107 protein-coding genes, 2 tRNA genes and 3 pseudogenes (2 of these 112 cut by a window edge) are annotated in these 114,240 nt (G+C 74.0%); 69 read left to right on the top strand and 43 right to left on the bottom strand.

The features are described 5' to 3' along the window. The 3 genes in view from WCD74_RS02860 to WCD74_RS02850 are tightly spaced (each overlapping or abutting the next) and all read right to left on the bottom strand, a layout consistent with a single transcriptional unit that may run on beyond the window. Positions 1-586, bottom strand: the 5' portion of a protein-coding gene (locus WCD74_RS02860) for an HpcH/HpaI aldolase/citrate lyase family protein (protein ID WP_337693301.1). Its footprint begins 227 nt before the window's first position; 586 of the gene's 813 nt are visible here — the first part of the coding sequence; the start codon lies at positions 584-586; its stop codon lies beyond the left edge, outside the window. After that, positions 583-1,764 (bottom strand): CaiB/BaiF CoA transferase family protein, encoded by a 1,182-nt coding sequence (locus tag WCD74_RS02855; protein WP_337693300.1) that lies wholly within the window; start codon positions 1,762-1,764, stop codon positions 583-585. Before WCD74_RS02855 ends, WCD74_RS02860 begins: the two co-directional genes overlap by 4 nt. Further along, positions 1,761-2,549 carry an IclR family transcriptional regulator gene (locus WCD74_RS02850; RefSeq protein ID WP_337693299.1) on the bottom strand — a complete coding sequence of 263 codons (789 nt, stop codon included), beginning with the start codon at positions 2,547-2,549 and terminating at the stop codon, positions 1,761-1,763. Before WCD74_RS02850 ends, WCD74_RS02855 begins: the two co-directional genes overlap by 4 nt. A 163-nt stretch (positions 2,550-2,712) precedes the next feature. On the opposite strand from WCD74_RS02850, the gene WCD74_RS02845 reads away from it, so the two are divergent. The 7 genes from WCD74_RS02845 to WCD74_RS02815 all read left to right on the top strand — a co-directional run bounded on the left by WCD74_RS02845 (position 2,713) and on the right by WCD74_RS02815 (position 11,516). Beyond that, on the top strand, positions 2,713-4,140 hold the full coding sequence (locus WCD74_RS02845; protein WP_337693298.1) for an FAD-dependent oxidoreductase: 1,428 nt from the start codon (positions 2,713-2,715) through the stop codon (positions 4,138-4,140). Continuing rightward, positions 4,137-5,600, top strand: a complete 1,464-nt coding sequence (locus WCD74_RS02840) for a dihydroorotase (protein ID WP_337693297.1) — start codon at positions 4,137-4,139, stop codon at positions 5,598-5,600. The genes WCD74_RS02845 and WCD74_RS02840 overlap by 4 nt, the downstream gene beginning before the upstream one ends. Before the next feature lie 51 nt (positions 5,601-5,651). Then, on the top strand, positions 5,652-6,668 hold the full coding sequence (locus WCD74_RS02835; protein ID WP_337693296.1) for a class I SAM-dependent methyltransferase: 1,017 nt from the start codon (positions 5,652-5,654) through the stop codon (positions 6,666-6,668). A gap of 48 nt (positions 6,669-6,716) precedes the next feature. Beyond that, the gene (locus tag WCD74_RS02830) at positions 6,717-7,475 is read left to right on the top strand and encodes an SIR2 family NAD-dependent protein deacylase (RefSeq protein WP_337693295.1); all 759 of its coding nucleotides are present in this window, start codon (positions 6,717-6,719) and stop codon (positions 7,473-7,475) included. Further along, positions 7,475-8,428, top strand: coding sequence for a YihY/virulence factor BrkB family protein (locus WCD74_RS02825; protein WP_337693294.1), 954 nt, complete (start codon positions 7,475-7,477; stop codon positions 8,426-8,428). The genes WCD74_RS02830 and WCD74_RS02825 overlap by 1 nt, the downstream gene beginning before the upstream one ends. Before the next feature lie 88 nt (positions 8,429-8,516). Continuing rightward, entirely contained in the window at positions 8,517-10,898 is a 2,382-nt protein-coding gene (locus WCD74_RS02820; RefSeq protein ID WP_337693293.1) for a xanthine dehydrogenase family protein molybdopterin-binding subunit, read from the top strand. Between the two features lie 57 nt (positions 10,899-10,955). Beyond that, a complete protein-coding gene (locus WCD74_RS02815) occupies positions 10,956-11,516 on the top strand; it encodes a MarR family transcriptional regulator (protein ID WP_337693292.1) in 561 nt (186 codons plus the stop codon). A gap of 118 nt (positions 11,517-11,634) precedes the next feature. Here WCD74_RS02815 and WCD74_RS02810 read toward each other — a convergent pair whose 3' ends face one another. Further along, positions 11,635-13,167, bottom strand: a complete 1,533-nt coding sequence (locus tag WCD74_RS02810; protein WP_337693291.1) for a LuxR C-terminal-related transcriptional regulator — start codon at positions 13,165-13,167, stop codon at positions 11,635-11,637. Then, positions 13,164-15,377: an Hsp70 family protein gene (locus WCD74_RS02805; RefSeq protein WP_337693290.1), complete on the bottom strand. Its 2,214-nt coding sequence runs from the start codon at positions 15,375-15,377 to the stop codon at positions 13,164-13,166. The genes WCD74_RS02810 and WCD74_RS02805 overlap by 4 nt, the downstream gene beginning before the upstream one ends. A 315-nt stretch (positions 15,378-15,692) precedes the next feature. Here WCD74_RS02805 and WCD74_RS02800 point away from each other — a divergent pair, with 315 nt between their 5' ends. From WCD74_RS02800 to era, 15 genes and pseudogenes are all read left to right on the top strand, one after another. Continuing rightward, positions 15,693-16,631 carry an IniB N-terminal domain-containing protein gene (locus WCD74_RS02800; RefSeq protein ID WP_337693289.1) on the top strand — a complete coding sequence of 313 codons (939 nt, stop codon included), beginning with the start codon at positions 15,693-15,695 and terminating at the stop codon, positions 16,629-16,631. A gap of 226 nt (positions 16,632-16,857) precedes the next feature. After that, complete coding sequence (locus tag WCD74_RS02795) at positions 16,858-18,867, top strand: dynamin family protein (RefSeq protein WP_337693288.1); 2,010 nt, start codon at positions 16,858-16,860, stop codon at positions 18,865-18,867. Then, the gene (locus tag WCD74_RS02790) at positions 18,864-20,429 is read left to right on the top strand and encodes a dynamin family protein (protein ID WP_337693287.1); all 1,566 of its coding nucleotides are present in this window, start codon (positions 18,864-18,866) and stop codon (positions 20,427-20,429) included. Before WCD74_RS02795 ends, WCD74_RS02790 begins: the two co-directional genes overlap by 4 nt. A 104-nt stretch (positions 20,430-20,533) precedes the next feature. After that, the gene (hrcA, locus tag WCD74_RS02785) at positions 20,534-21,553 is read left to right on the top strand and encodes a heat-inducible transcriptional repressor HrcA (RefSeq protein WP_337693634.1); all 1,020 of its coding nucleotides are present in this window, start codon (positions 20,534-20,536) and stop codon (positions 21,551-21,553) included. Positions 21,554-21,590: 37 nt separating this feature from the next. After that, positions 21,591-22,748: a molecular chaperone DnaJ gene (gene dnaJ, locus WCD74_RS02780; protein ID WP_337693286.1), complete on the top strand. Its 1,158-nt coding sequence runs from the start codon at positions 21,591-21,593 to the stop codon at positions 22,746-22,748. Then, on the top strand, positions 22,745-23,539 hold the full coding sequence (locus tag WCD74_RS02775) for a 16S rRNA (uracil(1498)-N(3))-methyltransferase (protein ID WP_337693285.1): 795 nt from the start codon (positions 22,745-22,747) through the stop codon (positions 23,537-23,539). The genes dnaJ and WCD74_RS02775 overlap by 4 nt, the downstream gene beginning before the upstream one ends. Then, complete coding sequence (locus tag WCD74_RS02770) at positions 23,539-24,432, top strand: alpha/beta hydrolase family protein (RefSeq protein ID WP_337693284.1); 894 nt, start codon at positions 23,539-23,541, stop codon at positions 24,430-24,432. Before WCD74_RS02775 ends, WCD74_RS02770 begins: the two co-directional genes overlap by 1 nt. Positions 24,433-24,868: 436 nt before the next feature. Further along, positions 24,869-26,488, top strand: coding sequence for an ABC-F family ATP-binding cassette domain-containing protein (locus WCD74_RS02765; protein ID WP_337693283.1), 1,620 nt, complete (start codon positions 24,869-24,871; stop codon positions 26,486-26,488). Positions 26,489-26,525: 37 nt separating this feature from the next. Beyond that, a pseudogene (locus WCD74_RS02760) lies at positions 26,526-27,221 on the top strand (PhoH family protein); the annotation flags it as partial. After that, positions 27,210-28,034 (top strand): annotated as a pseudogene (locus WCD74_RS02755) (LAGLIDADG family homing endonuclease); the annotation flags it as partial. The pseudogenes WCD74_RS02760 and WCD74_RS02755, both read left to right, overlap by 12 nt. Before the next feature lie 258 nt (positions 28,035-28,292). Further along, positions 28,293-28,658, top strand: a pseudogene (locus WCD74_RS02750) (PhoH family protein); the annotation flags it as partial. Then, on the top strand, positions 28,655-29,215 hold the full coding sequence (gene ybeY, locus WCD74_RS02745; RefSeq protein WP_337693282.1) for an rRNA maturation RNase YbeY: 561 nt from the start codon (positions 28,655-28,657) through the stop codon (positions 29,213-29,215). The pseudogene WCD74_RS02750 and the gene ybeY, both read left to right, overlap by 4 nt. Next, positions 29,212-30,591: a hemolysin family protein gene (locus WCD74_RS02740; protein ID WP_337693281.1), complete on the top strand. Its 1,380-nt coding sequence runs from the start codon at positions 29,212-29,214 to the stop codon at positions 30,589-30,591. Before ybeY ends, WCD74_RS02740 begins: the two co-directional genes overlap by 4 nt. Continuing rightward, positions 30,584-31,843 (top strand): L-2-hydroxyglutarate dehydrogenase, encoded by a 1,260-nt coding sequence (lhgD, locus tag WCD74_RS02735; RefSeq protein ID WP_337693280.1) that lies wholly within the window; start codon positions 30,584-30,586, stop codon positions 31,841-31,843. Before WCD74_RS02740 ends, lhgD begins: the two co-directional genes overlap by 8 nt. Further along, positions 31,840-32,733: a GTPase Era gene (gene era / locus WCD74_RS02730; protein WP_337693279.1), complete on the top strand. Its 894-nt coding sequence runs from the start codon at positions 31,840-31,842 to the stop codon at positions 32,731-32,733. The genes lhgD and era overlap by 4 nt, the downstream gene beginning before the upstream one ends. 17 nt (positions 32,734-32,750) lie before the next feature. Here the strand turns inward: era and WCD74_RS02725 are convergent, their stop codons facing one another. Beyond that, positions 32,751-33,074, bottom strand: coding sequence for a DUF4190 domain-containing protein (locus WCD74_RS02725; RefSeq protein WP_337693278.1), 324 nt, complete (start codon positions 33,072-33,074; stop codon positions 32,751-32,753). A gap of 112 nt (positions 33,075-33,186) precedes the next feature. On the opposite strand from WCD74_RS02725, the gene recO reads away from it, so the two are divergent. The 4 genes from recO (at position 33,187) to WCD74_RS02705 (ending at position 37,343) form a co-directional block, all read left to right on the top strand. Continuing rightward, a complete protein-coding gene (gene recO / locus WCD74_RS02720; RefSeq protein WP_337693277.1) occupies positions 33,187-34,068 on the top strand; it encodes a DNA repair protein RecO in 882 nt (293 codons plus the stop codon). 77 nt (positions 34,069-34,145) lie between these two features. Further along, the gene (locus WCD74_RS02715) at positions 34,146-34,928 is read left to right on the top strand and encodes an isoprenyl transferase (RefSeq protein WP_337693633.1); all 783 of its coding nucleotides are present in this window, start codon (positions 34,146-34,148) and stop codon (positions 34,926-34,928) included. Continuing rightward, positions 34,918-35,328 carry a hypothetical protein gene (locus WCD74_RS02710; RefSeq protein WP_337693276.1) on the top strand — a complete coding sequence of 137 codons (411 nt, stop codon included), beginning with the start codon at positions 34,918-34,920 and terminating at the stop codon, positions 35,326-35,328. Before WCD74_RS02715 ends, WCD74_RS02710 begins: the two co-directional genes overlap by 11 nt. Positions 35,329-35,450: 122 nt before the next feature. After that, positions 35,451-37,343: a BCCT family transporter gene (locus WCD74_RS02705; protein ID WP_337693275.1), complete on the top strand. Its 1,893-nt coding sequence runs from the start codon at positions 35,451-35,453 to the stop codon at positions 37,341-37,343. Between the two features lie 361 nt (positions 37,344-37,704). Here the strand turns inward: WCD74_RS02705 and WCD74_RS02700 are convergent, their stop codons facing one another. Genes WCD74_RS02700 through WCD74_RS02690 form a run of 3 tightly spaced genes read right to left on the bottom strand, consistent with a single transcriptional unit; the run spans position 37,705 to position 38,761 of the window. After that, positions 37,705-38,130 (bottom strand): Fur family transcriptional regulator, encoded by a 426-nt coding sequence (locus WCD74_RS02700; protein WP_337693274.1) that lies wholly within the window; start codon positions 38,128-38,130, stop codon positions 37,705-37,707. Beyond that, positions 38,127-38,468: an ArsR/SmtB family transcription factor gene (locus tag WCD74_RS02695; protein ID WP_337693273.1), complete on the bottom strand. Its 342-nt coding sequence runs from the start codon at positions 38,466-38,468 to the stop codon at positions 38,127-38,129. The genes WCD74_RS02700 and WCD74_RS02695 overlap by 4 nt, the downstream gene beginning before the upstream one ends. Continuing rightward, positions 38,465-38,761 (bottom strand): hypothetical protein, encoded by a 297-nt coding sequence (locus tag WCD74_RS02690; protein WP_337693272.1) that lies wholly within the window; start codon positions 38,759-38,761, stop codon positions 38,465-38,467. The genes WCD74_RS02695 and WCD74_RS02690 overlap by 4 nt, the downstream gene beginning before the upstream one ends. A 65-nt stretch (positions 38,762-38,826) precedes the next feature. Here WCD74_RS02690 and WCD74_RS02685 point away from each other — a divergent pair, with 65 nt between their 5' ends. From WCD74_RS02685 to WCD74_RS02640, 10 genes are all read left to right on the top strand, one after another. Beyond that, positions 38,827-39,150: an antibiotic biosynthesis monooxygenase family protein gene (locus tag WCD74_RS02685; protein ID WP_337693271.1), complete on the top strand. Its 324-nt coding sequence runs from the start codon at positions 38,827-38,829 to the stop codon at positions 39,148-39,150. Positions 39,151-39,209: 59 nt separating this feature from the next. Beyond that, a complete protein-coding gene (locus tag WCD74_RS02680; protein ID WP_337693270.1) occupies positions 39,210-40,637 on the top strand; it encodes a glycine--tRNA ligase in 1,428 nt (475 codons plus the stop codon). A gap of 71 nt (positions 40,638-40,708) precedes the next feature. Further along, positions 40,709-41,719 carry an XdhC family protein gene (locus WCD74_RS02675; protein WP_337693269.1) on the top strand — a complete coding sequence of 337 codons (1,011 nt, stop codon included), beginning with the start codon at positions 40,709-40,711 and terminating at the stop codon, positions 41,717-41,719. Further along, complete coding sequence (locus WCD74_RS02670; RefSeq protein ID WP_337693268.1) at positions 41,716-42,363, top strand: YdcF family protein; 648 nt, start codon at positions 41,716-41,718, stop codon at positions 42,361-42,363. Before WCD74_RS02675 ends, WCD74_RS02670 begins: the two co-directional genes overlap by 4 nt. Continuing rightward, a complete protein-coding gene (locus WCD74_RS02665) occupies positions 42,360-43,619 on the top strand; it encodes a deoxyguanosinetriphosphate triphosphohydrolase (RefSeq protein WP_337693267.1) in 1,260 nt (419 codons plus the stop codon). Before WCD74_RS02670 ends, WCD74_RS02665 begins: the two co-directional genes overlap by 4 nt. Continuing rightward, positions 43,616-45,514, top strand: coding sequence for an arabinofuranosyltransferase AftB family protein (locus WCD74_RS02660; protein WP_337693266.1), 1,899 nt, complete (start codon positions 43,616-43,618; stop codon positions 45,512-45,514). Before WCD74_RS02665 ends, WCD74_RS02660 begins: the two co-directional genes overlap by 4 nt. Positions 45,515-45,895: 381 nt before the next feature. After that, positions 45,896-47,191 (top strand): hypothetical protein, encoded by a 1,296-nt coding sequence (locus WCD74_RS02655; RefSeq protein WP_337693265.1) that lies wholly within the window; start codon positions 45,896-45,898, stop codon positions 47,189-47,191. A gap of 40 nt (positions 47,192-47,231) precedes the next feature. Continuing rightward, a complete protein-coding gene (locus WCD74_RS02650) occupies positions 47,232-47,666 on the top strand; it encodes a hypothetical protein (protein ID WP_337693264.1) in 435 nt (144 codons plus the stop codon). 60 nt (positions 47,667-47,726) lie between these two features. Beyond that, positions 47,727-48,356: a hypothetical protein gene (locus tag WCD74_RS02645; protein ID WP_337693263.1), complete on the top strand. Its 630-nt coding sequence runs from the start codon at positions 47,727-47,729 to the stop codon at positions 48,354-48,356. Between the two features lie 19 nt (positions 48,357-48,375). Beyond that, positions 48,376-48,900 (top strand): gamma carbonic anhydrase family protein, encoded by a 525-nt coding sequence (locus WCD74_RS02640; protein ID WP_337693262.1) that lies wholly within the window; start codon positions 48,376-48,378, stop codon positions 48,898-48,900. Here the strand turns inward: WCD74_RS02640 and WCD74_RS02635 are convergent, their stop codons facing one another. Next, entirely contained in the window at positions 48,901-49,626 is a 726-nt protein-coding gene (locus tag WCD74_RS02635) for a GntR family transcriptional regulator (RefSeq protein WP_337693261.1), read from the bottom strand. A 185-nt stretch (positions 49,627-49,811) separates the two neighbouring features. Between WCD74_RS02635 and WCD74_RS02630 the strand changes: the two genes are divergently transcribed. The 6 genes from WCD74_RS02630 (at position 49,812) to WCD74_RS02605 (ending at position 57,253) form a co-directional block, all read left to right on the top strand. Beyond that, a complete protein-coding gene (locus WCD74_RS02630) occupies positions 49,812-51,545 on the top strand; it encodes a 2-hydroxyacyl-CoA lyase (RefSeq protein WP_337693260.1) in 1,734 nt (577 codons plus the stop codon). A 5-nt stretch (positions 51,546-51,550) separates the two neighbouring features. Next, positions 51,551-52,933 carry a phenylacetate--CoA ligase family protein gene (locus WCD74_RS02625; protein ID WP_337693632.1) on the top strand — a complete coding sequence of 461 codons (1,383 nt, stop codon included), beginning with the start codon at positions 51,551-51,553 and terminating at the stop codon, positions 52,931-52,933. 44 nt (positions 52,934-52,977) lie between these two features. Continuing rightward, the gene (locus tag WCD74_RS02620; RefSeq protein ID WP_337693259.1) at positions 52,978-54,483 is read left to right on the top strand and encodes an aldehyde dehydrogenase family protein; all 1,506 of its coding nucleotides are present in this window, start codon (positions 52,978-52,980) and stop codon (positions 54,481-54,483) included. Positions 54,484-54,515: 32 nt separating this feature from the next. Next, positions 54,516-55,157, top strand: a complete 642-nt coding sequence (locus tag WCD74_RS02615; protein ID WP_337693258.1) for a gluconate 2-dehydrogenase subunit 3 family protein — start codon at positions 54,516-54,518, stop codon at positions 55,155-55,157. Between the two features lie 7 nt (positions 55,158-55,164). Then, a complete protein-coding gene (locus WCD74_RS02610; RefSeq protein WP_337693257.1) occupies positions 55,165-56,817 on the top strand; it encodes a GMC family oxidoreductase in 1,653 nt (550 codons plus the stop codon). Positions 56,818-56,902: 85 nt separating this feature from the next. Beyond that, positions 56,903-57,253: a thioesterase family protein gene (locus WCD74_RS02605; protein WP_337693256.1), complete on the top strand. Its 351-nt coding sequence runs from the start codon at positions 56,903-56,905 to the stop codon at positions 57,251-57,253. Positions 57,254-57,268: 15 nt separating this feature from the next. Here the strand turns inward: WCD74_RS02605 and WCD74_RS02600 are convergent, their stop codons facing one another. Continuing rightward, positions 57,269-57,505 (bottom strand): hypothetical protein, encoded by a 237-nt coding sequence (locus tag WCD74_RS02600; protein WP_337693255.1) that lies wholly within the window; start codon positions 57,503-57,505, stop codon positions 57,269-57,271. 7 nt (positions 57,506-57,512) lie between these two features. After that, the gene (locus tag WCD74_RS02595; protein WP_337693254.1) at positions 57,513-57,839 is read right to left on the bottom strand and encodes a DUF6247 family protein; all 327 of its coding nucleotides are present in this window, start codon (positions 57,837-57,839) and stop codon (positions 57,513-57,515) included. 91 nt (positions 57,840-57,930) lie between these two features. Between WCD74_RS02595 and dnaG the strand changes: the two genes are divergently transcribed. Both dnaG and WCD74_RS02585 read left to right on the top strand, forming a co-directional pair. Then, on the top strand, positions 57,931-59,838 hold the full coding sequence (gene dnaG, locus WCD74_RS02590; protein ID WP_337693253.1) for a DNA primase: 1,908 nt from the start codon (positions 57,931-57,933) through the stop codon (positions 59,836-59,838). Then, positions 59,826-60,335 carry a hypothetical protein gene (locus WCD74_RS02585; RefSeq protein WP_337693252.1) on the top strand — a complete coding sequence of 170 codons (510 nt, stop codon included), beginning with the start codon at positions 59,826-59,828 and terminating at the stop codon, positions 60,333-60,335. Before dnaG ends, WCD74_RS02585 begins: the two co-directional genes overlap by 13 nt. Before the next feature lie 44 nt (positions 60,336-60,379). On the opposite strand, the gene WCD74_RS02580 is transcribed toward WCD74_RS02585, so the two are convergent. From WCD74_RS02580 to WCD74_RS02570, 3 genes are all read right to left on the bottom strand, one after another. Next, complete coding sequence (locus WCD74_RS02580; RefSeq protein ID WP_337693251.1) at positions 60,380-60,610, bottom strand: hypothetical protein; 231 nt, start codon at positions 60,608-60,610, stop codon at positions 60,380-60,382. Next, positions 60,607-61,749: an inorganic phosphate transporter gene (locus tag WCD74_RS02575; RefSeq protein ID WP_337693250.1), complete on the bottom strand. Its 1,143-nt coding sequence runs from the start codon at positions 61,747-61,749 to the stop codon at positions 60,607-60,609. The genes WCD74_RS02580 and WCD74_RS02575 overlap by 4 nt, the downstream gene beginning before the upstream one ends. 157 nt (positions 61,750-61,906) lie before the next feature. Then, positions 61,907-62,176, bottom strand: a complete 270-nt coding sequence (locus WCD74_RS02570) for a hypothetical protein (protein WP_337693249.1) — start codon at positions 62,174-62,176, stop codon at positions 61,907-61,909. A 112-nt stretch (positions 62,177-62,288) separates the two neighbouring features. Between WCD74_RS02570 and WCD74_RS02565 the strand changes: the two genes are divergently transcribed. Beyond that, a tRNA-Asn gene (locus WCD74_RS02565) sits at positions 62,289-62,361 on the top strand. A gap of 811 nt (positions 62,362-63,172) precedes the next feature. Continuing rightward, positions 63,173-63,772 (top strand): hypothetical protein, encoded by a 600-nt coding sequence (locus WCD74_RS02560; RefSeq protein ID WP_337693248.1) that lies wholly within the window; start codon positions 63,173-63,175, stop codon positions 63,770-63,772. A 6-nt stretch (positions 63,773-63,778) separates the two neighbouring features. On the opposite strand, the gene fahA is transcribed toward WCD74_RS02560, so the two are convergent. The 6 genes from fahA to WCD74_RS02530 all read right to left on the bottom strand — a co-directional run bounded on the left by fahA (position 63,779) and on the right by WCD74_RS02530 (position 71,294). Beyond that, entirely contained in the window at positions 63,779-64,987 is a 1,209-nt protein-coding gene (gene fahA, locus WCD74_RS02555; protein ID WP_337693247.1) for a fumarylacetoacetase, read from the bottom strand. Next, the gene (locus WCD74_RS02550) at positions 64,984-66,183 is read right to left on the bottom strand and encodes a homogentisate 1,2-dioxygenase (RefSeq protein ID WP_337693246.1); all 1,200 of its coding nucleotides are present in this window, start codon (positions 66,181-66,183) and stop codon (positions 64,984-64,986) included. The genes fahA and WCD74_RS02550 overlap by 4 nt, the downstream gene beginning before the upstream one ends. Continuing rightward, positions 66,093-67,766, bottom strand: coding sequence for an FAD-dependent monooxygenase (locus WCD74_RS02545; RefSeq protein ID WP_337693245.1), 1,674 nt, complete (start codon positions 67,764-67,766; stop codon positions 66,093-66,095). The genes WCD74_RS02550 and WCD74_RS02545 overlap by 91 nt, the downstream gene beginning before the upstream one ends. A 27-nt stretch (positions 67,767-67,793) precedes the next feature. Further along, positions 67,794-68,756 carry an MBL fold metallo-hydrolase gene (locus WCD74_RS02540; protein ID WP_337693244.1) on the bottom strand — a complete coding sequence of 321 codons (963 nt, stop codon included), beginning with the start codon at positions 68,754-68,756 and terminating at the stop codon, positions 67,794-67,796. 97 nt (positions 68,757-68,853) lie between these two features. After that, on the bottom strand, positions 68,854-69,957 hold the full coding sequence (locus WCD74_RS02535; protein WP_337693243.1) for a TetR family transcriptional regulator: 1,104 nt from the start codon (positions 69,955-69,957) through the stop codon (positions 68,854-68,856). Positions 69,958-70,055: 98 nt separating this feature from the next. Then, positions 70,056-71,294, bottom strand: a complete 1,239-nt coding sequence (locus WCD74_RS02530) for a cytochrome P450 (RefSeq protein ID WP_337693242.1) — start codon at positions 71,292-71,294, stop codon at positions 70,056-70,058. Positions 71,295-71,351: 57 nt separating this feature from the next. Here WCD74_RS02530 and WCD74_RS02525 point away from each other — a divergent pair, with 57 nt between their 5' ends. Together WCD74_RS02525 and WCD74_RS02520 are read left to right on the top strand one after the other, a co-directional pair. After that, the gene (locus tag WCD74_RS02525) at positions 71,352-72,053 is read left to right on the top strand and encodes a DUF998 domain-containing protein (protein WP_337693241.1); all 702 of its coding nucleotides are present in this window, start codon (positions 71,352-71,354) and stop codon (positions 72,051-72,053) included. A 19-nt stretch (positions 72,054-72,072) separates the two neighbouring features. Then, on the top strand, positions 72,073-72,414 hold the full coding sequence (locus tag WCD74_RS02520) for a VOC family protein (protein WP_337693240.1): 342 nt from the start codon (positions 72,073-72,075) through the stop codon (positions 72,412-72,414). Here the strand turns inward: WCD74_RS02520 and WCD74_RS02515 are convergent. The 3 genes from WCD74_RS02515 to WCD74_RS02505 form a co-directional block, all read right to left on the bottom strand. Next, on the bottom strand, positions 72,411-75,305 hold the full coding sequence (locus WCD74_RS02515; RefSeq protein WP_337693239.1) for a hypothetical protein: 2,895 nt from the start codon (positions 75,303-75,305) through the stop codon (positions 72,411-72,413). The genes WCD74_RS02520 and WCD74_RS02515 overlap by 4 nt on opposite strands. 70 nt (positions 75,306-75,375) lie before the next feature. Next, positions 75,376-75,846, bottom strand: coding sequence for an SRPBCC family protein (locus WCD74_RS02510; RefSeq protein ID WP_337693238.1), 471 nt, complete (start codon positions 75,844-75,846; stop codon positions 75,376-75,378). Positions 75,847-75,857: 11 nt separating this feature from the next. After that, complete coding sequence (locus tag WCD74_RS02505; protein ID WP_337693237.1) at positions 75,858-76,241, bottom strand: DUF6841 family protein; 384 nt, start codon at positions 76,239-76,241, stop codon at positions 75,858-75,860. A gap of 37 nt (positions 76,242-76,278) precedes the next feature. Here WCD74_RS02505 and WCD74_RS02500 point away from each other — a divergent pair, with 37 nt between their 5' ends. From WCD74_RS02500 to WCD74_RS02490, 3 genes are read left to right on the top strand one after another with little or no spacing between them, the layout of a single operon-like run. Further along, the gene (locus WCD74_RS02500; RefSeq protein ID WP_337693236.1) at positions 76,279-77,433 is read left to right on the top strand and encodes an SGNH/GDSL hydrolase family protein; all 1,155 of its coding nucleotides are present in this window, start codon (positions 76,279-76,281) and stop codon (positions 77,431-77,433) included. A 9-nt stretch (positions 77,434-77,442) separates the two neighbouring features. Continuing rightward, positions 77,443-77,874 carry a pyridoxamine 5'-phosphate oxidase family protein gene (locus WCD74_RS02495; RefSeq protein WP_337693235.1) on the top strand — a complete coding sequence of 144 codons (432 nt, stop codon included), beginning with the start codon at positions 77,443-77,445 and terminating at the stop codon, positions 77,872-77,874. An 8-nt stretch (positions 77,875-77,882) separates the two neighbouring features. Next, the gene (locus tag WCD74_RS02490) at positions 77,883-78,368 is read left to right on the top strand and encodes a MaoC family dehydratase (RefSeq protein ID WP_444876336.1); all 486 of its coding nucleotides are present in this window, start codon (positions 77,883-77,885) and stop codon (positions 78,366-78,368) included. 108 nt (positions 78,369-78,476) lie between these two features. Here WCD74_RS02490 and WCD74_RS02485 read toward each other — a convergent pair whose 3' ends face one another. Both WCD74_RS02485 and WCD74_RS29905 read right to left on the bottom strand, forming a co-directional pair. Then, positions 78,477-79,037, bottom strand: coding sequence for a hypothetical protein (locus tag WCD74_RS02485; RefSeq protein WP_337693233.1), 561 nt, complete (start codon positions 79,035-79,037; stop codon positions 78,477-78,479). Further along, the gene (locus WCD74_RS29905; protein WP_373696021.1) at positions 79,034-79,390 is read right to left on the bottom strand and encodes a thermonuclease family protein; all 357 of its coding nucleotides are present in this window, start codon (positions 79,388-79,390) and stop codon (positions 79,034-79,036) included. The genes WCD74_RS02485 and WCD74_RS29905 overlap by 4 nt, the downstream gene beginning before the upstream one ends. Positions 79,391-79,664: 274 nt before the next feature. On the opposite strand from WCD74_RS29905, the gene WCD74_RS02480 reads away from it, so the two are divergent. The 3 genes from WCD74_RS02480 (at position 79,665) to WCD74_RS02470 (ending at position 81,555) form a co-directional block, all read left to right on the top strand. Then, entirely contained in the window at positions 79,665-80,945 is a 1,281-nt protein-coding gene (locus WCD74_RS02480; RefSeq protein WP_337693232.1) for a hypothetical protein, read from the top strand. A gap of 99 nt (positions 80,946-81,044) precedes the next feature. Next, on the top strand, positions 81,045-81,305 hold the full coding sequence (locus WCD74_RS02475; RefSeq protein ID WP_337693231.1) for a hypothetical protein: 261 nt from the start codon (positions 81,045-81,047) through the stop codon (positions 81,303-81,305). 19 nt (positions 81,306-81,324) lie between these two features. Next, a complete protein-coding gene (locus WCD74_RS02470; protein WP_337693230.1) occupies positions 81,325-81,555 on the top strand; it encodes a hypothetical protein in 231 nt (76 codons plus the stop codon). Positions 81,556-81,748: 193 nt separating this feature from the next. Here WCD74_RS02470 and WCD74_RS02465 read toward each other — a convergent pair whose 3' ends face one another. Continuing rightward, on the bottom strand, positions 81,749-82,942 hold the full coding sequence (locus WCD74_RS02465; RefSeq protein ID WP_337693229.1) for an adenylate/guanylate cyclase domain-containing protein: 1,194 nt from the start codon (positions 82,940-82,942) through the stop codon (positions 81,749-81,751). Positions 82,943-82,996: 54 nt separating this feature from the next. On the opposite strand from WCD74_RS02465, the gene WCD74_RS02460 reads away from it, so the two are divergent. Both WCD74_RS02460 and WCD74_RS02455 read left to right on the top strand, forming a co-directional pair. Next, a complete protein-coding gene (locus WCD74_RS02460) occupies positions 82,997-83,893 on the top strand; it encodes a metallophosphoesterase family protein (RefSeq protein ID WP_337693228.1) in 897 nt (298 codons plus the stop codon). After that, a complete protein-coding gene (locus WCD74_RS02455) occupies positions 83,890-84,549 on the top strand; it encodes a 4'-phosphopantetheinyl transferase family protein (protein WP_337693227.1) in 660 nt (219 codons plus the stop codon). Before WCD74_RS02460 ends, WCD74_RS02455 begins: the two co-directional genes overlap by 4 nt. Here the strand turns inward: WCD74_RS02455 and WCD74_RS02450 are convergent, their stop codons facing one another. From WCD74_RS02450 to WCD74_RS02440, 3 genes are all read right to left on the bottom strand, one after another. Next, a complete protein-coding gene (locus WCD74_RS02450; RefSeq protein ID WP_337693226.1) occupies positions 84,550-87,414 on the bottom strand; it encodes a hypothetical protein in 2,865 nt (954 codons plus the stop codon). After that, positions 87,411-88,553, bottom strand: coding sequence for a metallophosphoesterase family protein (locus WCD74_RS02445; RefSeq protein WP_337693225.1), 1,143 nt, complete (start codon positions 88,551-88,553; stop codon positions 87,411-87,413). Before WCD74_RS02445 ends, WCD74_RS02450 begins: the two co-directional genes overlap by 4 nt. A 101-nt stretch (positions 88,554-88,654) precedes the next feature. Beyond that, the gene (locus WCD74_RS02440) at positions 88,655-89,209 is read right to left on the bottom strand and encodes a Uma2 family endonuclease (RefSeq protein ID WP_337693631.1); all 555 of its coding nucleotides are present in this window, start codon (positions 89,207-89,209) and stop codon (positions 88,655-88,657) included. Positions 89,210-89,307: 98 nt separating this feature from the next. Here WCD74_RS02440 and WCD74_RS02435 point away from each other — a divergent pair, with 98 nt between their 5' ends. Continuing rightward, the gene (locus tag WCD74_RS02435) at positions 89,308-90,105 is read left to right on the top strand and encodes an enoyl-CoA hydratase/isomerase family protein (protein WP_337693224.1); all 798 of its coding nucleotides are present in this window, start codon (positions 89,308-89,310) and stop codon (positions 90,103-90,105) included. 59 nt (positions 90,106-90,164) lie between these two features. Here WCD74_RS02435 and WCD74_RS02430 read toward each other — a convergent pair whose 3' ends face one another. From WCD74_RS02430 to WCD74_RS02415, 4 genes are all read right to left on the bottom strand, one after another. Continuing rightward, positions 90,165-91,820, bottom strand: a complete 1,656-nt coding sequence (locus tag WCD74_RS02430) for an alkaline phosphatase D family protein (RefSeq protein WP_337693223.1) — start codon at positions 91,818-91,820, stop codon at positions 90,165-90,167. A 14-nt stretch (positions 91,821-91,834) separates the two neighbouring features. Continuing rightward, positions 91,835-92,476 (bottom strand): hypothetical protein, encoded by a 642-nt coding sequence (locus WCD74_RS02425; RefSeq protein ID WP_337693222.1) that lies wholly within the window; start codon positions 92,474-92,476, stop codon positions 91,835-91,837. Between the two features lie 97 nt (positions 92,477-92,573). After that, positions 92,574-92,714, bottom strand: coding sequence for a hypothetical protein (locus tag WCD74_RS02420; protein ID WP_337693221.1), 141 nt, complete (start codon positions 92,712-92,714; stop codon positions 92,574-92,576). Positions 92,715-92,862: 148 nt separating this feature from the next. Next, positions 92,863-93,057 carry a hypothetical protein gene (locus WCD74_RS02415; RefSeq protein ID WP_337693220.1) on the bottom strand — a complete coding sequence of 65 codons (195 nt, stop codon included), beginning with the start codon at positions 93,055-93,057 and terminating at the stop codon, positions 92,863-92,865. A 397-nt stretch (positions 93,058-93,454) separates the two neighbouring features. Between WCD74_RS02415 and WCD74_RS02410 the strand changes: the two genes are divergently transcribed. After that, a complete protein-coding gene (locus tag WCD74_RS02410; protein WP_337693219.1) occupies positions 93,455-93,838 on the top strand; it encodes a VOC family protein in 384 nt (127 codons plus the stop codon). 3 nt (positions 93,839-93,841) lie between these two features. Here the strand turns inward: WCD74_RS02410 and WCD74_RS02405 are convergent. Next, positions 93,842-93,916, bottom strand: a tRNA-Ile gene (locus tag WCD74_RS02405). A 246-nt stretch (positions 93,917-94,162) separates the two neighbouring features. Here WCD74_RS02405 and WCD74_RS02400 point away from each other — a divergent pair. The 3 genes from WCD74_RS02400 to WCD74_RS02390 all read left to right on the top strand — a co-directional run bounded on the left by WCD74_RS02400 (position 94,163) and on the right by WCD74_RS02390 (position 97,029). Continuing rightward, complete coding sequence (locus tag WCD74_RS02400) at positions 94,163-94,474, top strand: hypothetical protein (RefSeq protein ID WP_337693218.1); 312 nt, start codon at positions 94,163-94,165, stop codon at positions 94,472-94,474. Positions 94,475-94,839: 365 nt separating this feature from the next. Beyond that, a complete protein-coding gene (locus WCD74_RS02395) occupies positions 94,840-95,580 on the top strand; it encodes an AraC family transcriptional regulator (protein ID WP_337693217.1) in 741 nt (246 codons plus the stop codon). Positions 95,581-95,616: 36 nt separating this feature from the next. Continuing rightward, positions 95,617-97,029 carry an AMP-binding protein gene (locus tag WCD74_RS02390; protein WP_337693216.1) on the top strand — a complete coding sequence of 471 codons (1,413 nt, stop codon included), beginning with the start codon at positions 95,617-95,619 and terminating at the stop codon, positions 97,027-97,029. Here the strand turns inward: WCD74_RS02390 and WCD74_RS02385 are convergent. The 5 genes from WCD74_RS02385 to WCD74_RS02365 all read right to left on the bottom strand — a co-directional run bounded on the left by WCD74_RS02385 (position 96,989) and on the right by WCD74_RS02365 (position 101,473). Then, a complete protein-coding gene (locus WCD74_RS02385; RefSeq protein WP_337693215.1) occupies positions 96,989-98,515 on the bottom strand; it encodes a putative bifunctional diguanylate cyclase/phosphodiesterase in 1,527 nt (508 codons plus the stop codon). The two genes, WCD74_RS02390 and WCD74_RS02385, sit on opposite strands and share 41 nt — an antisense overlap. Next, positions 98,496-98,876, bottom strand: a complete 381-nt coding sequence (locus WCD74_RS02380) for a DUF7793 family protein (protein WP_337693214.1) — start codon at positions 98,874-98,876, stop codon at positions 98,496-98,498. Before WCD74_RS02380 ends, WCD74_RS02385 begins: the two co-directional genes overlap by 20 nt. A gap of 58 nt (positions 98,877-98,934) precedes the next feature. Next, a complete protein-coding gene (locus WCD74_RS02375) occupies positions 98,935-99,222 on the bottom strand; it encodes a hypothetical protein (RefSeq protein ID WP_337693213.1) in 288 nt (95 codons plus the stop codon). A gap of 65 nt (positions 99,223-99,287) precedes the next feature. Beyond that, positions 99,288-100,025 carry an IclR family transcriptional regulator gene (locus WCD74_RS02370; RefSeq protein ID WP_337693212.1) on the bottom strand — a complete coding sequence of 246 codons (738 nt, stop codon included), beginning with the start codon at positions 100,023-100,025 and terminating at the stop codon, positions 99,288-99,290. Continuing rightward, positions 100,022-101,473 carry an APC family permease gene (locus WCD74_RS02365; protein ID WP_337693211.1) on the bottom strand — a complete coding sequence of 484 codons (1,452 nt, stop codon included), beginning with the start codon at positions 101,471-101,473 and terminating at the stop codon, positions 100,022-100,024. The genes WCD74_RS02370 and WCD74_RS02365 overlap by 4 nt, the downstream gene beginning before the upstream one ends. Positions 101,474-101,722: 249 nt before the next feature. Here WCD74_RS02365 and WCD74_RS02360 point away from each other — a divergent pair, with 249 nt between their 5' ends. Together WCD74_RS02360 and WCD74_RS02355 are read left to right on the top strand one after the other, a co-directional pair. Next, a complete protein-coding gene (locus tag WCD74_RS02360; protein ID WP_337693210.1) occupies positions 101,723-103,159 on the top strand; it encodes an APC family permease in 1,437 nt (478 codons plus the stop codon). Beyond that, the gene (locus WCD74_RS02355) at positions 103,156-105,063 is read left to right on the top strand and encodes a primary-amine oxidase (RefSeq protein ID WP_337693209.1); all 1,908 of its coding nucleotides are present in this window, start codon (positions 103,156-103,158) and stop codon (positions 105,061-105,063) included. The genes WCD74_RS02360 and WCD74_RS02355 overlap by 4 nt, the downstream gene beginning before the upstream one ends. A 3-nt stretch (positions 105,064-105,066) precedes the next feature. On the opposite strand, the gene WCD74_RS02350 is transcribed toward WCD74_RS02355, so the two are convergent. Together WCD74_RS02350 and WCD74_RS02345 are read right to left on the bottom strand one after the other, a co-directional pair. Beyond that, positions 105,067-106,695 carry a DHA2 family efflux MFS transporter permease subunit gene (locus tag WCD74_RS02350; RefSeq protein ID WP_337693208.1) on the bottom strand — a complete coding sequence of 543 codons (1,629 nt, stop codon included), beginning with the start codon at positions 106,693-106,695 and terminating at the stop codon, positions 105,067-105,069. A gap of 100 nt (positions 106,696-106,795) precedes the next feature. Beyond that, positions 106,796-107,629 carry a C40 family peptidase gene (locus tag WCD74_RS02345; protein WP_337693207.1) on the bottom strand — a complete coding sequence of 278 codons (834 nt, stop codon included), beginning with the start codon at positions 107,627-107,629 and terminating at the stop codon, positions 106,796-106,798. 462 nt (positions 107,630-108,091) lie between these two features. Between WCD74_RS02345 and WCD74_RS02340 the strand changes: the two genes are divergently transcribed. Both WCD74_RS02340 and WCD74_RS02335 read left to right on the top strand, forming a co-directional pair. Further along, entirely contained in the window at positions 108,092-108,544 is a 453-nt protein-coding gene (locus tag WCD74_RS02340; protein WP_337693206.1) for a GNAT family N-acetyltransferase, read from the top strand. A 10-nt stretch (positions 108,545-108,554) separates the two neighbouring features. Next, positions 108,555-109,172, top strand: coding sequence for a carboxymuconolactone decarboxylase family protein (locus tag WCD74_RS02335; protein WP_337693205.1), 618 nt, complete (start codon positions 108,555-108,557; stop codon positions 109,170-109,172). Here WCD74_RS02335 and WCD74_RS02330 read toward each other — a convergent pair. Beyond that, positions 109,126-109,845, bottom strand: coding sequence for a hypothetical protein (locus WCD74_RS02330; RefSeq protein WP_337693204.1), 720 nt, complete (start codon positions 109,843-109,845; stop codon positions 109,126-109,128). The genes WCD74_RS02335 and WCD74_RS02330 overlap by 47 nt on opposite strands. 230 nt (positions 109,846-110,075) lie before the next feature. Here WCD74_RS02330 and WCD74_RS02325 point away from each other — a divergent pair, with 230 nt between their 5' ends. The 4 genes in view from WCD74_RS02325 to WCD74_RS02310 are tightly spaced (each overlapping or abutting the next) and all read left to right on the top strand, a layout consistent with a single transcriptional unit that may run on beyond the window. After that, positions 110,076-111,407, top strand: a complete 1,332-nt coding sequence (locus tag WCD74_RS02325) for a lysine N(6)-hydroxylase/L-ornithine N(5)-oxygenase family protein (RefSeq protein WP_373696020.1) — start codon at positions 110,076-110,078, stop codon at positions 111,405-111,407. After that, positions 111,404-112,153: an SDR family oxidoreductase gene (locus WCD74_RS02320; RefSeq protein ID WP_337693202.1), complete on the top strand. Its 750-nt coding sequence runs from the start codon at positions 111,404-111,406 to the stop codon at positions 112,151-112,153. The genes WCD74_RS02325 and WCD74_RS02320 overlap by 4 nt, the downstream gene beginning before the upstream one ends. Next, a complete protein-coding gene (locus WCD74_RS02315; protein ID WP_337693201.1) occupies positions 112,143-113,420 on the top strand; it encodes an isochorismate synthase in 1,278 nt (425 codons plus the stop codon). Before WCD74_RS02320 ends, WCD74_RS02315 begins: the two co-directional genes overlap by 11 nt. After that, a protein-coding gene (locus WCD74_RS02310; RefSeq protein WP_337693200.1) for a (2,3-dihydroxybenzoyl)adenylate synthase crosses the window boundary here: on the top strand, positions 113,417-114,240 show its 5' portion. 784 nt of this gene lie beyond the right edge of the window; only the first 824 of its 1,608 coding nucleotides appear in the window; the start codon lies at positions 113,417-113,419; the stop codon falls past the right edge of the window. The genes WCD74_RS02315 and WCD74_RS02310 overlap by 4 nt, the downstream gene beginning before the upstream one ends.

The following is a 114,240-nucleotide window of genomic DNA, read 5'->3' as shown; positions in this document are numbered from 1 at the left end:
GGGCGGCGGCGGTGTCGGCGGCCAGCCCGCTGAGGTCGGCGACGTCGGTCCACACCGGCGCGACCGGGCTCGCCAGCCCGGCGGCACGGCTCGCCACGACGACCCGCTGCCGGGCCCACTCCAGCGCCGCGCGGTCGCGGACGCGCAGGTCGGCGGCCAGGTCGGCCTCGCCGAGCGAGAGCCCGACGACGTCGTCGTGCGCCGTCGCCAGCTCGAACGCCCGCTCCACCCCGAGGGCGGACTCCAGCAGCAGGTGCAGCGGCCGCCCCACCGCCTGCGCCAGATCCTTCACGACGGCGGGGTCGGTCGCCTTGGGCACGCGGACGCCGTCGACCCGCGCGCCCGCGAGGGCCTCGACGTCGAGCCGGCCGGCCTCGTCGTCGGGAACGTTCATCCGGACCCACAGCGGCTTCGTGCAGCTCAGCCCGGCCAGCGCCTCCCGCGCGAGGGCCTTGGAACCGACCGGCACCGCGTCCTCGAGATCGACGACGACCGCCTCGGCCCCGCCGGCCAGGGCCTTCGCGACGAGGTCCGGGCGGTGGCCGGGGACGTAGAGCCAGCTCCGGGCGACCCCGTAGCCGTTCATACCGCGCCCGCCGCCCGCAGCTGCTCGAGCCGCCCGGCGTCGACGCCGTGCTCGGCGAGGACCTCGGCGGTGTGCCGGCCGAGCGCCGGACCCGCCGTCCGGACCGCGCCCGGGGTCTCCGAGAGCCGGAAGGGGACGTTCTGGAAGCGGACCGGGCCGAGCTCGTCGTCGTCGACGGTCACGATGCTCTCCAGCGCCGCGTACTGCGGGTCGGCCAGGACGTCGGCCGCGGTGTAGATCGGCGCGACGGCGGCCTCGGCCTTCTCGAACGCCGCCACGACCTCGTCGCGGTCGCGTGCCGCGATCCAGGAGCCGACCGCCTCGTCGAGCTCGTCGGCGTGCTGCGCGCGCGACCACCCGGCCGCGAACCACGGCTCGTCGATGAACTCCGGGCGCCCGACCAGCCGAATGACGCGCTCGGCGATCGACTGCGCGCTCGTCGAGACGGCGACCCACCGGCCGTCGGCGCACTCGTAGGTGTTCCGCGGCGCGTTGTTCGAGGAGCGGTTGCCGTGCCGCGGCTGGAGCTCGCCGAGCTGGTCGTAGGCGATGACCTGCGGGCCGAGCACCGTGAGCAGCGGCTCGATGATCGCCATGTCGACGTCCTGGCCGCGCCCGGTCTGCTCTCGCGCCCGTAACGCCGTCATGATCGCGAACGCCGTGGTCAGCGCCGTCACGCCGTCGGCGAGGCCGAAGGGCGGGAGGGTGGGCGGCCCGTCGGGCTCGCCGGTGATCGCGGCGAACCCGCTCATCGCCTCGGCGAGCGTGCCGAACCCCGGGCGCGAGGCGTACGGCCCGAACTGGCCGAAACCGGTGACCCGGGCGACGACGAGGCCGGGGTTGCGCTCGCGCAGCACGTCCGGGCCGATGCCCCAGCGCTCGAGCGTGCCGGGCCGGAAGTTCTCGATGATCACGTCGGCGTCGGCCGCGAGCTCCCGGAACACCTCCTGGCCCTCCGGCGTGGAGAGGACGAGGGTGACCGAGCGCTTGTTGCGGCCGAGCATCTTCCACCACAGCCCGACGCCGTCCTTCGCGGCGCCGTGCGTGCGGCTGGGGTCGCCGCGGGGGTGCTCGATCTTGATGACGTCGGCGCCGTGGTCGCCGAGCAGGGTGGCGGCGAGCGGACCGGCGAACAGCGTCGCGACGTCGAGCACCTTGAGTCCGGCGAGGGCGGTCATGCGGTCCTTTCCGGGCGCCGCGGGGCGGCGCCGAGACGGTGGGAGATGCGGTCGGCGACGGCGACGACGCGCGGGGCGATCGCGGTGACGAACTCGTCCGTGACGCGGTAGCGGGGCCCGCACACCGAGATGGCGCCGAGCACGTCGCCGGACACCCCGAAGACCGGGGCCGCGACCGAGCCGGCGTCCGCCTGCCGCTCGCCGGCGGACGCGGCGTAGCCCAGCTCGACGATCCGGTCGAGCTCCGGGCGGAGGGCCTCCGGGTCGACCACGGTGCCCGGCGTGAGGGCCTCGAGGGGCTCGGCGAGGACCTGGTCGCGCTCCTCCGGCGCGAGGAACGCGAGCATGCACTTGCCCGAGGAGCCGGCGTGCAGCGGGAACCGGCGGCCCAGCTCGACGGTCATCTTGATCTCGTGGGTGCCGACGACCTGGTCCAGGTAGACCCGGCCGTGCGGCACCGGCGTGGAGAGCGTGGCGGTCTCGCGGGTCTCGTCGCGCAGCTCGCGCATCAGCGGCAGCGCGGCCTGGCGCAGGTCGGACTCGCGCAGCGCCCGCGAGCCGATCGCCGCGGCGGCCGGGCCGAGCCGGTACTCGCGGCTGACCGGGTCGAGGGCGACCATCCCGCGGCTCGCGAGCGAGGTCAGGATGCGGTGGACCACCGCCTTGGACAGCCCCAGCTCCCGGGCGATCCGCGAGACGCCCTGCGTGGACGGGCCGTCGACGAACAGCAGCAGCACGTCGGCCACACGGGCCGTCGCCTCGGTCCCGCCGGTCTGTTCGGGCACTCTCGACCTCCTCGTACCGCTGGAAGAAACACAGGGTTCATCGTGACGGCGGGTGCCGTCAAGCAGGTCGTGGCATCCCGTTGTGCTCGTAGCCGTGAGCTGCTTGCATGAGTAGCGACGCACGGGTCAGCGTGCGTTTCTCTGGACGGAACGGAGGTCGGGCATGGCCGACGTCGACCTGCTGGTCGCCGGGGCGGGCGGTGGCCTGGCCGGGGCGCTGCGCGCCTCCGAGCAGGGACTGTCCGTGGTGGTCGCGGAGGCGAACCCGCACTATCGGCGGGCCAACAACACCGCCATGTCGACCGCGATGATCCCCGGCCCGGGCAGCCGCTTCCAGCGCGCCGCGGGCGTCGAGGACTCCCCGGAGCGCTTCCTCGCCGACGTCGCGGCCAAGACCCACGGCGAGGCCGACCCGGTCGTCGCGGCGACCCTCGCGCACCTCGGGGCGGAGCTCGTCGAGTGGCTGGCCGACCACGTCGGGCTGCCGGTCGAGCTGGCCGCGGTCGACTACCCCGGCCACTCCGTGCGGCGCTGCCACACCGTGCCCGGCCACCACGGCTCGACGTTGCTGCGTGCGCTCGCCGACGCGGCGGAGGCGTCGTCGTCGATCGACCTGATGTGCCCGGCGCGGCTGACGGGGCTCTCGCCGGCGTCGAGCGAAGGGCACCTTCCGTCGAGTAGTTCGAGCGAAGGGCCCCTTCGCTCGGAGTGGCAGGTGACGCTGACCCGTCCCGACGGCGGGTCCGAGGAGCTGACGGCGTCCGCGGTGCTGCTCGCGACCAACGGCTACGGCGCCGCGCCGGACCTCGTCGCCCGACACCTGCCCGGGATCGCTGACGCGGCCTACCACGGCAGCGAGTACTCCACCGGCGACGCGCTGGCGCTGGCCGGCCCGCTGGGCGCGGCGTCCGGGTACCTCGACGCCTACCAGGGCCACGCCGGGCTCTCCGCCGCCGCGCGGACGCTCGTCACGTGGACCACCGTCATGAACGGCGCGATCGTGGTCGACGCCGACGGGCGCCGCTTCGGCGACGAGACCGTGGGCTACTCGGAGTACGCCGCGATGCTCGCCGCCCGGCCGGGCGCCCGCGGCTGGGCGGTGTTCGACGCCCGCATCGACGCGCTGACCCGGGAGTTCACCGACTACGTCGACGTCGTCGAGGCGGGGGCGGTGCGGCGCGGGGACTCGGTCGAGGAGCTCGCGGCGCGGATCGGCGTCGACGCGGCCGTGCTCGCCGCCGAGATCGCGGACGCCGCGGCCGTGGCCGGGGGTCGTCAGGAGGTCGACCGGGTCGGGCGGCGGTCGGTCGCCGCCCCGCTCGAGGCGCCCTACGCCGCCGTCGAGATCGTCCCGGCCCTGTTCCACACCCAGGGCGGGCTGCACGTCGACGCCGACGCCCGGGTCCTCGACGCCGCCGGGTCGCCGCTCGGCGGCCTCTACGCCTCCGGGGGCGCGGCGGTCGGCATGTCCGGCCACGGCGCTGCCGGCTACCTCGCGGGCAACGGCCTGCTCCCCGCCCTCGGCCTCGCGTACCGCGCCGCCGACCACTGCGCCTCGCAGGCATCCACCGTCAGAAAGGTTCACGCATGACGCACGACCTGATCCTCCGCAACGTCCGCGTCGTCCGGCCCGATGTCGAGGACGCGACCCTCGGCGACATCGCCGTCGACGACGGCCGGGTCACCGAGATCGGCCCGGACCTGGGCACGGACGCCCGCGAGGTCGTCGACGGGCACGGCCAGCTCGCCTTCCCCGGTGTTGTGGACGCCCACCAGCACTGGGGGATCTACAACCCGCTGGAGGAGGACACCGCGACCGAGAGCCGCGCGTGCGCGCAGGGCGGCGTCACGACCTCGCTGACCTACATGCGGACCGGCCAGTACTACCTGAACACCGGCGGCCCGTACTCCGAGTTCTTCCCGCGGGTGCTGGCGGCGTCCGACGGCCGCTCGCACGTCGACTACGCGTTCCACCTGGCGCCGATGTCGGCCGGGCACATCGACGAGATCCCGACGCTGGTCGACGAGCACGGCGTCACGTCGTTCAAGATCTTCATGTTCTATGGCAGCCACGGGCTGCACGGGCGCTCGAACGCCCAGAACGACTTCCTCATGATCCCCGAGGGCGAGCGCTACGACATCGCGCACTTCGAGTTCGTCATGCGCGGCATCCAACGGGCCCGCGAGGCCCGCCCGGACATCGCCGACGCCATCTCGCTGTCGCTGCACTGCGAGACCGCGGAGATCATGACGGCGTACACGAAGATCGTCGAGCAGGAGGGCACGCTCTCCGGGCTGGAGGCCTACAGCGCCTCGCGGCCGCCGCACTCCGAGGGGCTCGCCGTCACGATCGCCTCGTACCTCGCGCACGAGACCGGGCTCCCGACGATCAACCTGCTGCACCTGTCGTCGGCCAAGGCGCTCGAGGCCGCGATGCTGATGGCACAGACCTTCCCGCACGTGGACTTCCGCCGGGAGGTCACCGTCGGGCACCTGCTCGCCGACATCCACACCGCGGACGGCGTGGGCGGCAAGGTCAACCCGCCGCTGCGTCCGCGCGAGGACGTCGAGGCGCTGTGGCGGCACGTGCTGGCGGGCGACGTGTCGTGGGTCGTGTCCGACCACGCGTGCTGCAAGGAGGCGACGAAGTTCGGCGACGACCACGAGGACGTGTTCGCGGCCAAGTCCGGCTTCGGCGGCACGGAGTACCTGCTGCCCGGCCTCGTGGGGGAGGGCCTGAAGCGGGGCCTGCCGCTGTCGCGGATCGCCGAGCTGACCTCGACGGCGCCGGCGCAGCGCTTCGGGCTGGGCGCCACCAAGGGTGACCTCGCGCCCGGCTTCGACGCCGACATCGCGCTGGTGGACCCGGACCGGTCGTGGGTCGTCGACCCGGCCGACTCGGAGTCGACGCAGGAGTACACGCCGTTCCGCGGCCTGGAGATCGGGTCGACGGTGACGCGGACGTTCCTGCGGGGCCGCACCGTGTTCGCCGACGGCAAGGTCGTCGGCGAGCCGGCGGGGCGGTTCCTGAGGAGGCCTTCGGCCTCGTGAGTACTTTTCCGTGCCAGGACACGGACAAGTACTCACGGGCGCGGAGCGCACATGGTGATGGAGGGCGGCGGGCGCTACAACGCCCACGCGTCGGCGCAGGCCGCCTCGGCGACGTTCGCGCTCGACCTGATCCGGGAGGCGGCGCGGACCGCGCCGCCCGGGCCGGACGGGACGGTCACCGTGGTCGACTACGGCGCCTCCGAGGGCCGGAACTCGCTGGCTCCGATGGGCGCCGTCGTCGAGACCCTGCGGGAGACCCACGGCGAGGGTCGGCCGGTCTGGGTGGTCCACACCGACCTGCCGGACAACGACTTCACCTCGCTCTTCCGCCTCGTCGTCGAGGACCCCGCGGGCTACCGGCGGCCCGGCGTCTACACGGCGGCGGTCGGGCGGTCGTTCTACGAGCAGCTGCTCCCGTCCGGCTCGGTCGGGCTCGGGTGGAGCTCGATCGCGGTGCACTGGCTGCGCGCGGTCCCGGGACCCCTGGACGGGTTCTGGCCGACCGTCGCGAGCGGGGAGCAGGCCGCGACGTGGGCGCGCGCCGCGGCCGCGGACTGGGAGGCGTTCCTGACGGCGAGGGCGGCCGAGCTGCGGCCGGGGGCGCGGCTCGTGGTCGTCTCCGGCGCCGCTCCTGACGGCCCGGTGCGGCGCTCGGGCGCGGAGCGCGTCATGGAGGAGGTCGCCCGCGGCCTCGCGGCCCTCGTCGAGCGCGGGGTGCTCTCCGGGGCGGAGCGGGACGCGATGGTGATCCCGGCGTGGTACCGCACGGAGGCGGAGTGGCGGGCCCCGGTCTCCGAGGAGCTCGTGCTCGAGCGGTTCGAGACCGTGGAGCTGGGCGACCCGCTCTGGGAGCAGAGCAGCGGCGGGGACTACGCGCAGGCGGTCGCCGCCGCGATCCGCGTGTCGTTCGGCCCGTCGCTGCTGCAGGGGCTGGAACCGCAGCGGCGGAAGACCGTGGCGACCGCCCTGTTCGACGACCACCTGGCCCGGGCGATCGCCACGGCGCCGCCCGGGCCGTGGTTCGAGTGGCGCCTGGCCGTGATGTGCTTCGCTCGTGAGCAGTCGTGAGTAGCCGTACTCACGAGGGCGGTCCGCGCCTGTGACACGGTGGGGCCCGTGTCTTCCTCCGACGACATCGCGCGGGCGCGGGACCTGATCGCGGGCGCGCAGCGCATCACCGTGCTGACCGGCGCCGGCGTCTCCACCGACTCGGGCATCCCCGACTTCCGCGGGCCGCAGGGGGTGTGGACCAAGAACCCGGCGGCCGAGCTGATCTGGAACTTCGACAACTACCGTGCCGATCCCGAGGTCCGGCGGGCCGCGTGGCAGGACCGGGTCGAGCACCCGATGTTCACCGCCCGCCCGGGTCGGGCGCACGAGGCGCTGGCGGCGCTCGAGCGCTCCGGCAAGCTCGTCGCCCTGCTCACGCAGAACATCGACGAGCTGCACCAGGCCGCGGGCTCGTCGGCGGAATCGGTCGTCGAGCTGCACGGCACGAACCACCACACGGTGTGCCTGACCTGCGGTGCGGTCGCGCCGATGGCCGACGCGCTCGAGCGGGTACGCGCCGGTGACGACGACCCGGAGTGCGAGCGCTGCGGCGGCGTCCTCAAGGCGACGACGATCATGTTCGGCGAGATGCTCGACGTCGACGTGCTCTCCCGGGCCCGCGACGCGGCGCTCGGCTGCGACCTCTTCCTCGCCGTCGGCACCTCGCTCGGGGTGCACCCGGCCGCCGGCCTGGTCGACCTCGCGTCGGCCGCCGGCGCGGACGTCGTCATCGTCAATGCGGAGCCCACCCCGTACGACCGCCTCGCCGCCGTCGTCCTGCGCGACGGCATCTCCGAGGTCCTGCCCGCGATCGTGCCCGGCTGATGGGTCGGTTCGAGCGTTCCCGACGACGGGTCGCGGAGTCCGCCGAGGTCCGCCGGCTCGTGCGGACGCTGGCGCACTACCGCGACCGCGACGGCAACCACCACGCGGCGGCGCTCACCTTCTTCACCCTGCTCGCGCTCGTCCCGTTGCTGATGCTGGCGGTGTCCGTGGCCGGGTTCGTGCTGGCCGCCGACGGGGAGGTCCTCGCCCAGCTCGACGCGGCCCTCGCGCTCGCCCTGCCCGCAGGGGCCTCCGGTGCCGTGGGCGGGGTGGTGCACACCGTGGTCGCCGAGCGCGGGAGCCTCGGCGTCGTCGCGCTCGCGGTCGCCCTGTTCTCCGGCTGGAGCTGGATCTCGCACGTCCGCGACTCGGTGACGGCGGTGCTCGGCCAGCCCCGTCCGCGGGGCCGGCTGCTGCGCACGGTCGCGTCCGACGTGCTGACGCTGCTGGGGATCGGCCTCGCGCTGGTCCTGTCGTTCACGTCCGCGGCGCTGACCGGACGGATCGGCACGCGGGTGCTGGACCTGGTCGGCCTGTCCGGCACCGTCGGTGCGCGGGTGGTCCTGACGGCGGGTTCGCTCGTGCTGGGGCTGCTGGCGAACTGGGTCGTGGTCGGGTGGTGCCTCGCGAAGCTGCCGCGGGCCCGGCGCCCGATCGGCGAGGTGCTCGTGCCGGCGGCGGTCGGCGCCCTCGGGCTGGCCCTGCTCCAGCAGCTCGGCGGGCTGTACCTGAGGCTGATCGTGCACTCGCCCGCCGTCGCGACCCTGGGCGCGCTGGTCGGCCTGCTGCTGTTCGTCTACACGCTGATGCGCTGGCTGCTGCTCGTGACGGTCTGGAGCGCGACCTCCGCGGGCGAGGCGGAACCGCTCGCGGTCGGCGGCGTGCGCGCGGCGAGCGGGACGCTGGCCGTCGGCGCCTCGGCGGGGACGCTGGTGAAGGTGCTCCGCTCGTGAGTACTTGTGGCGGTCATGGCCGCCACAAGTACTCACGAGGCGAAGCCACCTTGCGTTCGAGTGCGCTCGAAGGCATAGCGTCGGGGACGTGCCAGGATCGATCCTCGGAACGTCCGTCCGCCGCGTCGAGGACCCGGAGCTGATCCGGGGCCACGCCACCTACGTCGACAACATCGTCCCGCCCGGAGCGCTGCACGTGGTGTTCGTGCGGTCCCCGCTGGCGCACGCCCGGCTGGAGTCGGTCGACGCCACGAAGGCTCGCGAGGCGCCCGGCGTCGTCGCGGTGCTCACCGGCGACGACCTCGCGGACGTGCCCGACCACCGCCCGTTCATGGTCCTCAACGACGCCTGCGCGCGGCCGCTGCTCGCCCGCGGCAAGGTGCGCTTCGTCGGCGACATGGTCGCCGCGGTCGTCGCCACCACCACCGCGGAGGCGGTCGACGCCGCCGAGCTCGTCGAGGTCGACTACGACCCGCTCGAGCCCGTCGTCGACCCCGAGGCCGCCCTCGCCGACGACGCGCCGCTGCAGTTCGAGGACCTCGGCTCCAACCTCGCGGCCGGCTTCCGCGACCCCGACGACGTCCGCCCCCTCGACGGCGCCGACGCCGTCGTCCGCGCGCGCCTGGTCAACCAGCGCCTCGCCGTCGCGCCGATGGAGGGCAACGCCGTCACCGCGACGCCGGGCGGGGACGACCAGCCCCACGACATGACCGTCCACGTCTCCACCCAGATGCCGCACGGGCTGCGCGGGCAGGTGGCCCAGCAGTGGGGCTGGGACCTCGAGCGGGTGCGGGTCGTCGCGCCGCACGTCGGCGGCGGGTTCGGCGGCAAGGCCGGGATGGCGCCGGAGCACGCGGTCGTCATCGAGACCGCGCGGCGCCTCGGCCGGGTCGTGACCTGGACCGAGACCCGCAGCGAGAACCTCACCGCGATGCCGCACGGCCGCGGGCAGGTGCAGTACGCCGAGCTGGGACTGCGCCGCGACGGGACGATCGTCGGGCTGCACGCGCGGGTCGTCGGGGACGCCGGGGCGTACGCCGGGTTCGGCGGCGCGCTCGCCCTCGGACCCACCCGCAACATGGCGCAGGGCGTCTACCGCATCCCGACGATCGCCTACGACGCGGCCGCGGTCCTCACGACGACGACGCCGATGGGCGCCTTCCGCGGGGCCGGTCGCCCGGAGGCGGCGGCGATGCTCGAGCGGATGATGGACCTGGCCGCGGCCGAGCTGGACCTCGACCCGGCCGAGATCCGCCGGCGGAACTTCCTCGCGCCGGAGGACTTCCCGCTGACCACCGTCACCGGTTCGCTCTACGACTCCGGCGAGTACGCGAAGGCGCTGGACAAGGCCCTGGAGCTCGCCGGGTACGACGAGCTGCGGGCCGAGCAGGCCCGCCGTCGGGATCGGGAGGACCGCGTCGTGCTCGGCGTCGGCCTCGCGGTCTACGTCGAGGTCACCGCGGGCGGCGGCGGCGCGGAGTACGGGAAGGTCTCCGTCGACGACGACGGCGGGGCGACGGTCTCGGTCGGCACCTCCGCGCACGGCCAGGGGCACGCGACGTCGTTCGCGATGATCGTCACCGACCGGCTCGGCATCCCGATGGACCAGGTGCGGTTCGTGCAGTCGGACACCGCGGTCGTGCCGCGGGGCGGCGGCACGGGCGGGTCCCGGTCGCTGCAGCTGGCCGGGTCGAGCGTGCTGGTCGCCGCGGACACCGTGCTGGAGCGGGCCCGCGAGGTGGTGGCGAGCGCGCTGGAGGCCTCGCCCGACGACGTCGTGGTCGACGACGACGGCCGGCTCGGCGTCGCCGGGGTGCCCGACCGGTCGATGTCCTGGCGCGAGGTCGCGGTGGCCGCCCACGAGCAGGGCGTCGAGCTCGCCGAGATCCGCGACGAGTCACAGCAGGGCGCGACCTACCCCTTCGGCGCGCACGTGAGCGTCGTCGAGGTCGACCTGGACACCGGCCGGGTCACGCCCGTCCGCCACGTCGCGGTCGACGACTGCGGGCGGGTGCTCAACCCGACGCTGGTCGCGGGCCAGCAGCACGGCGGGCTCGCCCAGGGCATCTCGCAGGCGCTGTGGGAGGGCTTCTCCTACGACGAGGACGGCAACCCGACGACCGGCTCCTTCGCGGCCTACCTGTTGCCGACCGCCGCGGAGGTCCCGCCGTTCGAGGCCGCGACCACCGAGACCCCGACCCCCTACAACCCGCTGGGCGCCAAGGGCATCGGCGAGGCGGCCACCGTCGGGTCGACGCCGGCCGTGCAGAACGCCGTCGTGGACGCCCTCGCCCACCTCGGTGTGCGCCACGTCGACATGCCGCTGACCCCGGACCGGGTCTGGCGGACCGTCCGGGACGCCGAGGCGGGGACGGTCACCGACCCGTGGTCCGAGCCTCCGGCCTTCTTCACGACGCTGCCGGTGCGCGGCTCGTCCGGGGACCCGGAGGCGGCGTCGGTGGACGTGTAGGCACCGGTCGTGCCGATCGCCCCCGCGACACGGGGGCGATCGGTCACGCTGGCGGGCGTGGACGGAGCGGAGCACGCCGAGCTGGAGCGCGTGCGCCGCGCCGCCGCCGACGAGCTGGCGGGCCTCGTCCTCGACGGGATCGTTCCGCTGGTCAACCGTCAGCGCCTGCTGGCCGCGGGCCGGCTGGGGCTGACGGCGCACGAGTTCGCCTGCCTCGACCTCCTGCGCGTGTCGGGTCCGCTCACCACGGACCTGCTCTCGGCGCGGACCGGCCTCACCCGCGGTGCGCTGTCGAAGATGCTGCGGCGGCTCGAGTCCGAGGGACACGTCGAACGGTCGCCGGACCGCACGCACGTCCAGCGGGTCGTGGTGACGCTCGTGCCGCACCAGGACCGGGACGACGAGGAGTTCCGGCTCCGTCTCCTCGTCCGCGCGGCCATGATGAACGCCGCCCGGGAGGCCCGGTTGGAGCGTCGCCCGGCGCTGGGCGACGCGGTCGTCATCGTGCGGATCCTCGTCGAATGCCTGCACCGGGCGGGCGTCGACGTGAGTGGGCGGCTGCGGGCGCACCGGCTGCACGCGCAGCGACAGCGGCAGGGACCGTCCGTGATCGACTGACCCGCTGCTGTCGCGGAGGGTGAGGTCGGGTCTGGCACCGCGCCGGAGAACCGGTTCCGGTGGAATCGGTTCTCGCGCGGGGTGCGGGACCGGGGATCGCGGCGCGTGACCGCCATGGTCACGGAGCGGCGCCGACCAGCACCTTCAGATCGCTGAACAGCTCCGCCCGGCTCTCGGAGCCCAGCCGACGCCGGATGCGGGACACGTGGTGCTCCACGGTCTTCGTGGACAGGAAGAGCCGCCCGGCGATCTCGCGGTAGGTCATGCCCTCGAGCACGAGCTCGGCGATGTCGCGCTCGCGGTCGGTCAGCTGGGCCTCCTCGCGGCGGGCGCGCGTGACCGCGGTCGCCCGCGCCGCCCCGGCGTCGGGCACCGGCGTGGGGCCGGGCGCCGTGGGGGTGCGCGCCGCCGTCGTCGAGCGGGCGCACGCGAGCAGGGCCGCGGAGTCCGCGCGGTCCGTGGTGCGGATCGCGGCCTCGCCGGCCAGGCGGGCGCCGTCGCGGGCCAGGCCGACCGCGCGCAGAGCGGTCGCGGCCGCGGTCACCGCGTCCGCGTCGACGTCGCCCGCGAGCACGGCGAGCCAGACGTGGGCCGCGCGGGCCGGGGCGACGGCACGGTCGTTGGTGGCGGCCGCGGCGTCGAGGGCGGCAGCGTGGGCGCCCGCAGCGGTGCGGTCGTCCGCGGTGATGGCGGCCTGCAGCCGGGCCCAGTGCCACGCGGTCGACCACGACGGCGGGTCGCCGAGGGCCGCGAGCAGGGTGCCGGCCTCGGCGAGGTGCGGTTCGACCCAGCGGTCCTCGCCGAGCCGGGCGGCCGCGATCGCCAGCTCGCCGACGGGCAGCAGGCAGTACAGGTCGACGGGGTGGCGCAGCAGGGCCTGCCGCGCCCGCGCCCAGAGCTCCAGCAGCCGACGGGTGTCGCCGTCGCGCCGGGCGAGGGCGACCTCGCACGCGACGGCCACCAGCTCGTCGCGGGGCTCGGGAGCACCGGGCTGGTCGTCGGCGGCGGTCAGGGCGGCGCGGGCCGCGGGCTCGTCGTCGCGCAGCGTGGCCGACCACGCCCGCAGCACCAGGTGGCGTCGGCGCAGGGCCGGGCCGCCGAGGTCGGTGTCGACGGCGAGGTCCAGCAGCGGCTCGGCCAGTTCGGGCTCGCCCCGGTGCAGGGCGAGCAGCGCGCCGAGGGCGGCGGGGGAGTCTGCGAGCGGGGTGCGCTCGGCGGTCGCGGCGAGCGACGTCGTCGCGCGGACCAGCAGGGACAGGGACGTGCCCGCCGAGCCGTCGCGCCCGTCGACCGAGGCGAGCAGACCCTCCGCGACCAGCGCCTCCGCCCCGCCGCGCAGCCCCGGCAGGGCGTCGGACCGGCCGGCGACCGCCGCGCGGGCCTCGTCGAGCGCGCCCGTGCCCAGCAGGCTGAGCACGGCGTCGGGCGCGGTGCCGGGGCCCTGGCGCGCGAGCCAGCGGTGCACCTCCGCCGCCCGCGCCAGCAGCCCGCGCTGCGGCAGCACCGCCGCGAGCACCCGGGCGCCGAGCACCCGGCCCTCGTCGTCGCCGGTGCGCAGGGCGGCGTCCGCGAGCCGCAGCGCGGTGCCGAGGTCGCCGGCCAGCGCGGCCCGGGCGGCGGCGTCGGCGTCTCCGGCGTCAAGGTCCGTCACGAGGCGCCCGACGACGGGGCGGTGGTGCCGGTGGCCGCGGGGGTCTCCGTCCCGGCGGCGATCGGCGTCTCGGCGGCGGTCGGGGCGGCCGAGGGCGCCTGGGCGACGGGCTCGGTCGGCACGGAGGTCGCGGCGGGCAGCTCGGCGGGCGTCGAGACCGGCGCGGGGGCAGCGGGCGCAGCGGGAGCCGCGGCGGCCGGGGCCACCGGCGCGGGGCGGAGCTGCTGGGCGGCCGGGGTCCGGGAGGCGCGGGTCGACGACGGGGCGGTCCGGCGGGTGGTCGTGTCCTCGGAGGAACCGCTCCCGGAGGACCCGCCCGACGATCCCGACGAGGTCTCGGGCTCGGGTGCGGACGTGGGCGCCGGAGCGCTCGCGGCCGGTGGCGGAGGCGCCGCCGCGGGCGGGGGAGGGCCGGCGGACGCCGGGGCGGTGGTGGTCGGCGCCGGGGTCTGGGTGCTGGTCCGGGAGGTGGTCAGTCCGGCGATCGGCACGGTCGCGGCGACGGCGGCGAGGGCGAGGATCACCAGGACCACGACGATCCAGTGGCGGTGGCGGGAGAACACCCCGCGCGGGGCGAGCTCGCCGATCGGGGCGGCGCCGGTCGCGATCGGCGGGCGCGGCACGTCATCGTCGCCGATGGTCCGGGGGCGCTCCATGAGCGCGGTCGATCCACGTCGGGGTTGCTCGGCGGTCTCGCCGGTGTCGGCCGACACGGTCGAGGCGGGCCCCCAGCCGGTGTCGTCGCGCTCGGCGGGAACCGTGCCGGTCGCCGGCTCCGCCCGCGACCGGCTCCGGGCCGCCGACGCGCCCACGGCCACCGCAGCCGCCATCGCCGCACCCGCCGCGTGCCGGCCGGCGTCGGCCTCGACGTGCTCTGCGGCGGGGTGGCGGCGCCCGGTGTCGAGCCGGCGCCGTTCCCGCACGTCGGCGGCGGTGGCGGCGAACGACGCGTCCGGTGCCTCCGCGCCCGCGGCGACGGCGGCCAGGCGCGCGGCGACCGTCGGGAAGGAGCCGGACGCGGGTCGCGCCGTCGGGAAGGAGCCCGAGGCCGGTCCCGTCGTCGGGAGGACGGGGTCCTGGCGGTGGGACGCCGCGTGCTCGGCGGCGGCGAGGGCCGCGCCCTGGGCGACGATCGTGACCGGGTCCAGCTCCGGGCGCACCGGGCGGCCGAGCTCCTCGGCGAGCAGGCGCGCGACCAGCGGGATGCGGGAGGAGCCGCCGACGAGGACGACCTGGTCGGGGGTCGCGCCCGCGGCCTCGAGCGTGCCGGCGAAGGCGTCGACGGTCGCGGCGACGAGCGGGGTGATGCGGGCCTCGAGGTCGGCGCGGGTGATGCGCACGGTCGTCGAGAGCGGGCCGACCGCGACCGGGACGTCGGCCTCGGTGTCGGCGGACAGGCGCTCCTTCGCGGCGCGGGCGGCGTCCCGCAGCCCGGCCAGGGCTGCGCGGTGCGCGTCGTCGTCGAGCCCGGCGAGCGCGGTGTCGAGGTCCTCCGCGAGCTCCTCGCGGACGTGGGCCAGCACGGCGGCGTCGACGTCCGTGCCCCCGGCGCGCACGGGGGCGCCGGAGTCGGCGAGGACCTCGGTGGTCGTGGTCCCGGGGGCGGCGGCCGCGCCCTCGGCGCCGGAGATCACGATGCCCCGGCGCCCACGTCGCACGACGGCGGCCCGGAAGCGGCGGCCCCCGAGGTCGTAGACCGCGGCGACCCGGCCCGCGCGCAGCCCGCCGAACGTCGAGGCCGCGAGCACGGCGGCCCGGGACTCGCCGACCAGCGTCGCGTGCCCGAGCCCGACGCGGACGAGCGCCCGGCGCAGCGTCCGCTCCCGGTGGTCGCCCCACCCGGAGGGCCGGGAGACGGCGAGCGAGCGGGCCGCGCCCCCCTCGCCCGCCGCGACCCGGCGGACCGCCGCGAGCACCAGCTCGGCCGCCACGTCGTCCGCGCGCCACGGCTCGTCGCCGACGACCAGGGGGACGTCGTCGCCGAGGCGGGCCGTCACGTCGCGGACGACGCGATCGGGTTCTCCGGCGGCGCGGTGCTCGGCGTCCGCGCCGGTGCGCACGACGCCGTCGGTGCCGCGGTGGGCGGTGGCGGGCATGACGAGCGCGCCGTCCGGCCCCAGCGGCACGACCTCCGCCTGCGCCCGGCCGTCCCGCAGGACCGCCGCGACGACCGTCGTGCCTCCCAGGTCGACCCCGAGGTCGTAACCCACCGTGCTCCCCCCATCGCTCGGTTGACCGCACATCAGCGCTCGCCCGTCAAGCGCAACATACTGCGCCGAACGGAGGAAGCAGAGTCACAGTTGAGGGCTCACCACCCGAGTGGGCGTCGAGAGTCGGGTGAACGGTGGGGCTGGTGGGACGAGTGGGAGTCGACCCCCGGGGGCGGCGGGGTGGGGGTGGTCGGATCCCCCTCCTCCCCGGATCGGGTTCGCGGGGGGAACACCGATGGCAGACCGCCGTCCGGCTCCTAACTTTGCTCCCATCGCCGGATCACCGAGGTCCGGAAGGAGCAGACGGAGACGACGATGCCGGCTACCGAGGCCAAGACCCTGCTGCAGTTCCTGCTCGACCTGCTGCGCGACCCGCAGACCCAGGCGGAGTTCGACCAGAACCCCCAGGCCACCCTCGCCGCGGCGGGCCTGGACGGGATGTGCTTCGCCGACGTGCGCGACGCCCTCCCGCTCGTGATGGACCACGCGCCCGCCTCGGTCGCCGCCCGCTACGACGACGACGTGCGTGCCGCGTCCGCCTCGGCCGTCGCGGTCGTCGGCGAGGAGCACCACCACCACGGCGGCGGCGGCGAGCACCACTGGATCCCCGGCCCCGTCCTCCCGCCGCACACGCCGGAGGTCGAGAAGGTCATCCAGCAGCTGCAGTACGTCACGAACAACTACGCCTACGACTCGCACGACACGAACTTCGAGACCAACCTCGAGCAGAACATCCGCGCCAACGGCGACGTCACCACGACGCTGGACATCGACCCGACCGTCGCGTCCGGGGACGGCGCGGTGGCGGTCGGCGGCGACAACTCCGCCCCGATCGCGACCGACGGTGCCGTGGCCGGCGACGGCAACATGATCAACGGCGACGGCACCGCTGCCTTCGGCGACGGCGACGCCACCTCGGTCGGCGGTTCGATCGGCGCCGACAACGGTGGGGCGGTCTCGCTGACCGACGCCGCGACCGGCGAGAACACCGACGAGTCGGCCACCAACTTCGGCTCGGGCGCGGCCTCCTCGCAGGGCGACGCCACCCCGGACAACTCCGAGACCGAGACGATCTCGGTGACCGACGAGTCCGACAACAGCGACAACTCGGACAACAGCGTGAACGACTCGAACAACGAGACCTCGACCGAGACCACCACCGAGACCGACGAGTCGATCTCGGACTCGGTCTTCTCCGACGGCGGGCCGATCACCGCCGCGGACGAGGACGGCCTGGACGCCCTCGACGACTGACGCACGGCCGGTGGTGGGTCCGCCCACCACCGGCTCCGGGTCGTGGCGACCGCGCCCGCCGCGACCCGACAGGACAGCCGGGACCCCCTTCCACGTCGGGGGTCCCGGCTGTTCGCGCGTCCACCGTCCGAGCCCTCGCGTCGCTCTCGCCGCCCGGTGATCACGAGTTAGAGTCGGCCGAACGGACTAGTAGACAGGTCCGGACGGTCGTCGTGGGGGTGAGGACGTGGACGGCGAGGACACGGCGGGGCCGGACCGCCGGGAGGCCCGCGCGGTCACCGCACTGGCGGTCCGGGCGGCCGCCGCCTACGGACGACCCGACCTCGCCGCCGACCTCACCGGGGCCGCCGACCGCCTCGCCGACCCGGGGGCCCGGGTGCTCGTCGTCGGGGACTTCAAGCAGGGCAAGAGCGCGCTGGTCTCCGAGCTCGCGGGCACGCCGGTGTGCCCGGTGCACGACGACGTCACGACCCGGCTGCCCACGGTCGTCCGGCACGGCCCGGAACCGGCCGCGACGCTCGTCGGGCGGGGTGGTGACGGCGAGGGCGGCACGGGCGGCGAGGTCCGACGCCGGGTCGGCTCGGCCGATCTGAGCACCGCCGTGAGCGGCCGCGACGGCGGCGACTGGACGCACGCGGAGGTCGAGCTGCCGACCGGCCTGGTCGGGGACGGCCTGGTCCTCGTGGACACCCCGGGGGAGGGCGGCCCGCGCTCGGCGAACGGGCTCGCGGTGCGGGCCGGCTTCCCGGCCGCGCACGCGGTCGTCGTCGTGACCGACGCCTCGCGGGAGCTGACCGCCCCGGAGCTCGCGCTGCTGCGGGCCGCGGACCGGCAGTGCCCGACCGTCGTCGTGGCGCTGACCAAGACCGACCTGCACCCGCGGTGGCGGGAGGTCCGCGACCTCGACCGGCGCCACCTGCACGCCCACGACCTGGACCGCGTCGCCGTCGTGCCGGTGTCGGCGACGCTGGCCGCGCACGCGCGCCGTCTGGCCGAGCGCGACGACCCGTCGTCGAGAACGGTCTCCGAGGAGTCCGGCGTGCCGGCGCTCGCGGACCTGCTGCGTCGCGACGTCGCCGATCCGGCGGGCGCGCGGCACGCGCTGGCGGCGCTGGACCAGGTCACGGACGCCGTCGCCGAGTTCTCGGCCGCGCTGGAGGCCGAGCGGGTCGGGCTCGAGGACCCGGAGGGCGTCGCCGCGATGGCCGCCGAGCTCAGCGCCGCCCGCGACCGCGTCGCCGAGCTCAAGGAGCGCAGCGCCCGCTGGCAGCAGACCCTGGCCGACGGCGTCGCCGACCTGGTCTCGGACATCGACTGGGACCTCCGCGACCGGATCCGCCACGTCGTCCGCGCCGCCGAGGAGTCCCTGGACGCGGCCGACCCGGCGTCGACCTGGGACACCTTCGCGCCCTGGCTCACCGAGGAGATCGCCGAGGCGGTCACGACGACGTTCATCTGGGCGGGCGAACGCACGTGGCGGCTGGCCGAGCGCGTGGCCGACCACTTCGCGATCTCCGGCGGCGAGGTGCGCTCGAAGCTGCCGGGGTCCGGCGGGGTGGTCGCCACCGTGGCGCCCGGCCCGCCGGAGTCGCCGCTGGAGCAGACGATGCCGGGCGGGATGGTCGTGCGGGCCGAGCTGCCCGACGTCCCCGGCATCGACGTCCCCGACCTGGAGAAGATCGGCTGGGCCAACGGGCTCGTCGTCGGGATGCGGGGGTCGTACGGCGGCGTGCTGATGGTCGGGATGGTGACGACGCTGTCCGGGCTCGCGCTGATCAACCCCTTCTCGGTGGGCGCCGGCGTGCTGCTGGGCTCCAAGACCATCCGCGACGAGCGCAAACGCGCCCTGCAACGACGGCGGGCGGAGGCCAAGGCCGCCGTCCGGCGCCACGGCGACGAGGTGCTGCACCTGGCCGGCAAGCGCTCGCGCGACCTGCTGCGCGACGTCCAGCGCACCCTGCGCGACCACTTCACCGCGCAGGCCGAATCGCTCGCGCGCTCCGTGGCGGAGGCGGTGACCGCCGCCGCGGCGGCCCAGGAGATCGAGTCCGGACGACGGGAGCGGCGGCTGCGCGACGTGCGGGCGGAGCTGGCCCGCGTGGAGCTGCTGGCCGAGCGGGTGCGCGCGTGCCGGGCGGGGTTCGTCGCCGTGTTGAGCGAAGGGTCCCTTCCGTCGAGTAGATCGAGCGGAGGGGCCCTTCGCTCGGACCGCCTCGCCCGCACCGGTGCCGCATGAGCCGGCTGCTCGACGAGACGCGCGCGGTCCTGGACCACGCGATCCGGGTGTTCGCCGACGACCCACACGCCGTCGGCGCCCTCACCGCCCAGCGCGCCCGGCTCGGCGGGCCGTTGCGGGTGGCGCTGGCCGGGTCGGTCAAGGCGGGGAAGTCGACGCTGCTGAACGCCCTGGTCGGCGAGCAGATCGCGCCGACCGGCGTGGGGGAGTGCACCCGGGTCACGACCCACTACGCCGACGCGCCCAGCCCCCGTATCGGCGTGACCTACCGCGGGCTGCGCCGCGAGGGTGATCCCGCCGAGCTCCCCGCCCTGCACCGCCGCGGCTCGCTGGTGATCGAGACCGAGCGGCTCGACCTCGCGCGGGTGGCCGCCCTGCACGTCGACTGGCCCTCGCAGCACCTGCGCGAGGTCACGCTGATCGACACGCCCGGCGTCGACTCGGCGGTCTCGCGCAGCGTGTGGGGCTCCGCGGAGCAGTCGCCGGAGGACGTGATCGACTGCGTCGTGCACCTGGTCCGCCACCTGCACGAGCCGGACACCGCGTTCCTGGAGTCCTACGGCGACCGCGTCGCCGAGAACGTCGGCGCCGCCGGGACGCTGGTGGTGCTCTCGCGGGCCGACGAGGTCGGGGGCGGCCGGATCGACGCGGTGATGGCGGCGCAGCAGGTCGCGCGCCGCTACCGGACCGACCCGGCGCTGCGCCCGTGGTGCGCCACGACGACCACCGTGGCGGGCCTGCTCGCCGAGACCGCCCGGACCCTGCGCGGGGTGGAGTTCACCGCGCTGCGCACGCTCGCCCGGCTCGACCGCGCCGAGCTCGAGGCCCAGCTCCTCACGGCGGACCGGTTCGTCGCGGCCTCCGGGGTGCTGCCGTCGGGGACCCGGCTGGCGCTGCTCGACCGCTTCGGGCTCTTCGGGGTCCGGCTCGCGACCTCGCTGCTGCGCCGCGGCGTCGATGACTCCGCCGCACTGGCCGCCGAGCTCGGTCGCCGCAGCGGCCTCGACGACCTCCGCGACATCCTCGCGACCCGGTTCCTCGCCCGCCGCGACGTGTTCCAGGCCCGCTCGGCCCTGCTCGCGGTGGAGCGCTTCCTCGCACGGGCCCGCAGCGGGTTCCCGACGGCCGGTGTGGCCGGGTCGCGTCCCTCCCCGGTGCCTCGCGCGGCCGCGTCCCGCCCGCCGGACGCACCGGCGCTCGCCGCGCTGGCCGAGGCCGTGGAGCGGGTCCGGTCGGGCGCGCACGACATCGTGGAGCTCGACGTCCTGACCCGCCTGCGGCGGCACCCGCTCGCCCTGCCGGGGCGGGCGTCCGCCGAGGTCACCGAGGAGGCCGAACGGCTGCTGGGCGACGCGGGACCCGCCGCGGCGGAGCGACTCGGCCTGGCCGCGGACACCGGGGCGTCGGAGCTGCGGGCGGTGGCCCTGGCGGCGCTGGGCCGGTGGCGCGGGCACGCCGAGAACCCGCTGGCGGACCCGGACACCGCGGAGGTCGCGCAGGTCGTCGTCCGGTCCCTCGAGGGCGTCCTCGCGGAGCTCCCGCGCCTCGTCGGCGTCGGATGACGGAAGGATCCTGAGCGGACCCCACTCACGGCCGTCCGACCCCGGCACCCGTGTCTCGCCTACGATGGAGTGTCGGGTTCGTGGTCGGTGAGGAGGTCGAGCAGATGAACGCCGAGGAGCGCCGCATCGCGGTGCTGCGCGCGATCGTCGCCGACTTCGTCGCCACCAACGAGCCCGTGGGCAGCAAGGGCATCGTCGACCGCCACAACCTCGGCGTCTCGTCGGCGACCGTCCGCAACGACATGGCCGCCCTGGAGGACGAGGGCTACATCATCCAGCCGCACACCAGCGCCGGCCGGATCCCCACCGACAAGGGCTACCGCCTGTTCGTCGACCGGCTCTCCCAGGTCAAGCCGTTGTCAGCCGCGGAGAAGAAGGCCATCTCGACCTTCCTCGAGGGCGCGGTCGACCTGGACGACGTGCTGCGGCGCAGCGTCCGGCTGCTCGCCCAGCTGACGCGGCAGGTCGCGGTGGTGCAGTACCCGACGCTGACCCGCTCGACGGTGCGCCACCTCGAGGTGGTCAGCCTGACGCCGGCGCGGCTCATGCTCGTGCTGATCACCGACACCGGCCGGGTGGACCAGCGCGTGGTCGACCTCGGCGACGTGCTCGCCGACGACGACGTCGCGCGGCTGCGCACCATGCTCAACCAGGCGCTCGTCGGGAAGCCCCTGGCGACGGCCGCCGCCACCGTCGCGGCGCTGCCCGAGGAGGCGTCCGACCTGCGGACGGTGGTCACCACGGTGAGCGCCGTGCTGGTCGAGGCCCTCGTCGAGCACCCCGAGGAGCGGCTGGTGCTCGGCGGCACCGCGAACCTCGCCCGCCAGGGCGCGGACGCGTCGTCGCTGCGCGGGGTGCTCGAGGCGCTCGAGGAGCAGGTCGTGGTGCTGCGGCTGCTCGCGGCGTCGAACGACCCGGCGCAGGTGACGGTGCGTATCGGTGAGGAGAACGAGGCCGAGGACCTGTGGGCGACGTCCACGATCTCCATCGGCTACGGCCCGGTCTCGGCGCCGGCGCTCGGCGGGATGGGCGTCGTCGGACCGACCCGGATGGACTACCCCAGCACGATCGCGGCGGTGCGGGCCGTCGCGCGGTACGTCGGCGAGATCGTCGGCGGACGCTGACAGACGCTCCCCAACAGGACAAGGACGACAGACCAGCGTGGCCACGGACTACTACGACATCCTCGGCGTCAGCCGGGAGGCCGACGACAACGAGATCCGCCGGGCGTACCGCAAGCTCGCCCGAGAGCTCCACCCCGACGTCAACCCCGACGCCGCGGAGCGGTTCCAGCAGGTCAAGAGCGCCTACGAGGTGCTCTCCGACCCCGAGAAGCGGCGCATCGTCGACCTCGGCGGCGACCCGAACGCGACGGCGGGCGCCGGCGGGTTCGGCGGCGCCGGCGGCTTCGGCGGGGCCGGCTTCGGCGGGCTCGGCGACATCATGGACGCGTTCTTCGGCGCGGCCGGCGGCGGAGGCGGGCGGGGCCCGCGGGGCCGGGTGCAGCCCGGCGAGGACGCGCTCATCCGCATCGACCTCACCCTCGAGGAGTGCGCGGCGGGGGTCGCGCGGGAGCTGACGGTCGACACCGCGGTGCTCTGCGAGCGCTGCGAGGGCGGCGGCGCCGAGGCCGGCTCGCACCCGATCCCCTGCGACACCTGCGGCGGGCGCGGCGAGATCCAGAACGTGCAGCGCAGCTTCATCGGGCAGGTCGTCACGGCCCGCCCGTGCCCCGTGTGCCGCGGGCTCGGCGAGATCATCCCGAACCCCTGCCAGCAGTGCGGCGGCGACGGGCGCGTGCGGGCCCGGCGCACCGTGACCGTGCAGGTGCCCCCGGGCGTCGGCGACGGGATGCGGATCCGGATGGCGGGGCAGGGCGAGGTCGGCCCCGGCGGCGGCCCGGCCGGCAACCTCTACGTCGAGGTCACCGAGGCCCCGCACGAGTACTTCGAGCGCGACGGCGTCGACCTGCACTGCCACGTCAGCCTTCCGATGACGGCGGCGGCGCTCGGCACCACGCTGCGTCAGCGCACGCTCGAGGGCGACGAGGAGCTGCACATCGACCCGGGCACGCAGCCGGGCACCGTGCACACCCTGCGCGGCAAGGGGATGCCCCGGCTGCGCTCGTCCGGGCGCACCGACGGCCGCGGGGATCTGCTGGTCCACCTCGACGTCGGGGTGCCCGAGAAGCTGGACGCCCGGCAGACCGAGCTGCTCCGCGAGCTCGCCGCGCTGCGCGGCGAGGAGCAGCCGGAGTACTCCGGCGGCCGGCACAACGGGCTGTTCGGGCGGCGCAAGGCGGCCGGACGCGGCCGGTGACGCCTGGTCGGGCGGAGTGGACCCGGCCGGCGCTGTTCTGGGTCGATCCGGTCCCCGCGGCCGGGGTGGTCACCCTGGACGGGCCCGAGGGCCGGCACGCCGCCGACGTCCGGCGGGTGCAGCCCGGTGAGGTGATCCTCCTCGGCGACGGGGCGGGGACCCGGGCGCGCGCCGAGGTCACCGCCGTGGCCCGGGGTTCGGTGACCGCGGAGATCGTCGAGACCCGCACCGACCCGCCGTCGGGACGGCGCCTGGTGCTGGCGCAGGCGCTGGCGAAGGGCGACCGGGGGGAGCTCGCCGTCGAGACCGCGACCGAGGCCGGGATCGACGCGGTGATCCCGTGGCGGGCGGAGCGGTGCGTGACCCGGTGGGACGACGGCCCGCGCGGCGCGAAGCAGCTCGGGCGGTGGCGGTCCACGGTCGCCGAGGCGGCGAAGCAGGCGCGGCGGGCGTGGATCCCGGAGGTCACCGAGCCCCTGACGACGAACCAGCTGGCCGGGCGCGTCCGAAGCACGACGTGCCTGCTGCTGGAGGCGACCGCGGAGGTCTCGATGGCGGACGTGGCGCTGGGCGAGGAGGGGGAGATCGTGCTGCTGGTCGGGCCCGAGGGCGGTGTCACGGACGCCGAGACGTCCCGGTTGGTGGAGGCCGGCGCGACCCCGGTCCGTCTCGGCCCGGCCGTCCTGCGGACCTCGACGGCGGCCGCCGTGGCGCTCGGGGCCCTGGGTGTGCGAGTCGGTCGGTGGGACACGGAGCGCAGCGGAGCTGGACCCGGTCGGTGGGACGCGTGATGGCGAGGCGCAGCCTGCTCGGACTGCTCGGCCTGACGGGGCTGGTGGCGGCCTGCTCGACCAGCCCCGCCGGCACCACCCCCGCGCCCCGCCCCGGCACCCCCGACCCGGTCCCGCTGCGCTACGGCGCGGACCCCTCGCAGTACGCGGTGCTGCACCTGCCGCCGGGGGCGCCGGTGGGGGCGCTGCCGGTGGTCGTGGTGATCCACGGCGGGTACTGGCGGGCTGCCTACGGCCTGGAGCTGGGCACGCCGCTCGCGGTCGACCTGACGAACTCCGACGTCGCCGCCCTGAACGTCGAGTACCGGCGGGTCGGTGCGGGCGGGGGGTTCCCGGCCACGCTCGCCGACGTCGCGGCGGCGATCGACCTGCTGGCGACCGACGCCGTCGCCGCCGCCCGTGCCCTCGGCCGCGAGCTGGACCTGGAGCGGGTCGTCCTGCTCGGGCACTCCGCCGGCGGCCACCTCGCGGCGTGGGCGGGGTCGCGCACCCGGCTGCAGGCGCCCGCGACCGGCGCGGACCCGGTGGTCGTCCCGCGCGGCGTCGTGTCGCAGGCCGGCGTGCTCGACCTCGTGGCCGGAGCCCAGCAGAACCTCGGCGGGGGAGCGGTCGTCGACCTGCTCGGCGGCGACCCGGTCACCCAGGCGGCGCGCTACGCGGTCGCGTCGCCGGCGGCGCTGGTGCCCGCGCCGTGCCCGGTCGTGGCGGTGCACGGGACCGCCGACGACGTCGTCCCGCTCGACCAGTCGCAGCGCTACGTGGCCGCGGCGACCGCGGCCCGCGGGCAGGCCCGGCTGGTCGAACTCCCCGGCGTCGACCACTTTCAGCTCATCGACCCCGCCACGTCGGCCTGGAACATCATCCGTGGCGAGGTGCTCGGCCTGCTGCGATAGGGCGTTGCGCGAAGCACACGGCGGGCGGGGGTCGTTTCGCCTCGGCGGGGCGTTGCGCGACGCACACGGCTGGGACACGTCGCCTCATGTCGTCGGGACGTGCGCGACGCATACGGCAGAGACGGCTGACGTCGGATGGCCCGGACGATGCACCGCGCACCGAGAGCGCGGGCCGCGTTCGCCTCCCCTGGCCGTGTGCGCGGCGCAACGCGACCGCGGACACGAGCTGCCCGCTCTGGCCGTGTGCGCGGCGCAACGCCTCCGCGGGCAGGGATCACCCGCCCTCGCCGTGTGCGTCGCGCACCCGGAAATGGGGTGGCGGGCCGGCGCGGCTCGGGTAGGCTCGCGCGCATCATGAAGCTCTGACGACGCCTCGACCCATCGCCCGCGGCACCGCCCGGCGGGGTCATCCCACTCCGTTCCCCGGAGCGTCGTCGTGTCTTCCGCCCTGCTGTCCGGTCTCGAGCCCGTCGTCGCGCACGGCCTGGTCCGCTCCTTCGCCGCCCGCCCGGTCCTCGACGGCGTCGACCTGACCGTCGCCCCCGGCACCCGCCTCGGGCTGATCGGGGAGAACGGGACCGGCAAGTCCACCCTGCTGCGGCTGCTGGCCGGGGTGGACGTCCCCGACGCCGGGACGGTCGTCGTCCCGGCCGACCTCGTGTACCTCCCGCAGGAGCCCGAGGTGGACGAGGGATCCACCGTCGGGACGATGCTCGACGAGGCCCTGCGGCCGCTGCACGACGCGGTGGGCGCGCTCGAGGAGCTGGCCGAGCGGATGGTCGGTGAGGACGTCGCCGCCGAGTACGACGAGGTCCTCGCCTGGGCGATCGCGCACGACGCGTGGGACGCCGACCGGCGCGCGGAGGTCACCGCGGCCGTGCTCGGGGTGGCGGACCTGGACCGGTCACGCCTGGTCAGCTCGCTGTCCGGTGGTCAACGCACCCGCCTCGCCCTCGCGGCGGCGCTGGTGCGCCGGCCGGCCGTGCTGCTGCTCGACGAGCCGACCAACCACCTCGACGACGAGGCCCTCGACCTGCTCGAGCGCAGCCTCGTCGAGCTCCCGGGCGTCGTGATCGCGGCCAGCCACGACCGGACGTTCCTCGACCGCGTCGCCACCGAGCTGTACGACCTCGACGCCGGCGTGCTCGGCACCGACGGCCGGGGTGGTCGGCGGTTCGGCGGGTCGTTCTCGGAGTACCTGGTCGCCCAGGCCGACTCGCGCCGCCGCTGGGAGGAGACGTTCGCCGCCCAGCAGGAGGAGATCGCGGCGCTGCGGGAGCGGACCCACGTGGACCTGCGCTCGGTCGCCGCCGGCCGCGGGCCCACCGACAACGACAAGTTCATCACGAAGTTCAAGGGCGCAGGAGTGGAACGGGCCCGGGCCCGGCGGGTCCACGACGCGGAGCGCCGCCTCGAGGTCGCCGAGCGCGAGGCGCTGCCGAAGCCGCCGGCGCCGCTGCGGTTCGCCGCGCCACTCACCGGTGGCGCTGCGACCGTCTCCGTCCGCGGCCTCCGGGTGGCCGGCCGGCTCTGGCTGGACCTCCTCGACGTCGGCGCCGGCGAGAAGCTGCTGGTCACCGGCCCGAACGGGTCGGGCAAGTCGACCCTGCTCGCCGTCCTCGCGGGGGAGCTCCTTCCCGACGCCGGGTCGGTGCAGGTAGGGGCGCGTCGGGTCGCCACGGTGGCCCAGGACCCGGAGTTCGCCCGGCCCGACCTCCCGGCGCGCGAGATCTACGCGGGCGCCGTCGGCGCCGGGGCCGAGGCGGTCCCGCTGCGCTCCCTGGGCCTGCTGCACCCCCGCGACCACGGGACGGCGGTCGGGGCGCTCAGCGTGGGGCAACGGCGGCGGCTGTCGCTGGCGGTCGCCGTGGCGGTCGGCCCGGACCTGCTCCTGCTCGACGAGCCGACGAACCACGTGTCGCTGCGGCTCGCCGGAGAGCTGGAGGAGGCGTTGGGGGCCGCCGCGGGCACCGTCGTCGTGACCTCGCACGACCGCTGGCTCCGGTCGCGGTGGGAGGGACCGTCGCTGGGGTTGACCGTCGGTCCCTCGGTCTAGACTGATTCACGCACGCATCACCGCACGGGGAGCACGCATCCTGAGTCCCACGTCCACCGACTCGTCCGGCGAGTCGCGCATCGTCGTCCCCGAGTCCGCGCTGCTCGCGCTGTTGGGCAAGCGTGACGAGAACCTCCGTGAGGCCGAGGACCTGCTGGACGCCGACGTCCACGTCCGCGGCAACGAGCTGACCCTCACCGGCACGCCCGCCGACGTGGCGTTCGCCGAGCGGGTCTTCGCCGAGCTGGTGGTCCTCGCCAGCCGCGGCCAGCAGATCGACCCCGACGGCGTCCGTCGCACCGTGCGCATGCTCGGCGACGACGCCCCCGAGGCCGCGTCGCCCGCCGAGGTGCTGAGCCTCGACATCCTGTCGCGCCGCGGACGCACCATCCGGCCGAAGACGCTGAACCAGAAGCGCTACGTCGACGCCATCGACGTCAACACGATCGTCTTCGGCATCGGCCCGGCCGGCACCGGCAAGACGTACCTGGCGATGGCCAAAGCCGTGCAGGCACTGCAGGCCAAGCAGGTCACCCGCATCATCCTCACCCGCCCGGCCGTCGAGGCGGGGGAGCGGCTCGGGTTCCTGCCGGGCACGCTGTCCGAGAAGATCGACCCGTACCTGCGCCCGCTGTACGACGCCCTGCACGACATGCTCGACCAGGATTCGGTGCCGAAACTGATGGCCGCCGGCACCATCGAGATCGCGCCGCTGGCGTACATGCGGGGCCGCGCGCAGCCGGTCGACACCCCAGTTCTCACGCCGGACGGCTTCCGGCCGATCGGGGAGCTGAGGGTCGGGGACCTCGTGACCGGTCGCGACGGCCGGCCGACGCCGGTGCTGGGCGTGCACCCGCAAGGGCGCAAGCAGGTCTACCGTGTCATGGCCCAGGACGGCGCGTCCACGCTCGCGTGCGGCGAACACCTCTGGTTCGTCACCACGCCGGACGACCGTCGGCACGGGAAGGAAGGTCGGGTCCTGCAGACGCAGGACATGATCGACAACCTGCGTTGGTCCCACGCCCACCGCTACGAGTTGCCGGTGGTTGCTCCGGTCTCCTTCCCGCACCGGGAAGTTCCGATGGACGCGTACGCGCTCGGCCTCCTCCTGGGCGATGGCTGCATCACCACGGCGACCACTCCGAGCTACTCGACGACGGACCCCGAGCTCGCCGAGGCACTCGGTGCGGCCCTGCCCGGGGTCACGGTGCGCCACAAGCCGTCCTACGACTACGTGTTGAACCGGGCCGGAGCACGGGGTCGCGTCACGACGGCGAACCCGGTGACCGCGATCCTGCGGGAGCTGGGCCTCGCAGGCACCGGCTCGACGTCGAAGTTCATCCCCGAGCAGTACCTGCACAACGACGTCGACGTCCGGCTGGCCGTTCTCCAAGGACTGCTCGACACCGACGGCGGTCCGGTCCGGCAGGGCGGTCGGACGTGCCGAGTGCAATACACGACGTGCTCGAAGCGGCTCCGCGACGACGTGACGTTCCTCGTGCGGTCGCTGGGTGGTGTCGCGTACGAGACGACGCGATACGCGGCCGGTCGGAAGCCGGGTCGCGCGAACGGTCGTCCGGTGCACTACCGCAACGACGCGTACGTGCTCGACATCCGGCTCCCAGAGGGTCTGGCCCCGTTCCGGCTGACCCGCAAGCGGGAGTCGTACGAGGCGACCGGCGGCGGACGGCCCCGGCGCTACATCGACAGCATCCTGCCTGCCGGCGAGGCAGAGTGCGTATGCATCTCGGTGGCTGCGGAGGACTCGCTGTACGTGACCGAGGACTTCCTCGTCACGCACAACACGTTGAACGACGCGTTCATCATTCTCGACGAGGCCCAGAACACCACCCCGGAACAGATGAAGATGTTCCTGACGCGGCTGGGCTTCAATTCGAAGATCGTGGTCACCGGCGACATCACGCAGGTCGACCTGCCCGGCGCGCAGATGTCCGGGCTCCAGGTGGTACGTCAGATCCTCGACGGGGTGGACGACGTCCACTTCAGCGAGCTGACGAGTTCGGACGTCGTCCGCCATCGCCTGGTCGCGGACATCATCGACGCGTACGGCCGGTGGGACTCCCGGCAGAACGGTGGACCGAAGGCCGTGCCGAACGCCCCGCGCACCGGGCCGCCGCAGAACCGTCGCGACCGGCGGGGTGGCCGATGAGCATCGAGATCGCCAACGAGTCCGGGGTCGACGTCGACGAGGCTCCGATCGTCGACGTCGCCCGCTACGCGCTCGACCGGATGGGCGTGAGCCCGCTGGCCGAACTGTCGATCCTGCTGGTGGAGCTCGAGCCGATGGCCGAGCTGCACGAGCGCTGGCTCGACCTGCCGGGACCGACCGACGTCATGAGCTTCCCGATGGACGAGCTGGACACGGCCAAGCGGCCGGACTCCCCGCCGTCGGGGCCGAGCCTGCTCGGCGACATCGTGCTGTGCCCGGCCTTCGCGCGGGACCAGGCGGTGTCGGCCGGGCACTCGCTCGACGACGAGCTGCACCTGCTGACGGTGCACGGCGTGCTGCACCTGCTCGGGTACGACCACGCGGAGCCCGACGAGGAGACCGAGATGTTCGGGCTGCAGGGCGAGCTGCTCGGCGGCTGGCGCGGCGAGGTGGCCGAGCGGGCCCGCGCCGAGCGGGACCGGCTCACCCGGGAGCGCCAGCGCGCGGCCGACGAGAAACTGCTGGGCACGGTCGGTCTGGACGAGAGTCCCTCGTGACCGCCGCCCAGATCGGGCAACTGGTCGCCGCCCTGATCCTCGTCCCCCTGGCGGGGGTGTTCGCGGCGGCGGACGCGGCGATCACCACGATGTCGCCGGCCCGGGTCGACCAGCTCGTCCGCGAGGGCCGGGCAGGGGCGAAGGCCCTGGCGGCGGTCGTGGCGGACAAGCCGCGGCACCTGAACCTCGTCCTGCTGATGCGCCTCGCGTGCGAGGTGGTCGCGACCGTGCTGGGCGCCTACGTCGCGCTGCAGCTGATCTCGTCCGAGGGCTGGGCGGTGACGGTCGCGGTGCTCGTCGTGATCGTCGTGTCCTACGTGCTGATCGGGGTCGGGCCACGGACGATCGGGCTGCAGCACCCCTACGGGGTCGGGCTCGGCGTCGCCCTCCCGATCCGGGCGCTGGTGCGGCTGCTCGGGCCGCTCGCGTCCCTGCTGATCCTCGTCGGCAACGCGATCACCCCCGGCCGCGGCTTCCGCGAGGGGCCGTTCAGCCAGGAGGTCGAGCTGCGCGAGCTGGTCGACATGGCCGGCGCGCGCGGGCTGGTGGACGACTCCGAGCGCTCGATGATCCAGTCGGTGTTCGAGCTGGACGACACGATCGTCCGCGAGGTGATGGTCCCGCGCACCGAGATGGTGTGGATCGAGCGGGAGAAGTCCGTCCGCCAGGCCCTCGCGCTGGCGCTGCGGTCGGGGTACTCGCGCATCCCCGTGATCGGGGAGAACGTCGACGACACCGTCGGCGTGATCTACCTCAAGGACCTCGTCCGCTTCACCACCGCGCGGCAGAACGACCCGTCCCACGCCCCGGAGGACCACGCGGGCGCCGTCGGGGACGTGATGCGCCCCGCCGCCTACGTGCCGGACTCCAAGCAGGCCGACGACCTGCTGCGCGAGATGCAGCGGACCCGCAACCACATGGCGCTCGTCGTCGACGAGTACGGCGGGATCGCGGGCCTGGTGACCATCGAGGACATCCTCGAGGAGATCGTCGGGGAGATCACCGACGAGTACGACACCGCCGAGCACCGCCCGCTGGACCGCCTCGACGACGGGACGCTGCGGGTCTCGGCGCGCCTGCCGGTGGAGGACCTCGAGGAGGCCACCGGGGTGGAGTTCGAGGCGGAGGACGTGGACACCGTCGGCGGCCTGCTGGCCCAGCGGCTCGGTCGCGTGCCGCTGCCGGGCGCCGAGGCCGAGGTGGGCGGGCTGCGGCTGCGCGCCGAGGGCGGCGAGGACGCCCGGGGACGCATGCGGATCGTGTCCGTGCTGGTGTGGGACCCGAACCCGCCGGCCGAGGACACCCCCGACGACGGGTCGGGCTCCGAGGACGACGACGCGCTCGTCAGGGCGAGCGGAGAGGACCGGCGTGGCTGACGTGGCAGGGATCCCCGGGCCGAGCCCGCGGCACGACGTCGTCGTGGTCGGCGGCGGCATCGTCGGGCTGGCGGTGCTGACCGCGCTGCTGGACGCCGGGCACACGTCGGTGGCGCTGGTCGAGCGGGAGTCCTCGCTGGCCGGGCACCAGACCGGACGCAACTCCAACGTCATCCACTCCGGGCTGTACTACGCCCCCGGCTCGCTCAAGGCGCGCCTGGCCGTGGCGGGCTGCGCGGAGACCAAGGCGTTCTGCGCGGAGCACGACCTGCCCTACGCCGAGTGCGGCAAGGTCGTCGCCGCGACCGCGGAGGAGGAGCTGCCGCGGATGGCCGAGCTGGTGCGCCGCGGGCGCGCCAACGGCGTCGCGGTGGAGGAGCTGGACGCCGCCGGGGTGCGCGACCGGGAGCCCGCGGTCCGGGCGGTCGCCGGGCTGTGGGTCTCCTCGACCGGCATCTGCGACTACGAGGCCATCACGGCGAAGCTCGCCGAGCTCGCCGTCGCGCGGGGTGCAGTGATCCACACCGGCCGCGCCGTGCGCTCGGCCGTGCGCCGTCGTCGGGACGTCGTCGTGCACACCGACGCGGGCGACCTGCTCGCGGGGCAGGTCGTGGTGTGCGCCGGGCTGCGCTCGGACGAGATCGCGCGGGCCTCCGGATTCGACCCGGGCGTGCGGATCGTGCCGTTCCGCGGCGAGTACTCCGACCTGCGCGGGCCGAAGGCCGACGCCATCCGCGGGCTGGTCTACCCGGTGCCCGACCCCGCGTTCCCGTTCCTCGGCGTGCACGCCACCCGCGGCGTCGACGGCTCCGTGCACGTGGGCCCCAACGCCGTGCTCGCGCTCGCCCGCGAGGGCTACGACTGGCGCACGCTGAAGGCGCGCGAGCTGGCCGGCACGCTGACCGACCCGGGCTTCCTCGCCCTCGCCGCGAAGCAGTGGCGCTACGGGCTCGGGGAGATGCACCGGTCGTTGTCGAAGGCCGCGATGGCGAAGGCCGTGGCGCGGATGCTGCCGGGGGTCACGGCGGACGACCTGCAGCCCCCGCACGACGTGATGCGCCGCGCCGGGGTGCGCGCGCAGGCGGTCCGGCCGGACGGGTCGCTGGTGGACGACTTCCTGTTCGTCCAGGACGGCGACGGCGACCCGGGTGTGCTGCACGTGCTCAACGCGCCCTCGCCGGCGGCGACGGCGGCCCTGCCGATCGGGCGGGAGATCGTGGCGCGGCTGGAGGGCAAGGTGGAGGCCGCGTGACCTGGCCCGAGGGCTTCCGCTCGGGGTTCGCGTGCTTCGTCGGGCGGCCGAACGTCGGGAAGTCGACGCTGACGAACGCGCTGGTGGGGCAGAAGGTCGCGATCACCTCGTCGCGGCCGCAGACCACGCGGCACGCGATCCGCGGGATCGTGCACCGCCCGGACGGGCAGCTGGTGCTCGTCGACACCCCCGGCCTGCACAAGCCGCGCACGCTGCTGGGCGAGCGGCTCAACGACGTCGTCCGGACGACGTGGGCCGAGGTCGACGTCGTCGGCTTCTGCGCCCCGGCGGACCAGCCGGTCGGGCCGGGCGACCGGTTCATCGTCAACGAGCTGCGCAAGGTCGCCGACCGGACCCCCGTCGTCGGGATCCTGACCAAGACCGACCTGGCGCGACCCGAGGTGATCGCCGAGCGCCTCCTCGCGCTGCAGGAGCTCGCGGACTTCGCGGAGATCGTGCCGGTGTCGGCGGTGTCCGGGAAGCAGGTCGAGCTGCTGACGGACCTGCTGCTGGGCCAGATGCCGCCCGGCCCGCCGCTCTACCCCGAGGGCGAGCTCTCCGACGAGCCGGAGACGACGATGATCGCGGAGTTCGTCCGCGAGGCCGCCCTGGAGGGCGTGCGCGACGAGCTGCCGCACTCGCTCGCCGTCGTCGTCGAGGAGATGGTCGAGGGCAGGACGCTCCAGATCCGCGCCGAGATCTTCGTCGAGCGGTCGTCGCAGAAGGCGATCGTGATCGGCCGGGGCGGGTCGCGGCTCAAGGACGTCGGCACCCGGGCCCGGCAGCAGATCGAGAACATGCTGGGGACGCAGGTGCACCTGGACCTGTTCGTGAAGGTGGCGAAGGACTGGCAGCGCGACCCGCGTCAGTTGCGCCGGCTGGGCTTCTGACGCGGGTCGCGGGCCGCCTACATCGAGTACGAGTAGGAGAAGCTGCCGCCGCCGGCGATGATCAGGACCCAGAACCCGATCCAGAGGGCGCACCCGAGGCCGCCGAGGACCAGCGCCGCGATCGCGAGGCCGCGGCCCTGCTCGCCGGTCCGGGCGATCTGGCGGACCGACACCCAGCCGCAGATCACGGCGACCAGCGGGATGAAGAACGCCGCGACCAGCGCGACGATCGACATGACGTTCCAGCGGGGCGCGGGTGGGCCGTACCCCACGGGCTGGACCGGGGGTGTGCCGTAACCGGCGGGGCCGGGGGCGAAGGGCTGCTGCTGCGGAGTGGTCATGGCGGGGGTCCTTCCCGTTCGTTGTGACTCAGCGTGACAGTAGACCGGAACCAACGACCGTCGTATAGGCCGTCGGAGTGAACGACGGTCGGTGTCGGTGGGGAGTGCCAGGATGGTCGGCGTGGGCTTCTACCGCGACACCGGCGTGGTGCTGCGGTGTCAGAAGCTCGGCGAGGCGGACCGGATCGTCACCGTGCTGACCCACCACCACGGCAAGGTCCGCGCCACGGCGAAGGGGGTCCGGCGGACCACGTCGAAGTTCGGCGCGCGCCTCGAGCCGTTCGGCCACGTCGACCTGCAGCTGCACACCGGGCGGAGCCTGGACATCGTCACGCAGGTCCAGACCCTCGACGCGTTCGGCGGTGACCTCGTCGCCGACTACCCGCGCTACACCGCCGGGTGCGCGCTGCTCGAGACCGCCGACCGGCTCACCCCGGAGGAGGGGGAGCCGGCGCGCGAGCTGTTCCTGCTGCTGGTCGGGGCCCTGCGCGGTCTCGCGGCCGGCCGTCGCGACCCGCACCTCGTGCTGGACGCCTACCTGCTGCGCGCGATGGTCATCGCCGGGTACGCGCCCGCCGTCACCGAGTGCGCGCGGTGCGGCACCGAGCCGGAGACACCGTTGGACGCCCCTGACGGCACGCACGGGTTCCACCGCCGCTTCGCGGTCGCCGCCGGGGGGGCGGTGTGCGACACCTGCCGCCCGGGCGGCGCGGTGGTCCCGTCGTGGTGGACGTGGCGGCTGCTCGAGGCGCTGCGCGACGGCGACTGGACCGCCGCCGAGCAGAGCCCGCCCGACGCCCGCCGGGACGCCGCCGGCCTCGTCGCCGCCCACCTGCAGTGGCACCTGGAGCGTCAGCTGCGCTCGCTGCCGCTGGTCGACCGCAAGGGCGTGCCGCGGGTCGACCTGGACGACGCCACCCTCCCGCGTGAGGGGCCCCACGACGCCGGGGAGGGCGGCTCCTCCCCGCACGCCGAGAAGGAAGGAGTCTCGTGAGTCCGCTGCGTCAGCGCACCGAGCGGCCCCGCGGCCGGTCCGGGGCACGGCTGCGGGGGCCGGGCGACCCGACCGTCATGGCGCCCACCCCGCACCCCTCCGGCGCCACGGCCCCGCCGATCCCGCCGGACCTGGTGCCGAACCACGTGGCGCTGGTGATGGACGGCAACGGCCGCTGGGCCAACCAGCGCGGGCTGCCGCGCATCGAGGGGCACCGGCACGGCGAGGCGCAGCTGCTCGACGTCGTCCGCGGGTGCATCGACGTGGGCGTCAAGTGGATCAGCGCGTACGCGTTCTCGACGGAGAACTGGCGCCGCAGCCCCGAGGAGGTCCGCTTCCTGCTCGGGTTCAACCGCGACGTGATCCGCCGCCGCCGCGACGAGATGCACGCGATGGGCGTACGGGTGCGCTGGTCGGGGCAGCGGCCGCGGCTGTGGCGCAGCGTCATCAAGGAGCTCGAGATCGCCGAGGAGATGACGCAGGACAACGACGTCGTCACCCTCACCATGTGCGTCAACTACGGCGGGCGCGCGGAGATCGTCGGGGCGGCCCGCGAGCTCGCGCGCCGGGCCGCGCGCGGGGAGATCGACCCGGACCGCATCGACGAGCGGGCGATCGCGCGGCACCTCGACGAGCCGGACATGCCCGACGTCGACCTGTTCGTCCGCAGCTCGGGGGAGCAGCGCACGTCGAACTTCCTGCTGTGGCAGTCCGCCTACGCCGAGATGGTCTTCCTGGACACGCTCTTCCCGGACTTCGACCGCCGCCACCTCTGGCAGGCGTGCGAGATCTACGCCTCCCGCGACCGCCGCTACGGCGGCGCGGTCGACCAGTCGTCAGGAGACCTCGATGAGCCGTGAGGCCGCCACCACCGCGACCGTGCTGATCACGGCGCGCGAGGCGCTGGAGAAGTTCGTGGAGGTGCACGTCGACGACGACGGTGCGCTCTCCTTCCGCCACGGCGACGTCCCGTGCGCCGTGCAGGGGATCGAGCTGGTCGAGGGCCTCGCCGTGCTGTCCCTGACGTGCGTCGTGGCCTGGGACCTCCCCGGCGACGACGTCCCGCGGCAGGTCGCCGAGCGGGCCGGTCAGGGGCTGTTCGGGACCCTGGGGGCCGTGCGGACCGACGCCGGGTGGGACGTCACGCTGCGCTACGCCTTCCCGGCCGAGGGCCTCGCCGCGGACCCCCTCGGGACCCTGATGATGCTCGTCGTCTCCACGGCCTCGCAGGTCCGGGCCGACCTGGTGGACGCGGCCTGACGAAATCGTCACGCAACGATGTCGGCCGAATGCGCGGTGTTCGTCCTTTTCCTCCCGTAAGCTCCGCGGGACGTCGATCCCGGAGAGGAGGGCGCCCACCAGCAGTGGGGGGCGCACCCGGTATGACACAGCAACAGGAGAGTCCGCCCGAGAGGTCCCCCGAGGAACAGGGCGGGACGGCGGCCGACGACAAGGGCGTGCCGGTCGACAAGGTCGTCTTCGGCGTGGGCGCGGTGCTCGCCGTCGTGTTCGTGCTCTGGGGCGTGTTCAGCACGGAGACGCTAAGCGCGGTGTCGGGCAGCATGATCGGCGGGCTGATCCAGGCCGGCGGGTGGCTGTTCATCCTCGCCGCCACGGGCTTCGTCGTGTTCGCCCTCTACCTCGCGTTCTCGAAGTTCGGGCGCATCAAGCTCGGGGGCGAGGACGAGCAGCCGGAGTTCCGCACGGTCTCGTGGATCGCGATGATGTTCTCGGCCGGCATGGGCATCGGCCTGATGTTCTACGGCGTCGCCGAGCCGCTGTCGTTCTTCACCTCGCCGCCCCCGGGATCCGTGGCCAACGGCGACCAGGTGGAGTCGCTGCGCACCGCGATGGCCACGTCGCTGTTCCACTGGACGCTGCACCCCTGGGCGATCTACGCCGTCGTCGGGCTCGCCATCGCCTACTCGACGTTCCGCAAGGGGCGCCGCCAGCTGATCAGCCAGGCGTTCATCCCGCTCATCGGCGAGAAGGCGGCCAACGGCGCCGTCGGCCGCGTCATCGACATCATCGCGATCTTCGCGACGGTGTTCGGCTCGGCCGCGTCCCTCGGGCTCGGCGCCCTGCAGATCGGCGGCGGCCTCGACGCGACCGGGTTCCTGCCCGACGCGGGCAACGAGGTGCTCGTCCCGATCATCATCGTCCTGACGGCGGCGTTCATCCTGTCCGCGGTCTCGGGTGTCGCCAAGGGCATCCAGTGGCTGTCGAACATCAACATGGTGCTCGCCGGCGTGCTGGCGCTGTTCGTCTTCGTCGTCGGCCCGACGGTGATCATCCTCGACCTGCTGCCCACCGCGGTCGGCGCCTACTTCTCCGAGTTCTTCGAGATGGTCGGGCGCACCGAGGCCACCGGCGGGGCCCCGATGCTCGACTGGCTCTCCTCGTGGACGGTCTTCTACTGGGCCTGGTGGATCTCCTGGACCCCGTTCGTCGGGATGTTCCTGGCGAAGATCAGCCGCGGCCGCACGATCCGCCAGTTCGTCGGCGGCGTGATCCTCGTGCCGAGCCTGGTCTCGCTGGTGTGGTTCGCGATCTTCGGCGGCACGGCGATCAGCCAGCAGCAGGCGGGCCTGAACCCGGCGGGGGCCGACACCGAGGCGCAGCTGTTCTCGGTGCTGCAGGCCTACCCGCTGGCCACGTTCACCGGGATCCTGGTGATGGTGCTGGTCGCGATCTTCTTCGTGTCCGGCGCGGACGCCGCGTCGATCGTCACCGGCACGCTCTCGCAGCGCGGCACGGACGAGCCGAAGAAGTGGGTCGTCGTCTTCTGGGGCGCCACGATGGGCCTGGTCGCGATGGTGATGCTGCTGGTCGGCGGGGAGGACGCGCTCTCGGGCCTGCAGAACCTGACGATCCTCGTCGCGGCGCCGTTCGTGGTGATCATGATCCTGCTGTGCATCGCCCTGACCCGCGATCTCAACCACGATCCCGTCGTGCTCCGCGAGATCAAGGGCACCGAGGTGATCGAGCAGGCCATCGACTACGGCACCGACAAGCACGGCGACGACTTCTACCTGCGGGTGCAGTCGTTCCCGGCCGACGCCGACGGTCCGTGGCGCACCGCGAACACCGGCGAGGAGCGGGTCACCTACGCCGACGTGCGCCGCAACGGCGACCCGTTCCGCGAGTCCGACGGGTCCGAGCCCGCCGCGCTGGGTCGTCCGGACGCCGACGGGGTGGACGACACCCTGCAGGTCGGTCCGGGCGGACCCGCCGAGCGTGAGACGGCGGGTCGTCCGCGCTCCGACCGGGAGTAGTCGCCGCCCGCGTCACGACAGCCGTGGCCCACCGCTGACCCCCGGCGTCAGCGGTGGGCCACGGCTGTGTCCGGGAATGATCAACGAGCATTCTCGGCGCCCCGCTGCCCGGCCGGCCGCCGTAGGTGCTCGCTCGCCGTCCGGTACGTCCGCGAGAACTACGTGAGGCAGGTTCCGCGGCCGTCCGAGGTGCCTCACGTAGCTCTCGCGGATGCGCCCCCGCTGGTCCGTCCGCGAGAACCACACCAGGCACGTTCGCGTGCCCGCTGACCTGCGTCACGTAGCTCTCGGCCCCACCCCGACGCGAGCGAAGGGCACCATCGCTCGATCTACTCGACCGAAGGGGCCCTTCGCTCGAACGTCAGCCCCGCGTCGCCCGGCAGGCCGAGCAGAGCCCGATGATCTCCACGGTGTGGTCGACCTCGGCGAACCCGTGCTCCAGGGCGACCTTCTCCGCCCAGTGCTCCACCGCGGGGCCCTCCACCTCCACCGTGCGCCCGCAGGAGCGGCACACCAGGTGGTGGTGGTGGGTGTCCGAGCAACGCCGGTAGGAGGCCTCGCCGGCCGTGGTGCGCAGGACGTCGATCTCGCCGGCGTCGGCCAGCGCCTGCAGCGTCCGGTACACCGTGGTCAGGCCGATGCCCTCGCCCCGGCGGCGCAGCTCCTCGTGGATGTCCTGCGCGGAGCGGAAGTCGTCGAGCTGATCGAGCAGGTCGCCGATCGCCGCGCGTTGCCGGGTGGACCGCTGCCCCGGGACCACGGTCGGCCGTGACTCGGCAGCACTCACGATTCCTCCTGCACGTGCTCGACGGCGTCCACGACGATGTGCGCCAGGTGATCGTCCACCAGCCGGTACACCACCTCACGCCCGCGTCGTTCCCCACGGACCACGCCCGCGGCCTTGAGCACCCGCAGGTGCTGGCTGATCAACGGCTGGGTGACGCCGAGGGTGTCCACCAGCTCGTGCACGCAGCGCGGGGACCGCCGCAGCTGCATCACCACCGCGATCCGCACCGGCGCCGCCAGCGCCCGCAGCAGCTCGCCCGCGGCGTCCAGGGTCTCGTGGTCGAGCGGCGCCGGGGCGTCCGCGGGGACGGCCGGCGGCGCCTCGTGGGACAGGGTCATCGCAGGGCCACCCCGATCGTCACCGCCACCAGCACCACCAGCACCACGGTCCGCGCGAGCCGCTCCGGCGGGGACAGACGCCCCCACGTGGTCGCGAGTAGCGCCGCGACGCCGGCCGCGAGCAGCCCCAGCAGCAGCGCCCCGCCCGTCCCGCCGACGATCACGCCGACCGCGAACAGCACCGCCACCACCAGGAACACCAGCACCGGCGACACCCCGGCCAGCGGCCCGGTCCCGGGCAGCAGCGGGCGGCGCAGGTCTCCCCGCAGTGACCGACGCGTCCGTCTCGGCACCCGACGCTCCTCTCGTCGCCCTCCACGATCCCATACCGACACCGGGTGTCGATAAGCTCGGCCCGGTGCTCCTGGTGTGCCGTTTCTCCCCCGACGACGAGGCCGACTTCCTCGTCCGGGCCCGCCGCGCCGTCGGCCTGCTCGCCGCGCAACCGCACTGCGAGCGGGTGGACCTCGCGCGGGCGGTCGAGGCGCCGGGCCAGTGGGTGCTGGTCGCGGTGTTCGCCTCGCTGACCGACTACCGCCGCGCGCTGTCGCCCTTCGACGTCCGCGAGCACGTCGTCCCGTTCCTCTCCGAGGCCTCCACCGCGGACCAGGCGGTCTTCGAGCGGCACACCACGGCCCTTCCCGACGGCGGGTGGGTCGACCACCCGAGCATCCTCGGCTGACGCCCGCCCGGACCCGCTCGCTACGCTGGGTAGGCCACCGAGCAGCATCAGGAGAGCCAGTGCCCACCCCCACCGGCAGCGCCCGCATCGAGACCGTCGTGAACCTGTGCAAGCGGCGCGGGTTCGTCTTCCCGTCCGGGGAGATCTACGGCGGGACCCGGTCGGCCTGGGACTACGGTCCCCTGGGCGTCGAGCTCAAGGACAACATCAAGCGCCAGTGGTGGCGGTTCATGGTGCAGGGCCGCGACGACGTCGTGGGTCTGGACTCCAGCGTGATCCTTCCGCGCCAGGTGTGGGTCGCCTCCGGGCACGTCGACGTGTTCACCGACCCGCTGGTCGAGTGCACGAACTGCCACCGCCGGTTCCGGGCCGACCAGCTCGCGGAGGACTTCACCGAGCGCACCGGCGGCCCGTCGCTGGAGACCGTCGACGCCGAGGGCAAGGTCGGCTACGAGCTGACCACGGTGCCCTGCCCGAACTGCGGCGTCCGCGGTCAGTACACCGCGCCGCGCGAGTTCAACATGATGCTCAAGACCTACCTCGGCCCGGTGGAGTCCGAGGAGGGCTTGCACTACCTGCGCCCGGAGACCGCGCAGGGCATCTTCGTGAACTTCGCGAACGTCATGTCGACCGCCCGCAAGAAGCCGCCGTTCGGCATCGGCCAGATCGGCAAGAGCTTCCGCAACGAGATCACGCCGGGCAACTTCATCTTCCGCACGCGCGAGTTCGAGCAGATGGAGATGGAGTTCTTCGTCGAGCCGGGCTCCGACGAGCAGTGGCACCAGTACTGGATCGACGAGCGCACCCGCTGGTACACCGAGCTCGGGATCGCCCGCGAGAACCTGCGCCACTACGAGCACCCCAAGGAGAAGCTCTCCCACTACTCCAAGCGCACGGTGGACGTGGAGTACAAGTTCGCGTTCAACGCCGGCCAGGAGTGGGGCGAGCTCGAGGGCATCGCGAACCGCACCGACTTCGACCTCACCACGCACTCGAACCACTCCGGCGTCGACCTGTCCTACTACGACCAGGCCACCGACTCCCGGTACAAGCCCTACGTCATCGAGCCGGCGGCCGGCGTCGGGCGCCCGATGATGGCGTTCCTGCTCGAGGCCTACCACGAGGACGAGGCGCCGAACGCCAAGGGCGGGGTCGACAAGCGCACCGTGCTCAAGCTCGACCCGCGCCTCGCGCCGGTGAAGGCGGCGGTGCTGCCGCTGTCCCGCAACGCCGACCTGTCGCCGGTCGCCCGCGACGTCGCAGCCAGGCTGCGGCAGCACTGGAACGTGGACTTCGACGACGCCGGGGCGATCGGCCGCCGCTACCGCCGCCAGGACGAGATCGGCACGCCGTTCTGCGTCACGGTCGACTTCGACTCGATGGAGGACCGCGCCGCGACGGTGCGCCACCGCGACGAGATGACCCAGGAGCGGGTGTCCTTCGACCAGCTCGAGGGCTACCTGGCGGCCCGCCTCGTAGGTGCCTGACGGCAGGTGAGCACTCAGTGGGGCCATGGCCCCACTTAGTGCTCACCTGCGCTTCGCGCACAATGGCGGGCGTGACCCAGCTGAGTGAGGTCCTGGCCGGGGGCGACGACCCGGCCGCGCCCGTGGGCGTCGTGCGGGTGCTCGCCCGGCACGGCTTCGGCACCGTCGAGCCGGGGCAGCTGCTCGCGGCGCGCGGCACGCTGATGGGTGAGGTCGTCACCGCGGGGGACCTCCTGCGCGGCGCGCTGGACGCCCCGGCCACCGAGCTGGCGCGCACCGCCCTGAGCGCCCCGAGCACGCAGGAGGCCCACGTCGGGGAGGACGACGCCGTGGCCGCCGGCCTGGCGTGCGCGGGCGGGGCCACGCTGCTGGCGCACCCGCTCGAGGCCGACCCGGCCGGGGCACTGGGCCGCGCGTTCGACCACGGGGTCCCGGCCGCGCTGGTGTCCACCGTCGACGGGCGGGCGACGCTCGTCGTCGTCGGGACCGATCTCGACGAGCCCCACGGCACCCTCGGGTCGGCCGAGCTCGACGAGGCCGCGCGGAGCCATCTCGCGAGCCTGCTCCGCCGCGGCGCCACCGCCACCGACCGCACCGAGCTCGCCGGCACCGAGGTGCTCGTCGACCTCTGGGTGCCGGTGCCCTCGCTGCTCGTCGTCGGGGCCGGGGCGCTGGGGGAGGCCCTGGCCGCCCAGGCCACGGTGCTCGGCTGGGGCTGCCGGACCGTGGGCACGCTCGCCGAGACCACCGCCGCCGTCGAGGCCTTCACCGACGCCGACGTCCTCGTCCTGCTCGACCACGACCCGGCGTTCGACGAGTCCCTGCTCGCGGGCCTGCGCCACGGGCGCGGGTTCCTGGGCGCCCTGGGGTCCCGACGCACCCAGGCCGCGCGCCGGGAGCGGCTGCTCGCGGCCGGGGTCACCGAGTCCCAGCTCGCGACGATCCACGGGCCGGTCGGGCTCGACCTGGGGGCGCGCACCCCGGCCGAGACCGCGGTGAGCGTGGTCGCGGAGGTCCTCGCGGTCCGGTCCGGGCGCGATCCGGGGGCCCTGTCCGCCGGGCGCGGGCAGATCGGGGCGTGAGCGCGCCGTCCCGCTCGCGGGCGGCCCTCACGTGGGCGCCGCGGGTGGTGGTCGGGGCGCTCGTCGTCGGGCTGCTGCTGGTCGGGGGCACCGCCGCGCGGGTGTGGTGGCTCGGCCGGGTCGACGAGCGCGCGCCGACCGACGTCATCCTCGTCCTCGGCGCCGCGCAGTACGACGGGCGCCCGTCGCCGGTCCTGGAGGCCCGCCTGGAGCACGCGCTCGCGCTGTACCGCCAGGGCGTGGCGCCGCGCATCGTCACCGTCGGCGGGGCGGCGGACGGCGACCAGTTCTCCGAGGCCGAGAGCGGCGACCGGTGGCTCACCGAGCACGGCGTGCCGAACCGCGACGTGCTGGCGATCGACGAGGGCAGCGACACCCTCGGCAGCTTCGAGGCGGTCGGGTCGGTGGCCCGGCAGCGCGGTTGGGCGTCCGCGGTGATCGTGTCCGACCCGTGGCACTCGCTGCGCTCACGGACCATGGCCCGCGACGTCGGGCTCGAGGCCACCACGTCGCCGGCGAAGGGCGGGCCGGTGTCGCAGACCCGGCGGACCCAGTTCTTCTACATCGTTCGCGAGACCGCCGGGTTGATCTACTACCACCTGGCGCACGCCTCGTCGGACTTCTCGGATCCCGGCCTGCAGTGACCCGTCGTCGGGAAGACCGCTTCCTCCCGGAACCTCCGAAACGCGGCCGGGAGCGGCGCTCGCCGTTCGCCCGCGACCGCGGCCGGGTCCTGCACTCCGCGGCGCTGCGGCGCCTCGCGGGCAAGACGCAGGTGGTCGGCCCGGGGGAGGACGCCGAGGTCACGGGCGTCCCGCGGACCCGGCTGACGCACTCGCTGGAGGTCGCGCAGATCGGGCGGGGGATGGCCGAGGAGCTCGGCCTGGACCCGGACGTCGTCGACACCGCCGGGCTCGCGCACGACATCGGGCACCCGCCCTTCGGGCACAACGGCGAGCGCGCGCTGGACGGCGCCGCGGCCGACGCCGGTGGGTTCGAGGGCAACGCGCAGACGCTGCGGCTGCTGACGCGCCTGGAGCCGAAGACCGCCTGGGCGAGCGAAGCGACGGGAAGTGGGTTCGAGGAGGGTCCGGCGTCCGGGCTGAACCTGACGCGCGCGACGCTCGACGCCTGCATGAAGTACCCCTGGACCCGTGGCACGGGCCGCAAGTTCGGCGTCTACGCCGACGACGTCGAGGTGTTCGCCTGGGTCCGCGACCCGGCCGACCGGAGGCCCTGCCTCGAGGCGCAGGTCATGGACTGGGCCGACGACGTCGCCTACTCGGTCCACGACGTCGAGGACGCCATCCTGGCCGGGCGCATCGAGCCGGCCCGCCTCGCCGTGCCCGACGACGGGTTGATCGGCCTGGCGGCCGCGGCCTTCGGGGGCGACACGACCGAGCTCGCGGCGGCCGCGGAGCGCCTCGCCGCCTACCCGCCGCTGCGGGCGGTCGCGGAGCTGGCGTCCCCGGGCACCCTGACCGCCCAGGTCGCGCTCAAGCGGCTGACCAGCGAACTCGTCGGCCGTTTCGTCGTCGCCGCCGTCGAGGAGACGTTCACGACGACCGGTCGGGAGGCCCTGGAGGCGGGCGACGACCTCGTCGTCCCGCCCGGCGCCCGCGCGGAGGTGACGCTGCTCAAGGCCGCCGCGGTGCGCTGGGTGATGTCCGACCCGGCGCGGCTGGCGGCCCAGGAGGTCGAGCGGCGGGTGCTGACCGACCTGGTCGGGCGACTGTGCGACGGCGCACCGGACGCGTTGGACCCGGCCTTCCGCCCGGCATGGGACGCTGCCACCGACGGCCCGGAGCGATTGCGCGTCGTCGTGGACCAGGTCGCGGTGCTCACGGACGCGCAGGCCTGGTCGTGGTCGGCACGCAGCAGCACGGGGGAGGGACGTTGACCGAGACCACGTCGGTCCCGTCGTCCTCGCCCCGCGCCCGCGAACTCCCCGCCGACCTGGCGCGGCGGGCGAGGCGCCGGCCGGTCACGGTCACCGCGGTCGTCCTCGCGCTGACCGTCGTCGCCTACGGCGTGCTGGTCTGGCAGCGCCGCTGGATCTCCGACGACGGGCTGATCTTCCTGCGGACCGTCCGGCAGATCCTCGAGGGCCACGGCCCGGTGTTCAACGTGGGGGAGCGGGTCGAGACGAACACGTCCACGCTGTGGACGCTCGTGCTCCTCGGGCTCTCGGTGCTGCCGGGGCGCCCGGAGATCGCCTCGCTCGTCGTCGGGGGCCTGCTCTCGGTGGCCGGCCTGGGCTTCGCCCTGGACGCGGCCCGCCGCCTGACCGGCCTCGGCCGCGTCGTCGTCCCCGCCGGCGCGCTCGTCGTGCTGGCCCTGCCGCCCTTCTGGGACTTCGGGACGTCGGGTCTGGAGAGCGGCCTGTCGTCGTGGTGGCTGGCCTTCTCGTGGTGGCTGCTGGTCCGCCGCTCCCAGCGCGAGCCGCGCCTGTTCGCCGCGCAGGGGTCCCGACGGCGGCCCGGGGCGGCCTGGCCGGTCGCGCTCGTGCTGGGGCTCGGGCCGCTCGTGCGCCCGGACCTCGCCCTGGTCGCGGCCGCGGGGGGCCTCGCGCTGGCGGTGCTGGAGCAGCCGCGCGACCGCCGCGGACTCGGACGGCTGGTGGGGCTGGGCACGGTGTGCGTGGCGCCCGCGGCGGTCTACGAGGTGTTCCGGGCCGGCTACTACGGCGTGCTGGTGCCGTCGACGGCGCTGGCGAAGGAGGCCGGGGTCGCCCGGTGGGCGCGCGGCTACTCCTACCTGCGCGACACGGTCGCGACCTACTGGCTGCTGATCCCCGCCGTCGTCCTCGGGGCGGCGGCGCTGCTGCTGGTGGCGCAGCGGGTGGCGCGGTCGTCGTGGTGGGCGCGGCGTCGGGCGGGCGGGCCGGTGGAGTCGGGGTCGGCGGAATCGGCCGACGTCCGTCGTACCCGGCTCTGGGACCGGGCGGGCACGGTGGCGGTGGCCGTGGCGCCGGTCGTGGCCGGGCTCGGGATGCTGGTCTACGTCACCCGCGTCGGCGGGGACTTCATGCACGCCCGGATGCTCCTGCCGGCCGTGTTCTGCCTGCTCCTGCCCGTGATGGCACTGCCGGTGCGGCGGATCACGGTGGCGCCGCTCGTGGTGCTGCTGCTCTGGGCCGGCGTGGTCGGCACCGTCGCGCGACCGAACTACCACGGCATCTCCGCCTCCGGCATCGCCGACGAGCGCGGCTTCTACACCCAGCTGCTCGGCAACCCGCACCCGCTGACCGCCGACGACTACCGCGCCCATCCCTACGTGGCCGGCGGCGCGGCGCTCGTCGCGAAGAGCCCGCGGCCGGTCGTGGCCCTGATGGCTCCCGGGCGCGGCCCGGCCGGCCCGGAGTGGGACCTCGTCCCGCTCGCCCCGGGGAGCCCGTCCGGGCTGGTGTTCCTCAACCTCGGGGCGGCCGGGGCGCTGACCCCGCTGGACGTGCGCGTCACCGACACCGTCGGCCTCGCGGACCCGATCGCCGCCCACACCACCAACGTCCCCGACGGCCGGACCGGGCACGACAAGAACCTGCCCGCGGCGTGGTTCGTGGCGGCGGGCGGCGGGGCGCCGGTGGACCGCCGGGCGGTGCGGGCCGAGGACGTCGCCGCCGCGGAGCGCGCGCTGCGGTGCCCGGCGATCGTCGAGCTGCGGGCGTCCGTGTCCGCCCCGATGACGTGGGCACGGTTCCGCGACAACCTGGTCGGGGCCGCGGCGCGAACCGATCTGCGGTACCCCCGCGACCCGGTGCTGGCCGAGGTCTCGTGTGCGTCGTCCGTGCGCTGATGATCGGCTGATCACCGTCACTCCGGGTGGGTTACTCCGGGCTGCTCCGATTCGGTGCACTTTCGTGGGGTGCCGGTGTGGTCACGCGCGGTGCTGGCGGCTGACCAGGGCAGCGTGCTGCGCCGAAAGCCCCTCGTAGTCTGCTCCGAAGCGACCTAGCACGTAGCCGGACGCCGAGGGTCGATACCGCCGAACGCCGCGACCGACCGTCGTTCGGCGCAAGGACCTCCCGATCGGCGCACGGGGTGGACCGCCGGCGCAGCGCCCGACGGCACTCGGGTGAACCGCCCGCGGCTGCTCCGATCGGACTCGTTGCCGCTCACACAGCGCGAACCTACTGTGCGTCGGTCCGAGCCGTCGTCGGGAATGTCAGGGGAACGCGTGGTCGCACTCGGTTGGGGTTCGTCCCCCGTCGACGTGGTCCCGGCGACCCTGCCGCCGTCCGGTGCGCTGCCGGACGCCGTCGCGGCGCTGATCGACCTGCCCGGCGCCCGCTACGTGCTCGTGGTCGACGCGTCCGGCGAGCGCGTGCGCGGCGAGCTCGGCGGCCCGCCCGACGCCGACCTCGCCGTCCTCACCTGGGCCCGCCGCCTGGCCGACGTCTCGCGCGAGCGCGGGCGCGCGATGGAGGACGTCGTCCTGACGACGGCGACCGCGTTCCACCTGGTGCGCGCGGTCCCGGACGTCCGCGGCGAGCCGGTGTGGGTGGTGCTGCGCATCGACCGCGAGCGGGGCAACCTCGCGCTCGCCCGCCGGGCACTCGCGGGGTTGTCGTCCGAGCGACCGGGCACGACCCGTCCGCGGCAGCTCGAGGCGGCGCCTGTCCCCCCGACCTCGTCCGCCGGGCCCGCCACGGGCTCGCTGCCCGCCGCGATGCCGCTGGCCGGCCGGCCCGTGCCGCTCGCCCCGGCGCCCCGGCCCGCGTCGGACCCGGTCCGCCCGGCGACCGGTCCCGGTGTGCCCGCCCTCGCGCTGCTCCCGCCGACGCCGGCCCCCCGGGCGCTGCGCTCGCCCGAGGCGGTGCCGCCGCCGCCCGCGAGTGGCGCCGTTCGCACACCTGACGTCAGCGATGGACCACTGCCGACGCCGGACGCGGCGACCCCCGAACCCGCGAGTGGCGCCGTTCGCACACCTGACGTCAGCGACGGACCAGTGCTGACGCCCGCCGAGACGCCCGCCGACACCGAGACCCCCGACGAGGACCCGCCCGGCCTCTGGGACCCCCGCCGCCGACGGTTGACCGTGCGGCAGGCCGCGACGTGGCGCAGCGCCCCCGAGGTCCCGGCGGCGCGGGAGTCCACCGAACGGGCCGAGCCGGCCGCCCCGGTGATCCCGGCGCCGCGGGTGGCGGGGTCGCTGTTCGCACCCGTGGTCGTCGTGCCGCCCCCGCCGTCGCCGGTGGACGACGACACGACCGAGGTCCCGGCCCCGGTGCCGTACCCGGTCATCACCGCCCCGCCGCTCGAGCCGACCCCCGAGCCCGAGCCGGCACCCGCGGAGGAGCCTGCCGTCACCGACGCCGGCCTGCCCCGCCGCGCCCCGGGGGAGCGCCTCGCGGTGCCCCCGGTCCCGCCCGAAGCCGTCGCGCCCGCTCCCGCGCCGGCTGGGGTCCCCGGTTGGAGTACCGAACCCTCCGTGCTCCGTCGCCTGCTCTTCGGGCTGCGGCGCCTCACCTGATCCCCGACATCCCCGAGCAGTACCGAAGGACGGAACTCCCATGGCCGACATCGACTACATCCTCAACGCCGCGACGAACATCAAGGGCGCGTTCGCGGTGGCCCTCGTCGACTACGACAGCGGCATGACCCTCGGCTCCCGCGGCGGCAGCGCCGAGTTCGACCTCGACGTCGCGGCGCCGGGCAACTCCGAGGTCGTCCGCGCCAAGTTCGACGTGATGGCCAAGCTGGGGCTGCGCGAGACGATCGAGGACATCCTGATCACCCTCGACACGCAGTACCACATCATCCGGCCGATCTACTCGCGCAACGACGACGACAAGCTGTTCCTCTACCTCGTCCTCAACCGGCAGCAGGCCAACCTCGCGATGGCCCGCCGCGACCTGCGCATGATCTGCTCGCGCTTCTCGATGGACGACCCGACCGCCGCGCCGGCCGAGCCGGGATACTTCCCGCAGCAGGCCGGACGTCGCTGACCCGCGGCGGTGGCGCGTCATCGACATCTGACGTGCGTCCGGGCGGACGGGCTGTCGACGGTGCTCGCGTCGCTGCTGGCCGACCGGCGCGTGGTGGCGGCGACCCTGGTCGACGTCGGGAGCGGGTTCGTCCTCGACGCGTGCACGCGCGAGGACGGGCTAGCCGACCTCGAGCTGCTCGGGGCCGCGCACGCCGACCTCGCCCGGGCCGGGGCCGCCCTGGCCCCGGGCGGGGGAGCGGTCGTCGTCGACACCGGCGACGGCCGCATCCACGTGGTCCTCGAGGTCCCCGACCCGCACGGCGACCGGATCGCCCTGACGGCGGTCGTGCGCGGGCCCGCGCGCGTGGTCGCGCGGGTCCGTCAGCGCCTGGCCGAGGTGCCGGTGGACGCCCTGACCGCCGGCCCGACGCTGCAGCGCCGCCCGGTCGACGGCCGCTGGGACCTGTCCCCGGCCACCCCGGCCGTCCCCGCGGTGGCGCCCGACGGCCTGCCCGGCCTGGACCCCGTCCCGACGACGGGGCAGGCGGCGGCCTGGGTGACCACCCCGCAGCCGGCACCGTGGGCCACCGCGATGACGCCGCCCTCCGCCGAGGAGGACCCGGACACGATCGACAGCGACCTCACCGAGCGCACCGACCGCACCGACCCGTCGTCGTCCGGGGGCGCCGGGGTGCTGACCGGCCCGTGAGCCTGCTTCGATGCCGGGCATGGACCACCTGATCGTCACCGTCGACGGCCACGCCCCGCAGATCGACCCGACGGCCTGGATCGCGCCCGGTGCGGTCGTGGCGGGACGCGCCAGCCTCGGCGCGGAGGTCGGGATCTGGTACGCGGCGGTGGTGCGGGCCGACAACGACACCATCGCGATCGGCGCCGGCTCGAACATCCAGGACGGGTCGGTGCTGCACGCCGACCCCGGCTTCCCGTGCACGGTGGGAGAGAACGTGACCGTGGGGCACCGTGCGGTCGTGCACGGGTGCACGGTCGAGGACGACTGCCTGGTCGGCATGGGCGCGGTGATCATGAACGGGGCGACGGTCGGCCGCGGCTCCGTCGTGGCGGCCGGAGCGGTGATCTCGCAGGGCGTGACGGTGCCGCCCGGTTCTCTCGTCGCCGGGGTGCCGGGCAAGGTACGTCGCGAGACCAGCGAGGACGAGCAGTCCTTCAACGGCGTCAGCGCCGCGGCCTATCGCCACCTGCTCGGCGTGCACCGCACGGCCACCGGGGGCTGACTACTCCGCGAGCGGGGCCTCGTCGTCCGGGGCGGCCACCACCGGCGGGACGGCCCTGTCGATGGGGGCGCCCTCGGCGGGCATCGCCTCGAGGATGAGCTGCTCCCCGTGCTCGGCGTGCCGCCGCGCGAGCGCTTCGGCGGCCGCGCCGTCGGCGTCCCGGATGGCGTCCAGGATCGCCGCGTGGTCCTCCCAGACCCAGGCCGGAGCGCCGCCCTGCAACAGGACCTCGCCCATCACCCGCTGCACGTTGCGCCACATGACGCCGGCGCTCTCCGCGAGGAGGGGGTTCTCGGTGGCCTCGACGACGGTCCGGTGGAACTCCACGTCGTTGCGGACCATGAGCGCGAAGGACCGGTCGTCGAAGGCCTGCCGCCCGACGACCACGATCCGCGTGGCGTGGCGGAGCCACTCGTCGGTGCGCCGGTCCGCCGCCAGCCGTGCGGCCTGCCCGTCGAGGATGGCGCGCAGCTCGTAGAGGTGGCTGACGAAGTCACGCTCGAGCGGCGTGACCTCCAGCCCGCGGCGCCCGAACTCACGCACCAGGCCCTGGTTGCGCAGCAGGAGCAGCGCCTGCTGGATGGGCTGCCGGGACACGTTGAACCGCTCCGCGAGCTGCTCCTGACGCAGCGGCACGCCCGGTGTGAGCCGACCGGTGCAGATGTCGTCGACGATCGCCTCGAAGACCTGGTCGGTCCGTGAGGGTTTCTGCGGTAGTTCCGCCATCGGCGTCCTCTCGCGTCCCCCGTCCACGTCTGCTGAAGATCAGGTTCTGGTGCGGTTGATCGTCTCATCGTAGCGGTCCGTCACCACGAGACCGCTCTTGACTTCTGAATTCGGAATGCCGCACAGTCGAGTGACGCACGACACGGCATCGGCCGTGTCACCGATCACCTCGTCGAGGAGGGTCCATGGCGGAGCGCGCCCCGGTGCAGGTCGCGAGCCTGGTGGCGGAGTTCCTGACCGAGCACGGCGTCGACCGTGTGTTCGGCCTGCAGGGCGGCCACATCCAGCCGATCTGGGACCAGCTCGCCCGTCGCGGCGTCCGCATCGTCGACGTCCGCGACGAGGGCTCGGCGGTGCACATGGCGCACGCGCACACCGAGCTGACGGGGCAGATCGCGGTCGCGATGGTGACGGCCGGACCCGGCGTCACGAACACGGTCACGGCGGTCGCGAACGCGTCGGTCTCGCGCATCCCGTTGCTGGTGATCGGGGGCTGCCCGCCGATCCCGCAGTCGAACATGGGCCCGCTGCAGGACATCCCGCACACCGCGATCCTCGAGCCGGTCACGCGTCTGAGCCGCACGCTGCGCAGCGCCGACCAGGTCCTGCGGGAGTTCGACGAGGCCTGGGCCCGCGCGTCCGGTGACCGTGGCGAGCCGGGCCCGGTCTACCTCGAGATCCCCACCGACGTGCTCCGCCGCGAGGTTCCGCCGGCGCTCCGGATGCCCGAGCACCTGCGGGCCAAGCCGAAGCGTCGTCCCCAGCCCCACCCCGACGACGTCGCCGACGTCGCCGCCCTGATCCGGGCCGCGTCGAAGCCCGCGATCATCTCCGGGCGCGGTGCGCGGACCACCGACGGCACCGACCTGATCCGTCTGCTCGACGCCTCCGGGGCGGCGTACCTGGACACCCAGGAGAGCCGCGGGCTGGTGCCGGACGCGCACCCGGCCGCCGTCGGGAGCGCGCGGTCGGCGGTCATGCGCGACACCGACCTGCTGATCACCGTCGGCCGCCAGCTCGACTACCAGCTCGGGATGGGGTCGCCGGCGGTCTTCCCGCACGCGAAGGTCGTGCGCATCTCCGACACCGCGAGCGAGCTGATCGACAACCGCCGCGGTGAGGTCGAGATCCTCGCCGAGCCGGGCGCCGCACTCGCCGCGATCGCGGATGCGCTCAAGGACCACTCGCCCGACACCACGTGGCGGGACGGGTTGAAGGACAAGCACCGCACGCGGGCCGAGGAGTACCGGAAGGCCCTCGCGACGACCGCGAACGGCAGCGACGGGTTGATCCACCCGAACCGCATCTTCGGCGCCCTGGACGCCCTCGACGGCGACGCCGTGGACCTCGGGAACACCGTGATGATCGCGGACGGCGGCGACCTGCTGTCGTTCGCCCGGCTGGGCATCACCCGGTGCGCGCGCTACCTCGACGCCGGCGCGTTCGGGTGCCTCGGCGTGGCGACCCCGTTCGCGATCGCCGCCGCACTGGCCGACCCGGAGCGCCCCGTGATCGCCGTGACCGGCGACGGCGCCTTCGGCATCACCGCCACCGAGATCGACACCGCGGTCCGGCACGGCGCGAAGATCGTCGTGATCGTCTCGAACAACCGCGCCTGGAACATCGAGCGCTACGACCAGGCCGAGAACTACGGCCTCGTCGCGGGGACCGAGCTCGGCGACGCCGACTTCGCCGCCATGGCCCGCGCGTTCGGCGCGCACGGCGTGCGCGTGAGCGACGCCGACGACCTCGAGGCCGCGATCCGCGACGCGCTCGAGCACGCGCCCGCCGTCGTCGACGTCGTGACGAGCCAGGACGCGCCGTCGCCCGACTCCGGCAAGGGCCTCGGCTTCGTCCCGGACTACCAGGCACTCACCCCGTGGAACGACGCCGAGATCGAGCGACGGAGGCAGCAGTGACGCAGATGGAGGAGTGGGCGTTCCCGACCCGCTACGACCAGGACTACCTGCCCGACCCGGACTCGCCGTACTGGTTCCCGGTGCGCGAGACGATGGACCCGGCCGAGCGCGACGCCGCGGTCCTGGTCCGGCTCCGCGAGGTCATGGAGTACGCCTACGCGAACTCGACCTTCTACAAGGACAAGTGGGACGGCGCCGGACTGAAGCCGGCCGACATCACGTCCTTCGAGGCGTTCGAGCAGGTCCCCGTCGTCACCAAGGCCGAGATGCGGGAGTCCCAGGCGAACCACCCGCCGTTCGGCGACTACACCTGCGTCGACCGGTCCGAGATCCACCACATCCACGGGACCTCCGGCACGACGGGGGCGCCGACGGCCTTCGCCCTCGGCCGGCGGGACTGGGAGGTCATCGCGGACAACCAGGCCCGCATCCTGTGGGGGATGGGCGTCCGGCCCGGCGACACGGTGTTCGTCGCGGCGCTCTTCTCGCTCTACCTCGGCTCCTGGGGTGCGATGACCGCGGCCGAGCGGCTGCGGTGCAACGTCCTCCCGTTCGGCGCGGGCGCCCACGGCATGACGGCGAGGGCGGTGAACTGGCTGGCCCGCATCAAGCCGGCGGCCTTCTACGCGACGCCGTCGTACGCGCTGCGCCTCGCCGAGGTGGCCGAGAAGGAGAAGATCGACCCCCGCGAATTCGGGCTCAAGGTCATGTTCTTCTCCGGGGAGCCCGGGGCGTCGGTGCCGTCGGTGCGCAAGGCGATCGAGGACAGCTTCGGCGCCACGGTGATCGACTGCGGGACGATGGCGGAGATGACGCCGTTCATGTCGGCGTCGGCGACGGCCGGGACCCCGGACGGGATGCTGCTCTGGCAGGACATCGTCTGGCACGAGGTCTGCGACCCGGACACCTTCCGCACCGTGCCCTACGGCTCCGAGGGCACGCCGGTCTACACCCACCTCGAGCGCACGTCGCAGCCGATGATCCGGCTCGCCTCCAACGACCTCACACGCTGGGTCCTGGAGGACAACCCCTGCGGGCGGACGTACCCGAAGCTGCCCGACGGCGTGTACGGCCGGATCGACGACATGATCCACATCCGCGGGGAGAACGTGTACCCGACGGAGGTCGACAACTACCTGCGCACCGTCGAGAACTACGGCGGCGAGCACCAGATCATCGTCCGCCGGACGGGATCGATGGACGAGATGATCGTCCGCGCGGAGACCACCCTGCCCGAGGGGCAGCGCTCGGACTTCGAGCAGAACACCGGCTCCGGGCTGCAGTCCTTCCTGGGCGTGCGCGTGACCTTCGAGTCCGTCGACGCCGACACCCTCGAGCGCGCGGAGCACAAGTCGCGCCGCGTGGTCGACGAGCGCACGCACCGCTAGACCCGCCATCCGGAAAGACACTTCAGCGACGAGGTGGTAGTCCCATGTCCCTGACCCTCGACAGCTCGGCCCGCACGGCCGAGCACGCCCAGATGTTCATCGGCGGTTCCTGGGCCGGCGCCGGCGCCGGTCAGACCTTCCCGACGGTGGACCCCAACACCGGCCGCACGATCGCCCAGGTCCCGCGGGGCGACTCCGCCGACGTCGACAAGGCGGTCGCCGCCGCGAAGGCCGCGGCGATCGACTGGCAGTTCACCGACGCGATCGTGCGCGCCGGCCTGCTGCGCGAGCTGGCCGCGAAGGTCACCGAGAACGCCGACGAGCTCGCCCGGCTCGAGGCGCTCGACTCCGGCCACTACCTCGCGAAGGCCCAGGAGCTGGTCGGCGCGATCCCGCTGTGGCTCGACTACTTCGCGAGCCTGGCCGACAAGGTCGGTGGACGCACCATCGAGGTGCCCGGCAACAAGCTCTCGTTCACGCTCCTCGAGCCGCTCGGCGTCACCGCGCACATCATCCCGTGGAACTACCCGCTGCTCATCCTCGTGCGGTCCTGCGCCCCGGCGCTCGCGCTGGGCAACACCTGCGTGGTGAAGCCGGCCGAGGACACCTCGCTCTCAGCGCTGAAGTTCGCGGAGCTGGTCAAGGAGGCGGGCTTCCCCGACGGCGTGTTCAACGTCGTCACCGGCTACGGCGCGGAGGCCGGGGCGGCGCTGGCGGCGCACCCCGACGTCGCGGGCATCACCTTCACCGGGTCCACCGAGACCGGCAAGCAGATCGCCAAGCTCGCCGCCGACCACGTCGCTCAGGTCACGCTGGAACTCGGCGGCAAGAGCCCGACGGTCGTCTTCCCCGACGCCGACCTCGACGAGGCGGTGGAGGTCGCGGTCCAGGGCTTCCTCTCGCACGCCGGCCAGGTGTGCGTCGCGGGGACCAAGCTCTTCGTGCACGCGGACGTGCAGGACGCCTTCCTGCAGAAGCTCACTGCGCGCCTCGACCAGACCCGGGTGGGCGACGGGTTCGCCGACGGCACCCAGATGGGCCCGCTGATCTCGAAGAAGCAGTACGACAAGGTCAACTCCTACATCGAGATCGGTAAGGGCGAGGCGACGCTCTACTACGGCGGCGACCGGCCCGCGGGCACCGACGAGGGTGGGTTCTTCGTCGGCCCGACGGTGTTCACCGACGTCGCCCACACCGCCCGCATCGCCACCGAGGAGATCTTCGGTCCGGTCGCCTCGGTGCACGCGTGGTCGACCGAGGACGAGCTCGTCGACGCGGTCAACGACTCGATCTACGGCCTGTTCGCGGTCCTGCTCGGCAAGGACATCACCGCCCTGCTCTCCACCGCCCGCCGCATCCAGGTGGGCGGCGTGATGATCAACGACTGGTTCGGCGAGCTGCCGATGACCCCGCACGGCGGGCACAAGCAGAGCGGCACCGGCCGGGACGAGGGGCTGGAGTCGGTGCACAACTACACGCAGGTCAAGCACATCGCGATCAACCTCGACCCGCTCCGTGCCGCCACGGACTGGGCCGGCGCGCCGCTGTAGCAACCACCCCCGTCGTCGGGAAGGGAGAAATGATGAACAACGCCCTGGGGGAGAAGCCGGCACCGTTCGGCGCCCCCGAGACCACGGTGGAGCCCGGGTGGGGTGGTGGGTTCTTCGAGACCGGCCGCCCGCGGCTCGGCGGGCTGGAGCAGCCGGTGCAGTTCAACGACGCCCAGGCCGCGGTGCTGAACGCGCTCGCCGACACGATCATCCCGCCGCACCCGGACTGGCCGAACGCGAGCGAGGTCGACCTGGTCGCCTTCTGCGGGCGGTACATCACCCCGAGCGGCTACAAGAACAAGCACTTCCCGTTCGCGGACGCGGACTCGTTCACCGCCGCACTCGACAAGCTGGGGCAGGCGTTCGTCGACGCCGACCCGGCCGAGCGGGCGAAGGCGTTCGAAGCGTTGGAGAAGGCCGAGGACCCGTTCTTCGAGCAGATCCGGGCGCTCGTCTACTACGGCTACTACTCGCGGCCCGAGGTCGTCATCGCCATTCGCAAGAACGTCCCGGCCGGCAAGGACTACCACGGCCCGCCGCTGCCCTACGGCTACATCCAGTCCCTCGAACCGTGGGACGAGACGACCCTCGCGCAGGCCAACGAGAACGGTTCCTACCTCGAGACCGAGCAGGTCACGCGCGTCGACCTGTCCAAGCTCACCTGGACGAAGTGAGGCACCCATGGCCAGCTACGAAGAAGTCGACGTCCTGATCATCGGTGCCGGGCCCGGCGGTGCCGGCGTCGCGTACGAGCTGAAGGACACCGGCGCGAAGATCGTGTGTCTCGAGCAGGGCCCGTGGGTCACACCCCCGGAGCACCCGCACTACCACGACGAGTGGGAGATCGAGAAGCAGCGCGGGTGGGCCTACGACCCGAACGTCCGCCAGCTGCCCGAGGACTATCCGGTCACCGGGACCACGACGCCGTACATGATGAACAACGTCGGCGGCTCGACGGTGCACTACGCCGGGCACTGGCCGCGCTACAAGCCGGTCGACTTCCGCAAGGGGACCGAGCACGGCCTCGAGGGCACGATCGACTGGCCGATCTCCTACGAGGACCTCGCGCCGTTCTACGACCGCAACGATGCCATCTACGGCATCTCCGGCCTCATCGGCGACCCCTCGTACCCGGACCGCAAGAACGCCCAGCGCGACCCGATGGTGCTGCCCGGGAAGCTAGGCCTGAAGTACGCCAAGGCCTCCCGCGACCTGGGCTGGCACTGGTGGCCGTCTGACAACGCCGTCATCACCCGGCCCCGGGAGAACCGCGAGGCCGACGTGGGGCACGGCAACGAGCTGTCCGGCAGCCCGACCGGGTCGTTGTCGACACCGGCGCACGCGCACTGGCCGTACAACGTGCGCGCGGGCGTGGACCTGCGGCCGATGTCGCGGGTCGAGACGATCACGGCCGAGGGCGGGAAGGCGACCGGCGCGGTCTACATCGACCGCAACACCGGCAACCGCCACGAGATCCGGGCGAAGATCGTGGTGCTCGCGGCGAACGGCATCGGGTCGCCGCGGATGCTGCTCGCGAGCGCGCAGAAGGGTCACGAGAACGGCCTGGCGAATTCGAACGGCATGGTGGGCAAGTACCTGATGCACCACGTGTTCGCGTTCTGCGACTCGTGGTTCGACGAGCCCGTCGAGGGATTCAAGGGCTCGTTCGGCTCGCCGATGTACTCGCACGAGTTCTACCACACCGACATGGACCGCGGATTCGTCAACGGATTCGGCATGCAGGTGGCGCGCTCGTTCGGCCCGTCCTACGCCGCGATGGGGACGCACACCGGGTACACGGCGCCGTGGGGCGAGAAGCACCGCGACTTCTTCGCGAACCATTTCGCCAACCACCTCATGGTGTTCATGTTCGGCGAGGACCTGCCGGTGGAGTCGAACGCGGTGACGCTCGACCCGGAGGTCACCGACTCCGACGGCATCCCGGCCGCGCACGTGAACTACGAACTGCACCCGAACGACATCGCGCTCGCGAAGTACGGCATCGAGAAGATCTTCGAGGCCACGCGTGCGGTCGGGGCGGTCGAGACCAACGACACCGGCGTGCTCTACCCGCCGCCGGCCTGGCACCTCATGGGCACCTGCCGGATGGGCAACACCCCCGAGGACTCGGTGCTCAACAAGTGGTGCCAGACGTGGGACCTGCCGAACCTGTTCGTCGTCGACGGCTCCACGCTGACCACCGGCGGCGCGGTCAACCCGACGTCGACCATCGGTGCCCTGGCCGTGCGGGCGGGTGAGTACATCAAGCGCAACTACGACCACATCACCTCGCAGCGGACGACGCCGTCGAACGCGGACGCGCCCAGCATGTGAGCTTCGCTCTTGTGAGCACTAAGTGGGGTCATAGCCCCACTTAGTGCTCACAGGGCCGGAGGCCACACCACGTAGGGTCAGTCCGGTGACGTACGAGGTGACCCACGACGACACCGCGCAGGCACTCGGGAGCGGCGACGTCCCCGTGCTCGCCACCCCACGGCTCATCGCGTGGCTCGAGGCGGCGACGGTCGAGGTGGCGCGGACGAAGGTCGCGGACAGCCAGACCACGGTCGGGACGGCGGTCCGGGTCAAGCACCGTCGTCCCACCCGGGTCGGCGGCACCGTCACCACGAAGGCGAAGCTCACGAGCGGCCCCGACGAGAAGGGCCGCCTGTCGTTCACGGTCTCGGCGACCGACGGCGACGGCGCGACGGTCGCCGACGGGGAGATCGACCGGGTCATCGTCGAGCGGATGGGTGCGTTCGCGTCCTGAGGGCCTGCCGAGGCCTCACAGAACCACCAGGTCGAACACGTTGACCCGGCGTTCGTACTCGCTGATCCCGAAGACCAGGAGCGCTCGCCCGCGACCGAAGGTCTCGACCCTCATGCCCGTCGGGTTCGACTCCAGGTACGGCCGACCGACGGTCCAGGGCGACAGCTCCAGCGCCGTGCGGAGCTCGGCGAACTCCGGGGCGAGGTCGTCGGGGAGGCGGGCGAGGTCGTCGATCGGTCCGACCTCGTACACCGCGACCTCACATCCCGGCCTTGGACCGCGTGACCTCGAACGGCTCGTCCTCAGGACTCGGTTCACCGGTGAAGAACTCTGCAGCGCGCCGGGCGGTCCGGCGGAATCGAGCGGGGTCGGACTGGACGACTGCGACTCTCCGCCACTGCTCGATCACGTCATGGAGCGGAGCCAGCTCCCACGTCCGTCGCGCCTCGTCCAGGGCCGCCCCGTAGGCGTCGGCGAACGCCGATCGGTCCTCGGGCAGCAGGTACGACCGGATCGTGGCGGGAGAGGCGCCCGGCAGCAGTGGATGCGCAGGTGGGGGGACTGCTGCCTCCGACGTGCGGGTCATGGCCACGACCGTAGCGAAGGGGTCCGACATGTGGGCCCCGTTCACCGGAGCCGCCCCCGCCGCCCGCACCCGTCGTCGTAAACTGGCGGTCGTGGCTGGACGGATCCGGGACTCCGACATCGCGGAGGTGCGCGAGCGGAACCGGATCGACGAGCTGGTCGGCGAGTACGTGGCCCTGCGGCCCGCCGGGCCGGGCTCGCTGAAGGGGCTGTGCCCGTTCCACGACGAGAAGTCGCCGTCGTTCCAGGTCCGGACGAGCCACAACACCTACCACTGCTTCGGCTGCGGGGCGCACGGCAGTGCGATCGACTTCCTCATGCAGATCGACCAGCTGGGGTTCGTCGAGGCGGTCGAGAAGCTCGCGGACCGGGTGGGGTACCGCCTCACCTACGAGGGCGGCGGCGCGAGCGTGCAGCGCGACCGCGGCACCCGCTCCCGGCTGCTCGCGGCCAACAAGCTGGCCGCCGAGTTCTACGCGGCCGAGCTCCGCGCCCCGGGGGAGGCGCAGCGCGCCCGGGAGTTCCTCGCCGAGCGCGGCTTCGACCAGGCGGCGGCGGAGTCGTTCGGCTGCGGGTTCGCGCCCGGGGGCTGGGAGAAGCTGACGAAGCACCTGCTGGCCCAGGGCTTCACCCTCGACGAGCTGGAGAAGGCCGGGCTGTCGGTCCCCGGCCAGCGCGGCCACCGCGACCGGTTCCAGCGCCGCCTGCTGTGGCCGATCCGCGACCTCGGCGGCGACGTCGTCGGGTTCGGCGCGCGCCGGCTGTTCGACGACGACCGCATCGAGGCCAAGTACCTCAACACCCCCGAGACGCCCGTCTACCACAAGTCGAAGGTGCTCTTCGGGCTCGACAAGGCGAAGCGGGACATCGCGAAGACCCGGCAGGCGGTGATCGTCGAGGGCTACACCGACGTCATGGCGATGCACCTCGCGGGCGTCCCGACGGCAGTCGCGAGCTGCGGCACCGCCTTCGGCGACGACCACGTCGCGGTGCTGCGCCGCCTGCTGCTCGACGACTCGTTCGACCGCGGCGAGGTCATCTACGTCTTCGACGGCGACGCCGCTGGGCAGGCCGCGGCACTCAAGGCGTTCGACGGCGACCAGCAGTTCTCCGCTCAGACCTACATCGCGACGGCGCCGGACGGCATGGACCCGTGCGAGCTGCGCCAGGCCACGGGCGACACCGCGGTCCGCGACCTCGTCGCCCGCCGCTCGCCCCTGTTCACCTTCGCGATCCGCTCGATCCTCGACGAGTACGACCTCGGCACCGTCGAGGGCCAGACCGCGGCCCTCAAGCGCTGCGTCCCGCTGGTCGCCCAGATCCGACAGGTCGAGCTGCGCGACGGCTACGCCCGCCGCCTCGCGGGCTGGACCGGGTGGGCCGACGAGGCCCAGGTGGTGCGGCGGGTGCGCGAGACGGCGGGCCAGCCCGCGGACCAGCGCCAGACCTCGTCCCGACGGCGGGTGCGGCCGGTCGAGGCGGCCGCCTCGTCCCAGGGACCGGCGCTCCCCGGCCGCGACGACCCGCGGCTGCGCGTGCAGCGCGAGGTGCTCAAGGCGGCGCTGCAGGTCCCGGCGCTGGCCGGGCCGGTGTACGACACGCTGCCCGAGGACGCGTTCGGCCACGAGGGCTACCTCGCCGTGCACCGCGCGATCCTGGCCGCGGGCGGCACGTCCAGCGGGTACTCCGGCGCGTCCTGGGTGGCCGCGGTGACCGAGACGATCACCCCGCCGTCGTACGGGCGGCTGGTGGCGGAGCTCGCCGTCGAGCCGATGCAGTCCCGCGAGGCCGACGACCACCGCTACGTGTCCTCCATGCTCACCGCCCTGCAGGGGGCACTGGTGGAACGACAGGTCTCCGAGATCAAGTCGCGGCTGCAGCGGATCTCGCCGGTGACCAATGCCGACGAGTACCACGAGCTGTTCGGCGATCTCGTCGCGCTGGAGCAGTACAAGAAGGCCCTGCGCGACCAGGCGATCGGCGGCCAGTGGTCCGCCTGAGCCGACGGCTGGCCGCCACCCTCCTGGGCCGGGAGCTCACGCCGGACGGGTTCACCGGGACCCTTGAGGACGACGAGCGGGTGCTGGCCGACTCCCGGACCCGTGCGGGGGAGGTCGTCCTGGCGACCGACCGCGGCCTGTGGATCGGGGACCGCCGGGTGCCCTGGCACCTCGTCTCGAAGGCCACGTGGGCGAACGGCGCGCTGACCGTGATCGAGGCGTCCGAGTCGCGGCGACACGGATCCGTCGTCGTCCTGGCCGACGGTGCCCCGGTGCGGCTCCCGCTGCCCGACCCGGGTCGCGTCCCGGAGACCGTGCACCGCCGGGTCACGGCCGTCATCTCCACCCGCCAGCACCACGACCTGCCCTCCGGCGGCGCCTGGTTCGTCCAGCGGCGCACCCCGGCCGGGATCGAGGTGCACGTGCGCCCGGACCCGGGGACCGACCCCGACGAGGTCGTGACCCTGGCCGAGGGGATCGCCGAGAAGCTGGGCTGACCCCGCTTCGTGTCATTGCTGCCGCCCCGGCGGGTGCCCGACCGTCAGGCGACGATCAGGTACAGCCCGTAGAGCACGATCAGCACGGCCACCCCGAGGCAGACGACGCCGACGGCGGTGCCCGCACCGGGGGACAGGGCCGGCTCCGGGCCGTCGGAGCGCGGAGCACGGGCGGCGAGCCCGACGATCCCGAACGACACCAGCGCCGTCACGACGATCGCCGCGGCGAACGAGACGAGGGCGACGAGCCCGAGGGAACCCCACGCGATGCTCATGCCTGCGACACCTCACGCTGCTCGTCCGGGGCCACCGGCGCCGGCACGTCGTTGACGTTGTCCGCGGTGACCGGCGTGCGCCGCGAGGCCGCGTAGATGCCGACCGCGACCCCGATCGCGACGACCGCCACGATCACGGTCCCGACGACGCCCGTCGAGGCCGCGTAGGCGGCGACCGCACCCACGATGGCCGCGGCGGGGAGCGTCAGGATCCAGGCGACGGCCATCTGGCCCGCGACGCCCCACTGCACGCCGGCGATCCGCCGACCCGCGCCGGCGCCGAAGATCGCGCCGGTGGCCACCTGCGTGGTCGAGAGCGCGAACCCCAGGTGCGAGGAGGCGAGGATGACGGCGGTCGTCGAGGTCTCCGCCGCGAAGCCCTGCGGGGTCTGGATGTCCGAGACCCGCTTGCCGAGCGTGCGGATGATCCGCCACCCGCCGAGGTAGGTGCCCAGGCCGATCGCGAGACCGGCGCCGAGGATCACCCAGAGCGGGGGACCGGAGTCCGGGGCCAGCAGGCCGGCGGCGATGAGGGTCAGCGTGATGACGCCCATCGTCTTCTGCGCGTCGCTCGTGCCGTGCGCGAGCGCGACCAGCGACGCCGAGACGATCTGGCCGCCCTTGAAGCCCTTCCGGACGAACTCCCCGTCGGCCCGCTGCGTGCTCCGGTAGGCGATCACGGTGCCCACGAGCGCGATCACGCCCGCCAGGACCGGTGAGATCACGGCGGGCAGGATGATCTTCGAGAGCAGCGTCCCGAAGTTCACCGCGCTCGCCCCGGCCGCGACCAACACGGCGCCGATGAGCCCGCCGAACAGGGCGTGCGAAGAGCTCGACGGCAGGCCGAGCAGCCACGTCAGGAGGTTCCACAGGATCGCGCCGACCAGGCCGGCGAAGATGATGTACGGGTTGATCTTCGTCTCGTCGACGAGGCCGCTGGAGATCGTCCGGGCGACCTCCACCGACAGGAACGCGCCGACGACGTTGAGGACGCCGGCGATCAGCACGGCGACCTTGGGCTTCAGTGCCCCGGTCGCGATCGAGGTCGCCATGGCGTTGGCGGTGTCGTGGAAGCCGTTGGTGAAGTCGAACGCCAACGCCGTCACGACGACGACGATGACGATCAGCGAGATCTCCATGCCCTGGTGATCCCTCTCGTGGTGATGGACGGGGCGCGGTCACCACGGAAGGTAGGCAGGGCACACAACCGGTCCGTCCACACGCGAACGAACAACGGCTGAACAGCGCTTCAAGGGACCGTCAAGGCCGCCCGAAGCGTCCGGTTACCTCCGGTTCTCAGCGGCCGTTCGACCCGGCGGAGCGCCCCGGGGCGGCCGGCTCGTGTCCCGGGCCCGACGACGGGGACACCTTCTCCTTCGCGACGGAGACCGCGGCTTGGACGGCCTCGCCGGCCTTCGCCTGGGCCACGCCCGCGGCCGCCTGCACCTGCGGGTTGTCGGCCACCCGGCGGTACGCCCGGGAGAGCTGCTCGTAGCGCTCCCGTCCCGCCCTGGCGCCCAGCACGTAGCCCACGCCGACACCCAGCGCGAACGGCAGCAACTTCATGTCCGGATCCTCCCGACGACGGCGTTGACCCATCCTGCCGCACGGGCGCCGGAGGGCGTGAGGTACGGTCTACGACCAGAGCGGAACGGACTCCCGAGCCGCTCGCCGGCGGTCCTCCTTAGCTCAATCGGCAGAGCATGCGACTGTTAATCGCAGGGTTACTGGTTCGAGTCCAGTAGGAGGAGCACTTTTCTTACCCAGGCTTCTGAGGCATGTCGGGACGCCACCAGACCCTCGGAGCGGCTTAGTGGGACACTGGCGGACCTCTTGAAGGGGCCGCCGCCTAGGGCCAGTCGGCCAGCTGGTACTCGTGTGGCACTCTCGTGTGCCCGGGCCGGTCGGCGATCTGATGCGCGGCAGAACGGCCTAGTCGAGCTGTGTGGTCGCCCTCCTGCAAGACGGTGGGGTCACCCAGGAGCTCCGTCGACCCGCGCGCTTCCCCGGAGGTGCCGCATGTGCTCGAGCGCTTCCGTCAACCACCCCGGCCGAGTCCACGTACAGCGGTTCACGCCTGCCGCGGATCAGCCTGCGACGATGCACATCCGGACGGGGTGGTCCGACCGCGGAAGGGTCCTCTCTGTGACCTCGCTCTCGGTCGACTTCCGCAGCGGTCCAGTCCCCCGATCCGGATGCTTGTGCTCGACGACGGGCCTCCTGGCCGAGGGCGATCTCCTCCAGCGTCGTCGTATGTCTCTGTATGACTCCAGTCAGGGATACATCCGTTGGCGGTCGCCATCCTCGTGCCTGGTTCAACGCCTGCTACGGGACTCTTGCCTGAACTTGGTCAAGGCTTGTCAATTTGACCTCTGGCAGGTGCGTGTGCTGCTCGTGATTGATCGACCGCACTCAGCCACAACGATTCGTTCTCGAATGGCCGCTTGCAGCGGTACTAATACTCCATTGGTGGCTTGAGGTTGACCCGCTTAGGTGGACCTGGTTGGGCGCTACGCCCACCTGAGTCAGAGTTGTGACTCCGATCACATCATAGGGGAGCCAATGACCAACTACACCGTACGAGCGATGATCTTCAAGTGCGTCGACGAGAGTGGCGTCGACTGGACCGGGTCCGATGAGCCGTACTGGGTTTTCTCGGCGCTCGACGCTGCTGGCACCGCACTCAAGACCAACCGGTCGAAGACCTTCGGGGACGTCGACACAGGCGAGACAAAGCGATTCAAGTCGGGCCCGTCGGGTGCTGGCGAGAACATCGTCTGGCCGGACAGGGGCGTCGGTGCTGGCGCGCCGGGGCCGATCGCGCTGTCCATACAGCTCTGGGACTCAGATCAGGGCGATCCAGCGAAAACCGAGGCCACGACGAACGCGGTCTTCCAGGCAGCTGCGCTTCTTCCGCCAACGCAATGGGTCAGTGCCGTTCCAGCGATAGTCAGAGAGAAGCTAATCGGCTTTATCGCCGACGATATGATGGGCTCTCGAACTATTCTGCTTTCTCAGAAGCGCCTTGACGAGAGACTGCCCGCGAAGGGCTCGTTCTTCGAGCAGAAGTTCCGGTTCAGTGGTAGCTCTGGTGACCTGCCGTTCGATGTAGCTGGAGGCCCGGATTACGACCTGACTCTCCAGGTCGAACGCACCAGCTGAGGGCCTTTAGGGTGCCGCCGGGACCACGGTCCCGGCGACCTCCCCGAAGCCGATCCGGCCGCCGCCGACACCCGGTGCCGTCGCCGAGATGACGACCTCGTCGCCGTCGGCCAGGAACGTGCGCTGCTCGCCCTGCACGGTCACCGGCTCGGCGCCGCCCCAGGTCAGCTCGATGAAGGCGCCGCGCTGCTCCCGACGAGGGCCCGAGACGGTGCCGGAGGCGTACAGGTCGCCCGACCGGGTGGAGGCGCCGTTCACCGTCAGGTGCGCGAGCATCTGTGCTGGCGACCAGTACATCTCCCGGTACGGCGGGCGGGAGACCTCCTCGCCGTTCCACGCCACGACCAGTTCGACGTCGAGGCCCCAGTCCTCCCGGCCGCGCAGGTACTCCAGTGGTTCCGGGTCCTGCCCGGGCAGCGGGACGCGGGCGGCCTCGAGGGCGGCCAGCGGCACCACCCATGGACTGATCGAGGTGGCGAAGCTCTTGCCCAGGTGCGGGCCCAGCGGGACGTACTCCCAGGCCTGCAGGTCGCGGGCGGACCAGTCGTTGACGATCACGGCGCCGAACACGTGGTCGGCGAGGTCGTCCACCCCGATGCGGGTGCCCTGCAACGAGCCCGTCCCGACGACGAAGCCGAGCTCGGCCTCGATGTCGAGCCGGCGGCTGGGGCCGTAGGTCGGGGCCGCCTCGTCGGGGGCCTTGCGCTGCCCGCAGGGCCGCACGACCGGGGTCCCGGAGACGACGACCGTCCCGCCGCGGCCGTGATAGCCGACCGGGAGGTGCTTCCAGTTCGGCATCAGCGGCTCGCTGTCGGGACGGAAGAGCCGTCCGAGGTTCGTCGCGTGGTGCTCGCTGGCGTAGAAGTCGACGTAGTCCCCGACGGTGAACGGCAGGTGCAGGTGCACTCCGCTGCGCGGGAGCAGCAGCGGGCGGATCGACTCCGCCCGAGCCGGATCGGTCAGCAGGTCGGCCAGCTCGGCGCGGACCGCGTCCCAGGCCGGCCGACCCGCGGCGAGCAGCCCGTCCAGCGACCCGCTGTCCACCACCTCCGCGTGCGTCGACCCCACCGCCGCCAACGCCGCGGCCAGGTCGAGCACCTGGTCCCCGACCGCGACGCCCACCCGCCGTCGTGAATCCGTCGGCGTGCTGAACAGCCCGTAGGGCAGGTTGTCGAGGCCGAAGAGCGTGTCGTCGGGCAGGTCGAGCCAGGTCACCGGGCGGGACCCCGCCCCGCCCAGCTCCAGGCGTACTTCCCGTCGTCCGCCGCGCGGCCGCCCTCGCCGAGCTCCAGCGGCCGGAAGGTGTCCACCATGACGGCGAGCTCGTCGACCTGCTGCACCCCCAGCGAGCGCTCCACCGCGCCGGGCTGCGGGCCGTGGGAGTGCCCGCCGGGGTGCAGGCTGATCGAGCCCTGCCCGATGCCGGAGCCCTTGCGGGCCTCGTAGCTGCCGCCGCAGTAGAACATGACCTCGTCGGAGTCGACGTTGGCGTGGTAGTAGGGCACCGGCACCGCGAGCGGGTGGTAGTCGACCTTGCGCGGCACGAAGTTGCAGATGACGAAGCCCTCGCCCTCGAAGACCTGGTGCACGGGCGGCGGCTGGTGCACCCGGCCGGTGATCGGCTCGAAGTCGGAGATGTTGAAGGTGTACGGGTAGAGGCAGCCGTCCCAGCCGACGACGTCGAACGGGTGGGTCGGGACGACGTAGCGGGTCCCGACGATGCCGCGCGAGCCGCGGTGCTTGACCAGCACCTCGACGTCGGTCTGATCGACGACCACGGGGTCGCCCGGCCCGTGCAGGTCGCGCTCGCAGTACGGGGAGTGCTCGAGGAGCTGGCCGTAGCGGGAGAGGTAGCGCTTGGGCGGGGCGACGTGGGAGTTCGCCTCGATCACGTAGCAGCGCAGCGGTTCGGCACCGTCGGGCAGCCAGCGGTGGGTGACGGCGCGGGGGAGGACCACGTAGTCGCCCTGGCGGACCGGCAGCGGCCCGAACACGGTCTCGACGGTGCCGGAGCCGGACTCGACGTAGACGCACTCGTCGCCGACGGCGTTGCGGTAGAGCGGGCTGGCCTCACCGGCGGCGACGTAGGAGATGCGCACGTCGCCGTTGCCCAGTACCAGCCGCCGCCCGGTGACCACGTCGGCGCGCTTGTACTCCTCGCCCGGGAAGAGGGTGTGCAGCGCGAGGTGGCGCGGGAGCAGCGGCGTGTTCTCGGTGGTCGCCTGGTCTCCCAGCTCCCACACCGAGGCGTCGACGATCGCCGAGGGCACCCCGGAGTGGTAGAGCAGCGAGGAGTCCGAGGAGAACCCCTCCTCGCCCATCAGCTCCTCGTAGTAGAGCCCGCCGTCGTCGGTGCGGAACTGGGTGTGGCGCTTGGCCGGGACGGCCCCGGCGCGGCGGTAGTGGGGCACGGTTCCTCCTGGGGGACGGGCATGCCGACGGCGCGCGCCAGCACGGTGGGGACGAGGTGGGCCTCGTCCGGGGACAGCACCGCGGCGATGTGGGCGTCCGGCCGGATCACCCAGATCTCGCCGGGACGGGCGTCGAGCGCCGCGGCCAGCTCGCCGTCGGGATCGAGGTCGGCCAGCGCGAGCACCCGGACCGGCCCGGACACGTCCGGGACGAGCCCGTCCGCGACGTCTCCCGCGACCAGCAGCAGGAACCCGTCACGGGCGAGGGCCCGCAGCCGGGTGGGACCGCCGGCGGTGTGCACGGGCGCGTCCGGGACGAGGACCCCCGGCAGGGCGGGCGGGGTGGCGCCGCGCTCGGGGCGTCCGCCGAAGGTCCGGGTCGGGTCCGTCGTCGTCAGCGGGGAGTCGACGTACCAGAACGCCTCGGCCAGCCGGCCCGAGTCCACGTGCGGGCGGACGGTCTCGTCGGTCGCGGCGCGGGCCAGGACGTCCCGACGCCGCTGCGCGCGCAGCTCGTCGGGCGGCACGAGGAAGTCCATCGTGGCGCCGGTGACGGCGAGGTTCTCGGCCGCGGCCGCGTGGCGCTCGTCGTGGTAGCTCTCGAGCAGGTCCTCGCCGGCCCACCCGTGCAGGACGTACGCGAGCTTCCACGCCGCGTTCTCGGCGTCGGCGACCCCGGAGTTCAGCCCGCGCGCCCCGAACGGCGACACCAGGTGCGCGGCGTCCCCGGCGAGCAGGACCTTCCCGACCCGCATGCGGTCGACCTGGCGGGAGTGGAAGCGGTACACCGAGGTCCAGACGACCTCGTGGCCCGCGTCGCCGACGATCGTCCGGATCCGGGCGTCGAGGGCGCCCGAGGCCCGCTCGGCCTCCAGGTCGTAGTCCGGCGGCACCTGCCAGTCGATGCGGAACACCGAGTCCGGGCAGGGGTGGATGAGGACCTGCCGCCCCGGGTTCCAGGGCGGGTCGAAGTAGAAACGGCGCTCCCGGGCCCAGCCGGGGAGCTCGGCGCGGATGTCGGCGATGAGGAAGCGGTCGTCGAAGCTCTGGCCGTCGAAGCCCACCCCGAGCAGGGAGCGCAGGTCGTCGCTGCGGGCGCCGGCGCAGACCACGACGTGCGAGGCGCGCAGCGTCTCCGTCCCGCAGGTCACCGTCACCCCCTCGTCGTCCTGCGCGAGGCCGGTGACCCGGTGGTCCCAGCGGACGTCGATCGACGGTTCGGCAGCGATCCGCTCGTCGAGGATCTCCTCGGTGCGGGTCTGGGAGATGTTGACGAACGGTGGGAAGGCCGGTCGTCCGCGCTCGGTGAACCGGTAGCTGAACAGCTCGTGCTCGCCGTGGAAGGTGCGGGCGGTCGACCAGGTGACGCCCTCGGCGGCGATGGCCGACCCTGCCCCGACCGTCTCCCAGACGTCGAGGACGTCGCGCTGCTGGCAGATGGCCTTCGACCCGACCTCGTCCCGCCGGGCGCGCCGGTCGAGGACGATCGACGGCACGCCCCACCGCGCCAGCAGCAGCGCGGTGGTCTGCCCGACCGGCCCGGCGCCGACGATCACGACCGGGTCGACCCGCCGTCGGGACATGGGTGCTTCTCCCTGTGTGTCGGGCGGTCAGTCCTGGAGCTGGGCCCAGACCTCCTGGTCGCGGGCGGCGGTCCAGATGACGGGGCGCTCGACGCCGGAGAGCTCGTCCCAGAGACGCGAGACGTCGAAGGGCAGGCAGTGCTCGAAGATCGGCCAGTGCCCGTACTGCGGGGCCAGGGCGGCGTGCGTGGCCTGGAAGGCCTCCTTGAGCGTGCCGCCGCGCTGCTGCACGGCGCCGACCTCGCGGAGCATGACCTCGAGGAAGCCGCGGGTCTGCTCGATCGCCGCGTCGACCTCGTCGCGGCCACGGCTGACCGCGCCGCGCCCGCCGATCAGCTGCTCGGCGCCGAGGGCCTTGACGGCGTCCAGGGTGGAGGTGGACCAGTCGCGGTGGAAGGCATCGCCGGTGTAGAGCGCGGCCTGCGCCTCCACGAGGTCGCCGGCGAACAGGATGCGGTGGCGCGGCAGCCAGGCGGTGATGTCGCCCTCGGTGTGGCCGCGGCCGTGGTACTGCAGCACCAGGTCGCCGCGGTCGCCGCCGAGGTCGATGGTGAGCCGGTCGGCGAAGGTCAGGGTCGGCCAGGTCAGCCCGGGGACGGTCTCGGCGGCCTCGGCCAGGCGCGGCATGCGGGCGAACTCGGACTCCCAGTCCTGCTTGCCGCGCTCGGCGACCAGATCGCGGGTGATCTCGTGGGAGACGATGACCTCGGCGTCGAACGCGCTCGCGCCCAGCACCCGGACCGCGTGGTAGTGGCTGAGCACCAGGTAGCGCACCGGCTTGTCGGTGTGCTCGCGCAGCGTCGCGAGCCACTTCCGCGCCGCGACCGGGGTGGCGAGGGCCTCGAAGCAGACGAGGAAGTCCTCGCCCTCGATCGCCCCGATGTTGGGGTCGCCCTCGGCGGTCAGCGCGTAGACGCCGTCGGCGAGGACTTCGAGGGTCTGCTCCTTGGCCGCGGTGTCCGCGGACGAGGCGAACGGCTTGGATGACATGGCGTACGGGCTCCCACGACGATCAGCGATCAAAGGTTTGACGTCTTCGCCACGGTAGAGGTGCGGTCCGGATCACACCAGGGGATCGGGCCATCTCCTACCGGCGGGCCACCCAGCTCTGGGCGGTCGCGGCCGCGGCGAGCCTCGTCAGGACGCGGTTGAGCGACCCGAGGTCGTCGGGGGAGAGGAGGCCGGCCCACTCGGCCTCCCGCCGGTTGTGCACCCGGAAGGTCTCCGCCAGCGCCCGGGAGCCCTCCGCGGTCAGGGACAGCACGACGCCGCGGCCGTCCCGGGGGTCGGGGGAGCGCTCGAGCATCCCGGTCCCGACGAGGGTGTTGGTCAGGCTGGAGACGGCGGCCCGGCTCATTCCCGTGGTGCGCGCGGCCTGCCGGGACCCGAGCGGTCCGGAGACCCACAGCGTGAACGCCAGCCGGAAGGCCGACCAGCTCCAGCCGGCGGGCCGGTGCACGGTCGACTCCAGGTCGTAGACGACCGCGTTCGCGATCCGGTGCAGCAGCAGGACGAGCCGCATCGCGGGCAGGTCGGTCTCCGGGAGCCGCTCGGCCGCCGTGCGGATCGCGTCCTCGGTGACGGCGAGGAACTCCTGCTCCGGACCGTCGTCACGCCGGACAACGGTGGCCTGCGGCGCCGGCAGGGCGCGCAGGTGTCGGTCGAGCACGCGCCGCGCGAGGTCGGGGGAGGTCGCCAGGGCGTGCGCTCCGGCCACCACGGTGAGCAGGTCCTCGGCGAGCACCTCGTCCGGGTCGTCGGTCGCCAGGTCGCCGTCGGCACGTGCCTGCGCGAGGAAGCCCACGAGTCGGGCGCGACGACCCTCCCTCGCCGTGCGGAGGGCCGCCGCCAGGTCCGGGTCGGTCCGCGCGCGGTCGTGGAAGGACAGCTCCGCTCGAGGCCCCGCATCCGTCAGGAGCAGTTCGCAGAGCACCCGGACGGCCGCGAGGCCCCGCCGGTCGCCGAGGTGCTCCGCGATCCGCCGCTCGTTCGTCGCGACGAGGTGCTCGAGCGCGGCGCGGACGATCTCGTCCTTGCCCGGGAAGTAGCGCGCCAGGGCCCCGTTGGCCATCCCGAGGGCGGCCGCGATCCCGCGCATCGTCGTGCCCTCGAGCCCGCGCCCCGCGACCAGGCGTCCGGTCGCCTCCAGGATCTCGTCCCGACGCCGGGCGTGGTCGACGATCTTCGGCACGCGGTGAGTCTACAAGCGTAGACGAACCTCTCCGCGATATGACGTGCTTCTGTGACGTCCAGTGTCAGCATGGCCGCACTGCTGACGCCCGCGGAGCGTCACCACCGCAGCGTCAGGTGCGTCAGCCCGTTGATGAAGTTCGACGTGAGGCGCCGCGGCTCGCCGTCGAGCTGTACCGGCGGCAGCACGTCGAGGAAGGCGGCGAAGAACTCCCGCATCTGCATCCGCGCGAAGTGGGCGCCGAGACACAGGTGCGGGCCCTGCCCGAAGGCGAGGTGGTCGTTGGGGTCGCGGGCGAGGTCGAAGCGGAACGGGTCGGCGAAGTGACGCTCGTCGACGTGCGCGGACACGTGGTAGACGACGACCTTGTCCCCGGCGGCGATCCCGACCCCGCCCAGCTCGGTGTCCTGCGTGGCGGTCCGCCGGAACGTCAGCACCGGCGGGTGCCACCGCAGCATCTCCTCGATCGCGCCCGGCAGCAGCGCCCGCTCCCCGCGGAGCCGCTCGTACTCGTCGGGGTTTTCGGCCAGCGCGAGCACGCCGCCGGGTAGCGCGGAGCGCACGGTGTCGTTGCCGGCGATCGTGAGCAGGAAGAAGAACATCTGCAGCTCGGTGTCGTCGAGCCGCTCGCCGTCGACCCGGGCCTCGACGAGCGCCGTCAGCACGTCGTCGGCCGGGTGGCGACGCTTGTGCTCCGCGAGCTCCCCGGCGTAGGCGAACATCTCGGCCAGCATCGCCGGAGAACGCGGGTTGACCGGTCGGCCGCGCTCGTCGCGGACCACCTCGGCGTGCTCCGGGTCCTGGTAGCCGATGACCCGGTTGGTCCACTCCAGCAGCAGGTGCCGGTCGGACTCCGGCACGCCCAGCAGCTCGGCGAGGTTGGCCAGCGGGAAGTCGTCCGTGACCTGGACCGGGAGGTCGCACCCGCCGTCGCCGGCGACGGCGGCGAGCAGGGAGCGCGCCCGTGCGGCGACGTCGTCGGTGAAGCGCTCCAGACGACGGCGGGTGAAGGCGGCGGTGACCAGCCGCCGCACCCGCTGGTGCTCCGGCGGGTCCATGTTGAGGATCATCCGGCGGATGAACGGCAGGTCCTCGGGCTCGGGGTCCCGGATCTGCGTGGCGCCGAGGGAGGAGCTGAAGAGCTCGGGGCTGCGCAGGACGAACCGCACGTCGTCGTAGCGGGTGACCGCCCAGAAGCCGGGCCCGCCCGGCCAGTCGCCGATCGCGTGCTCGTCCTGCCACGCCACCGGCGCCTCGTCGCGCAGCCGGCGCAGCGCCTCGTGCGGGACGCCCCGCGCGAACACGGCCGGGTCGTACACGTCGATCCCGTCGACCACCCGCCGGACGCTAGTCGGCGTCGGTCCACGGAGGCGAGGCTGGCACGATGATCAGCCGTGGCGAGGCCCGCGGCGTTCTCGGTGACCGACTGGCTCGAGGACCGCTGGTTCGTCCGGTCCCACCTGCTGCTGCGGCGCCTGGTCGGCGCGGTCGGGCTCGCCCTGCCGGTGCTGGTCGTGGCGTTCCACTGGGTGTGGTCGCTCGTCGTCGCGGGGACCGGCGGCCCGCCGGCGCCCGGGTTCTGGGCGTCCGTCCAGAGCTCGATCAGCGGCTACTACTACACCTACTCCGGCAACCTCTTCGTCGGCGCGCAGATCGCCTTCGCGGTGTTCCTGGTGACCTACCGCTACGGCGAGTGGGAACGCCGCGTGGGCACGGTGGCGGGCATCGCCTCGGCGGTCGTGGGGCTCTGCCCCACCACGCCGGCCGACCCGACGACCCTGCAGCGCATCGTCGGCGGCGTGCACCTCACCGCCGCCGCGGTGTTCTTCGCCGGGATGGCGGTCTTCTGCCTGGTCCTGTTCCCCCGCGACCCCGCCGTCGCGACGAACACCGTCCCGCCCGGTCGGCGGCGCCTGTTCCTGGCCTGCGGCGTCGTCATCGTGGTCGCCCTGCTGGCGGCCGTCGTCGGCGGCCTGGTGCTCGACGAGGCCACGCGCGACGCGATCCGGCTCCTGCTCTGGCTGGAGTCGGTCGCGGTGTTCGCGTTCGCGACGGCGTGGCTGGTCAAGGGCCAGGACCTCGACTCCGCCGCGTGAGTGCGGCACCCTGCCCGTCGTGCCGCCCGCCCTGTTCGCTGCCCTCGACGTCCGGGACCGCGCCGCCGCGATCGCCTGGTACACCCGCCTTCTCGGCGCCGAGCCGGCGTTCCTGCCGAACGACGTCGAGGCCGTCTTCGAGATCGCCGAGGACCGCTACGTCTACGTCGAGGAGGGGACCGCGCACGTGGGGCACTCGCGGGTCACGCTCTTCCTCGACGACCTGGACGCGTTCCTGACGGAGGCCCGCTCCCGCGGGCTCGAGCCCACCACCACCGAGACCTACGACAACGGCGTCCGCAAGGCGATCTTTCGCGACCCCGACGGCAACGAGTTCGGCGTCGGTGGGGGACCGGCCTAGACGGCCTCGTCACCAATTGCGACGCGTCCTGCAGCGATCCGCTCGAGGTCGACTGCGGCCCCCGGCGACAGACCGGCCTCGGAGACTCGGCGTGCGAGCGTTCGGCGTGCCTCGTTCAGTTGCTTCCTGACGCGGTCTGGGGCAAGTTCAGCGAGTCGGGCCCACCAGGCCGCCACTTCGCCTCGAACGTCCAGCTCCCCCTCGATCGCGCCCATATCGGACAGGACTCCGGCGACGTCCTCAAGGTACGAGGCGTGGACAGAGGTGCCCACCTCCGGAGCCTGCTCGGCGAGCGCGGCCGTTGCCGCTGCCGCTCGACGGAAGTGACCACACGCGGCATCGAGACGGCCGTGCCGCCACTCGACGGTGCCCAGGACGCCGAGGCCATCGGCCAGCGCCACCGAGCGCCCGTCGAGTGCCTCAAGGCCGCCCACCGCCGACTCCGCGACACGGACGGCATCGGCGAGCCGGTCGCGGTGAAGCAGATGCCAGGCGTACCGAACTCGAGCTTCCTGCAGATCGGCTTCGCGGCCGGGCTCGTGCTCCACCACGTCGAGCCGGATCGCGACGGCCTCCTCGATCAATGCGAGCGCGCTGTCGGCCATCCCGACGAGTTGATGCACCTCGCTGAGATTCGCAAGGGCGGTGGCGTAGTCCGACGCGAACCGACGTGGTTCGGCCTGGAACATCCTGCGAGCGATGATCGTCACCTCCTCCATGGCCGGCTGTGTCGCGGAGACCGACGAGGTCTTGAGGATCACCTTTGCCCGCGCAAGAAGACAGGCAGCTTCGTCCCGGCTCTCCTTGGCATGGGGTGGTTGCCGTCCGATACGGGCGACGGCATCGTCCGCGTACTGCATCCCCTCCTCGTAGCGCTGTCGATGTCGCATCGCTCGGCTGAGTTGCTCCAGTGTCCGGGGCACCCGGCTCGGACGCGTCAGGTCAACCAGAGGCGCGAGGAGCGTTAGGGCCGACGAGAGCGCCTCCAGCGCCCGATCGTTCAACTGAAGGTCGAGGCAGACCTTGCCGGTGATAGTGAGCGCCCAGCCGTACTCCCCGTCCCGCTCGGCTGATGGAGGGATCAGCCGGAACTGAGCCACGGCGAAAGCGAGTCCGTCCAGCGCGTTCCGGTCGAAGCCGCGCAGGCTCAGGAGAAAGGCCTCGCTGCGTAGCGCGGTCGCGTACTGACACAGCGCACCGGGCCCGAGCGCTCGTCGTTCCTCGACCTCGACTGATGCCATGGCACTCGCCCGATCGAACTCGCCGCTGTCCGTCAGGGCCTCGACGAACTCGCTACGCGCGTCGGCTACGGCACGCAGGGTCTCCCAGCTCCACGGCCTCGGCTCGGCAGCGACGTCGTCGAGTTCCTGCTCCCGGAGGACGACGTGGAGGCGGCTCGTTCCGAGGCGGTCGACGAGTGGAAGGAGACGGCGGCGCATGGAGGGCGGAAGCCGATACGTCACCAGTCGCGTCTCGAGGGCGGGGACGAGCGTTCGTTGCGCGGCGAATCCTGCTAGAACACTGGCGAGGACGGCATCACTGATCAGGTCCGGACGGACGTCGAGGAGGCGTTCGAGGACCGGGGCCGACTCCGGGAACCAGGCAGCGCTGCGAGTCAGCACGGTGGGCTGGAAGCCGTCAGCTGCAAGCAGGCTGTCCACGTCGAGCCGCTCGTCTCTCAGGACGCGCATGACCAGAGCGGCTCGGAGGAACTCGGGCTGCGGGCCGACGAGTACACCGGGCGTCTCGGGGTACAGCGTCGTCGCCCACTCGACGACGTCCCGGAGTTCGCCCTCCGGGCGGCCTCGGAGCATCGTCACTGCGCCGAGAACGCCGACCGCCGCCTCGCAGTCGGCGACCCCGGACACGATGAGCGCGAGGACAGCGGCTGCTCGTGAAGGGTCCGAGACCGACCCCCGGGAGGTGGAGGCCGCACGCCTCCACCTGGCCTCCTCCGCATCGACGAGTCGCTGCGCCAGATCGATCCGGCGGGTCGTACGCACGGCCGTGATCGACGTCGCCGTGCCGCCCTCGAATGCCGCGAGAGCCGCTCTTGCCACAAGCACGGCCATCGGTTCGCCGCGCTCACCCATGATGCCGACGTCCGATCGCGGCCGGCGTGGTGCGGGTGTCCCGAGTGCAGCCAGGAACGCCTCCAGCGCCTGCGCGAACCATCCGCTGCGGTCGCCGTCCTCGCCGACCGGCTCGACGTCGATCACGGGACGCTGGCGGACCAGATGGTCGTGCCCATCGCGGACGAGCGCGGCGTTCACTGCGTCCGGGTCGCGGACAACCAGGATGAGCTTGAGACGCACCCGGGCGCCGTCAAGTGCGACCAGGAGGGCGGCGAGGTCGGGGACGAGGTCGGCATCGTCGACGACAACCACGGCCGGCTCCCCGCAAGCCTCCGTCCGAGGCACGACCTCCCCGAGCCGTCCGGGCACGGCGATGCCGCCAACCCACCCCGTTGGAGCGCTCGCGGCGATCTCGAGCGCAAGGCGTGTCTTTCCGGCTCCGCTGGAGCCACAGAGCACCCGGACCGTTCCGACGCTGGCGTCCTCGATCCACGCGAGGAACTCATCCATGGCGCGAGAGCGTCCAACGAACGGCGTCGTACGTGACCACGCGGAGAGCAGGGCCACCAGCTCGGGTCGGCCGTCGGACCAGTCCGGCGGGTTGGCCACCGGACGCAGGACCGCGTCACGGGCCATCTCTGCCACGAAGCGCTCCGCTCGACGGGCTTCCACCGCGCCCCAGGCAGCCAGCCCGATGCTGAGCACAGTCACGACGCCGAAGGCGACCAACAGCCACCACGGAGGGTCGTCCCCGGTGACCAGATTCGTCAGGACCGCGCCGGCCAGCGCGATAGCCGTCGTCGTCCCGGCGATCACCCCCGTTCGTCGTGCACCACCTGCCCCCATAACCGATCATCGTGGTCCACGATCGGGTGATCGGCGAGGGTCAGGAGGCTGACGACTCCAGCACCGTCTTAATCGCCGCGAGCGTCGTCGGGATCGAGTGCCGGGCGTCGTCCACCCGCAGGGTGATGCCCTCCTCGCCGAACGTCTCGCGGACCCACTCGCGCCCGGTGGGCCGGAAGTCCCACCGCTGGGTCAGGCGCGTGCCCCCGCCGTCGGGAGCCATCTCGAAGCCCCACCGCACGAACCCGTCGCGCACCTCCCACGCGAACTCCTTCCCCGGCGTCGCGGCGACCACCTCGCTGCGCGTCGACCACTCGCGCCCCGGCCGCGAGTTGTGTCCGGTGAAGTGCGCCCCGACGACCGCGCTGGTGGTGTCCTCCCACTCGCAGGACTTGGTGAAGACGCTCCACTCGGGATGGCGGGTCACGTCGGAGACGGCGTCGTAGACCTGGTGCGGCGAGGCGTCGACCCAGACGGAGTCGGCGTAGGAGTACGGGTCGTCGGTGTCCACGCCCGCCATCCTCACAGCTCCAGGCCGAGCGTGGTGATCCGTCGGCCCTCGGGGAGGTCGCTGATCAGGTAGAACGCCGAGAACTCCGCGATCGCGGACCCGTCGGTCCGACGCCGGACGAAGCGGGCGCCGAACCACGCGGTGGTCGGGTTGAGGGCGACCGTGCGCGGGTCGGACATCTCGGAGCGGTCGAACCCGGCGGCCCGCATGTCGGCCGCCTGCGCGCGCACCACGTCCACGACCTCGTCGCCCGTGCGGAGCCAGGCGGTCCGGTCCGCGGACAGGAGCAGCGGCACCGAGTAGTAGCCGAGGAGGGCCTCGGGGTCGTCGTGGTCCCCACGGCACAGCGCGACGAAGGTGGCGAGGTACTCGTCGTAGAACGGGCGAATCTCCACGCGCGCCAGGGTGGCACGGCCGTACGGTCTCGAGATCATGTTCCCCGTCGACCTCACGCCCGACCTCCTGCGCGGCGCGCTCGACCTCGAGCGCACCGAGCGTGGGCTGCGTCCGCACCGCCTGCCCGCCTGGGCCCGCGCCCAGTACGACGAGCCGCAGATCGCGATGGCGGAGTCGCAGCCCTCGGGGGTACGGCTGGCGTTCCGCACCGACGCGACCGCGGTCGAGCTGGACACCCACCGCACCGTCGTCACCTACCGCGGCGCCCCACCCCGGCCCGAGGGCGTCTACGACCTCGTCGTCGACACCGACCTCGTGGGCGCGGCGAGCACCACCGGCGGGACCGTCGTCGAGGTCGACATGCAGACCGGCGAGCGGGTGACGACGCCGGGTCCGGCCGGCACCGTGCGGCTCGACCTCCCCGACGGCGAGCACGACGTCGAGATCTGGCTGCCGACCCACGAGACCACGGACATCGTCGCGCTCCGCGCCGACCGTCCGCTCCGCCCGTCCGCGCCGGTCGGCCGGACGTGGCTGCACCACGGCAGCTCCATCAGCCACGGCTCCGGGGCGGCATCGCCGACGACGACGTGGCCGGCGATCGCGGCCCGCGCGGCCGGCGTCGAGCTGGTCAACCTGGGGTTCGGCGGCAGCGCGCTGCTGGACCCGTTCACCGCCCGCGCCATCCGCGACACCCCGGCCGACGTCATCAGCCTCAAGCTCGGCATCAACGTGGTGAACGCCGACCTGATGCGGCTGCGGGCGTTCGTGCCCGCGGTGCACGGGTTCCTCGACACCGTGCGAGAGGGCCACCCGACGACGCCGCTGCTGCTCGTCTCGGCCGTGCTCTGTCCCATCCACGAGGACACGCCCGGTCCGGGCGCCCCGGTGTTCGCCGACGGCACCCTGCGCTTCGTGGCGACCGGCGACCCCGCCGACGTCCCCGCCGGGCGGCTGACGTTGCGCGTGGTCCGGGACGCGCTCGCGCGGGTCGTCGCGCAGCGGGCGGTGCACGATCCGCACCTGGCCCACCTCGACGGGCGCGAGCTCTACGGCGAGGCGGACGCGGAGGCGCTGCCGCTGCCCGACGCGCTGCACCCGGACGCTGCGACCCACCGGCTGATGGGGGAGCGGTTCGCTGGCCTGATCCCCGCGGCGGGAGGACCCTGGGCGACCCCCGAGAACCTGTGAGGTCCGCCGATGCTCCTCGACCCGGACGATCCCGTCCTGACCCACGCCCACGAGCGGCTGACCTCCGAGCCGGTCATCTGGCTCGCGACGACCCGGCCCCACGCGGTGCCGGTGTGGTTCGGATGGACGGACCCGACGGTGACCGTCTTCAGCCGTCCGGACACGCTGAAGATCGACCACCTGCGCCGCGACCCGGCAGTCGCCCTGCACCTCGACTCCGCGGCGGGCGGCGGGGACATCGTGCTGCTGGAGGGGCGGGCGGAGCTCGACGGCGACCCACCCGCCGAGGACGCCTTCGCGCGGAAGTACGCGGACCTGCTGGGCGGGACGTCGTTCGCGGACTGGCGGGCGACGTTCTCGACGCCCGTCGTCGTGACCGTCGCGAAGATCGTGGCGTGGCGCGCCGGCGAGGGAGGCCTGGAGTACCGGTCGGTGCCATGATCGCGACCGTGACGCAGGTGCTCGGCCCGACCGACTTCGCGGCCCCGATCGACGACCGGTGGTTCGCCGACTACGTGGTCGGCGAGACCTACGAGTACGGCAAGCTCGCGCTCACGAGCGACGAGATCGTGGAGTTCGGCCGGCGGTACGACCCGCAGCGGCTGCACACCGACCCCGACTGGGCCGCGACCGGACCGTTCGGCGGGCTGATCGCGAGCGGCTGGCAGACCGCGGGCCTGATGATGCGCATGTACTGCGAACACTACATCTCGGCGGTCGCGAGCCTCGCCTCGCCCGGGGTCGACGAGCTGCGGTGGCCGGCGCCGCTGCGGCCGGGGGAGGACGTGCGGTTGCGGGTGACGGTCGCGGAGTCGCGGGTCTCGCGCTCGAAGCCCGACCGGGGGATCGTCCGGACCCGCATCGAGCTCCTGACCGACAACGACCGCGCGGTCCTCACGGGCCTGGCGATGAACATGGTGGCCGTGCGGCCGTGAGCGTCCTCGTCGGCCGCCGGCGAGCCGATGCGGGGTGGGGACGCTAGGTCGATGAGTGCCGTGTGTGGTGCACAGGGATCCTGAGCACCACACACGCCACCAACCGACCTAGCACGGCCGCCAGGTCTTCCCGCCCGGCGCGTAGCACCGCGGACCCGTGTAGCCCGGGTAGGCGCCTGCTCCGGAGCTCGAGCTCCCCGAGGTGCCGGACGACGAGCTCGCCGCCCTCCGCGTGGCTGCGGCCTCCGCGTCAGTACGGCGCTGCTCGGCCCGTGCAGCAGCCGCGGCGCGGCGCTGCTCCTCGCGGGCGGCGGCCTCGGCCCGTCGTGCGTCGGCCTCGGCACGGGCCCGCGACTCGGCGTCGGCCTTCAGTCGGCTCTCCTCGGCGACCCGGGCCGCCTCCGCCTGGGCGCGGGCGGTCGTCGCCCGGTCCGCCCACGCGGGCCCGCTCGAACGCATGGTGGTCTCCGCCCGGGCCGCCCGGTCCCGGAGGCTGCGGCGCTGGTCGGGCGTGAAGGCGGTCCACGACGGGCCGATGTGCGGGAGGTCGAACCATCGCGCCACACCGGCCGCGACGCCGGCCGCCCCCGCGAGCCGCGCCGCCTCGGCGTCCATGGCTTCGGGTGTCGAGGGCAGGGGGCCGGAGACCGTCGCCTCGACGGTGCTCACCCGTCCCGGCAGGGTGCAGGCGACGGCGGCCGAGTACAACCCGGCCTGCGCCGTCTCGGCTTCGCGCTGGGCCTCGAGGACCTCGTCGTAGAAACGGTCGTTCGGGGGTACTCGACCGCCACGCCGAGCCCCTGCCGCGCCATCTCGGCGTTGACGAGTACGTCGCCCTTCTCGACCCCTGCCAGGACACGGCCGTACCGGTCGAACCTGTCCTCGTCGTAGGTGAGCGTGACGACGTCACCTGGGGCAAGCAGCGAAGCCAGGTGCGCGGAGGCCTCGGGACCGAGGCATTCCACGGCGCCTCCCAGCGCAGCCAGGCCGATCGCCGCTGCGATCAGAACGGGCACCGCCATGTCGTCCTCCGTCGAGACCTCTCCTTGGAGGAAGGTCGCGGCGCAGACGGAGCAGGAGCGGGATGTCGCCCGCGGATGCAGCTTCGGTCTCGGGCCACCGCGCAGCGTCACCCGAACGCGCACGTTGCGTAGCTTCGTGGCCCAGCACTCGCCGGTCGTCGCTCCAAACCGACCGCTGACCGCCCTTCATGTCCTGTCGGGTGACACTCGGCCGGACGAACGGTGCACTGCTCAGCAGCTCATCCGGTGACCGGGCGGGGAGGAGCGCTGAGGTGTGAGTACTCACCTCGCGATGGTGGGGGCACGCACGACCTTCGCCCCCCGCCTCGACCTCGCCGGCGGACGCATCGTCGGGTTCACCGCGACCCCGCCCGAGCGCTGGCCGGGACTGCGGTCCTCCGACGAGTCGGCGGAACCCTACGGGGACCAGGTGCAGCGCGCGGTCGCGACGGTGCTGACCGCCGCCCGGGCCGCGGGGACCTCCCCGGTCACGGTCCACCTCCCGGTCCCGGCCGACGTCGTCGCGCACGCGCCGCACCGCCTGCGGGCGGTCCGCCCCGCGATGCTGCACGGTGACGGCCGCAGCGCCGGGGTCGGCCTGCTGCTCGGCGCGCGGACGCGCTCCGCGTCGACCGGCGCCCTGGCCGACGGCATCGCCGAGGCCCGCCGCGACGGGTTCTCGATCACCCTGCCCGCGTGCGGGTTCGCCCCCGCCGAGATCGTCCGGCTCGCCCCCGACGAACTGGTGCTCGACGGCGCCTGCCTCGCGGGCGTTCGGACCGGCGACCCGGCGGCCCTGGCCACCCTGGAGGCCGCGGCCACCCTCGCCCGGGCCACCGACCTCGTGCTCGTGGCCGACGGGGTCCGCGAGGAGGCCGAGCTGCGCGACCTGCGCGCCCGCGGGATCGCGGTCGCCTCCGGTCCGGTGCTCGCGGCCGAGCAGCACAGCGCCCTGCCGGCGGAGGTCGTCCTCGCGCCGGGCCTGTCCTCACGCCTGCGGGACACCGCCCCGACGCCGGTCGAGGTACCCGACCCGCCGTCGGGACGCGAGATCACCCTCGCCGACGTCGCGCGCCCCGCGACCGTCCTCGCCGACTCCGTGACCGGCGACGAGGTCCGCACCGCGCTCGCGGAGGACCCGGAGTGCGCCGGCGTGGTACTGGTCGACGGGTCCGGCCGCGCCACGGGCTACGTCGACCGGAACCGGTTCCTGCTGACGATCGCGAGTCCGTACGGCCGGGCGGTGTTCGCGCACCGGGCGGCGGAGCGCCTCGCCGAGGCTCCCCGCGTGCGGCCGACGACGACGAGCGCCCGCGACGCGGTCCGCGACCAGCTCGACGGGGACCCGGCCCGGCGCTACGACGACACCGTGCTCGCCGAGCCGGACGGCCGCACGGTGCGGATCGCGCGCTTCTCCGACCTGGTGCGCGCGCTCGACCCGGCCGCCCCGCCGCCCGCTCCGGCCGCTCCGTCCGCCGCGCCCACCGAGGGCGCCCGGCGGGGCCGGCACCGCCTCGTCGGCCTCCGGCCGCGCGCGACGGCGTCCGCCCACTGACGGCACGGCCTGCTCCGGACGACCGCTGAGCGCGCCGATCGACCGCTCCTCGCGGATGCAGTGAGTGACATCCATGTACTTTGCGTAGCGTCCAGGCTCGTGAACGATCGGCACCGAACGAGTGAGCAGGCGCGGGTCGCCGCCCGCTCGGTGCTCGCCAACCTCGAGTCCCTGGACGGCCTGGCCGCGGACCGCCGCGCGCAGGTCGTCGCCCTCGCCGAGCAGCTGGTGCGCGGCCATCTCGACCGCGCGGCGACGCTGTGGACCGCCGCCCAGCTCCGGGCGCTGCTCGACACCAGCCGCGGCCTCGCGGCGCGGACGGTCGTCTCCTGGCTGGACGACCTCTGCCTGGCCGCCTGACGCCTCTAGACTCGTGACCATGGTGGAACGCCTCGCGGCGCGGCTCGGGACGACGCCGATGCGCCTGCTCCTCGTCGGCTGGGCACTCAGCGCCGTGCTCCTGCTGGCCGGCCTCGCGCTGGTGCTCACGGGAGCGTCACCGGCCGTGGGCTTCGTGCTGTTCGTGCTCGGGGTGATCACGACGATGGTCGTGGCGGTCAACCTCATGCGCCTCCGGGCCGGCGAGCACGCGCGCAAGCCCTCGAAGTAGCACTCCACCGGGTGAACTCATGTGGTGATCGAGGGTTCTCGCTGGACGAAACAGTGGTCCGTGCCTCACTGTTCTCGCACCGACGGACGGTTGGTGTCGGTGTTCGGGGAACGCCGACTGCCCGGGTCGGCGGCGGTCGCTGGGGAGCGGACCGCCGCCGACCCCGGCACCTCGTCGTCGGCCCGCGTACCGGTCAGGACACGGCGGTGACCCGGTAGAGGCGCTGCGCCCCCCGGATGCCCTTGAACCGCCGCGGCGCCGCCACGCGCCAGCGGAACTCCCCGGCCGACCCCTCCTCGCCGAGCCGGGCGACGACGGCGTCGTGCACGGCGGCGGTGACCACCACCTGCCCGGGGCGCGCCGTCGTCGTGACGCGGGACGCGAGGTTGACCGGCGGGCCGAACCAGTCGCCGGCGTGCGGGACCCCGATCCCGCTGGCCACCCCGACGCGCACATCCGGGCGGCCGTCGTCGGCGTCGGCCCAGCGGCGCGCGAGCTCGACGGCCGCCCGCACCAGCGCCGTGGTGTCCGAGGACACCAGCATCACCGCGTCGCCGATCGTCTTGGCCAGGCGCACCGGACGCACCGCGACGTCGGTCGCGCACGCTGAGAGCAGCTCGGCCACCTCGGAGAGCTCCACCGCCGACACGTTCTCACCGAGGTCGGTGAACCCGACCAGGTCCGCGAAGCACACCGACACCTCCTGCGCCCCCTGCAGGCGCCCCGCCGAGGACTCCTCCACCGCGACCGCGTGCGACCGGATGCGGTCGGCGAGGGCCACCGAGACCAGGTGGGTGAGGTGCAGCAGGTCGTGCTCGGCGATCCGGCGGGCCTCGAGGGCATAGCGCAGCGCCAGCTCCGGCTCCGGCTCGCCGGCCGCGAGCAGGGCCTCGCCGAGCAGGCCGCCCAGGGCGTCGGCCATGTTCAGCACGCCGCGCCCGATCGCGCGGACCACCGGCATCATCTCGTCGTCGGTGAACCCCAGGGCGCGGTAGCGCTCGATGCGCTCCGCGATCTCGGCGTCCTCGTCGGTGTAGATCTCCTCCTCGGGGTCGGCCGACACCGGCCGGCCGAGGGCCCGGAACCACTTCGAGACGACGTCGGGGTCCTGCCCGGTGTGCTCGCAGATCCCCGACATCGACCAGCCGTCCTCGGGGGAGAGCGTGCGCTCGATGAGCAGCAGGCCGAGCCGGTCGCGCTCGATCGCCTCCCGCATCGTCTCGATCCCGACCCCGTCGGCCGCGAGCGTCGACAGCACCTCGACCCGCACGCGGCGGTCGTCCCCGGCCAGTCCCTCGAGGAGCCCGGCGCGGTCGTAGTCGGTCTCCGCCATCGCCGACCGCAGGCGCTGCGGGATCGGCAGGGACGTCAGGTGACGCGGGGGCACGACGACATCATGACGAATCCCGGTCCGGGCGGCGCGCCACTAGAGTGGGACCCGATGGCTCCCAGCCTGCTCGCGACCAGCGACCTCCACGTCAACCGCAGCGAGAACCAGGACGTGGTGCGCGACATGCACCCGACCGACCCCGGCGACTGGCTGATCGTCGCGGGCGACGTCGCCGACAACGTCGCCGACATCCGCTGGGCGCTCTCCCTGCTCGCGGAGCGCTTCGCCCGGGTGATCTGGGTCCCGGGCAACCACGACCTCTGGACACCGCCCGGGGACGACGTCCAGCTCGTCGGCCCGGCGCGCTACGCCCACCTGGTGGAGGTCTGCCGCTCCCTCGGCGTGTTCACCCCCGAGGACGAGTGGCCGATGTGGGGCGACGTACTCGTGTGCCCGATGTTCCTGCTCTACGACTACTCGTGGCGGGTCCGGCCGGACATGGTGCCGATGTCCGACGAGGAGGCGCTCGCGACCGCCCGCGAGGCCGGGGTCGTCTGCACCGACGAGTTCCTCATGGCCTCCCGGCCGCACGCCGGCCCGGCCGCGTGGTGCGCCGAACGCCTGGCCGAGACCCGACGCCGCCTCGCGGAGCGGCCCGCCGGGATGTCGACGGTGCTGATCAACCACTGGCCGCTGACCCAGCTGCCGCTGCAGGTCCTGCGGCACCCGGAGTTCTCGCTGTGGTGCGGGTCGCGGGAGACCGCGCGCTGGCACCTCGAGTACGACGCCGCGGCCGTGGTCTACGGGCACCTCCACCTCCCGCGCACCACGTGGGAGGACGGGGTCCGCTTCGAGGAGGTGTCCGTCGGCTACCCGCGCGAGTGGCAGCACCACGACCTCGTCCGGGGCCCGCTGCGCCGCATCCTCCCCGCGCCCGAGCCGCAGGAGCCCGACCCCTTCACCGCGTGGGCCCGCGAGCGCGGGGCGCGCTGGGAGTCCGTGCGATGAACCCCCTCGCCGGCGTGCTGCCGGCCTCGGTGGTCACCGTGGTCCGGTTCGACGACGACGCCGCGGAGCCGCTGCACCCCGACGAGGAGCCCGCCGTCGCGCAGGCCGTGGCGACCCGCCGGGCGGAGTTCACCACCGGCCGGGCCTGCGCCCGCGCGGCCCTGGCCGGGCTGGGGGCTCCCGCGGCGTCGGTGCCGGTGGGGGAGAAGCGTTCCCCGGTGTGGCCGGACGGCGTGGTCGGGTCGATCACCCACACCAAGGGCTTCCGCGGGGCGGCGGTCGCGTGGTCGGCGGCGGTCCGCTCGGTGGGCGTCGACGCGGAGCAGCACGACGTGCTGCCCGAGGGCGTGCTCGAGGCGGTGTCGTCGCCGGAGGAGCGGGCGGTCCTCGCGGCGCTCGCCGCGCAGCGCCCCGACGTGCACTGGGACCGGCTGCTCTTCTCGGCCAAGGAGTCGGTCTACAAGACCTGGTTCCCGCTCACCGGGCGCTGGCTGGGCTTCGAGGAGGCGGTCCTGACGCCGGGTGCGGACGGCACCTTCCACGCGCGGCTGCTCGTGCCCGGCCCGGTCGTCGACGGCACCGAGCGCACGGCGTTCACCGGACGCTGGACGGTGTCCGACGGGTTCGTGCTCACCGCCATCGCGCTCGAGGCCTGATCAGCCGACCTCGGACCACCGCGCCGGCGCCTCGTCGCCGTCCTCGTTCCCGTCCACGGCCGGCTCGGGAGGCGGTGCGGGGACGGCCTCCGGCGGCGGGTAGGACGGGTCCAGCGTGACCGTGCTCGCCGCCCCGATCCCGCGGTAGCGCGCCGGGGTGCAGGTGAGCACCACGACCTGGTGCGACGAGCCCGCGGCCGCCGCGCCGAACACCGCGGCCAGCCGCTCGAGCCGGGCCGGGTCGGAGTGCCCCAGCGCGTCGTCGATCAGCACCGGGACACCGTCCTCGGCGTCGACGAGCGCCGCCACCGCCAGCCGGGCGCACAGCCCGAGCTGTTCCTTCGCCCCCGTGGACAGCGCGTCGAACGGGACGGTGACGCCGTTCAGCGTGCGCGTGACGATCCGCAGTGACGGGTCGACCTCGAGGGTCAGCGACGGGCCGAACACGATCCGGGCGAGGCGTTCGACCTCGCGGCGGAACGGGGCGACGTAGGCGCGCCGGACCTCGTCGCGGCGCCGGGCCAGCGTCTCGTGCAGCCGGACCGCCGCGGCCGCCCGGCGCGTCACGGCGGCGTGGGTGCGCTCGGCCGCGGCCAGCTCGGACCGGGCCGCGGCCAGCCGGTCGTGGCGGCCCTCGCCGCCCGCGACCTGCAGGCGCCCCGTGACCTCGGCGCGCTGCCGGTCGACGTCCGCGGTGCGGGCCTGCAGCGACTCCACGGCCCGCTTGGCCGTCGTGTACAGCGCCTCCACCGTGGTCGGGTCGTCGGCGTCCAGGGCCGCGGCGCGCTGCTCGTGGTCGGCCTCGTGGCGCCGCGCCCGGGCGAGTGCCTCGGTCGCGGCGGCGGCGAGGGCGTCGTCGGGCTGCTCGGCGCGGGCGTCCGCCAGCTCCGCGGCCCGCCGGTCGGCCTCGCTGCGGGCGACCGCGAGCGCGGTCCGCGCCGCCGCGACCTCGGTGCCCGCCGCGGACACGGCCTCGTCCGTGCGGCGCCATGCCTCCTCGGCCTCGCGCGCGGCCCGGTGGGCCGCGTCGGCGGCGTCCAGGGTGCGGACGGCCTCGAGGCGCAGCGGCTCGAGGTCCTCGGGCTCCGGGTCGGCCGCGGCGTCGTCGAGGAGCCCGGCCTCCTCGAACAGGCCCGGCTCGTCGGGGGCCGGGCGGCGGGCCCGGCGGCGGCCGGTGCGCGCGGCGTCGGGATCAGGGCCCGGCGCGGGCTCGGCCGGGAGCCGCTCGACGAGCGCGGCGATGGCGGCGCGGGCGTCGTCGAGGGTGCGGCCGTCCAGCTCGCGGTCGACCACGGCCGCGAGCTCCCGCACGCGGGCGGCGGCCTCGCCGGCCGCCCGCAGGCCGGCCCGGGCGGCGGCCACGTCGGCGACGCCCAGCGTGGTGCACAGGGCGTCGCGGGCGCTGCGGGCGTCGGCCACCCGCCGGCGGGCGGCCACCGCGTCGAGCCCGGGCTGCACGACGACCCGCACCGCGCCGGGGACGCCCACGCTCACCGGGCCCGCCACCGGCAGCGTCGCGGTCTCGTCGGCCGCCACCCGGCGCTCGGCGCCGTCGACGGTCACGGTGGCCCCGGCGTCGAGGCCGATGATCTCGACCGTCGCGGCGCCCGCGGCCAGCTCGGCGTCGGCCCGGACGACGTCGCGGTCGAGCTGCTCGAGGCGCTCCACCGCGGCCGCGTCGGCGCACGGCCCGCCCGCGGCCCGGGCCGCCTCCCGGCGGGCCTCCTCCGCGGTCTCCGCGCGCCGCAGCCGGCCCCGCAGCGCGGCCAGCTCCGCCCGGTCCCGGGCGAGCGTGAGGGCGCCCGCGGCGGCACGCGCGGCCGTGGTCGCGGCGTCGGAGGCGGCCCGCGCGGCGTCGGCGGCCGCGCGGTGCCCGGCGAGGTCGTCCCGGCGGGCGCCGTCGCGGGACTCGAGGGCCGCCAGGTCGTGCTCCGCCCGGGCCGCCGCGTCCTGGGTGCTCGCGGCGGTGGCGACGAGCGCGGCCCGCGCGTCCTGCCGTTCGGTGGCCCGCGCGGCGCGCTCCCGGGCCGCCCCGGCCCGCTCGCCGCTGGTGGCGACCTCCTGCTGCCGGGCCTGCAGACCCGACCACCGGTCCTCCAGCTCGCGCACCCGGTCGGCCTGCGCCCGGCGCTCCTCGGCGAGCCCGGTCGCCTCCCGGTCGAGCTCGGCGCGCCGCTCGACGTCCCGCTCGACCTCGGTGACGGCCGCCGTCGCGCGGTCGACCTCCGCGCGGGCCGCCGTCAGCCGGTCCGCCGCCTCGCGGAGCGGGCCGACGGGCCGCCCGTGGCCGCCGTGGTAGCGGCGCACCTCGGCGAGCGCCCGCTCCACCAGGCCCTCCGCCGCTGCGTCGGCGGCGGGACCGGCGCCCTCGCCGCCCGCCCCGGCGGCGGCCAGGTCGAGCGCGCGGGACAGCGCGTCGTGCCCGCCGAGGTCGGCCTGCCCGAGCGGGGTGTGCTGCTCCACCCGCAGCGCGAGCCACAGGCTGCGGTCCATCGTCTCGTCGAGGATCGCGAGCAGCCGGTCGTGTGCCTCCCGCCCGGCGAGCTGTTCGGGGACCGGGGTGTGCACGGTGAGCTCGGTGAGCCGCCGCCGCAGCCAGCGCTTGCGGTAGACGAGGTGGTAGGGCCCGGTGACGAACTCCGCCTCCACCTCCGGCCCGGCGTCGCGCCCGGCCGGGGCGGCCGCCCGCACCGGTGCGGCCTTCGAGTCGTCGCGGAAGTCGACCAGCAGGTCCAGCGCCGCGACCGTCGAGGTCTTGCCGACCTCGTTCTCGCCCTCGAGCACCGTCACGCCGGACTCGGCGAGCCGGACCTCCCGGTCGTGCACGCCGCGGAAGTCCCGGAGCCGGATGCGGAGCAGCCTCACCGCGTCACCGCCAGGCGGTGCAGCAGGGCGAGCGCGTCCAGCGCCTCCGGATCGGCGGTGTCCCGGGCGGCGTCGGCGAGCTCGCGGGCCGCGTCGGCGGCGAACCCGGTCAGCCCCAGGTCCTCGACGTCCGCGTCGTCCGGGCGCGTCACCACCGCGGCCGCGTCGACCTCGAGCGCGGCGAACACCGGCGCGTGCGCCTCGGCGATCTCGTCGAGCCGCGTCCGCTGCCGCAGCGTCACCGTGCCCTCGACGGCCAGTCGCAGGGCGGTGCGCTCCGGCGCCGCGACCGCGCCCAGCCGGGCGTCGAGCGCCGCGAGGTCCTCGTCGGTGTCGACCACGGCCTCCTCGCGGGCGAACGCCCAGCGGCCGACCCGGACCGGGCGCACCGAGGCGCCGTCGGGCCCGGCGTCGACCACGAGCACGTTGCCGGGGTCGGTCTCCTCGTGCGAGGTGACCTCCGGGGCGCCGGAGTAGGCGATGCGCGGCTCACCGTGCAGCTGCCAGGTCGAGTGCCGGTCGCCCAGCGCCACGTAGTGCACCCGTCCGTCGGCCAGCGCCGCGCGGCACGCCTCGGTGCGGATGACGGCCGGGTCGTGCTCGTCGGGGCTCAGCACATCGACCGCGCCGTGCCCCGCGAGCACCCGGACGACGCCGTCGGGTGCGGGGTCGAGCGCGCGCAGCCGGTCGCCCACGAGGTCGGAGAGCGGGCGCTTCGTGGCCCACGGTGCCGCGACGACCTCGACCCCCGGTGCCACCTCGTAGACCCCGGGGGTGTCGAGCACCGTGACGTGCGGCGGGCAGCGGCGCGCGAAGTCGGCCCGGCGCATCACCAGGGCGGCGTCCGCCGGGTCGTGGTTCCCGGGCAGGAGCAGCACCGGCACGGTGAACGAGCGCAGCGCCTCGCACGCCCGCCCGACCACGTCGGGCCCCACGAGGTTGGACTCGAACACGTCGCCGCACACCACGACGAAGGCGGCCCCCTCGTCGGCGGCGACCCGCCCGAGCGCCACCACCGCGTCCAGCCGGGCCTGCGCGAAGCGCGCCTGCGCCTCCCCGACCGCCTGCCCGACCCGACCGGCACCGAGGAACCGCCGCGTCATGCCCAGCTGCCAGTCGGCGGTGTGGACGAAGCGCATGCTCACCTCCCCGTGCGGACGAACCGTAGGCGCCGCCGCCGGGGGACCTCCCACCGACACCCCGCGACGACCATGATCAGGAGAGCACAGGGGTCCGACAGTCAGCCCAGAGCGTCGAGGTCCAGCGTCACGCCGAGCTGCACCGCCGCCGTCCCGCGGTGCACCGCGACCTGCCGGTAGGCCCCGTCGGCCAGCGCGAACTCGGTCAGCTCCACCGGCGGGCCGGGATCGACCACCAGGTAGGTCGGGATGCCCGCGTCGGCGTACTCGTGGAGCTTGACGATGCGGTCGAGCCGACGGCTGCCCGGGGAGAGGACCTCGATCGCGGCCAGCACCTCGCTCGCCGTCCACCGAGGCACCGTCACGGGGATGTCCGGCCGGACGAGGACGACGTCGGGCGCACGCACGGTCGCCGCGGGCGCGTCCTCGATCACGATCTCGACCTCGGAGAAGGCCTCCCAGCGACCCGCGGCCGCGCCGTCGAACTGCATCGTCAGGCGCTTCGCCACGCGCTGGTGGATCGGGATCGGCTTCGGGGCCACCTGGAGGACTCCTTCGGCGAGCTCGATCTGCCGGCTCGTGTCCTCGGGCAGGGCGTCCCACTCCGCCAGGTCGAGGAGGTGGCCGGGCCAGGACGCGGACAGCGGCAGCGACATGGTCGTCACACTCCCTTCCCGACGGGTCGAGCTCCGCTTCGCTCCGTCTCCCCCGACGCAACCCGATCGTCCCACGGTTCCGTGGCAGGGTTCCCCTCGTGACCTCCCCGATCCGCGTCGAGACCGGCTCCGACCCCGCACTCGCCGTCGTCACGATCGACCACCCGCCGCTGAACCTCTACGACCGCGACCTGCACACGGCCCTCGCCGAGGCCGTGACCCGGCTCGAGACCCAGAAGCCGCGCGGCGCGCTGTTCCGGGCCGAGGGCAAGGTCGTCAGCGGCGGCGTCGACGTCCGCGACTCGTTCCTCCCGATCTTCCAGAACGCGGACGTGGAAGCGGGCACCCGCTACTTCGCCGAGCTCGTGGAGCTGGGGGAGCGGGTGCACCGCCTCCCGTTCCCGACCGTCTTCGCCGCCCACGGCCTCACCCTCACCTGGGCGTTCGAGCTCGCGCTGGCCTGCGACCTCATCATCGCCGCCGAGTCCGCGAGCTTCGGGCTGATCGAGGCGACGGTGGGTCTGACCCCGGCGATGGGCGGCACGCAGCGGCTCGCGCAGCGGGTCGGGCAGGGCCGCGCGAAGTACTTCGTCATGACGGCGGGCCGGTTCGGGGCAGCGGAGATGGAGCGCTGGGGCGGGGTGGACCGGGTCGTTCCCGACGGCGAGCTCGACGCGACCGCGCGCTCGCTCGCGCGCGACCTCGCCGCCGGCCCGACGACGGCCCACGCGGCGACCAAGGAGATCCTCGCGTCGCTGGCCGCGGACGGGCTCGACGTCGCGAACTCCCGGACCGCCGGGATCGCCGGGAAGTTGTTCGCGACCGACGACCTGCGCGGCGCGATGGACTCGTTCGTCGAGCGCGGCCACGGGAAGGCGACGTTCCGAGGTGCCTGACGGCTCATGAGCACTTGTGGCGGCCATGACCGCCACAAGTACTCACGAGGCGGAGCCACCTACGTCAACGGCAGCACGCTCACCGGCTCAAGGCCGCCCTCGCGGGTCGAGCGCTCGAACCGCACGCGGGCCGCCCGGCCGGTGACCTCCAGCGTCGCGATGGAGTTGCCGAAGTACGGCCCGCCGATCGCGTCCCAGTCCACCGGCTCCGGGTCCACGCCCCACCAGCGACCGATGCGGCGGGCGACCCGGGTCATCGGACGCGTCCACCCCGCGGCGAACACGTACTCCATGAACCACGGCACGCTGTTGCGCACCGGCGAGCAGGTCAGCTGGTAGACGTGCGCGCGGCCCGGCGTCGGGAAGGCCGCCCGCGCGGCGTAGCTGTGGTGGACGTCCCCGGAGAGCACGCACACGGTGGCCGGGGCCGCGGACGACGCGGCGGTCCGCTCCACCAGCCGGGCCAGGCGGTCGAACGACGCCCGGAACGCGGGCCAGTGCTCCAGGTCGACGGCCTGGCGGAGCCACTCCGCGGCGCGGCTGCCGCGGGCGGCCGAGAGCTCGTCCATCGTCTGGACCTGGCTGATCGCGGGCGGCATCAACCACGGGATCGACGAGCCGATCAGCACGTGGTCCAGGTCGGGGTCGGTGACCTGGGCCTCGAGCCAGGTGAAGGTGTCGTCGTTGATCATCAGGCGCTCGTCGTCGTTGAGCACCCGCCCGCAGCGCGAGTCGACCATGAGCAGCCGGGTCCCCGAGAGATCCCAGCGGTAGCTCCACCGCACCCCGGACGGCCGGCCCACGGCCTCGTCGGCGCGCGCCGCGAACTCCTCCAGCAGGGGGTAGGCGTCGCCCTCGCAGGCGACCACCTTCTGGTAGAGCTCGTCGTGCTCGAGCGTCTCCGGGTCCATGTTGCCCAGGTGCTGGTAGACCCAGTACGACGCCAGGCCGGCCCGGATCCGCGTCGGCCACCAGTCGAGCTGCGCCATCTCCTCGCGCCAGCGCTGCGAGGTGTTCCAGTCGTCGCGCACGTCGTGGTCGTCGAAGATCATCGCCACCGGCGCCGTCGACAGCAGCCAGCGGACCTCGACGTCCCGCCACGTCTCGGCGTACAGGTGCGCGTACTCGGGGTAGTCCGCGATCTCCGCGCCCGCGCCCTCGTCATCGCCCCGACGCTCACGGATCCACTGCTGCGTGCGCGGCGTCGTCTCGTCGGCGTAGACCTGGTCGCCGAGCAGGCAGATCACGTCCGGCAGCTCGGCGGCGGCCGCGTCGGCGTCCGGCGCCGCGGTCACCCGCCGGAGCAGGCGCGCCGCGTAGGCGTCCAGCGCGTCCACCCCCAGCGTCGCCTCGAGCTCGGCGTCGCCGGTCGGGGGGTAGCGGCAGGAGCCGAACACCACCCGCTGGGTGCGGACCGACGACGCGGCGCGGGTGCGGATCCGCGACGGCGGGAGCCCGTCGAAGGGCCACAGCCGGTGGCCGTCGAGGGCCACGTCGTAGGTGTACGTGGAGTCGGGCTCGAGGTCGCGCACGATCACCAGGGCGTAGTGCTCCCCGCACACGGTGAAGGTGGGCGCGGAGTGCGCGCCGCCGTCCCCGCCGTCGAGGCGCACCTCCACCGTGCCCGGCCGGTCCACCTCGACCCACACGAGAGCGGTCGTCGTCCCGACGTGGCGCAGGAGGGGCCCGAGCACGAGCACGGAGCTGTCGGTCACGCCGACAGCCTGCCTCACCCGCGGTCGGTCAGCTCGTGCAGTCGGCGCTGGACGTCGTCGAGGCGGGCCTGCAGCAGCGCCACCTCGGCGGCGAGCAGCGGGATCTCCGCCTCGGGCGGGAGGTCCGGGGACGACCCGGCGTCGGGGGCGCCCTCCAGCGGTGCGAGCGGGGCCAGGAAGGAGCGCTCGGTGCCCTCGTCGACGGTCACCGGGACGCCGGCGAGGCGCCCGAGCCGGTCGAGCGACAGCACCGCGCGGCGCCCGGCGCACTCCCGGCACACGGCCTCGAGGCGTCGCCAGCCGACGATGCCGCCGCCGACGTCGTCGAGGGCCGCGGCCGTCCGCCCGCAGCGGCAGCGGCCGACGCGCACCGCGCGCACGGTCTGGCGCTGGTAGCGCAGCCCCAGCTCGTAGGAGACGTAGCGCCCGGAGGCGAGGACCTCCAGCAGGACGCTGCGTTCGTACTGCTCGTCGCAGGCCAGCGCGCGGGCCTGGTCGGCGGAGTGGAAGCAGTAGAACCCGCAGTCGCACCACGTCGACGGGCAGCGGTGCCGCGGCGACTGCACGCAGACCGCCTCGGCCACCGTGCCGTAGACCTGGCTGCGCCCGAGGGCGACGCCGTTGAAGCCGACCGTGGTTCCGTCCGCGGACAGCATCGGGTAGGCGATCTTCCACCCCGGCAGGGCGGGGCGGGTGCCCGGCGCCTCCTCGGGCCGGGCGTGCCCGCGAGCCCGCCAGGACGACGGGGGCAGCTCAGCTCCCGGAGACGACGGGGTCCGGCGTCGGCTGCGCCGCGTCCACGGTCTCGACCGGCTCCGGTGCCTCCACCTCGGCGGGCACGGGGGCGGGCGGGTCCTCGGCGATCCCGGCGGTGAGTCGACGGCCCAGGCGCATGTCTGCCTCCTCGAGGTGGGACTGCTCCGATGGTCGGCCGCCGATGTGCCGATGTCCAGCGCTGACCCCGGATCGCTACGGAACACGGACCCGGCCCGGACCCCAGGGGAGGAGATCCGGGCCGGGTCGTGCCCCGCGGCGGTGCGGGCTACTCGGCGGCCTCGAGCCCCAGGTCGTCGAGGACGGCGCCGACCTCGGCCTCGGTGTCGGCGACGGTCTGGTCGAGGTACTCGGCGATCGGCGTGACCTCGGCGGCGTTCGCGGCCGGCGCGGCCACGCCGAGGGCGAGGGCCGGGCCGAAGAGGACGGCGAAGCCGAGGCGCAGGGAGCGGGTGCTGGGCATGGGGGTCCTTCCCGAAGGGACGGTGGGTCCTGCTCTGTCCGACACCGCGGACGGTGTCGATCGGGGCAACGAGACCCCTCGGGGACGAACACGGCGTGACGGGCACACGTAACACGAAGATCATCGTCAAACGTGTCGAATCCGCCGTCACCAGCGGTTGCGCCCCAGGTGGGTGCGGGTGCGGGCCCCTGCCACCCGTCCGGGCGATCGGTGATCTCGTGCTGATCTGTCCGCAACGTCCCGGTCACGCGCTACGGTCGCCACGCGCCCCCGACGGGCCCGACCGGGAAGGAGTCCGCTCGACACCCCCGCGCGGCCCGCGGGCGCAGGTCTCTCCCGGACGGCGGGTGTCGTCGCGCGTGCCCTCCCCGGTCGTCCACGACCGAGGAGAACCGTCATGTCCCGCTTCAACCACACCATCGTCGCCGCGCGCGACGCGGCGACCTCCGCCGCCTTCTACCGCCGCCTGCTCGAGGCGGACGAGGCCCCGTCGTGGGGGCCGTTCGTCAACATCGCCCTGGACGACGGCGTGCTGTTCCAGTTCGCCGCGCTGCCGCCGGACGCGTTCGGAGAGATCCAGCCCCAGCACTACGCCTTCCTCGTCGACGACGAGCTCTTCGACCGTGCCGTGGCCCGCATCCGGGCCGACGGGCGCGACCACTGGGCCGACCCGCAGCGCACCCGCCCCGGGGAGACCAACACCGAGCACGGCGGGCGCGGGGTCTATCTGCTCGACCCGGTCGGCCACTACCTGGAGCTGATCACCCGGCCGTACCTGTGAGGGTGGGGCAGGTCGGGCTCGAACCGACGACCTGACGGATTATGAGTCCGCTGCTCTGACCAGCTGAGCTACTGCCCCCCGCGCGCCGTCACCCGCGCGACGACACCGCGTGCGGGAGCCTAGTGGAGCCCGTCGGGCGGGTCCCGACGGTCCGCCCGTCGGACCCTCTGCCTCCGCCGACACACGTTCGGGTGTTCCCGGGCCTGTCGCGGTCGACCTTCCCCGGACCGGCTCGTTGGTCCGCAAGGATGGCGCAACGCCGCGTCCGGCCGTGTGTCGCTACACACGATCACGGCGAAGCGGCATCCGTGCCATCATCCGGGCATGATCACGTCGGCCACGGCCACGGGCAGCGACGAGGCCCGGGATCAAGTCCCCGCCGCGGACGGCCGTCGAGAGGGCATGACCGTCTCGACCGAGCACATCGCCGTCCCCAGCTCCCGCGAGCCGGCGTCCGGGCCCTTCCCGGCCGTCACCCCCGGCGTTCCCGGCGCGGTCGCCGCCCTCAAGCGCGCCATGGCCGACGGGACCGTCCACCACCACGGCACCGCCCCCACGGCCGCGGTCGTGCGGGTGTGGGCCGGTGGCGGGGACCCGGCCGCCCAGCAGGAGGCCTGCGCCGACTGCATCGGCTGACCGGACGGGCGCCGACGGCGGCGCCCCGACCGCTCCACTGGACTCGCGCGTCCGCGACGCCGCGACCGGGCGACATCCCCGGACCCGGCTCGCCCACCGGGCCGCACGAGCCCGGAGGAGCCGATGTCCGCCACCGTCGATACTGCGACCGGCCCCTGGCAGCCGCAGTTCTCCACCACCGACCCCGGCCGCGCCGCCGACGTCATCCGGGACAGCTACAGCATCTCCCGCGGCGTCAAGATGCCGGCGCGACCCGAGAGGTTCTCCTTCGCGCAGGAGATGCACCAGGGCCACGGCTTGTCGTGGGGGCGCTTCCGGTGTCCGGCGCCCATCAGCTACGGCGGCCCGCAGGCGGCGTCTACTGCGTGGACCGGGTCTACCGGGGGCGGGTCGGGTTCCGTACCCGCCGTGTCGACCTGCGCGCCGTCGCGGGCGAGGTCTTCCTCGTCCCGCCCGACGACCCGTGGGAGGCCGCGACCGACGACGTCGACGTCTCCGGGCTCATGCTCGACCGCGACCGGTTCACGCAGTACGCGGCGGCCCTGCGCGGCACCGACGGGGCGGACGTCACCTTCACCGGGCTCGAGCCGGTCTCGCCCGCCGCCGCCCGCTTCTGGGACGCCACCGTGGCCCACGTGCGGGAGAGCGTCCTCGGCGACACGGTCGGCCGGGACTCCCCGCTCGTGCAGGGGGAGGCGTTCCGCATGCTCGCCGCCACCCTCCTCACGACCTTCCCCAACACCGCCCTGGCCGGGGACGCGGCGCCCGTCGGACGGGTCGAGCCGGCCGTGGTGCGGCGCGCCGCGCAGTACATGGACGAGCACGCCCGGGACGACATCGGGCTCGACGACGTCGCGGCGGCGGCCCGGGTGTCCCCGCGCGCGCTGCAGCTCGCGTTCCGACGGCACCGCGACACGACCCCGCTGGAGTACCTGCGGCGCGTCCGCATGGCGGGGGCGCACCAAGACCTCCAGGCGGGCGACCCCACCCGCGGGGACACGGTCGCGGCGATCGCGGCCCGGTGGGGCTTCGGCAGCGCGGGCCGGTTCTCCGGCGACTACCGGCGACTGCACGGCTGCCATCCCCGCGACACCCTGCGTCGCTGACCCGCGCCGACCCGGCCCGTGGGGCACGCTCGGGGCGTGACCGACGCGCCCGAGTTCACGCCCCTGTCCGTGCGGTTGCGGGAGCTGGCCGCCGAGGCCCCGGACGCGCCCGCGGTCTCCGACGGCGAGGACGTCCTCACCCGCGCGGAGCTCGACCGCCGCACCACCCAGGTGGCGCGCACCCTCGCCGCGCGGGGCGTGACGCGCGGCGACCTCGTCGCGATCGCGCTGCCGAACACCGTGCACCACGTGATCGCGAGCGTCGCCGCGTGGAAGCTGGGCGCGGTGCCGCTGCCGCTGCCGGCGCGGCAACCCGCCGCCGAACGCGACGCGATCCTCGCGGTCGGGGCCCCCGCCGTCGTCGTGGACCGGCCGCTGGAGCCGGACCCGGACGACGCGCCGCTGCCCGACGTCGTGGGCCCGTCCTGGAAGGCGCCGACCTCCGGCGGATCGACGGGCACGCCGAAGGTCATCGTGTCGGGTCAGGCCGCCTGCACCGAGCAGGTCCTCGCCCGCGCCGACGGCCTGCGGATCGACCGCGACGGCGTCTTTCTCGCGACCGCGCCCCTGCACCACAACGCGCCGTACATGTTCAGCCTCATGGCACTGCTGCAGGGCCACCACGTGGTGCTCATGCAGCGCTTCGACGCCGCCCGCACGCTGGAGCTCGTCGCCGAGCACCGGGTCACGTGGCTCTACCTCGTGCCGACGATGATGGCGCGCATCCTGCGGACCGTGCCCGACGACGCCTGGGGCGACCTGGGCAGCCTGCGCACCGCCCTGCACGTCGGGGCGCCGTGCCCGCCGGAGGTCAAGCGCGGCTGGCTCGCCCGCCTGCCGCGCCCGGAGATCCTCCTCGAGCTCTACTCCGGCACCGAGTCGCAGGCCAGCGCGATGATCGACGGGCGTGACTGGCTCGCCCACCCGGGCTCGGTCGGGCGGGTCACCCGGGGCCACGTCCGGATCACCGACGACGACGGCCGCGTGGTGCCGCCCAGCGTCGTCGGCGAGATCTGGATGCGGCCCGACGGCGGGCCGACCTACCACTACCTCGGCGCCGAGCCCCGGGCCCGCGACGGCTGGGAGTCCCTGGGCGACCTGGGCTCCTTCGACGCCGAGGGCTACCTCCACCTCGCCGACCGGCGCGCGGACATGGTCGTGGTGGGCGGTGCCAACGTGTACCCCGCGGAGGTGGAGGCGGCGCTGCTCGCCCACCTTGCGGTGCGCGACGCGGTGGTCGTGGGCGTGCCCGACCCCGACCTCGGCCGCGCCGTGCACGCGGTGGTCCAGGCGGACCCGTCGTCGGAACCCGCCCTGCGCGCCCACCTCGACGAGCGACTGAGCCGGCACAAGCGGCCGCGGACCTACGCGTTCGTCGACCACCCGCTGCGCGACGACGCGGGGAAGGTCAGGCGTTCCGCGTTCGCAGCTGATCCTCCAGCTCGCTAGCCGGCACCGGCCGGCTCCAGAAGAAACCCTGCCCCAGGCGGCAGCCCAGCGTGCGCAGCGCGTGGGCCTCGCTCTCGGTCTGCACGCCCTCGGCGATCGGGGTCAGGTCGAACGCGTGCGCCATCACCAGGATCGCCGCGGTCACGCGCATCTGCTGGTCATCGGTGTCGAGGTCGCTGACGAGCGACCGGTCGATCTTCACCTCGTCGACGAAGGCGCGCCGCGCGTACCCCAACGACGAGCTGCCGGTGCCGAAGTCGTCGATGGCGACCCCGACCTGGGCCTCGCGCAGCCCCTCCAGCGCCTCGCGGGTGGCCGCGTCCTCCCCGAGCAGGCGGTGCTCGGTGATCTCGAGGGTGACGTCCTGCGGGCGCAGGCCGTGCCGGCGGGTGCGGGCGACGATGCCGTCCACGAACCCGGGCGCCCGCAGCTCGACGGGGGAGACGTTGACGTGGACGGAGAACGGCTGGTCGCCCAGCAGGTCCGCGCGCCACCGCGCGACCTGCGCCGCCGCGGTCTCCAGCACCCACATGTCCAGGGCGGTGATCAGGCCGGTGTCCTCGGCGACCGACAGGAACATGTCCGGCGTGAGGAAACCCCGCTCCGGGTGCCGCCAGCGGGCGAGCGCCTCGACGGCGGCCACGCGCCCGGTCTCCAGGTCGACGATCGGCTGGTAGAGCACCACCAGCTGGCCGGTGGCGAGCGCGGTCCGCAGCTCGTCGGCCAGGCGCGTGCGGGCCTGGGCCTCGCGGCGCATCGCGGGGGCGAACACGCTCACCCCGCCGCGTGCCCGGGACTTGGCGAGGTACATCGCGGTGTCGGCGTCGCGCAGGAAGTTCGCGGTCGACGCCCCGCCGCTGGTACCCAGCCGCACCCCGACGCTGGCGCTCACCCAGCACGAGCGGCCCTGCACGACGACGGGTGCGGCCAGGGCGGTCCGGATGCGCTCGGCGATGTCCAGGGCCTGGTCCGGCGTGGCGTCCTGGACGAGGATCGCGAACTCGTCGCCGCCCAGCCGGGCCACCGTGTCGGTGTCGCGGACCAGCCCGCGCAGGCGCTCGGCGACCGCGACCAGGAGCTCGTCGCCGACCTCGTGGCCGAAGCTGTCGTTGATCGCCTTGAAGCCGTCGAGGTCCAGGACGAGCACCGCGGGCACGGTGCCCGCCTGCTCGACCTGGCGCAGCCGCTGCCCGAGCAGGGTGCGGTTCGCGAGCCCGGTCAGCGGGTCGGAGTGGGCGAGCAGCTCCAGGGCGGCGTGCGCGTCGGCGAGCTCCCGGGTGCGCTCGACGACCCGGCCCTCGAGGTCGTGCGTCAGGCCCTGCAGCTCCTCGGCGAGCATGTTGAGCCCGACGACGATCGCGTCGATCTCGTCGGACTCGTGGGACGGGTCGAGCCGGGCGTCCAGGCGGCCCGCCGCCAGCTCCACGACGAACCCCGCCAGTTCGTCGAGGCGGCGGGCCAGGTCCTCACCCGCGTGCGCCGTCATCGAGCAGCCACGACAGGGCGGCGTCCTCCTCGGTGAAGAACCGGGTCGGGGCCGCCGGCGGATTGACGAACAGCGAGAAGTTGGCGATCGTCCGGTCGACCACCGACCGGCCGAGCATCGCGATGCGGGTCACCGACGACTCCCGGCCGAAGACGGCGCGCGCCTCCCGCGTGGTGGGGGTCTCCGAGCCCACGATGAGCATGGGTCGGCGGGCCTCGCCGTTCAGCTCGTCGACCGCGCGGATCGCGTACTCGGCGATCTCGCCGGTGATGCGCAGCCCGGACCGCCACACCAGCCGCACCACGCCCAGCTCGTCGACGTGGAGCGACGCGAAGTAGCCCACCGCCGGCTCGCTGCTCACGCGTACGATCCTACGGCAACACTGCGCTGAACGGGCTAAAGTTGGACACCCTTTCGGGCTACTCTCGGGTGCGTCGCGCCTCGGCGCCGGTCTCCTCCGCGTACGCGGGGTCGTCGCCGGCCACGCGTCCGACGAACTCGTCCGTGTCCCCGGTGCCGGTCACCGACATCTCGTCCCAGCTCGTGTCGGTGTCGGGGTGCACGCCGCCGGTGGCGCGGCTCGACGCCACGCGCGGGTCGGTGGCGACGTCCTGCTCGGAGGGCTCCCCGGCCACCGGCGGGTCGAGCGGGCCGTCCTCGCCCTGCAGCTTCTTGCCGGCCCGGGTGATCGCGTCCTTGATTCCCATGGTGTGCGGTTACCCGCAGGTGAGCACAGACACCGTGTCCGGACACGGACAAGTGCTCACCTTGGCTACGCCAACAGGGGCGCGAGTTCCACCGCGCACCCCTGCAGCACCTCCACGAGGTCCTCGTTGGGCGCCGCGACCCGGGCGGCGGGGCCGGTCAGGGCGAGGCCCGCGACCAGGCGTCCGTCGCCCGGCGCCCGGACCCCGACGGCGAGGCAGCCGAACTCCGCCCGGAACTCCCCGCACTGCCGCGCGACGCCGCCCGACCGGATCGCGTCGAGCCGGCGCCCCAGCTCGGCCGGGTCGACGACGGTGTGCGGGGTCAGGCGCGCTCCCACGGCCGGGTGCTCGTCGTGCTCGGCCAGCAGCAGCCGCCCGAGCGAGCTCGCGTGCAGGTGCCGGGAGAGCTCGCCGGCGTCGGCGGGCGGGTGGTCCGGGTCGGGGTCGAGGAAGACCAGGCGGTGCCCGGTGTATCCCGCGAGGTGCGCGCCCCACCGCACCCGCCCGCGCAGCCGCTCCATGACCGCCCGCGCCGCGGTCGGCGTGCTCAGCGGGGCGGGGGCGAGGTTCGCGGCCCGCCGCCCGAGGGCGAACCCCCGCAGGTCGGGCAGCCGCACCAGGTACTCCTCGGCCACCAGCAGGTTGAGCAGCCGGTAGGTCGTGGCGGGCGGGATGCGCAGGTCCGCGGAGATGTCCTTGGCGGTCGCACCGATCCCCGCGGCCGCGACCGCTTCCAGGACCGCGAGCGCGCTGCGGACCGCCTGGGGCTGGCGCCCCGTGATCGTGCGCGCCGCGTCGGTCACCGGTGCCGGTCCCCGCCGTGCAGGTCCGCGCCGTGCAGGTCCGAGGCGGTCGTCTCGTCGTAGACGCCCATGCCGTCGAGCTCGGCCGCGTGGGTCCGGCGCAGCACGACCCACCCCGCGACGGCCGCGAGCACGACGATCCCCACGGTCGCCGGGAGCCACGGCCCGGCCGGGGACGCGACGGCGACCACCACGACGGCGGCCAGGGCCGGCACCGCGACGCACGCCGTCACGACGACGCCGGGCGTGAGCTCCCCGATCCGGCGCAGGAAGCGCGGCGCGGCCAGGCAGACCAGCAGGTACGCGACGAGGAACCCCACGGTGGCGACGGCGAGCAGGCCGCCCAGCAGGTCCTGCGGCGCGATCCCCGCCAGGGTCCCGACGACGGGCGGGAGGGCCAGCAGCGGCACGGCCAGCCCCACCGCGGCCGCCGGGGTCTGGTACCGGCGGTGCGTGCGGCCCAGCAGCGCCGGGGCGACGCCCTCCCGGGCAAGCGAGAACAGCACCCGCACCAGCGTGTTCAGCGCGGCCAGCGTGCACGCGCCGAACGAGGCGATGATCCCGGCGTCGATGAGCACCGGCGCCCAGTCGCCGATCACGGCCGCCCCGGGCCCGCCGTCGGGACCGGCCACCGTGAGCGCGGGCAGCACCGCGGGCGCCGCGAGGTGCACCAGCATCGCCACGAGGTAGAGCGCCGCCGCGCCCCCGGCGGTCACGGCGACGGCCCGCGGGACGCTCGCGAACGGCCGCCGCGCCTCGACCCCGAGCGCGGTCGCCGAGTCGAACCCGATGAACGCCGCCACCGCCGGGAGCACCCCGGCCGCGACGCCCGCCGGGCCGCCCGGGGGCAGCGGCGGCACCGGGGCGGACTGGACGCGCACCGCGAGGGCCACCAGGACGACCAGGATCAGCGTGATGGACACGCCCTCGATCACGAGCATGACGCGGCCGGCGAGCCGGACCCCGCGCACCGCGCACGCGGCGATCGCGACACTCAGCAGGAGGACCACCGCGACCCCGACCGCGGTCGTGTCCACCGGCCACAGCCGCTCGACCAGCGCCCGGGCGTACCAGGACGCGCCGACCAGGGCGGCCGCCACCAGCAGCCCGTAGCCCAGCACCATCGCCACCGCGCACGCGTACGCGCCGCCCGGTCCGAGCCCCTTGGCCGTGAAGCTGTAGAGCCCGCCCGCGGCGGCCATGCGCCGCGAGAACACCGCGGTCGACGCCACGACCAGCCCCACCAGCACGGCCGCGATCGCGACCGACCAGGGCGCGTCGCGCCCGGCCGCCGTCGTGACGAGCAGCGGGACGGCGGCCATCGCGCCGGCCGGCGCCGTCGTGGCCACGGACTGCGCGAGGAGGCCCAGCGGGCCGAGCGTGCGGCGCCGCAGCCCCGCCACGGGGGAGCGGGCCCGCAGCCCCGGGATCCCTCGCGTCGCGCGCACCGCCGTACCGTAGAGCGCGGGGATCACGAGCGGAACGGTCCCGAACGAGAAACGGTTCCGGACGATTCCCGTTCGACCGGCGATCGGGCCGCGGCATTCTCCGTTCCGGGAATCCGCAGACCGCCGACGCCCATTCCGCGGGAATGCGTGAACGTTCGGTCCCGCAGTTCCGTACCCGGTCTTGACCCTGCCACCGCCGGATCGTCAGCGTGACCCGCGACATATCCGTCGTCGGTGAGGAGCGCGCCCATGAGCGCACCGTCAGGTCGGTTGTCCGGGTCGTTGGGGGCCGGGGCGATCGTGTTCATGGTCGTCGCGGCGGCGGCCCCGTTGACCGTGATCGCGGGGTCGGTCCCGATCGGCATCGGGGCGGGCAACGGCGCCGCGTTCCCCGCGACCTTCGTGCTCTGCGCGGTCGTGCTGGCGTTCTTCGCGGTCGGCTTCTGCGCGATGAGCCCGCACGTCCCCGACGCCGGGGCCTTCTTCACCTACGTCCGCGCCGGGCTCGGCCGCCCGCTGGGCCTCGGCGCCGCCTTCCTGGCCCTCGCGACGTACGCGGCCGTGCAGGCGGCGGTGTTCGGGTACGTCGGCGCGGCCCTCGACGAGCTGGTGACGTCGTTCGGCGGACCGAGCGTGCCCTGGTGGGCCTGGACGTTCGTCCTGATGGCCCTGGTCGCGGTGCTGGGCTACCGCCACATCGAGCTGTCGAGCAGGGTGCTGGGAGTGCTGCTGGTCGCCGAGATCGCCGTCGTGCTCGTGCTCGACGTCGTCGTCGCGGTCTCCGGCGGCGGCCCGGAGGGGCTCTCGACCGCGTTCCTGCAGCCCGCGCAGATCGGCTCCGGCGCGGTGGGGATCGCGGTGATGTTCGCGATCGCGAGCTTCATCGGGTTCGAGGCGACCGCGGTCTTCCGTGATGAGGCGCGTGACCCGCAGCGCACGATCCCGCGCGCGACCTACCTGGCGCTCGCCGTCGTCGGGGCGTTCTACGCGCTCTCGAGCTGGGCGGTCGTGTCGGCCTGGGGCGACTCCGCGGTCGTCGCGGAGGCGGCCGCGAACCCCGGCACGCTGCTCATCTCCACCGTCACCACCTGGCTCGGCCCGTTCGCGGGCCACGTCGTGACGATCCTGCTCGTGACCAGCCTCTTCGCCGCGATCCTGTCGTTCCACAACGTGGCCGCCCGCTACTGGTACGCCCTGGGCGGGCACCGCGCGCTGCCCGGCGCGTGCGGGCGCACCCACGCGCGGCACGGCTCGCCGCACGTCGCGTCGCTGGCGCAGACCGGCCTGTCTCTCGTGATCATCGCGGTCTGCGTCGTCGCGGGCCTGGACCCGGTGGCGCAGGTGTTCGCCTGGGCCGCGGGCGTCGCGACGCTCGGGCTGCTGGTCCTCATGGTCGTCACGTGCCTGGCCGTGCTGGTGTTCTTCGCCCGCACCGGGGCCGACCGGCGGACCTGGCACACGCGCGTCGCCCCGGTGCTCGGCCTCGTCGGGCTCGCGGTCTGCCTGGTCCTCACGATCGCCAACTTCCCGACCCTGATCGGCGGCTCCACCGGCCTCGCGCTCGCCCTGGGCGCCGTCCTCGCGGTGGTCGCCGTGGCCGGCGTCGTCGTCGGCCTCACCCGCCGCGAGTCCGCCCCCACCCCTGTCCCGTCGACCACCGACCCGTCGCAGAAGGAGCTCGCATGACCGCCACCGTCAGCCGGGTGACCCACCCCCTGGAGATGCCGACCGAGGCCGAGTACGCGGCCGTCCGGGAGGTGCTCGTCGAGGCCGACCTGCTCACCGACCGGGTGCGCTACTGCTTCGCCGACCTGGAGGAACCGCCGAAGGCCGAGGTGCTCGCGTTCACCCCGGGCAGCACGGGCAGGGCGGTCGACCGCCGCTTCCGCGTGGTGCTGCTCGACCTGGACTCCGGCCGCTCGTGGGACACCGTCGTCTCCGCGACGCGTCGCGAGGTCGTCTCCGGCCGGGAGCTGGACCCCGCGCGGGAGGGCCAACCGCCGATCATCGACTCCGAGTTCGAGCCGATGGACGACATCCTGCGCGCCGACGCCCGCTGGACCGACGCCCTCGCCGCCCGCGGCATCGACCCGATGACCGTGCGCGCCGTCCCGCTCTCGGCCGGCGTCTACGACTACCCCGACGAGGTCGGGCGCCGGATGGCCCGCGCGTTCGGCTTCCGGCAGGACGGGCCCGACGACCACCCGTGGGCGCACCCGATCGACGGGCTGGTCGCCTACGTGGACCTCACGCACCGCAGCGTCGACCGCGTGATCGACCAGCAGCACGTCGCGGTCCCCGAGGTGTCCGGCAACTTCCAGGACCCGGCCGTGCAGGGCCCGCCGCTGGACTCGCTCAAGCCGATCGAGATCACCCAGCCCGAGGGCCGCAGCTTCACCGTCGAGGGCAACCACGTCCGCTGGGGCAAGTGGGACCTGCGCTACGGGTTCAACGAGCGCGAGGGCCTGACCCTGCACCAGGTCGCGTTCGACGGCCGGCCGATCGTGCACCGGGCGAGCGTCGCCGAGATGGTCGTGCCCTACGCCGATCCGGCACCGGTGCGGTTCTGGCAGAACTACTTCGACTGCGGCGAGTACATGTTCGCCCGGTACGCGGATTCGCTGCGACTGGGCTGCGACTGCCTCGGCGACATCCACTACACCGACGCGGTGATCGCGGGCGACGACGGGAACCCGCGCACGATCTCGAAGGCGATCTGCATGCACGAGGAGGACTACGGCGTGCTGTGGAAGCACACCGACCTGTTCTTCACGCAGGCCTCGGAGGTGCGCCGGCAGCGTCGCCTGGTCATCTCGTTCTTCGTGCCGATCGGGAACTACGACTACGGCTTCTACTGGTACCTCTACCTCGACGGCACCATCCAGCTCGAGGTCAAGGCGACCGGGATCGTGTTCGCGTCGGCGACGCCGGGGGACTACGCGGCCGAGGTGGCGCCGGGGCTCGGCGCGCCGTACCACCAGCACCTGTTCTGCGCCCGGCTCGACATGACCGTGGACGGCGTGCGCAACGCGGTCGACGAGGTCGAGGCCGAGCGGGTGCCGATGGGGGAGGGCAACCCGTACGGCAACGCGTTCCGGCGGAAGGTCACCCGGCTCGCCAGCGAGGCCGGCGCGCAGCGGGACAACGACGGGTCGGTGGTGCGGACCTGGCACATCGTCAACCCGGAGAAGCGCAACGCCGTCGGGAAGCCCGTGGGCTACGCGCTGCACCCGGAGAACAAGGCGACGCTGCTGGCCGACGAGAACTCGTCGATCCACGCCCGCGCGGGGTTCTCCACCCACAACCTCTGGGTCACGCCGTACCGGCCGGACGAGCGGTATCCGGCGGGCGACTTCGTCAACCAGAACCCCGGGGGCGACGGCCTGCCGCGGTGGACGCAGGCCGACCGGGACGTCGACGGCGAGGACATCGTCGTGTGGCACACCTTCGGCACCACGCACTTCCCGCGCCCCGAGGACTGGCCGGTGATGCCGGTCGAGTACACCGGGTTCACGCTCAAGCCGGTCGGGTTCTTCGACGCGAACCCGGCGCTGGACGTCCCGCCGAATCCGGGGAGGTCCTGCCACTGACCCCTAGTGGGCCATCGTCGGGCCGTCCGACGGCGCCGGCTTCCCGTGGCGCAGCATCAGCGCCAGCGGGACGCCGAGCGCCGTCAGGACGGCCGTGACGTAGAGCAGGTCGTTCATCGCGGTGACGAACACCTGGCTCTGCAGCTGCGAGTACATCTGGTACTGCTCCATCATCCCGCCGGACCCGCCCGACGCGCCCGCGCTGCTCATCGACGACGAGTCGACCAGCCCGCTGCGGTCGGCGGAGGCCTGGGCCTGCTGGATCGTCATCATCGCGGTCATGGCGGCCAGCCCGATCGCCGACGAGGCCCGCTGGACCAGGGTGTTCACGGCGCTGCCGTTCTCCGAGAGGAACGACGGCAGCGAGCCCAGCCCGCCCGTCATGATCGGCATCATCGCGAGCCCGATGCCGGCCGCGCGGGCGGCGAGCAGCAGCTCGAGGTGGCCGTGCGAGACGTCGATCGTCATCCCGGCCAGTTCCCACGTCGTGTACGCGACGATCGCGAGCCCGATCGCGGCCGGCACGCGGGCGCCGATCTTGTCGCAGATGAACCCGGCGGCGGGCATCACGAAGGCCATCACCAGGGCCTGCGGGAGCAGGAGCAGCCCCGTCTCGAACGCGCCGAGTCCCTGGTACTGCTGCAGGAAGACCGGGATGTAGAAGAGCACCCCGAACAGGCCCATCGAGATGATCGAGATCAGTAGCAGCGAGTTGGTGAACGGCCAGTGGGTGAAGACCCGCAGGTCGAGCAGCGGCTCGTCGACCTCGAGCTCGATGACGACGAACAGGGCGAGCGCGAGCACGCCGACCGTCAGCAGGATCAGCGTGGGGTACGACGTCCAGCCCCACTTCGGCCCCTCGTGCAGGGCCAGGAGCAGCGAGAACAGCCCGACCGCGACCGCGGCGAACCCGGGGACGTCCAGCTTCTTGCCGTGCAGGGTGGGGAAGCTCGGGAGGAAGAAGATTGCCGCAAGCACGCCGACGACGCCGATCGGCACGTTGATGAAGAAGATCAGGCGCCAGTTGACGTACTCGACGAGGTAGCCGCCGAGGGTCGGGCCGATGGCCGGGGCGAAGATGATGCCCAGGCCGTAGATGCCCATCGCGGCGCCGAGCTTGCCCTTGGGCACGATCTTGTAGAGCGCGGCCAGCGCCACCACGGGGATCACGCCGCCGGGGATCGCCTGCAGGATGCGGAAGGCGATGATCGAGTTGATGTCCCACGCGAAGCCGCAGAGCGTGGAGAAGATCGCGAAGAAGATCATCGCGATCGTGTAGACGCGGCCGAGCCCGTAGCGGATGCCCAGCCAGGCGCTCGCCGGGACGACGACGCCCTCGGCCAGGGAGTAGGCCGTGGACACCCACTGCATCTCGTCGGTGGTGGCGCCGAAGTCGTTCTGCATCGTCGTGATCGCGACGTTGACGATGCTGATGTCGAGGACCGACATGAACATCCCGGCGACCAGCACCAGCAGGGGGACGATCCACGAGCTCGTTCCCGACGGCGGGTCGGCGGGGGCGGGCTGCGCGGGTGCGGGCGCCGGGGCGGGGGTCGTCGCGGTCGGTGCCTCGGCCCGCGGCGCGTCGTCGACGGTCGCGGGCCGGGCGTCCAGGTCGGTGTCGGTCGACATGCCGCCTCCCTCAGCGCTCTCGGTCGCGGGCCACGAACCGTGGTACCCGCTCCATCGGGAACGTGGCAGTGAGTGTCAGCAAGTCAGGCCGAGAGTTGCGTCACCGGATGCGGCCGAAGTGGTAGTCCCCGAAGAGGTTGCCCAGCTTCACGCTCTGCCCGGTCTCCGGCGCGGTCCACATCTTGCCGTTCCCGGCGTAGATCGCGACGTGGTAGATGCTGTTCTCGCCGCCCATGAACACCAGGTCGCCGGGCTGGGCCTGGCTCTGCGAGATGTGCTCCGCCTTGTCGTACTGCGCCTGCGAGGTGCGCGGCAGGCTGATGCCCATCTTGCCGAAGACGTACTTCGTCAGCCCGGAGCAGTCGAAGCCGCTCGGGGTGGTGCCGCCCCACTCGTAGGGGACGCCCTTGAACGCCGCCGCCTGGGAGACGATCCGGTCGCCGAGCGAGCCGAGGCTCGCCGGGGCGGCCTTCTCCTTCGCGGTCGACGCGGCCTTCGCGGCCTTGTCCGCCGCGGCCTTCTCCTTCGCCTGCGTGGCCGCGGCCTTCTGGGCCGGCGACTCGCTCTTGACGGCGGGGGCGGCCACGGCCGGGGCGGCGGCCAGCGACACCGGGGCCACGGTGGCCGCGCGCGGGGCGGGCACCGCCGCGGCGGCGGGGGAGGACGACGAGAGCAGCGTCGCCGCCTGGCTGACGTCCGTGGAGTCGGACAGGGAGTCGGTCAGGGCGGGGAACGCCCCGGTCGAGCCGGCGACGGCGGCGGCGCTCGCCGTGACCAGCGCGGCGGCGATCCCGGCGCGGGTGAGCGAACCGGTGGTGAACGACGTGTGCGAGGAGTGCGAGCGGGGCTCGGGTCGGTCGCGGCGGTCGGTGCGGTTCACGGCGGCGAACGGCATGGTCACCGGAGCGCCGGCGAGCGAGGCGTGACGTCCCACGGGGGTGTCCTTCTCGGCCCTGCACGGTGGTTCGGGGCCCACCGCTCGTCCTGGCCACTCGGGCGGACGACCGCTGGGGACCGGTCGGCTCGCACGCGTGTCCCGAGGCACCTCACCCGGGGAGCGGGCCACCGGGACGGAACGGTGACCCGGGCGGAGTGCTCGGTGGCCCACCGGGCGGTGAGCCGGGCGAGACACTATCGAGACCTTCCCGTGATCTACAGCGACGGTCGGTGAGCGGACCGTCCGACCGCTCACCCTCCCGGCGCACGGCGAGGTGACCGCCCGGCGCGGACGCGCCGACACCCGCCGTCCCGAAGAGCGTCCGTACCGCCACCTGGAGCAGGCGGGCGGCCGGCGCCGACGGCGTGGGTCGTCCGGGCCGTCCGCTTCGTCCGGGTCCGGGCGGCACGTCGATCGGGTCCCGCGGTGCGCCGAGCGGACGGGTCTACCGTCACCCGGGTGAGCGAGACGCAGACCGTGTCCATCGAGATCGTCGAGCGCGTCGACGACGCCCTGCTGGCGGCGGTGGAGCGCCTGCTGCCGCAGCTGTCGCGGTCGGCGGCGTTCGACGAGCAGACGATCGCGTGGGTGGTGCAGCACGAGGCGTGCACGCTGTTCACCGCGACCCTGGACGACACGGTGGTGGGCGCGCTGACGCTGGTCATGTACCCGCTGCCGACGGGGCTGCGGGCGCACGTCGACGACGTCGTGGTCGACGAGGCGGCCCGCGGGCGCGGGGTCGGCGAGGCGCTCGTCCGGGCGGCGCTGGACCGCGCGACGACCGTCGGCGCCCGCACCGTGGACCTCACGTCGCGGCCGTCGCGGGAGTCCGCGATCCGGCTCTACGAGCGGTGCGGTTTCGTCCGGCGCGATTCGACGCTGTTCCGGTGGACGCCTCCCGCCGAGGGGTAATCGGGGGTCCATGACCCAGCATCCCGCCGCGGACGCCGAGTACTGGGGCGGTCGGCTGCCCCGCGCCGAGACCCTCGACCTGGACGACGACCAGCAGGCCGCCGTCGGCGAGCTCCACCATCGCGCGCAGCGCTGGGCCGAGCGCTCCGGTTTCGCGGCCACCGACGACCGCGGCGGGCTGATCGGGCCGTTCAACGCGTTCGCGCTGCGCCCGGGGCCGGGGCGGGCGTTCAACGGCTGGGTCGCGAACGACCAGCGGAACTCCGCGCTGCCCGCGGCGATCCGGGAGGTCGTCATCCTCACCGTCGGCGTCGCCTGGCACGCCGCGTACGAGATCTACGCGCACGTGCTCGTCGCCCGGTCGGTCGGCGTCTCGGAGACCGTGATCGACGGGCTCCGGTCCTCCTCGACCGACGGCTTCACCGCCGCCGAGCTGGCCGCGCACCGGTTCACCGACGAGCTCGTGCGGACCCACCGGGTCGCGGACGCCACCTATGCCGCGGCCGAGGCGGAGTTCGGTCGCGATGGCGTGCTGGACCTGGTGCACCTCGTCGGCATGTACCTCGCCACGTCGGCGCTGCTCAACGCGTTCGAGGTCCCGGCGCCGGAGATCCCGCCGGCACCGTGAGGACCCGGTCGGCGCGGTCGGCCAGCCACTGCGCCTGCGCGAGCAGGGCCTCGAGGCCCGCGGGTTCGAGCACCCCGCGCCGACGTCCGAAGAGCCAGTCGCCCCGCAGGCACCAGGACGTGCGGGACGGGTCGGCGGCGAGGTGGACGAGGACGTCGTGGGGGGCGACCGCGGCGGCGTGGGCGCCGTCGTCGGCGACGATGCGGAGGCGGTGGTCGACGTCGGGGTGACCCGTGCGGCACACGCGGGCGCGGTCACGGTCGAACAGCACGAAGGCCGGGTGCGGACCGATCCGCAGCTCGGGGTGCGTGCCCGCGAGTCGCAGGGCGACGACGACGTCGTGGTGCGTCGTCGTCGTGCTCGAGGAGTCCTCGCCGATGCCACCGCTGTGGGTCTGGTGGGTCCAGCCGACCGCGACGGCCTCCCTCCCGTCGGCGGTCGCCCCGGCGACGAGGTGCTCGGGTCGGCCGTGGGGGAGGAGCGGGGCCGCGACGCGGGCGCCGACGGTCCGCGCGACGGCGTGGTCGGTCTCCCGGCGCCAGCCCTGCCCGGCGCACCAGACGTCGAGGGTGTCCCCGCGGGCCCGGACCCGGGACCGGCGATGGACCTCGAGGCCGGCCCCGACCAGGAGACAGACGAGCCCGATGACGACGACCTGCACGAGTGCGCTCATGCACCTCAGCGTTCATCACGGTGCGTGACCGATGACAGGGCCGTTCAGGGGATGCGCGGCCCAGCACCACCGTCGGGGTGGTGGCCGGTGCCCCGGAACCGGGGTCCACGCCCTCGACCCCGCGTGCTCGGGTCGTCACCGTCGGCTGTAGTGGGACTCGCACGGCGGTTGAAATCGGACTACGGCAAGGTGAGGCTTCCCTAAGGTGTGTCGCTGACGACGGGAGGCCGATGAACGCCGTGCCGGGGCCTGGAACGAACTCTGGGGTCACTGACGTGCTGGACGTCCTCGGGGTCGGGTTCGGTCCGTCCAACCTGTCCCTCGCCATCGCCGTCGAGGAGCACAACGCTCGTGGCGGTCGCCCCCTGCGGGCGGCGTTCGTCGAACAGCAGGAACGGTTCGGGTGGCACCGCGGGATGCTGCTGCCCGGCGTGACGATGCAGGTCAGCTACCTCAAGGACCTCGTGACGATGCGGGATCCGACGAGCCCGTCGTCGTTCCTGTGCTACCTGCACTCGCACGACCGGATCGCCGACTTCATCAACACCGGCACCGCCTACCCGACCCGCCTGGAGTTCCACGACTACCTGGAGTGGGCCGCCCGGCGGGTCGACCACCTCGTGACCTACGGCACGCGCGCGGTCGCCGTGACCCCGGTGTACGACCTCGAGGACACCGAGACCGTGGTCGCGGTCGACGTCGCGCTGCGTGACGCGGTCGGCAGCGACGGCGCCACCCGGACGGTCCGCGCCCGCAACGTCGTCCTGGCGAGCGGGCTGCAGCCGTGGCTGCCGGAGGGCATCGAACGCAGCGAGCGCGTGTGGCACACCAGCGAGCTGCTCCCGCGGCTCGAGGAGTTCGGCGCCGACGCCCGGCGGTTCGTCGTGGTGGGCGCCGGCCAGTCGGCCGCGGAGGCGACCGCGCACATCCACGGCCGCGGCGACACCGAGGTGCACGCCGTGTTCGCCCGCTACGGCTACAGCCCGGCCGACGACTCCGCCTTCGCCAACCGGATCTTCGACCCGGAGGCGGTGGACGACTTCTACGCCGCGACCCCGCAGGTCCGCGACCTGCTCATGAGCTACCACGCCAACACCAACTACTCGTGCGTGGACGGCCCGCTGATCGACGACCTGTTCCGTCGCGTCTACGCCGAGAAGGTCGCCGGGAACCCGCGCCTGTTCGTGCACCGGGCGAGCCGGGTGACCAAGGTGCGCGTCCCGGACGGCCGGACCGATCCGGTCGACCTCGACGTCGAGTTCCTCCCGACGGGGGAGGCGGAGACGCTGAGCGCCGACGTCGTGCTCTACGCGACCGGCTACCGCCCCGTCGACCCGACCGGGATGCTCGGCGAGGTGGGCGCCTGGTGCCGCCGCGGACTCGACGGGGAGCTGCTCGTCGGCCGGGACTACCGCGTCGAGACCGCCCCGGGCATGCGTGCGGGGGTCTACTTGCAGGGACCGACCGAGCACAGCCACGGCATCTCCTCGACGCTGCTGTCGAACACCGCGGTCCGGGCCGGGGAGATCCTGGCGTCGGTGCTCGCCGGTACCCACCGGTGAGCGCGCTCGTCACCGGCGCCGGACGGGGGATCGGGGCCGCGGTGGCGCGGGAGCTGGCGGGGCGGGGGGTCGCGGTCGCGGTCGTCGATCGCGACGGCGGGGCGGCGCGGGCGCTGGCCGACGAGCTCGGCGGGGCCTGCGTCGCCGCGGAGGCCGACGTGACGGACGCCGGGGCCGTCGACGACGCGTTCACGCGGGCCGAGGGCGAGCTGGGGCCGGTGACGATGCTGGCCAACGTGGCCGGGGTCCTGCGCACCGGCGCGGTCGCCGAGCTCGACGACGCCGACTGGGCGGAGTGCCTGGCGGTGAACGCGACCGGCGTCATGCACGCCTGCCGCGCCGCCGCCCGCCGCTGGACCACGGCCGACGGCGCCCCCCGGGCGATCGTCACGGTCGCCTCGAACGCCGCCGGGGTGCCGCGCACCGGCATGGCGGCCTACGCCGCGTCCAAGGCGGCGGCGCTCGCGGTGACCCGCTGCACGGGCCTGGAGCTCGCCGCGTACGGCGTGCGGGCCAACGTCGTGTGCCCCGGGTCGACCGACACCACGATGCTCGCCGACATGACGGCCGACCCCGGCGCCCTGGTGGGCGGCCGGCCGGACGACTACAAGCTCGGCATCCCCCTCGGGCGCCTCGCGCAGCCCGACGACGTCGCCGCGACGGTGGCCTTCCTGCTCTCCGACGCGGCCCGGCACGTGACCCTGCAGACCCTCTACGTCGACGGTGGAGCCTCCCTTGGACCGTGACCGCGCCGACCTGCTCCCGGTGCCCTCCGACACCGGATCCCCCACGCCCCCGACACCGCCCCTCACCACCGGTGAGGCGCCGCCGGAGGCGGTGGACGTCCTCGACCCGCCGGCCGTGATCACGGGGCCCGACCCCGACGCGGGACTCCGGTTCACGTTCGACGGACCGTCCGGCCGGCTCGCGACCACCGGCGTCCGGGCCCGCGTCGCCCTGCATCAGGGCGAGTCGCTCGGCGACGCCGCGGAGCGGGTCCTGGCCGCGGCCGGACCCGGCTCGGTCCTCGTCGGCGCCGTCGGGTTCGACGACGACGAGCACGCGCTCGTCGTGCCCGAGAAGCTGCGGTGGGGGCGGGACGTCGCGACCGACGACGCCGGGCCGGTTCCGCCCACCGATCTCCCGCCGACCGCGCCCGCCGCGCTCGGCACCCGCTACGACGTCCGGGCCGAGCCCACCCCCGCCGGGTACGCCGCCGCCGTGCTGCGCGCCCTCGCGGCGATCGACGAGGGCCTCGTCGAGAAGGTGGTCCTCTCCCGCACCCTGGCGGTGACCGCTCCCGACGAGATCGACCTGGACGCCGTCCTCGCCCGGCTCGCCGCCGCGCACCACAGCTCCTACGTGTTCGTCGCGGACCTCGACGGGACCCGGTCACTGGTCGGGGCCAGCCCGGAGCTGCTGCTCTCGCGCCGCGGGCGCACGGTCGTGTCGAACCCGCTCGCGGGCACCGTGCCCCGCAGCCCCGACCCGGAGGAGGACGCGCGCCGGGCCGACCGGCTCGCCGCCTCGGGCAAGGACCGTCACGAGCACGCGCTCGTCGTCGCGCAGGTCGCCGAGCGGCTGGCACCGTTCTGCTCGCACCTCGACGTCCCGGACGGCCCGGAGCTGACAGCGACCGACTCGCTGTGGCACCTGTCCACGCGCATCACCGGCGAGCTCGCGGACCCGTCCCCGTCGAGCCTGCGCATCGCCGCGGCGCTGCACCCGACGGCCGCGGTGTGCGGGGCGCCCACGGAGGACGCCCGGGTGCTGATCGGCGCGCTGGAGGCGGTCCCGCGCGGCTTCTACACCGGGCTGGTCGGGTGGTGCGACGAGTCCGGCGACGGCGAGTGGGCGGTGACGATCCGCTGCGCGGAGGTGTCCGGGCGGCACGCCCGCCTGCACGCCGGCGCCGGGATCGTGGCGGGGTCGCTGCCCGAGGCCGAGGTCGCCGAGACGACCGCGAAGATGCGGCCGCTGCTCGACGCGCTGGGTCTGGAGGCGGCGCCGTGAAGCTCGAGAATCCCTACCCACCGGAGGTCGCGGCCGCCTACCGGGAGGCCGGGTACTGGACCGGGCAGACGTTCCCGGACCTGCTCGCGACCGCCGTCGCCGGGCACGGTGGCCGCACGGCCGTCGTCGGGACCGACCGGCAGAAGGTCCGGCAGAGCTGGACGTACGCGGAGCTCGGGCAGCGGGCCCGGCGCGTCGCGGGCGGTCTGCACGCGCTCGGGGTGCGGCCGGGCGACCGGGTCGTGGTCTGGCTGCCGAACGTGCCCGAGTACCTGGCCGTCGTCTGGGGTCTCTTCACGCTCGGCGCGCTGCCGGTGTTCGCGCTCCCCGCGCACCGCGAGTCCGAGGTGCGCTACTTCGTGGAGCACGCGGAGGCGGTCGGGATCGTCACCGTGTCCCGGCACGACCGCTACGACCACGCGGAGACCGCCCGGCGGATCTCGCCGCTGGTCGTGGACGTCGACGAGGGCCTTCCCGGCGACGACGGAGCCGAGCCGGTGACGGTGGCTGCGCCCGAGCCCGACGACGTGGCGTTCCTGCAGCTCTCCGGCGGCACGACCGGGCTGCCCAAGCTCATCCCGCGCACGCACGACGACTACCTCTACAGCGTCCGGGCCAGCGCGGACATCTGCGGGCTGACCCCGGACACGGTGTTCCTCGCGGCGCTGCCGTGCGCGCACAACTTCACGATGTCCTCGCCCGGGCTGCTCGGCGTGATGCACGCGGGCGGCACGGTCGTGACGGCGCCGTCGCCCGACCCGGACACGTGCCTGGGCCTGATCGCCGCCGAGGGCGTGACGATGGCGGCGGTCGTCCCGCC

It is taken from the genome of Actinomycetospora aurantiaca (genome assembly GCF_037401875.1).
GTDB lineage: Bacteria > Actinomycetota > Actinomycetes > Mycobacteriales > Pseudonocardiaceae > Actinomycetospora > Actinomycetospora aurantiaca.
This window is presented reverse-complemented; position numbering and strand designations above follow the sequence as displayed.

Excerpts from the sequence above, each read along its gene's own strand:
- WCD74_RS02855 (WP_337693300.1), bottom strand. The coding sequence starts at position 1,764 with ATGACCGCCCTCGCCGGACTCAAGGTGCTCGACGTCGCGACGCTGTTC.
- WCD74_RS02845 (WP_337693298.1), top strand. The coding sequence starts at position 2,713 with ATGGCCGACGTCGACCTGCTGGTCGCCGGGGCGGGCGGTGGCCTGGCC.
- WCD74_RS02840 (WP_337693297.1), top strand. The coding sequence starts at position 4,137 with ATGACGCACGACCTGATCCTCCGCAACGTCCGCGTCGTCCGGCCCGAT.
- WCD74_RS02835 (WP_337693296.1), top strand. The coding sequence starts at position 5,652 with ATGGTGATGGAGGGCGGCGGGCGCTACAACGCCCACGCGTCGGCGCAG.
- WCD74_RS02825 (WP_337693294.1), top strand. The coding sequence starts at position 7,475 with ATGGGTCGGTTCGAGCGTTCCCGACGACGGGTCGCGGAGTCCGCCGAG.
- WCD74_RS02800 (WP_337693289.1), top strand. The coding sequence starts at position 15,693 with ATGCCGGCTACCGAGGCCAAGACCCTGCTGCAGTTCCTGCTCGACCTG.
- WCD74_RS02790 (WP_337693287.1), top strand. The coding sequence starts at position 18,864 with ATGAGCCGGCTGCTCGACGAGACGCGCGCGGTCCTGGACCACGCGATC.
- hrcA (WP_337693634.1), top strand. The coding sequence starts at position 20,534 with ATGAACGCCGAGGAGCGCCGCATCGCGGTGCTGCGCGCGATCGTCGCC.
- WCD74_RS02770 (WP_337693284.1), top strand. The coding sequence starts at position 23,539 with ATGGCGAGGCGCAGCCTGCTCGGACTGCTCGGCCTGACGGGGCTGGTG.
- ybeY (WP_337693282.1), top strand. The coding sequence starts at position 28,655 with ATGAGCATCGAGATCGCCAACGAGTCCGGGGTCGACGTCGACGAGGCT.
- WCD74_RS02725 (WP_337693278.1), bottom strand. The coding sequence starts at position 33,074 with ATGACCACTCCGCAGCAGCAGCCCTTCGCCCCCGGCCCCGCCGGTTAC.
- recO (WP_337693277.1), top strand. The coding sequence starts at position 33,187 with ATGGTCGGCGTGGGCTTCTACCGCGACACCGGCGTGGTGCTGCGGTGT.
- WCD74_RS02715 (WP_337693633.1), top strand. The coding sequence starts at position 34,146 with ATGGCGCCCACCCCGCACCCCTCCGGCGCCACGGCCCCGCCGATCCCG.
- WCD74_RS02710 (WP_337693276.1), top strand. The coding sequence starts at position 34,918 with ATGAGCCGTGAGGCCGCCACCACCGCGACCGTGCTGATCACGGCGCGC.
- WCD74_RS02705 (WP_337693275.1), top strand. The coding sequence starts at position 35,451 with ATGACACAGCAACAGGAGAGTCCGCCCGAGAGGTCCCCCGAGGAACAG.
- WCD74_RS02695 (WP_337693273.1), bottom strand. The coding sequence starts at position 38,468 with ATGACCCTGTCCCACGAGGCGCCGCCGGCCGTCCCCGCGGACGCCCCG.
- WCD74_RS02650 (WP_337693264.1), top strand. The coding sequence starts at position 47,232 with ATGGCCGACATCGACTACATCCTCAACGCCGCGACGAACATCAAGGGC.
- WCD74_RS02640 (WP_337693262.1), top strand. The coding sequence starts at position 48,376 with ATGGACCACCTGATCGTCACCGTCGACGGCCACGCCCCGCAGATCGAC.
- WCD74_RS02635 (WP_337693261.1), bottom strand. The coding sequence starts at position 49,626 with ATGGCGGAACTACCGCAGAAACCCTCACGGACCGACCAGGTCTTCGAG.
- WCD74_RS02630 (WP_337693260.1), top strand. The coding sequence starts at position 49,812 with ATGGCGGAGCGCGCCCCGGTGCAGGTCGCGAGCCTGGTGGCGGAGTTC.
- WCD74_RS02625 (WP_337693632.1), top strand. The coding sequence starts at position 51,551 with ATGGAGGAGTGGGCGTTCCCGACCCGCTACGACCAGGACTACCTGCCC.
- WCD74_RS02620 (WP_337693259.1), top strand. The coding sequence starts at position 52,978 with ATGTCCCTGACCCTCGACAGCTCGGCCCGCACGGCCGAGCACGCCCAG.
- WCD74_RS02615 (WP_337693258.1), top strand. The coding sequence starts at position 54,516 with ATGAACAACGCCCTGGGGGAGAAGCCGGCACCGTTCGGCGCCCCCGAG.
- WCD74_RS02610 (WP_337693257.1), top strand. The coding sequence starts at position 55,165 with ATGGCCAGCTACGAAGAAGTCGACGTCCTGATCATCGGTGCCGGGCCC.
- WCD74_RS02595 (WP_337693254.1), bottom strand. The coding sequence starts at position 57,839 with ATGACCCGCACGTCGGAGGCAGCAGTCCCCCCACCTGCGCATCCACTG.
- WCD74_RS02580 (WP_337693251.1), bottom strand. The coding sequence starts at position 60,610 with ATGAGCATCGCGTGGGGTTCCCTCGGGCTCGTCGCCCTCGTCTCGTTC.
- WCD74_RS02575 (WP_337693250.1), bottom strand. The coding sequence starts at position 61,749 with ATGGAGATCTCGCTGATCGTCATCGTCGTCGTCGTGACGGCGTTGGCG.
- WCD74_RS02570 (WP_337693249.1), bottom strand. The coding sequence starts at position 62,176 with ATGAAGTTGCTGCCGTTCGCGCTGGGTGTCGGCGTGGGCTACGTGCTG.
- WCD74_RS02560 (WP_337693248.1), top strand. The coding sequence starts at position 63,173 with ATGACCAACTACACCGTACGAGCGATGATCTTCAAGTGCGTCGACGAG.
- WCD74_RS02545 (WP_337693245.1), bottom strand. The coding sequence starts at position 67,766 with ATGTCCCGACGGCGGGTCGACCCGGTCGTGATCGTCGGCGCCGGGCCG.
- WCD74_RS02540 (WP_337693244.1), bottom strand. The coding sequence starts at position 68,756 with ATGTCATCCAAGCCGTTCGCCTCGTCCGCGGACACCGCGGCCAAGGAG.
- WCD74_RS02500 (WP_337693236.1), top strand. The coding sequence starts at position 76,279 with ATGTTCCCCGTCGACCTCACGCCCGACCTCCTGCGCGGCGCGCTCGAC.
- WCD74_RS02495 (WP_337693235.1), top strand. The coding sequence starts at position 77,443 with ATGCTCCTCGACCCGGACGATCCCGTCCTGACCCACGCCCACGAGCGG.
- WCD74_RS29905 (WP_373696021.1), bottom strand. The coding sequence starts at position 79,390 with ATGGCGGTGCCCGTTCTGATCGCAGCGGCGATCGGCCTGGCTGCGCTG.
- WCD74_RS02470 (WP_337693230.1), top strand. The coding sequence starts at position 81,325 with ATGGTGGAACGCCTCGCGGCGCGGCTCGGGACGACGCCGATGCGCCTG.
- WCD74_RS02460 (WP_337693228.1), top strand. The coding sequence starts at position 82,997 with ATGGCTCCCAGCCTGCTCGCGACCAGCGACCTCCACGTCAACCGCAGC.
- WCD74_RS02455 (WP_337693227.1), top strand. The coding sequence starts at position 83,890 with ATGAACCCCCTCGCCGGCGTGCTGCCGGCCTCGGTGGTCACCGTGGTC.
- WCD74_RS02445 (WP_337693225.1), bottom strand. The coding sequence starts at position 88,553 with ATGCGCTTCGTCCACACCGCCGACTGGCAGCTGGGCATGACGCGGCGG.
- WCD74_RS02440 (WP_337693631.1), bottom strand. The coding sequence starts at position 89,209 with ATGTCGCTGCCGCTGTCCGCGTCCTGGCCCGGCCACCTCCTCGACCTG.
- WCD74_RS02425 (WP_337693222.1), bottom strand. The coding sequence starts at position 92,476 with ATGCTGTCCGCGGACGGAACCACGGTCGGCTTCAACGGCGTCGCCCTC.
- WCD74_RS02420 (WP_337693221.1), bottom strand. The coding sequence starts at position 92,714 with ATGCGCCTGGGCCGTCGACTCACCGCCGGGATCGCCGAGGACCCGCCC.
- WCD74_RS02415 (WP_337693220.1), bottom strand. The coding sequence starts at position 93,057 with ATGCCCAGCACCCGCTCCCTGCGCCTCGGCTTCGCCGTCCTCTTCGGC.
- WCD74_RS02410 (WP_337693219.1), top strand. The coding sequence starts at position 93,455 with ATGTCCCGCTTCAACCACACCATCGTCGCCGCGCGCGACGCGGCGACC.
- WCD74_RS02400 (WP_337693218.1), top strand. The coding sequence starts at position 94,163 with ATGATCACGTCGGCCACGGCCACGGGCAGCGACGAGGCCCGGGATCAA.
- WCD74_RS02385 (WP_337693215.1), bottom strand. The coding sequence starts at position 98,515 with ATGACGGCGCACGCGGGTGAGGACCTGGCCCGCCGCCTCGACGAACTG.
- WCD74_RS02375 (WP_337693213.1), bottom strand. The coding sequence starts at position 99,222 with ATGGGAATCAAGGACGCGATCACCCGGGCCGGCAAGAAGCTGCAGGGC.
- WCD74_RS02360 (WP_337693210.1), top strand. The coding sequence starts at position 101,723 with ATGAGCGCACCGTCAGGTCGGTTGTCCGGGTCGTTGGGGGCCGGGGCG.
- WCD74_RS02355 (WP_337693209.1), top strand. The coding sequence starts at position 103,156 with ATGACCGCCACCGTCAGCCGGGTGACCCACCCCCTGGAGATGCCGACC.
- WCD74_RS02350 (WP_337693208.1), bottom strand. The coding sequence starts at position 106,695 with ATGTCGACCGACACCGACCTGGACGCCCGGCCCGCGACCGTCGACGAC.
- WCD74_RS02335 (WP_337693205.1), top strand. The coding sequence starts at position 108,555 with ATGACCCAGCATCCCGCCGCGGACGCCGAGTACTGGGGCGGTCGGCTG.
- WCD74_RS02330 (WP_337693204.1), bottom strand. The coding sequence starts at position 109,845 with ATGAGCGCACTCGTGCAGGTCGTCGTCATCGGGCTCGTCTGTCTCCTG.
- WCD74_RS02325 (WP_373696020.1), top strand. The coding sequence starts at position 110,076 with ATGAACGCCGTGCCGGGGCCTGGAACGAACTCTGGGGTCACTGACGTG.